The organism is Stenotrophomonas rhizophila (assembly GCF_000661955.1).
GTDB classification, from domain to species: Bacteria; Pseudomonadota; Gammaproteobacteria; order Xanthomonadales; family Xanthomonadaceae; genus Stenotrophomonas; species Stenotrophomonas rhizophila.
Genome location: NZ_CP007597.1, coordinates 3,502,051 through 3,611,565, shown reverse-complemented (window position 1 = coordinate 3,611,565; position 109,515 = coordinate 3,502,051). Strand labels below are relative to the sequence as shown.

Sequence of the window (109,515 nt, the reverse complement as noted above, 5' to 3'; positions counted from 1 at the left end):
TCTGAGCTGCCGAAGGTCCTCAACGGCCTGGGCATCTCCATCATCTCCACCTCCAAGGGCATCATGACTGATGCGCAGGCGCGCCAGTTGGGCGTCGGCGGCGAAGTCCTGTGCTTCGTGGCCTAAGGCGAGAAGGAACCAACTATGTCCCGCGTAGCCAAGAAGCCGGTCAACCTGCCCAAGGGCGTTGAACTGAACATCCAGCCGGAATCCGTCAGCGTGAAGGGCCCGAAGGGCTCCCTGTCGCTGCCCAAGGTTGCTGGCGTTGAAATCACCGTCGAAAACGGCGTTGCCAACCTGGGCGCCAACGATCCGAGCCTGCTTGCCCTCACCGGCACCGTGCGCGCGATCCTGGCCAACATGGTCCACGGCGTCACCGAAGGCTTCGAGCGCAAGCTCGAGCTGGTCGGCGTCGGCTACCGTGCCGCCATGCAGGGCAAGGACCTGAGCCTGTCGCTCGGTTTCTCGCACCCGGTCGTGTTCGTGGCGCCGGAAGGCATCACCATTTCGACCCCGACCCAGACCGAAGTTCTGGTCCAGGGCACCGACAAGCAGCGCGTTGGTGAAGTGGCCGCCAAGATCCGTGGCTTCCGTCCGCCGGAGCCCTACAAGGGCAAGGGTGTGAAGTACGCCGGCGAAGTCATCATTCGTAAGGAAGCCAAGAAGGCCTAATCAGGCGCGGGAACTTCCACGGAAACCCGGCCATCACTGGCTGGGTTTCTCAAAGCAAAAGCCCGCTTCACTTCAGCTTTCAAGGAACTCAAATCATGAGCATCAACAAGAACATCGCCCGCCTGCGTCGCGCCAAGTCGACCCGTGCACACATCCGCGTTCTCGGCGTGCCGCGTCTGTCGGTGCTGCGCACCGGTCAGCACCTGTACGCCCAGGTCTTCACCGCCGATGGCTCCAAGGTGCTGGCTGCTGCCAACACCACCCAGGCCGACGTCAAGGAAGGCCTGAAGAACGGCAAGAACAGCGACGCCGCCGCCAAGGTGGGCAAGCTGGTCGCCGAGCGCGCCAAGGCTGCGGGCATCGAGAAGGTCGCTTTCGACCGCTCGGGCTACCGCTACCACGGCCGCATCAAGGCACTGGCCGACGCAGCCCGCGAAGGCGGCCTGCAGTTCTAAGGGATTCGGGGGCAGGGCTCAGCCCTGCCTCCACCTGCCTGCCGGCGCGGGTTGCGCCGGGCGACGTCCTTCTTCTGCAGGGGCGAACGATTCACCGCACCACTTCACAGCTATAAGCGGCCTCGAGCCGTACATACTCAATCAATCAAGGAATCAACATGGCAGAAGAACGTCAGCAGCGGGGTCGCGATCGCGACCGTAACCGCGAAGAGAAAGTCGACGACGGCATGATCGAAAAGCTGGTCGCGGTCAACCGCGTCAGCAAGACCGTCAAGGGTGGTCGTCAGTTCACCTTCACCGCACTGACCGTGGTCGGTGACGGCGCAGGCAAGGTCGGTTTCGGCTATGGCAAGGCACGCGAAGTGCCGGTCGCCATCCAGAAGTCGATGGAGCAGGCGCGCAAGAACCTGGCCGACGTCGATCTGAACAACGGCACCCTGTGGCACCCGGTGAAGTCCGGCCACGGCGCAGCCCGCGTGTTCATGATGCCGGCCTCGGAAGGTACGGGCGTCATCGCCGGTGGTGCCATGCGCGCCGTCCTGGAAGCCGTTGGCGTCAAGAACGTGCTGGCCAAGGCCGTTGGTTCGCGCAACCCGATCAACCTGGTTCGCGCCACGTTGAAGGGTCTGAGCGAAATGCAGTCGCCGGCCCGCATCGCGGCCAAGCGCGGCAAGAAGGTAGAGGATCTCAACCATGGCTAATGACACCACCAAGACCGTCAAGGTCCGTCTGGTTCGCGGCCTGCGTGGTGCCCAGGCGCGTCATCGCCTGTCGGTGCGTGCGCTGGGTCTGGGCAAGCTCAACGATGTCCGTGAACTGAAGGACAGCCCGCAGGTTCGCGGTCTGATCAACAAGGTCCACTACCTCGTCAAGGTTGAGGAATAATCCAATGACCATGCATCTGAATGAATTGAGCCCGGCACCGGGCGCTCGTAAAGAGCGTACCCGCGTCGGTCGTGGTATCGGCTCCGGCCTGGGCAAGACCTGCGGCCGCGGCCACAAGGGTTCGTTCGCCCGTAAGGGTGGCGGCAAGATCAAGGCGGGCTTCGAAGGCGGCCAGACCCCCATGCAGCGTCGTCTGCCGAAGGTCGGTTTCCGTTCCAAGATTGCCAAGGACACCGCTGAAGTGCTGTCCTACCAGCTGGAACGCCTGGAAGCCGGCGAGATCGACTTTGCCGCGCTGCGCGCTGCCAAGCTGGTCCCGAGCTCCGCTAAGCGGGCCAAGATTGTCATGAAGGGCGACGTCACCAAGGCGTTCATCCTGAAGGGCGTCGCTGCAACGGCCAGTGCCAAGGCCGCGATCGAAGCTGCCGGCGGCAGCGTACAGGAGTAAGACATGGCGCAAGCTGGCATTGGCAACCTCGGCGGCGGGCTCGGCAAGTTCACGGAACTTCGCCAGCGTCTGCTGTTCGTCATCGGGGCATTGATCGTCTATCGCATCGGCTGTTATGTGCCGGTGCCGGGCGTGAATCCCGATGCCATGCTTGCGCTCATGCAGGCGCAGGGCGGCGGCATCGTGGACATGTTCAACATGTTCTCGGGCGGCGCCCTGCACCGTTTCAGCATTTTTGCGCTGAACGTGATGCCGTACATCTCGGCGTCCATCGTGATGCAGCTGGCGGTCCATATCTTCCCGGCATTGAAGGCAATGCAGAAGGAAGGTGAGTCGGGCCGTCGCAAGATCACCCAATATTCCCGCATCGGTGCCGTGTTGCTGGCAGTGGTGCAGGGCGGCAGCATCGCGCTGGCGCTGCAGAACCAGCTGTCGCCGAGCGGCGCGCCGGTTGTGTACGCCCCGGGCATGGGCTTCGTGCTCACCGCCATCGTCGCGCTGACCGCCGGTACGATCTTCCTGATGTGGGTTGGCGAGCAGGTCACCGAGCGTGGCATCGGCAACGGCGTCTCGCTGATCATCTTCGCCGGCATCGTGGCCGGCCTGCCGGGCGCGGTCATCCACACCGTGGAAGCCTACCGCGACGGCAACATGAGCTTCATCGCACTGCTGCTGATCGTGCTGGTGGTGCTGGCCTTCACCTACTTCGTGGTGTTCGTCGAGCGTGGCCAGCGTCGGATCACGGTGAACTACGCGCGCCGCCAGGGCGGTCGCAACGCGTACATGAACCAGACCTCGTTCCTGCCGCTGAAGCTGAACATGGCGGGTGTGATCCCGGCCATCTTCGCCTCGTCGATCCTTGCGTTCCCGACGACCCTGGCCATGTGGTCCGGCCAGGCCAGTTCGGCGACCTGGCTGCAGAAGGTGGCCAACGCGCTGGGTCCGGGCGAGCCGCTGCACATGATCGTGTTCGCTGCGCTGATCACCGGTTTCGCGTTCTTCTATACCGCGCTGGTGTTCAACTCGCAGGAAACCGCCGACAACCTGAAGAAGTCGGGCGCGCTGATTCCGGGCATCCGTCCGGGCAAGGCAACGGCCGACTATGTCGACGCCGTGCTGACCCGCCTGACGGCCGCCGGTTCGCTGTACCTGGTGATCGTCTGCCTGCTGCCGGAAATCATGCGCACCCAGCTGGGCGCGTCGTTCTACTTCGGCGGCACCTCGCTGCTGATCGTGGTGGTGGTGGTGATGGACTTCATTGCGCAGATCCAGGCGCACCTGATGTCGCACCAGTACGAGAGCCTGCTGAAAAAGGCCAACCTGAAGGGCGGCAATCGCGGCGGTTTTGCCCGCGGCTGATAAGCCTGTTACACTTTCGTCTTCCTGACGTGATGGTCCTCCGCTTCGCGGACCTGGCCACACAAACGAAGGGCGGCCCCCGCAGCGGTTCCGGGTGGGGGTGAGATCGGGTGGTCCCGCGCGGGAGTAGCGCGGGCGTCACCGGGAAGGGTGCGAAAGTGCCAATTCCTGGAGTCAACCTGATCCGGCGCCGGAGCCTGGGCACACTCCCTGGGCCAAGTTCGTGAAACCTTGTGTTTCACGGGCTTCCAAGTAAACCGGAACCTTGTTAGTATCGCTAGTTCACTTTTTTGATCCATCCTGCCGGATTGGCGCGCCCCATGGTGCGCTGTCGGCCATCACTCAGCTGGAGAACCGCGTCATGGCGCGTATTGCAGGCGTCAACCTGCCAGCCCAGAAGCACGTCTGGGTCGGGTTGCAAAGCATTTACGGCATCGGCCGTACCCGTTCGAAGAAGGTCTGCGACGCCGCAGGCGTTACCTCGACCACCAAGATCCGCGATCTGTCGGAGCCGGAAATCGAGCGTCTTCGTCTCGAAGTCGGCAAGTACATCGTGGAAGGCGATCTGCGCCGTGAAATCGGTATCGCGATCAAGCGCCTGATGGATCTGGGCTGCTACCGCGGTCTGCGTCACCGTCGCGGTCTTCCGCTGCGTGGCCAGCGCACCCGTACCAACGCCCGCACCCGCAAGGGCCCGCGCAAGGCGATCAGGAAGTAAGGGACCTAAGAAATGGCTAAGCCCGTCGCTAAGACCAAGAAGAAGATCAAGCGCGTCGTCACTGACGGCGTCGCCCACGTCCACGCTTCTTTCAACAACACCATCGTGACCATCACCGACCGCCAGGGCAACGCTCTGTCGTGGGCGACCTCCGGTGGCGCTGGCTTCCGCGGTTCGCGCAAGTCCACCCCGTTCGCTGCCCAGGTGGCTGCCGAGAAGGCCGGCCGTGCCGCGCTCGACTACGGCGTCAAGTCCCTGGAAGTCCGCATCAAGGGCCCGGGTCCGGGTCGTGAGTCGGCCGTGCGCTCGCTGAACAACGTGGGCTACAAGATCACCAACATCATCGACGTGACGCCAATCCCGCACAACGGGTGCCGTCCGCCGAAGAAGCGTCGCGTCTAAAGGAGCGATAAGAAATGGCTCGTTATATCGGTCCTACCTGTAAGCTCGCCCGCCGCGAAGGCGCCGACCTTTCCCTCAAGAGCCCGGCGCGCGCGCTGGACTCCAAGTGCAAGCTGGAGCAGAAGCCCGGCCAGCACGGCGCCACTGCCCGTAAGGGCAAGCTGTCCGACTACGCTACCCAGCTGCGCGAAAAGCAGAAGGTCAAGCGTATCTACGGTCTGCTGGAGCGTCAGTTCCGCAACTACTACAAGAAGGCCTCGACCAAGAAGGGCAACACCGGCGAGAACCTCCTGCAGCTGCTGGAAACCCGCCTGGACAACGTTGTCTACCGCATGGGCTTCGCTGTGACCCGTCCGGCTGCTCGTCAGCTGGTCTCGCACCGCGGTGTCACCGTGAACGGCAAGTCGGTCAACCTGGCTTCTTACCAGGTCAAGGCTGGCGACGCTGTCGCGCTGTCCGAGAAGGCTGCCAAGCAGCTGCGCGTTCAGGAAGCCCTGACCGTGTCGGCCACGCACGACCTGCGTCCGTCGTGGGTTGAAGTGGATTCCGGCAAGTTCGCCGGCATCTTCAAGGCGGTTCCGGATCGTGCGGACCTGCCTGCGGATATCAACGAAGCGCTGATCGTCGAGTTGTATTCGAAGTAATTCACATTGGAGAATCCCCGGCGACGGCCGGGGATTCACTAGGAGAACCCGCAACATGACGGTTACCGCCAACCAGGTTCTGCGTCCTCGCGGTCCGCAGATCGAACGCCTTACCGACACCCGCGCCAAGGTCGTTATCGAACCCTTGGAGCGTGGTTACGGGCATACGCTGGGCAATGCCCTGCGTCGCGTGCTGCTGTCGTCCATCCCGGGCTTCGCCATCACGGAAGTTGAGATCGACGGCGTGCTGCACGAGTACACCACCCTTGAAGGCTTGCAGGAGGACGTGCTTGAAGTCCTGCTCAACCTGAAGGACGTGGCGATCCGTATGCATACCGGTGACAACGCAACCGTGTCGCTGTCCAAGCAGGGTCCGGGTGTCGTGACTGCTGCCGATATCAAGGTCGATCACAACGTCGAGATCCTCAACAACGACCATATCATTTGCCACCTGACCAAGGACACGGCAATCAATATGCGTTTGAAGGTCGAGCGTGGTTTCGGCTACCAGCCGGCGGCCGCGCGTCGTCGTCCGGATGAAGAAACCCGTGCCATCGGTCGTCTGGTCCTGGACGCCTCGTTCTCGCCGGTCCGTCGCGTCGCCTATTCGGTGGAAGCGGCCCGCGTTGAACAGCGTACCGATCTGGACAAGCTGGTGCTGGACATCGAAACCAACGGCACGATCGATGCCGAGGAAGCCGTGCGCACTGCCGCGGATATCCTCAGCGATCAGCTGTCGGTCTTCGGTGACTTCACCCACCGCGACCGCGGTGCTGCCAAGCCGGCCAACAACGGCGTGGATCCGGTGCTGCTGCGCCCGATCGACGATCTGGAATTGACCGTTCGCTCGGCCAACTGCCTGAAGGCAGAGAGCATTTACTACATCGGCGATCTGATCCAGAAGACCGAAGTGGAACTGCTCAAGACGCCGAACCTCGGCAAGAAGTCGCTGACCGAGATCAAGGAAGTCCTCGCACAGCGCGGTCTTTCGCTCGGCATGAAGCTGGAGAACTGGCCGCCGGCCGGTGTCGCCCAGCACGGCATGCTCGGCTGATCCAGCGCTACGCAAGATGCTTGACCCCGCACCTTCGGGTGCGGGGGCTTTACCCGCAGTACCTCGCATCGACAGGCCAATAGCCTGCGGTGACGGTCGGCCAGGAGGGCCGGCATCGGACCAACCGCAGTCCAAGCAGCAACGCCAGGATGGCGACAGCGATACCCAACCGATCCAACATTCAATCAAGGAATCACGTCCATGCGTCACATGAAGTCCGGCCGCAAGTTCAACCGCACCAGCGCTCACCGCGAAGCAATGTTCAAGAACATGGCTGCCTCGCTGTTCAAGCACGAGCTGATCAAGACCACGCTGCCGAAGGCCAAGGAACTGCGCCGCGTCGCCGAGCCGCTGATCACCCTCGCCAAGGTCGACTCCGTCGCCAACCGTCGTCTGGCGTTCGCCCGTCTGCGTGACAACGAAGCCGTGGGCAACCTGTTCACCATCCTGGGCCCGCGCTACGCGACCCGTCCGGGTGGCTACCTGCGTCTGCTGAAGTGCGGCTTCCGCGCTGGCGACAACGCTCCGATGGCCTACGTCGAACTGGTCGACCGTCCGGCTGCCGTGGCTGAAGCCGTCGAAGAATAATCGACGCGCAACACCCGTAATTCGGTGAAGAACCCGGCCTTGTGCCGGGTTTTTCCGTTTGTGGCCGTGAGAAAAGGCAAGGGCGGCAGTGCAGTACGTCGGTTCCTGCGATGGGCCCTGGTGGGGGTGGGTTTACGGGACACGCTGCAAGTCCCGCTCCGCGGCCCGGCCCAGCCGCTGCGGCTGTGCGTTCGGACGCATGCGAGGCAATGCCTCGCAAGCAATGCGCCCTCACCCATGTAAGCTCCGTCGCCGCATCCATGCGGCTCAGGGTCCCGTAAACCCACCCCCACCAGCGCCTGGACAGTGGCTCGGTGCGCACGGGAAGGGCAAAGCCGTGCTGTCGACCCCAGCGTGCCTTGACGGCGGCTGTGCAGCCCAACCACACCGCTCGATGGCGTGCTGTTCAATGCTGCGGCACCAGCCAACTGTCCAGGCGGCGGTACGGGTGGGTTGGCGGGACCCTGAGCGCCATGGATGGCGCGACGGAGCCTCCAAGGATGGATTTACGGCGTGTCCCGCCAACCCACCCGTGCCGACGCCCCTACTGGGCAACACAGCGTGGGTGTGGACCTTGGAACACGCTGTCTGGTCCAGCGGGCCGATAGCCGGTAGGTCGGCAGGGGCCGGGGCCTGCGGCGCCCTGTTAATCTTGGCGCCTTGCACGTTCACGAGTGTTGCCAATGAATCCACTGCGCTGGAATTACCGCGCCCAGTTCCTGCTGGGGTTCCTGATCTGCGCCGGGCTGCTCGCCTATGCGATCTTCCTGCAGCTGAAGATCGGGCTGGAGCCGTGCCCGTTGTGCATCTTCCAGCGCCTGGCGTTCGCCGCGCTCGGCCTGCTGTTCCTGATTGGCGCCCTGCATGGCCCGCGCGAACGTGCCGGCCGTGGCACCTATGGTGTGCTGGCCTTCATTGCCGCCGCCGTCGGTATGGGCATTGCCGGCCGCCACGTCTACGTGCAGCTGCTGCCCAAGGACATGGGCTCCAGCTGCGGCCCGCCGCTGGCCTTCCTCAGCGAAACCATGGGCCCGCTCGAAGTGTTCCGCACCGTGCTGACCGGCACCGGCGATTGCGGCAACATCGACTGGCGTTTCCTCGGCCTCACCATGCCCATGTGGAGCCTGGTGTGGTTCGTGCTGCTGGCCGGTTGGGCGCTGTACGCCTCGTTCCGCAAGCGCCGCGCCTGACCCGGCGCACCCCGGGCCCGCCGGCATATGGCCGGCGGACCGGGTAGCCGCTTAGAAGTCCTGCTGCAGGCTCAGGTAGGCGCCACGGCGCGGGCCCCACTGCGGCGCGAACACCCCGATGCCGCCGCCGTCGCGCAGTTGGTAGCTGCGGTCCAGCGCGTTGACCAGCGCCAACTGCGCGTGCAGCGGGTGCCCACTGTCGGCGTTGAAATCATGCGCCGCGCTCAGGTTCACCTGCAGGTAGGACGGCAGCTCACCGCCGTTGGGCACGCCTTCGATATCCGAGCGCAGCCCGCTGCCGAACACGTAGTTCGCGCCCACCCGGTTGTGGCCGGCAAAGGCGTAGCTGACCCCGCCTGACGAGGTCAGCTTCTGGTCGTGGTCCAGGTGGATCCAGTTGTCCTGCACGTAGGCCAGCGCCTCCGGGTCCAGGTTGTACTGGCCGGTGAGCACCTGCTTGCCCATCGCCTTGTTGTAGGCCGCATTGACGTACGCGCTGAGCGGCCCCCGGCTGTAGTCCGCGCTGAACTCCACGCCGTGGATGTGGCCGCGGCGGTAGTTGAAGGTGGAGTAGATATAGGCAGCGCCGAACTGGCCTTCGTCCTGCAGGCGATCGACCTTGCGGTCGTACGCGTCCAGGCCCAGGGTCAGGTGCTCGCCAACCTGCTGGGAGATCCCCACGTCGTAGTAGTCGCTGCGCTCGGACAGCGGCGTGGTGCTGCCGATGGCCGGCTGCGCATTGGTGGTGCCGTCGTACAGCGCGATGTCGCTGCCAGCGACCAGTTCACTGGCCGGGGGCGTGAAGTAGCGCGAGTAGCCGGCGTGCACGGTGGTGCTGTCGGTGGCATTCCAGACCACGCCCAGGCGCGGGCTGAGCTGGCCTTCCGTGCCGCCGAAGGCCCGGTAGCGGTCGCCGCGCAGGCCGTAGTTGAGCGTCCAGTCGGTGCCGATGCGCCATTCATCCTGCACGTACAGCGCCGCGGTGCTGGCGTGGAAGGCGCTGGTGTCGGGGATCACAAGGGGCGTGGTGCTGGCCTGGTGGCCGTCCGCATCGACCGGGAACACCCAGGCGGTACTGCCCGCACGCGCACGTTCGCTGTTGTCGTACAGGCCGTAACGCAGGGTGTGGTTGTCGCCGAGCGGGGTGGAGAAGTCGGCCTGCACGGTGGTGGCGCGGTTGCTGCGCTGCACCTGCGAGGCCACCCCGTTGAAGACCAGGTCGCCGGCCACGTCCGGGTTGAACGCCAGGTCGCTGTAACGCTGCCCGGCCGAGACCTGGTAGGCGGTGTCGCCCAGCGTGCCCTGCAGCACCAGCATGCCGAAGCGGGTGGTCTCACGCTGCGTCTCGTCCAGCTGCGCCGACTCCTGCCCGGCGGTATCCAGGTAGCCGAACTGCGGTTCCTGGCCGGGGTTGGTCGGAATCTGGAAGCGGTTGTTGGCGAACCCGGCGAACAGGCTCAGCCGGGTGCTGTCGTTGAGCAGGTAGGTGAGGTCGGCGAACGCCTTGCCCTGGTGGGTGTCGTCATGATCGGGCCGGCGCGAGGCGGTCGGGTTTTCCAGCCCCACCTCGTTCTGGTTGTAGTTGCCGGTCAGGTACCAGCTCCAGCGGCCCTGGCTGCCCCACCAGGAGGCGTTGGGGTTGAGCGTGCCGAACGACCCGGTGGTGAGGCCGGCGCTGCCGCCATTGCCCAGCTCGGCGCCGCTGCGGGTGGTGATGTCCACCACGGCGGCGGTGCGCTCGCCGAACTGGGCCGGCAGTGCACCATCCATCAGGCGGATGCTCTTGATCGTGCGCGCGTCCAGGGTCTGGCCGAAGCCGGAGATGGATTCGGGCAGCAGGACGCCGTTGAGGCGGTACTGCAGGTTGGCGTGGTCGCCCCGCACGTGGACCCCGCCATAGCTGTCCTGGACCACGCCAGGGGCCTGCAGCAGCACCTGGCTGAGCGGGGCCGACGCACCCAGCGGCTGCTTCTGGATGTCCTCGGCGGTGATCTGGTACTGGCTGCTGCCGATGTCCGGCGAAAGGGTGTTGCGGGCCTGGTCGAGCTGGGCACTGACGGTGACCGCATCCAGGTCGGTGACGGCGGGCGTGGCGGGCGCGTCGGCCAGGGCGGGCAGGCTGGTGACGGTGAGGGCGAAGGCAATGGCGGCGGTGAGCGCAGAGGGCTTCATGGGGGCGGCGTTGGGCTGGGCAGGGAAGGGGGTGCCGGCCTGGCAGTGTTACTCCGTAACAAATCATGCGCCTGTCCGCCGGCCCCTGGGCATGCCGTTCGTGGCCGATCGCGCCGGCCGTTTTCCGGCGTTCAGCTGCCGCCGCCGGGCGCGCGGTGCTTTGCGTCGGCGGCGCGCTCTGCGACCATGGCCGGTCCCCACCCCCTGCCGGAAGTCCGTGATGAGCCCGTCCGCCCCGCCCGTAGCCGCTCCTGTCGCGACCGCCGTCGATACCGCCTGGTCGCCGGAAAGCTGGCGCGGCAAGACCGCGCTGCAGATGCCGACCTATCCCGACCCGCTGGCGCTGGACGCGTCCCTGCACGAGCTCAAGCGGCTGCCGCCGCTGGTCACCTCCTGGGAGATCCTGGCGCTCAAGCAGCAGCTGGCCGATGCGCAGGAGGGCAAGCGCTTCCTCCTGCAGGGCGGCGACTGCGCCGAGAACTTCAGCGACTGCGAGTCCACCACCATTTCCAACCGGCTCAAGGTGCTGCTGCAGATGAGCCTGGTGATGGTGCATGGCATGCGCAAGCCGGTGATCCGGGTGGGCCGCTTCGCTGGCCAGTACGCCAAGCCGCGCTCGGCCGATACCGAAACCCGCGACGGCGTGACCCTGCCCAGCTACCGCGGCGATGTGATCAACGCGCCGGAGTTCACCGAGGCCGCCCGCCTGCCCGATCCGCGCCGGATGCTGCAGGCTCACGCGCATTCGGCGATGACCATGAACTTCGTGCGGGCGCTGATCGACGGTGGCTTCGCCGACCTGCACCATCCCGAGTACTGGAACCTGGACTGGGTGCAGCACTCGCCGCTGGCCGCCGACTACCAGAAGATGGTCGCGTCGATCGGCGACGCGGTGCACTTCATGGAGACGCTGGCCGGGGTGCGCGTGCACAACCTCAACCGGATCGATTTCTACACCTCGCACGAAGCGCTGCTGCTGCCCTACGAACAGGCACTGACGCGCCAGGTGCCGCGCCAGCAGGGCTGGTTGAACCTGAGCACGCACTACCCGTGGATCGGCATGCGCACCGCTGCGCTCGACGGCGCGCACGTGGAATACCTGCGCGGCGTACGCAACCCGATTGCGATCAAGGTGGGCCCGTCGGTGCAGCCGGACCAGCTGCTGCGCCTGATCGACGTGCTCAACCCCGATGACGAACCCGGCCGCCTGAGCTTCATCCACCGCATGGGCGCGGCGCATATCGCCGAGAAGCTGCCGCCGCTGCTGGATGCGGTCAAGCGCGACGGTCGCCGCGTGCTGTGGGTGTGCGATGCGATGCACGGCAACACCGAGAGCACCAGCAACGGCTACAAGACCCGTCGCTTCGACAACGTGCGTGGCGAAGTGGAGCTGTCCTTCGACCTGCATGCCGCCGCCGGTACCCGCCTGGGCGGCGTGCACCTGGAACTGACCGGTGAAGACGTGACCGAATGCACCGGCGGTGCGCGCGAGCTGACCGAACGCGACCTGGAGCGTGCCTACCGGTCGTCGGTGGATCCGCGCCTGAACTACGACCAGTCGCTGGAGATCGCCATGGCGATCGTGCGCAAGCAGCAGCATTACGCCGCCTGATGTAGCCGCCGCCGTCCACGCGCGGCTTACATCCGGCTGACACGCTGGTCATCGCCGCGCTGGCACCCTGCGGTCTTCCGTTGAAGACCGCAGGAGCGTGCAGTGACAGTGGACTGGCAACAGGCGGCGTTGTATCTGTGGCCGATCGGCATCGCGCTGGCGGTGGGTTTCACTGGCTGGTGGCTGTTGATGGCGCTGACCCGACGACTCAAGGGCCGTGACTACCGGCGTGCGCGCATTGCCCGGGTGATCAGCCGCCCGCTGGCGTTCGCGCTGCCGTTGCTGTTGCTGATTCCCGCGCTGGAGGCCACGCCGCTGCAGGGGCGCTGGTTGGAGGGTTCGCTGCGCATGCTGCACATCGGGCTGACGGCCTGCTTCATCTGGCTGCTGGTGCGCGCGGTGGCCGCCGGCGAGCAGGCGATCCTGCGCGACCACCCGATGGAGGTGGCCGACAACCTCGAGGCGCGCCGCGTGCAGACCCAGACCCGGGTGCTCAGCCGCGTGTTGATGGGCGCGATCATCCTGGTGGGCATCTCGCTGATCCTGCTCACCTTCCCGATGGTGCGCCAGATCGGCACCGCGTTGCTGGCCTCGGCCGGCATCATCGGCCTGGTCGCGGGTATCGCCGCCAAGCCAGTGTTCGGCAACCTGATTGCCGGCCTGCAGATTGCCTTGACCCAGCCGATCCGGCTGGACGACGTGGTGATCGTGGAGGGCGAGTGGGGGCGGGTCGAGGAGATCGGCAGCAGCTACGTGGTGGTGCGCATCTGGGACGAGCGGCGAATGGTGGTGCCGCTGACGTGGTTCATCGAGAACCCGTTCCAGAACTGGACCCGGCGCAGCGCCGACCTGCTGGGCACCGCGTTCCTGTGGCTGGATTACCGGGCGCCGATTGCGGCGATCCGCGCCGAGCTGGAGCGCATCTGCAAGGGCGAGGCGCTGTGGGATGGCCGGGTGTGCGTGACCCAGGTCACCGAGACCACCGACCACACGCTGCAGGTGCGCCTGCTGGTCAGCGCGCGCAATTCCGGCGATGCCTTCGACCTGCGCTGCATCGTGCGCGAGCGGATGCTGGACTTCCTGGCCCGCGAGCACCCGCAGGCGCTGCCGCGCACCCGTGCCGAACTGCTGCAGCAGCCCGATCCCGGTCTGCGTGGGCCGCGTTCGCAGCCGGCCGAGGATGTGCGCTCGCCGGGCGCCGAGGATGGCGCGCCGGCGATCCAGCCGGAACCGTAACGGGCGTGGTTGGACGGTGCGTCGTCGCCCGACCAACGGTCAGGCGCTACCGGGGTGTGGCCCGGCGAACGGGTGATGGATCGGTGGCGCGAACGTGCCGAAGCCCGGTAGGTACCGACCGTTGGTCGGTACGCCCCCTCAGGGCGGGCTGATATGCGGCAGCAGGCTGTTGGTCCGGAACCGCGGTGGGCGCCGGGCGCGGGTGCGCTGCTCGTAGGCGTAGGCCAGCTCGATCAGGCGTGGTTCGCTCCAGGCCGTGCCCATGAACAACAGGCCCAGCGGCAGGCCGTCCACGTGCGCCATCGGCACGCTCAGGCTCGGGTAGCCGGCCACGGCGGCGGCGCTGTAGCTCTCGCCGGGGAAATCATCGCCCGCGCCGGCGCGGATCGGCCAGGCGACACCGGTGGTCGGTGCGATCAGTGCATCCAGCTGTTGCGCGCGCAGGGCCGCGTCGATGCCCTCCGGTCCGGCCAGGCGTCGTGCCTGGCTGCGCGCAGCGATGTAGGTCGCATCGCCGAGCCCGCCCACCGCGGCCGCCTCGTCCATCAGGTCCTGGCCGAACGGCAGCAGCTCCTTGTCGGCGTGCTCGCGGTTCCAGGCGATCACCTGGTCCAGGCTGCGCACCGGTGCGTTGTAGCGGGTGAGGTAGCGCTGCAGGCCGGCCTTGAACTCATGCAGCAGCACGATGCGCTCGGCATCCTGCCACTGGCCCTGGGTCGGCAGTTGTACCGGCACCACCACGGCGCCGGCCTCGCGCAGCACGCCGATCGCGTGCTGCAGCGCCGGGGCGATACCCGGCAGCTGGTCCAGCGGACCCTGCAGCACCCCGATGCGCGCGCCGCGCAGGCTGTCGGCGTTCAATCGCGCGGTGTAGTCGTACACCGCGCGCCCGGGCATGGTCGCGGTTGCCGGGTCGGCGTCGTCGCGGCCGGCCATGGCGGTCAGCAGGGCGGCGGCATCGGCGACGCTGCGCGTCATCGGCCCGGCGGTGTCCTGGCTGAAGGAGATCGGGATGATGCCTTCGCGGCTGATCAGCCCGACGGTGGGCTTGAGGCCGACCACGCCGTTGATCGCCGCCGGGCAGACGATGCTGCCGTCGGTTTCGGTGCCCACCGCTGCCGCAGCCAGGTTGGCCGACACCGCCACCGCGCTGCCGCTGCTGGAGCCGCAGGGGGTGTGGCTGAGCCGGTAGGGGTTGCGGGTCTGGCCGCCACGTGCGCTCCAGCCGGAGATCGACTGGCTGGAGCGGAAATTGGCCCATTCGCTCAGGTTGGTCTTGCCCAGCACCACCGCGCCGGCCGCGCGCAGGCGGGTGACCAGGAAGGCGTCGTCGGGGCGGAATTTCGCCAGTGCCAGCGAGCCGGCGCTGTTGCTCATCGGGCGTGCGCCGATGTTGTCCTTGAGCAGCACGGGGATGCCGTGCAGCGGACCGCGCAGCTGCCCGTGCCGGCGTTCGGCATCCAGGGCGGCGGCGTCCTTGAGGGCGTCGGGATTGAGCTCGATCACCGCGTTCAGGCGCGGGCCGGCGCGATCAATGCGCGCGATCCGTTCCAGGTAGGCGCGGGTCAGGGTGACGCTGTCCAGGGCACCGGCGGTCATCTGCGCCTGCAGGTCGACGATGTCGGTCTCGGCGTAGGCGAAGGGGGTATCGGGGGTCGGCACGGCAGGGGCGGCGTTGGCTTCGCTGGCGTGAACCGGCGCAGGCGCAGGCGCGCAGCCGCACAGCGACACGATCATCACCATCGATGTCAGCGGCAGACGCATCAGGGTGTCCCGGGAACCGGCGCTCAGGCTAACCAGCCGGTGCCACGCTTTGCAACTCAGTGCGGGGCGGTCGGCGTGGGATGACGCTTGCGGATATCGCGGGCGAGTACGCCGACCACGATCAGGTTGATCACCAGCACCGACCACGAGGCCCAGCCAGGGTGGCGGATGATGGCGTAGATATCGAACGGCAGGTAGATGCCGGCAGTGACGCAGCCCAGCCAGGAGGCCCAGGCCTTGGCGCGCCAGAGGCCCCAGGCCTCGAAGAGATGCAGCACCCCGTAGGCCAGCATGGCCACCGCGGCCAGGTGCACCGCATCGGGATTGATCATGTTGAGCAGCGAGGGCAGGGTGCCGTGATCCGGGTCCAGACTGAAACGCCGGATCAGGGCATTGACCGCCTCACGCAGTGGCTGCGGCCCGAGCATTTCCAGCCCGGTTGCCGCCAACAGCGCCAGGACCGCCTTGCTGGCTTCCAGCAAGGCGATCAGGTGCAACCCCGGATGCTTGTGAGGATCCGGGTTGTAGGGCTTGTCGATCACGACAATGGGTCCGATCAGCCGCCGCGCGAAGCCTTCTTGCGGTCGCTTTCGGTCAGGCCCTTCTTGCGCAGGCGGATTTCCTTCGGGGTGATCTCGACCAGCTCGTCGTCTTCGATGAAGTCCAGGGCCTGTTCCAGCGAGTACTTGATCGCCGGGGTCAGCTGGATCGCATCGTCCTTGCCCGACGCGCGCATGTTGGTCAGCGGCTTGGTCTTGATGGCGTTGACGGTCAGGTCGTTGTCCTTGGAGTGGATGCCGACCAGCTGGCCTTCATACACGTTGTCGCCTTCAGCAGCGAACAGCTTGCCGCGTTCCTGCAGCGGCCCCAGGGAGTACGCCGGGGTGGCACCCGGAGCATTGGCGATCATCACGCCGTTCTGGCGCTTGGCGATCGAACCCTGTTCCTTCGGACCGTAATGGTCGAACACGTGGAACAGCAGGCCCGAACCCTGGGTCAGGGTCTTGAACTCGTTCTGGAAACCGATCAGGCCACGGGCCGGGATCTGGTATTCCAGGCGCACGCGGCCCTTGCCGTCCGGCTCCATGTTCTTCAGCTGGCCCTTGCGGGTGCCCAGCTTTTCCATGACGCCGCCCTGGTGCTGTTCTTCGATGTCCACCACCAGCTGCTCGATCGGCTCCATGGCCTGGCCGTCGATCTGCTTGATGATCACTTCCGGGCGCGACACGGCCAGCTCGTAGCCTTCACGACGCATGTTCTCGATCAGCACCGACAGGTGCAGTTCGCCACGGCCGGAGACCAGGAACTTGTCGGCGTCTTCCAGCTGTTCGACCTTCAGGGCCACGTTGTGGACCTGCTCGCGGTCCAGACGGTCCTTGATCTGGCGGCTGGTCAGGAACTTGCCACCGGACAGGTCCTTGTTGCCGGCGAACGGCGAGTTGTTGACCTGGAAGGTCATCGAGATGGTCGGCTCGTCGACGGTCAGTGCCGGCAGCGCTTCCGGGGTTTCCGGGTGGCACAGGGTGTCGGAGATGGTCAGCTCGGCAATACCGGAGATGGCGACGATGTCACCGGCTTCGGCGGAGTCCTGCTCGATGCGCTCCAGGCCCAGGAAGCCCAGCACCTGCGCGACCTTGCCGTTGCGCTTCTTGCCTTCGCGGTCGATGACCGCAACCTGCATGTTCTTCTTCAGGGTGCCGCGCTGGATGCGGCCGATGCCGATCACGCCCACGAAGTTGTTGTAGTCCAGCTGGCTGATGCGCATCTGGAACGGACCATCCGGGTCCACTTCCGGCTTCGGCGCGTGCTGCATGATCGCTTCGTACAGCGGGGTCATGTCGCCGTCGCGCACGCTGTCTTCCAGGCCGGCGTAGCCGTTCAGGGCCGAGGCGTAGACGATCGGGAAGTCGAGCTGTTCATTGGTGGCGCCGAGCTTGTCGAACAGGTCGAAGACCTGGTCGATCACCCAATCCGGACGCGAGCCCGGGCGGTCGACCTTGTTGACCACGACGATCGGCTTGAAGCCCATCGCGAAGGCCTTCTGGGTGACGAAGCGGGTCTGCGGCATCGGGCCGTCCATCGCGTCGACGAGGATCAGCACGGTGTCGACCATCGACAGCACGCGCTCCACTTCGCCGCCGAAGTCGGCGTGTCCCGGGGTGTCGACGATGTTGATCCGGTTCTTGATACCGGTCTTCTTGTCTTCCCAGGTGATGGCCGTGTTCTTGGCCAGGATGGTGATGCCGCGTTCCTTTTCCTGGTCATTGCTGTCCATCACGCGCTCGGCGAGCACGGTGCGCTCGGAGAGGGTGCCGGACTGCTTGAGCAGCTGGTCGACGAGGGTGGTCTTACCGTGGTCGACGTGGGCGACGATGGCGATGTTGCGAAGATTTTCGATAGACATGCGAAAGGGGGCCAGTCGGCGCCGGATTTGGAAAAAGAAGTCCAACATTATACGGCCAACATGACCAATCGCGAAAAGTGCGTTTCAGGTTGTGCCGCATCCCCATTCAGGTAGTGTCGGCAACGGGCTCGCAAACCCATGATCTCCAGCAGGTTTTGCCTGGCTGCCGGCCAGCGGCCGGCACTACCGCCGTCCCTGAGGCATTCAGCAAAGCGTTTCCGTGCCGGCGCGGAGGTGCCTGGGCGCGTGGCGACGCGTTTGTCCAACAGGCGCCCGTTGGTCAGGGGGCGCGGTGTATCCTATGAGGCTAACGACAAACCCCCGTACCCCAAGGATTTGCATGTCCCTCATCGCCACTTTCGACACCACCCAGGGCCCGATCAAGGTCGAGCTGTTCGCCGACAAGGCCCCGCTGACGGTTGCCAACTTCGTCAACCTGGTCAAGCGCGGCTTCTATGACGGTCTGGTCTTCCACCGCGTGATCCCGGACTTCATGATCCAGGGCGGCTGCCCGAAGGGTCAGGGCACCGGCGGTCCGGGCTACAAGTTCGAAGACGAGAAGAACGGCGTGCGCCATCAGGTCGGCTCGCTGTCCATGGCCAACGCCGGTCCGAACACCAACGGCAGCCAGTTCTTCATCACCCACATCAAGACCGATTGGCTGGACGGCAAGCACACCGTGTTCGGCCAGGTCCTGGACGGTCAGGCCATCGTGGACTCGGTCAAGCAGGGCGACGTGATCCATTCGATCACCCTGGAAGGCGACACCGACGCCGTGCTGGCCGCCCAGGCCGAGCGCGTGGCCGAGTGGAACAAGCTCATCCCGGCCTGATCCACCCCTTGAACGGCCCCCTGCGAAGGGGGCCGTTTCTACGTTTCGGCCGCCCCGCCAGGCATGCCCCCGCCCGCGCGGCCATCTCCCACACAGCTACTTAGCCGGCCAGCGGCCGGCACTACAGCTTCTTAGCAGAGGAAATCCCCATGAAAGCACCTGTTCGTGTTGCCGTGACCGGCGCCGCCGGCCAGATCGGCTACGCCCTGCTGTTCCGCATCGCCTCCGGCGAAATGCTGGGCAAGGACCAGCCGGTCATCCTGCAGCTGCTCGAGCTGCCGGTGGACAAGGCCCAGGCCGCGCTGCGCGGCGTGATGATGGAACTGGAAGACTGCGCCTTCCCGCTGCTGGCCGGCATGGTCGGCACCGATGACGCCGAAGTGGCCTTCAAGGACGCCGACATCGCCCTGCTGGTCGGCGCGCGTCCGCGCGGCCCGGGCATGGAGCGCAAGGACCTGCTGCTGGAAAACGCCAAGATCTTCACCGCGCAGGGCGCGGCGCTGAACAAGGTCGCCAGCCGCAACGTGAAGGTGCTGGTGGTCGGCAACCCGGCCAACACCAACGCCTACATCGCCATGAAGTCGGCGCCGGACCTGAACCCGCGCAACTTCACCGCCATGCTGCGCCTGGACCACAACCGCGCGCTGAGCCAGCTGTCGTCCAAGCTGGGCAAGTCGGTCGGCGGCATCGAGAAGCTGGTCGTGTGGGGCAACCACAGCCCGACCATGTACCCGGACTACCGTTTCGCCACCGCCGACGGTGCGTCGGTTGCCGATGCGATCAACGACCAGGAATGGAACGCCGGTACCTTCATCCCGACCGTGGGCAAGCGCGGCGCGGCGATCATTGAAGCCCGTGGTTCGTCCTCGGCCGCCTCGGCCGCCAATGCCGCCATCGACCACGTGCGCGACTGGGTGCTGGGCAGCAACGGCAAGTGGGTCACCATGGGCGTGCCGTCCGACGGTTCCTACGGCATTCCGGAAGGCGTGATCTTCGGCTTTGCGGTGACCACCGAAAACGGTGAGTACACCCTGGTCAAGGACCTGCCGGTGGACGACTTCAGCCAGAAGTACATCGACAAGACCCTGGCCGAGCTGGAAGAAGAGCGCAGCGGCGTGGCCCACCTGCTGGGTTGATCGACCGGCGGCGACCTGCCGGCCCTGTGCCGGTACGCTGTTGAAAAACGCCGGGCATTGCCCGGCGTTTTTTTGTGGGAAACGCCAACCGCCGCCCCGGTAATGCCGGCCGCTGGCCGGCTCTCGACAATCCCCGGTAATGCCGGCCGCTGGCTGGCTCTCGACAATCCCCGGTAATGCCGGCCGCTGGCCGGCTCTCGACGATCCCCGGTAATGCCGGCCGCTGGCCGGCTCTCGACAATCCCGGTAGTGCCGGCCGCTGGCCGGCTCTCGACGATCCCCGGTAATGCCGGCCGCTGGCCGGCCCGGTGTACGACCAAGGTCGGGCGGTTCGTTCGCCGCCATCGGACTATGCTCGATCCCATGATTCTGTCTGGGAGGGCTGTCATGCGTTACGAAGAGATGTACCGGCGTTCGGTGGATGAACCCGAAGCGTTCTGGGCCGAAGAGGCGCAGCGCATCTACTGGCATAAAGCGCCGGAGCAGATCCTCGATTACAGCAACCCGCCCTTCCGGCGCTGGTTCGTCGGCGGGGAAACCAACCTCTGCTACAACGCCGTGGACCGCCACCTGGTCGATCGCCCGGACCAGCTGGCACTGGTGGCCATTTCCACCGAAACCAACGTCACCCGCGAGATCACCTACCGGCAGCTGTACCGCGAAGTGAATGCCTTCGCAGCGGTGCTGCAGCGCCTGGACGTGCAGCGTGGCGACCGTGTGGTGATCTACATGCCCAACATGGCCGAGGCGGTGTTTGCGATGCTGGCGTGCGCGCGCATCGGGGCGATCCACTCGGTGGTGTTCGGCGGCTTTGCCGCGCATAACCTGGCGCTGCGCATCGACGATGCCGAACCCAAGCTGCTGATCGCTGCCGATGCCGGCAAACGCGGTGGCAAGGTGATTCCGTACAAGGCGATGGTCGATGCGGCATGTGCCGAAGCCACCTCGCCGCCGCCGCACGTGCTGATCGTCTCGCGCGGGCTGGACCCGGCCGAACCGAAGGTGGCCGGTCGCGATGTCGACTACGCCACGCTGCGCGCCGAGGTGGGCGACCAGGACGTGCCGGTGGTGTGGCTGGAAGCCAGCGAGCCCAGCTACCTGCTGTATACCTCCGGCACCACCGGCAAGCCCAAGGGCGTGCAACGCGACGTGGGCGGCTACGCGGTGGCGATGGCGCAGTCGATGCAGACCGTGTTCGACTGCAAGCCGGGCCAGGTGATGTTCTCCACCTCCGACGTGGGCTGGGCGGTGGGCCATTCCTACAACGTGTACGGCCCGCTGATCGGCGGCTGCACCTCGCTGCTGTACGAAGGCCTGCCAACCAACCCGGACCCGGGGATCTGGTGGGCGTTGTGCGAGCAGTACAACGTGCGCACGCTGTTCTCGTCGCCCACCGCCATCCGCGTGCTGAAGAAGCACGACACCGACTTCATCACGCGCCACGACCTGGATGCGCTCAAGTACGTGTTCCTGGCCGGCGAGCCGCTTGACGAACCCACCGCGCACTGGATCAACGACGCGCTGGGCAAGCCGATCATCGACAACTACTGGCAGACCGAAACCGGCTGGCCGGCGCTGACGTTGCTGCCCGGGGTGGACATGAAGCCGGTGCGGTTCGGCTCGCCCGGGTTCCCCAACCTCGGCTACAAGATGAAGGTCATCGACGAGAACACCGGCGATGAAGTGGCGCCCGGGCAGAAGGGCGTGCTGGTGATGACCCCGCCGTTGCCGCCGGGCTGCATGAGCACGGTATGGAAGGACGACGACCGGTTCCTGCAGAGCTATTTCAGCCACTTCAAGGAGCTGCTGTACAGCTCGCTGGACTGGGCGATCCGCGACGCGGACGGCTACACCTTCATCCTCGGCCGCACCGACGATGTGATCAACGTGGCCGGGCACCGGCTGGGCACGCGCGAGATCGAAGAGTGCATCTCCGGCCACCCGCTGGTGGCCGAGGCGGCGGTGATCGGGGGCAAGGACGAGCTCAAGGGCCAGGTGCCGCTGGTGTTCGTCACCCTGCGCCAGGCAGTGGACGGCGATGGCAGCACGGTGATCACCGAGATGATGCAGCGGGTCACCAACTCGCTCGGTGCACTGGCGCGGCCGGCACACATCCATATCGTCAATGCGCTGCCCAAGACCCGGTCGGGCAAGCTGCTGCGGCGCTCGCTGCAGGCGCTGGCCGAAGAGCGCGATCCGGGTGATCTGTCCACGCTGGATGATCCGGGGGCACTGGACGAGATCCGGCGCGCGCTGGGGCACTGACGCTCGCCGTCCGTTTCGCAGGGTACAAACGCGCAGGCGCGGCGCCGGAAGGGCCCGCGTCGGGTGCGGGTCTCCAGGGAGCACGGCATGGCTATCGACCACAGGATGCGGGCAAGCAAAGCGCTGGTAACGGCGATCGGCTGGTGCTGCCTGCTGGGCTATGCGATCTATCTGATCGCCGCGGCCTGGTGGCACTCCCGGCCGCTGAACATCCTCCAGGTGATCGTGGTGCCGGTCCTGCTGCTGGTGGTCATCCGAGCCATCCGCAGGTACCTGCAGTTCCGCGCGAACCCCTGACCGGCGCGTGCTGCAACGCATTATCGGTGTCGGCCAGCGTCAGGTAAGCTCCGGTAGTGACCGCTGCAGGCCCCAGGGCCGGGCGTCGCGCGCTGGGGACACGGCGCGCGGGGGCGCCGGCGTGGAGATCCGCCTGGAACGGTCGCAAGGGGGCGCACGTGCACCGGCCAACGGCCGGAGGACGGGCGTGGCAATGCAGCACGCAACAGGGGGAAGTACATGGCCTACATCCATGGCAAGACGGCCGCCGGCCGCCAGGAAATCGAAGACCGTGCACGTCGGCTGCCGCCGGCGTTGCGCTCCATTCTGCTGATGGTGGATGGTCAGCGCGATGACGATGCGTTGACCGCCTTGTTGCCGGGCCTGCGCGCGCCGGACGACGCGCTGGCCCAGTTGGCAGAGATGGGTCTGATCGACGTGGTCGGCGGTGCCGTCGCGCCGCCCGCCGCGCGTGCGCTCACCGCCGGGCGCGAGCAGGACCCGGATCTGTACAAGCGCCTGTACGACTGGATGAGCGAATCGGTGCGCCGCCATCTGGGCCTCAAGGGCTACTTCATGCAGCTCAAGATCGAGCGCTGCACCAATGCGGCAGGGCTGGAAAAGCTGTGGCCGGACATGGCCGCCGCCGTCGCCAAGGCCAAGAGCCCGGCGTTGGCCAGCCGCTGGTTGAGCGACACCCATGCGCTGCTCGACGCACCGCCGCAGCTGCAGCCCGATGCCAGCGCCGAACCCGTGCCTGGCTGAATCGCCGGCGCCTGCAAGGGTGGTCGTTGCCGCGCGGGGGCGTTACCTTGCCCGGCTACACCTGCAGGAGCACCGCGATGGACCTCACGCACGATGACCACGGCACCCCCGGTTGGGATGCCATCAACGCGGCCTTGGTTGCGCTGTACCCGGGGCAGGAACCCCGGCACTTCGGTACGGCGTTGCCTCACACTCTGGGCGGCAACGACCCGCTGGACGGGATCAGCGTTTACTGGGCCGAATCGCCCCGCCCGCACTGGCATTACGTCACCTATGGCTTCTCCGAGCTGTACGACAAGCAGAGTGACGATGCGGCCGACAGCGGCTACGGTTTCGAGCTGACCTTCCGCCTGGCCGCCGCGCCGGGGCAGGGGGCTGACGACGCGCCGCCGGTGTGGCCGATGAACCTGCTGCAGAACCTGGCGCGCTATGTCTTCAGCAGCGGCAATGTGTTCGAGGCCGGACACCACCTGGACGCCAACGGTCCGATCGCGCTGGACACCGACACGGTGCTGCGCCACCTGGCGCTGGTGGAGGATCCGCAGCTGCCGCCGCGCGACACCCCCAACGGCCGCGTGCGTTTCCTGCAGATCGTCGGGCTGGCCGATGACGAAATGGCGGCGGTGCGGCGCTGGTCCACCCAGGGCGTGCTGGATGCGCTGCTGCCGGCCATGCCGCTGTGGATCACCGACCTGCAGCGCGGTTCGCTGCTGGCCGATCCGGCCCTGGCCGCGCAGGTGGAGGCGGGCAGTGCCCGCGACGGCTCCACCACCGGCCTGTTGTTCCTGGAAACACTGGACTGGGCGGCCGAGGGCGACAGCGTGGAGCTGGTGCTGGGCGCCGGCCAGGTGCCGGGGGTGCTGGAGCTGCTGCCGCTGCGGCTGGACCACGGCCACGCGCTGACCCTGCTCAACGCACAGCGCAGCTGGCGCTTCGAGCCCGGTGAGGCTGACCAGCTGGAGATCGCGCCGGACAGCGCGCGCTGCGTGCTCAGCCCGGCCACCCTGCGTGCGCTGCTGGACCATCTGCACGCCCAGCGCGGCGTTTACCCGCTGCCCGGTGGCCGCCTGCGGATCCGGGTGGAACCCACCCAGCTGCGCGACGCACAGGGCAACGTGGTGCGCACCGTCGGGTAGAGCCACCCCACGGGTGGCTGCGCGCGGTGCCGGATTCGGTAGAGCCATCCCACGGGTGGCTGCGCGCGATGCCCGATTCGGTAGAGCCACCCCATGGGTGGCTGTGCGCGGTGCCGGATTCGGGGGCAGCCACCCATGGGGTGGCTCTACCGAGGGACAGGGCCGCCCAAAAAAAAGCGCCCGGCAGTGCCGGGCGCTTCGCTTATATATATGTCGCGTGGAACGACTCAGCTCAGGCCTTCGGCCTTCAGCGTGGCCTGCACGCCGGCATCGGCGTCCATGCGGGTCTTGTACGCCGCGATGTTGTCCAGACCGCTCAGGTCGATCTTGGCCCCAGCCGCCCAGCGCAGCGTGATGTAGAAGTACGGGTCGGCGAAGCTGCGGAACCCGGCCAGCCACGGGCGGTCGGCGAGCTGCTTGTCGGCACGTTCGAACAGGCCGCGCAGGCGCTTGCGCGCGGTGGCGCGGAGGGCATCGTACTGGCTGTCGTCTTCAATGAAGTTGGCCGGGCCGAACAGCGGCTTGAACGCCGGGTGCAGGTCCGAGTTGACGAAGGACAGCCAGCGGGTGGCCTCGGCGCGCTGCTGGGCGCTGCCATCACCGGCCAGGCCGGCCTGCGGGTAGGTGTCGGCGATGTAGCCCATGATGGCCGCGTTCTGGGTCAGGATGAAATCACCATCGACCACCGCGGGCACCGAACCGGCCGGGTTGATCTTCAGGAATGCAGGCGCCTTCAGCGTGTCCTTGTCGAGCAGTTCCACCTCGAACGGCTGGCCGGTCCACTGCAGGGCGATGTGGTCGGCGGTGGAGCAGGCACCGGGCTTGCTGTACAGCTTCATGGGAACTCCGTTGACGGATGGGTGGAAGGTCAGCTGCCCACTATTCCAGAGCAGGCCCCGCATCCTCAACGGTATGGCCGTAACAGACCGTTACGACGTGCGCGGCTTGAGTTTCTGCACGCGGTAGAACGTGTGGTCACCGATGGTGGCCACCTGGTAGGCATTGCGCCAGCTGGGGTTGGCGATCGCCAGGGCCGCGAAGTGGCTGGCACCGGGCACGATCTCCTTGCGCTCACCCACCGGCAGGGCCCAGTTGCGCTCGGCATCGAAGGCCACCGTCATCGCTTCCTGCCAGGCGTCGGCATTGCCCAGCTGGGTGCCGGGCGCCACGATGGTCGGGGCGAACTGTTTGCGCGCGGTCACCACCTTGCACATCGAGTCGCCCCACAGCCCGCTGTCCAGGCGGCGCAGGGCCACTTCGGCAACGGCTTGCTGGCCGCGCAGGGTCTGATCACGCGCTTCCAGGTAGACGGTCGTGCTCAGGCACAACGAATCGGCGGCCGGCTGCGGCAACAACTGCGACAGCCAGAGAATCCAGGCCAGTTTCATAAATCTCCTTGCTCCGTGTAGGCCGCACCTGGCTTGTCCATCCGATCATGCGGACGGGGCGTGGATACGACTTGGCGTCATGGGGAGGCGACCATCGGGGTCGCCCGGGGGCGGACCCGAACAAGACGTGGGGTCCGCGCGCTCACTCGAACTGGGTGGTGAGCGGGAAAGTTGGCGCACGATAGGGGGCCATTTCCCAATGCATCCTGAACCTGAAAGCTTGACATTCAGGTTCGGAGCGCGGGCCGGAATGGGCTTCCGGGCCCGTATTCAGGTCGCCAGCGACCCGTTTCAGAGCTGCGCGGCGAGGTGGCTGCCCTGGTGGATCGCACGCTTGGCATCCAGTTCGGCGGCCACGTCGGCGCCGCCGATCAGGTGCGCGTTGACCCCGGCCGCCTGCAGCGCGGCGTGCAGGTCGCGGCGCGGTTCCTGGCCGGCGCAGACCACCACGTGATCCACCGGCAGGGTCTGTTCCTGGCCCTCGATGCGCACGCGCAGGCCGGTATCGTCCACGCCCAGATACTCCACGCCGCCCAGCATCTTCACGCCCTTGGCCTTGAGCGTGGCGCGGTGGATCCAGCCGGTGGTCTTGCCCAGGCGCGCGCCGGGCTTGCCCGGGCTGCGCTGCAGCAGCCAGACCTTGCGCGCCGGTGCTTCGGGCGCGGGCTTGGCCAGCGCACCGCGGGCTTCGAAGCTGGGGTCCACGCCCCATTCGGCCATCCAGCGGGCGGGATCGAGCGCGCTGGAGGGGCCGTCATGGACCAGGAACTCGCCCACGTCGAAGCCGATGCCGCCGGCGCCGATGATGGCCACCTGCGCGCCGGCCTGGACCCGGCCCAGCAGCACGTCCAGGTAGTTGACCACCTTGGGGTGGTCGGCACCGGGGAAGTCGACCCGGCGCGGGGTGATGCCGGTGGCCACCACCACCTCGTCAAAACCGGCCAGGCCGGCGACATCGGCCACGGTGTCCAGCTTCACCTCGACCCCGGTCTGCTCAAGCTTGTGGCGGAAGTAGCGCAGGGTCTCGTGGAATTCTTCCTTGCCCGGAATGCGCTTGGCCACGTTGAACTGGCCGCCGATCTCGCTGCCGGCGTCGAACAGGGTCACCTGGTGGCCGCGTTCGGCGGCGACCGTGGCGCAGGCCAGCCCGGCCGGGCCCGCGCCAACCACGGCCACGCGCTTGGCGGCGGTGACCGGGCGGTAGACCAGCTCGGTTTCGTGCACGGCGCGCGGGTTGACCAGGCAGCTGGCGGTCTTGTTCTCGAACACGTGGTCCAGGCAGGCCTGGTTGCAGGCAATGCAGGTATTGATCGCTTCGGGGCGACCGGCGCGGGCCTTGTTGGCCCATTCCGGGTCGGCCAGCAGCGGCCGCGCCAGCGACACCATGTCCGCGCCGCCGCTGGCCAGGATGCGCTCGGCCACGTCGGGCATGTTGATGCGGTTGGTGGCGATCACCGGCAGCTGCACATGCGGCTTGAGTTTGGCGGTGACCCCGGCGAAGGCCGCGCGCGGCACCGAGGTGGCGATGGTGGGGATGCGCGCTTCGTGCCAGCCGATGCCGGCGTTGATCAATGTCGCGCCGGCCGCCTCGATCGCCTTGGCCTGCTGCACGATTTCATCCCAGTTGCTGCCGCCTTCGACCAGGTCCACCAGCGACAGCCGGTAGATGATGATGAAGTCCGGGCCGCAGGCCTCGCGGATGCGGCGCACGATTTCAACCGCAAAGCGCATGCGCTGCGCCGCGTCGCCGCCCCAGCGGTCGGTGCGCGTGTTGGTGCGCGGGGCGATGAATTCGTTGATGAGATAGCCTTCCGAGCCCATCACTTCCACGCCGTCGTAGCCGGCCTCGCGCGCCAGCCGCGCGCTGCGCGCGTAATCGGCGATGTGGCGGTCAACGCCACCGGCGCTCAGCGCACGCGGGGTGAACGGATTGATCGGTGCTTTCAGCTTGCTGGGGGCCACCGACAGGGGGTGGTAGGCATAGCGCCCGGCGTGCAGCAGCTGCAGGCAGATCTTGCCGCCGTTGTCGTGCACCGCGGCGGTCACCTGGCGGTGCGGACGCACTTCCCAGGGCCAGGACAGCTTGCCGCCGAAGGGCTTGAGCCAGCCGACCACGTTCGGTGCGAAGCCCCCGGTCACGATCAGGCCGACCCCGCCGGCCGCGCGCTCGGCGAAATAGGCGGCCAGGCGCGGGAAATCGCGCGCGCGGTCCTCCAGGCCGGTGTGCATGGAACCCATCAGGACGCGGTTGCGCAGCTGGGTGAAGCCCAGGTCCAGCGGGGCGAACAGATGGGGGTAAGCGGGGGATTCGGCGGCTGGCGACATGTCGATACGCTTGCGTACGGAAGCGTGAAGCGTGCCGCGTATGCCCCCCAAGAGCAAGGGGGGGACTACGCCATCGCATTCGCGCTGCCGCCCCACGCGTTGCTTGGCAGGCCGGGGGCGTGCGTGGAGCCGGCCAGCGGCCGGCACTACCGGATGCATCGCGGGGGGCGATGGGCATGGGATGCACCGCGGGGGGGCGACGGGGCATGGGATGCATCGCGGGGGGCGACGGGCATGGGATGCATCGCGGGGGGCGACGGGCATGGGATGCATCGCGGGGGCGACGGGCATGGGATGCATCGCGGGGGGCGACGGGGCATGGGATGCATCGCGGTAGGTACCGACCGTTGGTCGGTACGCGCCGGCGGGGGCGCTACGGGGTGGCGGGCGCCGGGGCGGGCTTGCGGATGCCGAACAGCGGCAGCGTCACGCCGCAGAGCGGGCCGATCAGCAGGGCGAAGGCGAGGGTGCCCACGCCGACGTTGCCGCCGAGCCACCAGCCGATCAGCAGGACGGTGCCTTCGATGAGGCTGCGTACCACCCAGATGGGCCAGCCGGTGCGGGCGTGCAGGCCGGTCATCAGACCGTCGCGCGGGCCGGGGCCGAAACGTGCGCCGATGTACAGGCCGGTGGCCACGGCCACCATCAGCAGGCCGCACACGAACACCGGCACCTGCCACGCCAGACCGTGCACCTCCGGCAGCAGCCACAGGCCGAACTGCGCGCTCGGGCCGATCAGCATCACGTTGAGGACCGTGCCCAGCCCCGGCTTCTGGCGAATCGGCCACCACAGCAACAGCACCAGTGCGCCGATCACGTTGGTGGCCACGCCGAACGACAGCGGCGTCTGCAATGCGATGCCCTGCGACAGCACATCCCACGGCGCCACTCCGATCGCGGCGCGGATCATCACCGCCGCGCCCATGCCGTACAGGAACAGGCCAAGCAACAGTTGCAACAGGCGCAGGGGGAATGACGTGGGCATGGCAGGTGTCACCGGAGGGGCCCTTGAATGTAGGGCGCGCCCGCCACGCCGGACAGATACAGATGCACGCCAATATGCGCCGACACCCGTGCTGCCGGCGCAGGCATCTACCAGCCCGCCAGCACCAGCTTGCCGACCGTGCCACCGCTTTCCAGTTGCCGGTGGGCCTCGCGCAGATTGGCGGCGTTGATCAGGCCAAGGTGCGCACTGCGCGTGCTGCGCAGTTCGCCCGCATCGACCAGGCTTGCAACGCGGTTCAGGATGCGGTGCTGTTCGATCATGTCCGCCGTGCGGAACTTCGCGCGCGCAAACATGAATTCCCAGTGGATGCCGATGCACTTGGCCTTGTAGGGATCGCCGATGCGCAAGGCGTCGCGCGGTTCGACAATCAGGCCGACATGGCCCTGTGGTGCGAGCAGTTCGCCCAGCACGTCCCAGTAGCGGTCGGTGTCGGCCAGGTTGAGCGCCGCCTGCACCTGCGCGATGCCCAGTGCCTGCAGCTGTGGCGGCAACGGCTGGTGGTGGTCGATCACATGGTGGGCGCCCATCTGCAGGCACCACTGCACCGAGGCAGCGCGCGAGGCTGTGGCGACGACGGTGAAGCCGGCATGCCGGGCAAGCTGGATGGCGATGGAGCCCACGCCGCCCGCACCGCCGATGACCAGCAGCACCTGGCCGGCATGGCGACGGTCATCAAACTGCAATGGCATGCGCTGGAACAGCAGTTCCCAGGCAGTCAGCGTGGTCAGCGGCAGTGCGGCGGCCTCGGCGAAATCCAGCGTGGTCGGCTTGCGCCCGACCAGTCGTTCGTCGACCAGGTGCCACTGCGCGTTGCTGCCGGGGCGTGTCACATCGCCGGCGTAATACACCTCGTCGCCGGGTACGAACGCCACCACATCCGGCCCGACGGCCTCGACGGTTCCGGCCGCGTCGTAGCCAAGAATGCGCGGGGGATCTTCGTGCGCCGGGCGCGGCGCGCGCTGCTTGGTATCCACCGGGTTGACGGAAACGGCCTGTATTCGCACCAACAGGTCCGAACCCGTGGGTGGAGCAGGGTCGGGCAGGGTCAGATCAAGCAGTGCGGCGGGGTCGTCAATCGGCAGATACTGGCGCAAACCCACGGCTTTCATGGCAGCTCCGGTGCAGGACGTTCCTCATCATACGTCCGCCAACAAAGCTGTTCTTGCGCTGAATCAAGGCAGGTGCTGCTTTTTCACGGAATACTGCGATGGCGCAGTCCACAGGTAGCAAAATCCGGTCAGATCCCTTGCCATTGCTGGGTCTTGCGCAATTTCATCAACCTGTATAGGGTGCCACCAGCTGGGCCGGTAGAGGTCTGGCGGTCGTCTTCACATGTTACGTGACTGTTAACATCACCTTCACCCTCCTGAGCATAATGTTCGCGGCGGTGGCGTGCTGAATCGGCAGTCTGAAAACGACGCAGGTGCTGGCCCATGCCTCTACCGGTTTCATACCCCCGAAATAGGAGCTGTACTCAATGAACAAGAAGATCCTCACTGCCGCGCTGCTGGGCGGTCTGGCTTTCGCCCAGGCTGCATCGGCGCAGGATTTTGACGACCGCTGGTACCTGACCGGTTCGGCCGGCTTCAACTTCCAGGATAACGACCGTCTGACCAACGACGCTCCGTTCGTGACCCTGGGCCTCGGTAAGTTCATCAGCCCCAACTGGTCGCTGGACGGTGAGCTGAACTACCAGAACCCGAACTTCGACGCCAACCAGGATCTGAACTGGAGCCAGTACGGCGTGTCGCTGGACATGCGTCGCCACTTCATCGCTGAAGGCCGCGGCTGGAACCCCTACCTGCTGATGGGTCTGGGCTACCAGAAGTCGGAAGAAGAGTACGCTGCCAACAGCCTGAATGGTCCGCGTGAGCGCAAGGACGGCAACTTCGCCGCCAAGCTCGGCGTCGGCCTGCAGACCACCTTCGAAAAGCGCGTTGCTGTTCGCGCCGAAGTGGCCTACCGCGCTGACTTCGACGACCAGAGCATCTCCGCTCCGGACGAGAGCTGGTTCGGCGACGTGCTGGCTTCGGTCGGCGTCGTGATCCCGCTGGGCCCGGCCCCGACCGCTGCTGTGGTTGCCCCGGCTCCGGTGGCTCCGAGCTGCGCCGATCTGGATGACGACGGTGACGGCGTCAACAACTGCGACGACAAGTGCCCGGATTCGCAGCCGGGTCAGACCATCGGTCCGGACGGTTGCCCGGTCCCGGTCTCGATCGATCTGAAGGGTGTGAACTTCGACTTCGACAAGGCGACCCTGCGTCCGGACGCCGTGGCGATCCTGAGCGAAGCCACCGAGATCCTGAAGCGTTACCCGGATCTGCGTGTTGAAGTTGCCGGTCACACCGACTCGAAGGGTACCGACGCTTACAACCAGAAGCTGTCGGAGCGTCGCGCCACCACCGTGTATGACTACCTGACCAAGAACGGCGTGTCCGCTTCGCGTCTGGTGGGCCCGATCGGCTACGGCGAGAGCCGTCCGATTGCGCCGAACACCAACCCGGATGGCTCGGACAACCCGGAAGGTCGTGCAAAGAACCGTCGTACCGAGCTGAACGTCCAGAACTAATTCTTCTGGTAGTACAGTCTCAGAAGAGGGCCCGGCATTGCCGGGCCCTTTTTTTGTCTTTTTTTTAGGTCAAAAGCCAAAAGCCAAAGCCAGAAAGCTGTCGTTGCCGCCTGGTCCCATGCTGGGCGGGGGTCTGTGGGTTCGCGGGACACGCTGCAAGTACATCCATGTAAGCTCCGTCGCCGCATCCATGCGGCTCAGGGTCCCGCGAACCCACACACCCCCTCCCTCGACAGTGGGCCGGTGGCCAATGAAAAGCGACGAGCGAAAGCAGGCAGCGGCGTCGCGCTCCGTCTTTTCTGTGCGCACCAGCCATGTGTCGGAGGCTGGTAGGGGTGGGGTTGCGGGACCCTGAGCCGCATGGATGCGGCGACGGAGCCTCCAGGGATGGATTTACGGCGTGTCCCGCAACCCCACCCCTACCAGCCCAGCCCGGGACAAGCGGACATGATGGGCCCCGCACTTGATCCTTGCCTCACGCTCTTGATCAAGAAATCAACAATAAATCCAACAAGTTGCCGTATTCATTGAATGTGGGATCTTGAAAGCCGTTGTGGCGCTGTTAAACTCGCCGCGTCGCCCCTTTTCCCTGGATGCATCCCATGCTGCGTATCGCACTGGCCGCCGTGCTCGGCCTGGCCTTGGTTCCCACCGCCTACGCAGCAGTGGATTGCTCGGCGCATGCCACCAGCGCCTCGCCGCTGCCGCTGCCGGCCACCGCGATTGCCCCGGTCGCGGAAGAGCTTTACATCCGGAATGTGCAGCTCGGCATGCCTGCCGGCGTGCTCACCTCCAACTTCGACCAGCAGCAGTCGCTTGATCGCGTCCTGCAGCGCCTGCGCATCGACGGCTGCCAGAACATCGCCAAGGCCATGCCCGGCGCACCGGCGATCAAGGCCAACGACCCGGCCGCCTACAAGCCGGCCACCGAGTTCGACAACACGCCGTGGCGCTTCGACATGAGCCAGAACGGCAAGCGCATGACCGCTGAAGAATTTGATGCCTGGATGAAGGCCCGTGGCGTGCGCGTGGTCAAGGCGCGCCCGGTTCCCGCTGCAGCGCCGGCCGCGGCCGAAGTACCGGCTGACACCAAGCCGGGCGAGAAGAAGTAAGCCGCCTGCGCGGAGCACGATGAGCACACGCCGGCCCCCTGCCGCGCCTGCATCTCGACCACGCCGCCCCGAGCGGCGTGCGTCACCGGTAAGCGCAGCGCGCACCGACAGCGCGCCGCGCCATGGCCTGGCCCGCGTCCTGTCCAAGGCCGGGCTGTGTTCGCGTACCGAAGCCGCGCGCTGGATCCAGGCCGGGCGTGTCACCGTCGATGGCCGCATCATCAACAACCCCGAATTTCCCATCATCGACGGTCGCCACCATGTGCGCGTCGATGGCCAGCCGCTGGACGCGCCGCGTCGCATCCACCTGATGCTCAACAAGCCGCGCGGCCTGGTCACCACTGCGCAGGACGAGCAGGGCCGTGACACCGTCTACCGCTGCTTCGATGGTGCCGGCCTGCCGTGGATCGCCCCGGTCGGGCGCCTGGACAAAGCCAGCGAAGGCCTGCTGTTGTTCAGCAACGACCCGCAATGGGCCGCGCGCCTGACAGATCCCACCACCGGCCCGGACAAGACCTACCACGTCCAGATCGACGCCATTCCCGATGCGGCGCAGCTGCAGGCGCTGTGCACCGGCGTGGAGGACGAAGGCGAGCTCCTGCGCGCGCGTCGCGCCACCCTGCTGCGCAGTGGCGACAAGACTGCCTGGCTCGAAGTGGTGCTGGAAGAGGGCCGCAACCGGCATATCCGCCGCCTGCTGGCCGCATTCGACATCAACGTGCTGCGCCTGGTGCGCGTGGCCATCGGGCAGTTGCCGATGGGTGCGCTGGGCAAGGGCACCTGGCGCGAACTGAGCGCGCACGACCTGGACCTGCTGTATGCCGCGGCCGACGGTGCCGCGGCCCCGCCGTGATTTCCTGGCCTGCCCGTGCGTGGCAGGCCAACCGAACCGGGCAATGGATGGCCTTGTACCCGACGTTCCATTCACTCCCGGGAGATTCCCCCATGCACGCCCAACGCCTCAACCTTTCCCTGTTCCGCGGCGCCTGCCTGCTGGCATCGGCCGCGCTGCTGACTGCCTGCGGCGGACACAAGCACACCGCCAAGGCGGACGCGCCGGAGGCTGACAAGGTGGTGGAAGTCAAGACCCCTGAGCTCGACGGCCGCGGCAGCTACCGCTTCATGATGAGCAACGGCGACAAGAAAATGTCCGCCGACGAGTTCGACGCCTGGATGAAGGCCAACGGCATCCGCGTGGCCAAGGGCAACGGCCAGGACCGCCCGGTCGCCGCACCGGTGGTGGTGGCCAGCAAGGAACAGGCCAAGGACAAGAAGAAAAAGAAGAAGTAACCCGCGACGGCGGTAGCGCGCGCGTCGGATCCCATGACCGGCAACGGTCGGGTCCACCCCGGTAATGCGCGCCAACGCCGGTAGAGCCGACCGTTGGTCGGCTGGGGCACGCCCGCGCGCCCCTGTGTCAGATGATCATGACCCCGGACGAAGGGCAGCCGACCAACGGTCGGCTCTACCCCGGGTACGTGCCCCTGTATCGGATGTTCATGACCCGCAACGGTCGTGTCCAACCCGGTCATGCGCGTGTCCGATGTCCACGACCCACAACGCCGGTAGAGCCGACCGTTGGTCGGCTAAAGCACTCAGCCCTTGATCACACCCAGCTCCACACCAATGCGGGTGAACGCATCGATCGCGCGGTCCAGGTGGGCACGCGTGTGCGCGGCGCTGATCTGGGTGCGGATGCGCGCCTGGCCCTTGGGCACCACCGGGAAGAAGAAGCCGATCGCGTAGATGCCTTCTTCCAGCAAACGCTCGGCGAACTTCTGCGCCAGCGGGGCGTCGTACAGCATCACCGGGCTGATCGGGTGCACGCCCGGCTTCACGTCGAAACCGGCGGCGGTCATCTTCTCGCGGAAGTAGGCGGTGTTCTCGGCCAGGGTACTGCGCAGGTCGTCGGCGGCGGCCAGCATCTCGAACGCCTTGATGCCGGCGGCGACCACGTGCGGCGGCAGCGAGTTGGAAAACAGGTACGGGCGCGAGCGCTGGCGCAGCAGTTCGACCACTTCGGCGCTGGCGCAGGTGAAGCCGCCCAGCGCGCCGCCCATGGCCTTGCCAAGGGTGCCGGTGATGATGTCGATCTTCTCCAGCACGCCCTTGACCTCGGCCGAGCCACGGCCGGTGGCACCCAGGAAGCCGGTGGCATGGCATTCGTCGATGTGCACCAGCGCGTTGTACTTCTTCGCCAGCGCGGTGATCTCGTCCAGCGGGGCGATGAAGCCGTCCATCGAGAACACGCCGTCGGTGGTGATCAGCTTGGTCTTGCAGCCGGCGGCATCGGCAGCCTGCAGCTGGGCTTCCAGGTCGGCCATGTCGCAGTTGGCGTAGCGGAAGCGCTTGGCCTTGCACAGGCGCACACCGTCGATGATCGAGGCATGGTTGAGCGCGTCGGAGATGATGGCGTCGTTCTCGCCGAGCAGCGGCTCGAACAAGCCGCCGTTGGCATCGAAGCAGGCCGCGTACAGGATGGTGTCCTGCTTGCCGAAGAAGGCGGCGATCTGCTGTTCCAGCTGCTTGTGCAGGTCCTGGGTGCCACAGATGAAGCGCACCGAGGCCATGCCGAAGCCGTGGCTGTCCAGCGCGTCCTTGGCGGCCTGGATCAGGTCGGGGTGGTCGGCCAGGCCCAGGTAGTTGTTGGCGCAGAAGTTCAGCACCGTGCGGCCGTCGTCCAGGGTGATCTCGGCCGACTGCGGGCTGGTGATGATGCGTTCGGACTTGAACAGGCCCTGGGCGCGGATCGCCTCCAGTTCTTCAACGTAGTGCTGGGTCAGCGGGGCGGAGGTGGCGTCGCTCATGGCAGGCAGTCTTCGGCACGGGAAAACCGGGATTTTACCTGTCGGCGCGGGGCCCGGGGGGCGCTGGCGGGGTCCTGGCAAGTCGGCGGCGCGCGAAACGGTTGCACACGTGATTGTTGCATCGCAATATCAATCAGGTTAAAAAACCGTAAACCCCGCTGTACCGCCCACCCCACGTCCCGGAGAGACCCCGCATGAACCACGCCACGCGCTGTACCGCCGCCGCTGTGCTCTGCGCCGCCCTGCTTGCCCCGTTTGCCGCCAGTGCCCAGGACGAGGCCGAATCGCCGTTCAGCTGGAACATCACCGGTGTGTCCGATTACGTGTTCCGCGGGGTATCGCAGACCGATGAGAACCCGACCGGCCAAGCCGGTTTCACCTACACCTCCCCGGTGGGCCTGTACGCCGGCGTGTGGGGCTCGGGGGTGGACTTCGGCGACGGCAGCCCGGATCTCGAAGTCGACTACTTCATCGGCTACGGGGTGGATGTCAGCCCGAACGTCAACTTCGATGTGATGCTCAACCACTACAGCTATCCGGGGGCGAGCGATCTGGCGTACACCGAGCTGATCACCAAGACCACCTTCGCCGAGCACTACAACCTCACCGTGGCTTACACCAACGATGTCTGGAACACCGACACCGACGGCTGGTACTACGCGGTGGGTGGTGAGTGGGCGCTGCCGCAGGAGTTCAACCTGACTGCCAATGTCGGCCGCAGCACCTTCGAGGACGGTATCGCCAAGGACTACACCGACTGGAACGTCGGCGTGAACCGCAGCTTCGGCATGGTTACCCTGGGCCTGGGGTACTACGGCACCGATGGCAACGGTCGCGACAACTCGGGCAAGCTGGCCGACAACCGCGTGGTGTTCACCGCCTCGGTCGGCAAATGACCTGACATTGCGATGGACATGAAAAAGGCGCCGAAAGGCGCCTTTTTCGTTTGCGGGCGTGTACCGACCAGCGGTCGGTAGCTACCGAGGGCACGCCGCAATCGCCGGTCGTGTCACGACCGCCGCCGCGGCAGGTCACGCCCGTGGGCCGTGACCGCGCTGCCTCAGTTCCAGCTCAGCACGACCTTGCCGGCCTTGCCCTGTTCCATCAGGTCAAAGCCCTTCTGGAAGTCGTCGATCGGCAGCTGGTGGGTGAGCACCTTGCCGAGCGGGAAGCCGGACAGCACCAGCTGGGTCATCTTGTACCAGGTCTCGTACATCTTGCGGCCGTAGATGCCCTGTACGGTCAGGCCCTTGAAGATGATCTTGTCCCAGTCGCAGCCGGCGCCCTTGGGCATGATGCCGAGCATGGCGATCTTGCCGCCGTGGTACATGCAGTCGAGCATGTCGTTGAAGGCGCGCGGGTTGCCGCTCATTTCCAGGCCGACGTCGAAGCCCTCCATGTGCAGGTCCTTCATGACGTCCTTGAGCGAGGTGTTGGACACGTTGACGACGCGGGTGGCACCCATGTCCGCGGCCAGCTTCAGGCGGAAGTCGTTGACGTCGGTGACCACCACGTTGCGCGCACCGATGTGCTTGCAGATGCCCGCGGCGATGATGCCGATCGGGCCGGCGCCGGTGATGAGCACGTCTTCGCCGATGACGTTGAACTCCAGCGCGCAATGCGCGGCGTTGCCGTACGGATCGAAGAAGGCGGCCAGCTCGGACGGGATCTGGTCGGGGATGGGCCACAGGTTGCTGGCCGGCATCACCATGTATTCGGCGAAGGCACCGTTGACGTTGACGCCGATGCCGACGGTGTTGGGGCACAGGTGCGGGCGGCCGCCACGGCAGTTGCGGCAGTGGCCGCAGACGATGTGGCCTTCAGCCGAGACGCGCTGGCCGACTTCATAGCCGGTGACGCCGGGGCCGATCTCGGCGATGCGGCCGACGAATTCGTGGCCGATGGTGAGGCCGGGCTTGATGGTGCGCTGGCTCCATTCGTCCCACAGGTAGATGTGCAGGTCGGTACCGCAGATGGCGGTCTTTTCCAGCTTGATCAGGACCTCGTTCGGGCCCGGGGTGGGGACCGGAACTTCTTCCAGCCAGATGCCCTTGGCGGCTTCACGCTTGACCAGGGCCTTCATTGTTTGCTGCGCCATCGGGGTGGAACTCGTCTGGGGGAAAACGCGGATTATAGGGCCGCGGGCGGTTTTCCCATGTTGCATTGCGGGTGGTTTGGGGGCGGTTGCAGCGCCTCCCTTTTCCGTGGGAAGGGGGCGGGGCCACCCTGGCCGGGACACGCCAAAGCCCATCCATGGTGCTCGATTGGCGCCATCCATGGCGCCAACGGTCCCGGCCAGGGTGGCCCCGCCCCCTCCGGACAGCGTGTCGCAAGCGCGGGGGGGCGTAGAGCCGGGCTCTGCCCGGCTGGCAGGGCCGCCCGCCTGCCCGGCTGGCGCGCCCCATGACTTCCGGGCTTCGGGCCGGGGCAGGGGGCTGGGCTACACTCGGCGGTTCTTTCACCAGGGGCTGCTCAATGCGCTCGAACCTGCTCGCTTTCTCCGTCGTCGCCAGCCTTGGGCTGGTCCAGGTCGCCCATGCCGCTGAAGGCATGTGGGTGCCGCAGCAGCTGCCGGAGATTGCCGGGCCGCTCAAGCAGGCGGGCTTGAAGCTGTCCGCCGAGCAGATCTCCAACCTCACCGGCGACCCGATGGGCGCGGTGGTGGCACTGGGCGGCTGCACGGCCAGCTTCGTGTCCCCGCAGGGCCTGGTGGTGACCAACCACCATTGCGCGTACGGCGCGATCCAGCTGAACTCGACCGCCGAGAAGAACCTGATCAAGGACGGCTTCAACGCGCCGACCCTGAAGGATGAACTCAGCGCCGGCCCGAACGCGCGCGTGTTCGTGCTCGACCAGATCACCGACGTGACCGCGCAGGCCAAGGCCGCGATCGCCGCCGCCGGCAAGGACCCGCTGGCCCGCACCCGCGCGCTGGATGCGTTCGACAAGGCGCAGACCGCCGCGTGTGAGGCCGATGCCGGTTTCCGCTGCCGCCTCTTCAGCTTCTCCGGTGGCAACACCTACCGCCTGTTCCGCAACATGGAAATCAAGGACGTGCGCCTGGTCTATGCGCCCCCGGGCAGCGTGGGCAAGTTCGGCGGCGACGTCGACAACTGGATGTGGCCGCGCCACACCGGCGATTTCTCGTTCTACCGCGCCTACGTGGGCAAGGACGGCAAGCCGGCGGCCTTCGCGGCCGACAACGTGCCCTACCAGCCCAAGCACTTCCTGAAATTCGCCGACCAGCCGCTGGGTGCCGACGACTTCGTGATGGTGGCCGGCTACCCGGGCCGCACCAACCGCTATGCGCTGGCCGGTGAGTTCAACGAAACTGCGGGCTGGACCTACCCGACCATCGCCCAGCACTACAACGCGGTGCTGAAGATGATCGACGAAGCCGGCAAGGCCGACGCCGACATCAAGGTGAAGTACGCCGCCACCGCGGCCAGCATGAACAACGTGGCCAAGAACTACGTCGGCCAGCTGGAAGGCTTCAAGCGCATCGACGCTGCCGGCCAGAAGAAGGCCGAAGAAGCGGCCGTGCTGGCCTGGCTGAAGCAGCAGGGCGCGGCAGGCAAGCCGGCGCTGGCCGCGCACGCGCAGCTGATCAAGCACTTGGATACCAGCAAGGCCACGCGCGAGCGCGACCTGTTCGTGAGCCAGTTCAACAGCACCTCGGCGGTGGGCGCGGCCCTTTCGCTGTACCGCCTGTCGATCGAGCGCGCCAAGCCGGATGCCGAGCGCGAAGCGGGCTTCCAGGAGCGCGACCTGACCACCATCGAAGGCGGCCTGAAGCAGATGGATCGCCGCTACGTGGCGAAGATGGACCAGCAGCTGCAGACCTACTGGCTGGACCAGTACGTCGCCCTGCCGGCCGATCAGCGCAGCAACGACGTGCTCAACACGTGGCTGGCCGGCAGTGATGCCGCTGCGGTGAAGGGGCTGGTGGCCAAGCTGGGCGGGACCGAACTGGGCAGCCTGGACAAGCGCCTGACCTGGTTCAAGGCCGACCGCGCCGCCTTCGAAGCCAGCACCGATCCGGCGATCCAGTACGCCGTAGCGGCGATGCCCTCGCTGCTCAAGCAGGAAGAGCAGAAGAAGATCCGCGAAGGCGAATCGCTGACCGCCCGCCCGCTGTACCTGCAGGCCGTGGCGGACTACAAGAAGAGCAAGGGCGGCTTCGTTTACCCCGATGCCAACCTGTCGCTGCGCATCACCTTCGGTAACGTGATGGGCTATGGCAAGGACGGCGTGAACTACACCCCGTTCACCACCCTGGAAGGCGTGGCCGCCAAAGAAACCGGCGTGGATCCGTTCGACTCGCCCAAGGCGCTGCTGGATGCGGTCAAGGCCAAGCGCTATGGCGGCCTGGAAGACAAGCGGATCGGCTCGGTGCCGGTGAACTTCCTGTCCAACCTGGACATCACCGGCGGCAACTCCGGCTCGCCGGTGCTGGATGCGCACGGCAAGCTGGTGGGCTTGGCCTTCGACGGCAACTGGGAGTCGGTGAGCTCCAACTGGGTGTTCGACCCGGTGATGACCCGCATGATCGCGGTGGACAGCCGCTACATGCAGTGGATCATGCAGGAAGTAGCGCCCGCGCCGCAGCTGCTGAAAGAGCTGAATCTGGCGAAGTGACCCCCAAAACCCCGCGACGAAAGTCGCGGGGTTTTTCGTTGGGGGGATCGGGCGTGCCGCGCGTACCGACCAACGGTCGGTACCTACCGGCGACAGATGCCGACCCGCACCCATCCGGGTAGATGCCGACCGTGGGTCGGCATGCAGGCGGTTCAGGGCCCAGGCGGCATGCCGACCAACGGTCGGCATCTACCGGGTATCATGCGGTGCTGCGCGCTCATTCACGTCATGTGAACGATTGCGACAGCCTTCCTCCCCCCAAGGACTCCCAGTACGCATGCGCATCCTGCTTGCCCGCCACGGTGAAACGCCGTGGAATGCCGAAGGCCGTTACCAGGGCCAGATCGATATCCCGTTGTCGCCGATCGGCGAAGCCCAGGCCCAGGCCCTCGGGGAGCGCCTGAAGTCGGTGGATATCACCCGCGCGGTGGCATCGCCGCTGTCGCGTGCGCAGCGTACCGCGCAGCTGGCGCTGGGTGCCGAGCGTGCGTCGATGCTGCTGACCGAACCGGAGCTGCAGGAGATCGCGCACGGTGAGTGGGAAGGGCTGCTGGCTAGTGAAATCCATGAAAAAGATCCGTCGCGCCTGCAGGCCTGGCGCGACGAGCCCGATACCGTGCTGATGCCCGGTGGCGAATCGCTGCGCCTGGTGCTGGAGCGCAGCTGGCGTGGCCTGGCGCGTGCCGCCGAAGGCCTGGGCGAGCACGACACCCTGCTGGTGGTCGCCCACGATGCGGTCAACCGCGTGATCCTGTGCCGCATCCTCGGCCTGCCGCTGTCGCGCCTGTGGACCTTCCGCCAGGCCCCGACCACGCTGAACCTGCTCGAAGGTGCCGACCTGGACCAGCTCGAACTGGTGCGCCTGAACGACTGCGCGCATCACACCCCGTTCTTCGGCGAAGCCAAGCACCGCGCGCTGTAACCGTCCCGCGTCCCATTCCGTCGTTCGCCTCACTGATCCAATGCCCATGACCACCGCCCGACCGCAGACCCTTTCCGCCTGGCTCAGCCATATCGAGCAGCAGCACCCGGCCACCATCGACATGGGCCTGGAGCGCGTGCGCAGCGTCGCGCAGGCATTGGGGCTGGCACAGCCGGGCGCGCACACCGTGGTCGTGGGCGGCACCAACGGCAAGGGCTCCACGGTGGCCTTCATCGAGGCGATCGCGCGGGCCGCCGGCTGGAAGGTGGGCGCGTACACCTCGCCGCACCTGCTGCGTTACAACGAGCGCGTGCGCATCGATGGGCAGGACGTCACGGACGAGGCGCTGATGGCCGCGTTCAATGCGATCGAAGACGCACGCGGCAGCACCACGCTGACCTATTTCGAGTACGGCACGCTGGCCGCGCTGTACCTGTTCGGACAGGCCGGGCTGGACCTGGCGGTGCTGGAAGTCGGCCTCGGCGGCCGCCTGGACGCCGTCAACATCGTCGACAGCGACGTCGCGGTGATCACCACCGTGGACATCGACCACAGCGAGTGGCTGGGCGAGGACCGCGAAGCGATCGGCGTGGAGAAGGCCGGCATCATCCGCGGCTGGAAGCCGGTGATCCTGGGCGAAACCGATCCGCCGTCCAGCGTGCTCGCACGGGCCTACCTGCTGGGGGCCAACGCGATCCGCGGCGGCAGCGATTTCTTCGCTGACGTCATCGACGCACAGCAGTGGCGCTGGCGCGATGTGGGGTTCAGCATTGAATTACCGACGCCGGCACTGCGCGGGCCGATCCAGCTGCGCAATGCCGCCTCGGCGATCGCCGCGCTGCGTACGCTGGACAAGCCGTTGCCGCGCGCGGCCATCGCCGAAGGCGTGGCCCATGCGCGCATCCGCGGCCGGTTGCAGAGCGTGCAACGCAACGACGTGGACGTACTGGTGGATGTGGGCCACAACCCGCAGGCCGCGCGCGAACTGGCGGCTGCACTGAAGGCCGCACCGGTGGCCGGGCGCACCCGGGCGGTGTTTGCCGCGCTGCAGGACAAGGATGCGGCCGGCGTGGTCGAAGCGCTGGGTGGGCAGGTCGATGACTGGCACCTGGCCGGCCTGGACGGTGCCCGCGCGCAGAGCGCGCAGGCGCTGCAGGCACGCCTGCTCGACACCGCCGCGGCCGCTGCCCAGCAGCACGCCACCGTGGCCGATGCGCTGGAGGCCGCGCTGGCTGCCGCCGCCGCGGGCGACCGGGTGCTGGTGTTCGGCTCGTTCCATACTGCCGCACAGGCGCTGCAGTGGCTGGACGCAGCGGACTGAGCCACCCTTCTCATCGCGCTGCGGCCGTTCAGCCGCCGCCGTCGCCGCTCACGCCGACACCCGTATAATCGCCGTGGCATTCCGCCGCGCCGCCCTGCCTGCCTTCCGTGGATACTCCTCTGAAACAGCGACTGATTGGTGCCATCGTTCTGGTGGCTTTGGCTGTGATCTTCCTGCCCATGCTGGTCAAAGGCCCCGCGCCTGACAGTGGCGTGGCCAGCGTGCCCATCAGTGCGCCGGCAGCGCCGTCGGACGGCCAGTTCGAAACCCGCGAACTGCCCCTGGTCGCGCCCACCGGTGCGGCCACAGGCCTGCAGGGGGCATCGACCACCCAGCCGCTGCAGGATGGCGTGGACGCCCCGCCGGCGGCCGCCGCAGCCGATACCTCGCCCGCCGTGGCGGCCGGCAACTTCGCGGTCAGCTTTGGCGCCTATGGCAGCCAGGCCGATGCCGACGCGGTGATCGCCTACCTGAAAAAATCGCAGCTGCCCGGGTTTGCCGAGCCGGCCACCATCAATGGCCGCCAGGCGTGGCGCGTGCGCGTCGGCCCGTATGCCGATCGCGCCCAGGCCGAAGCTGCCCGCCTGCAGGCGGTGAAGGTGCGCAATGACGTCAAGGCCGAAGTAGTGACGCTGGATGCGCGCGCCGACACGGCCGTGGCCGCTGCCCCGACGCCGACGCCGACGCCGACGCCGGCTGCCACTGCCGCCCCTGTCACTGCGTCCAGCGCGGCTGCTGCGCCGTCCAGCGCCACGGTCAAGACTGAAGCGCTGCCGCCGGAGCCGGTCGCCGCGACCAAGCCGGTGGCGCCCAAGCCCGAGCCCAAGCCGGCCCCGGCCAAGCCCGAGCCGGCCAAGCCGGATCCGGCGGCAACCGCCGCCGCCAAGCCGGTGGCCACCCCGGCGGCGCCGGCCGCCAGCAGCATCGGGTTCGCCGTGCAGCTGGGCGCGTTCGGCCAGGCCGCCGAAGCCAATGCGCTGCGCGACAAGGTCCGCGCGGCCGGGTTCAGCGCGTTCGTGGAACAGGTACGCACCGACAAGGGCACGCTCAACCGCGTCCGTGTCGGTCCGGTCGCCAACCGCGCCGACGCCGAAAACCTCAAGGCCCAGGTGGCGTCCAAGGTGGGCGTGGCAGGCATGGTCCGGCCGCATCCCTGATGCCGCACGCGTCCGCGCGCCCTGAGCCTGCACGGCCCCGGTGCCGGGGGCGCGCATGATCGATATCGCCCTGCTGGTGGTGATCGCCCTGTCGGCACTGCTCGGCGTGCTGCGCGGCTTCGTCAGCATCGTCATCAGCCTGGCGTCGTGGGTGCTGGGCGGCTGGGCCGCGCTGGTCTTCGGGCAGGACGCGGCCGCCTGGTGGGCAGCGTCGGCCGAACCCGGCACCGGCCATGTGATCGCCGGCTATGTGTCGGTGTTCCTGCTGGTCATGGTGGCGGTGTGGGCCATCGGCCTGGTGATCCGCCAGCTGGTACGGGCCACCAGCCTCAACGGTGCCGACCGCCTGCTGGGCGGGGTACTGGGCGTGGCCCGGGGCGCGGTGATCGGCTGCGTGCTGTTGCTGGCGGCGTCCTACACCCCGATGGCCAATGAACCCAGCTGGCGCGACTCGCAACTGCGGGGCGTGCTCGACCCCGGCGTGGCCTGGTTGCAGGCGCGCATGCCGGGCATGCCCGAGCTGCCGCAGCTGCCCGGCGTGGACGCCCTGCAGGGCCTGGCCGGTCTGCCGGCGGCGTTGCCGGAGGTGAATGCGGCGCAACTGCCCAGCGCGGAGTTGGGCAAGCCGGGCCTGACAGGCGATAATGGCGTGCTTGGCGGATTGCTGGCAGGGCGCGGATGGCCGCGACCACTGGATGAAACCCCGCAGCAGGCGGGAGACCCCACCGACGTGGGGGCGCGCAGCGGCAGCCCAGGTTCCTCGCAGCACAACGATCCGGCGCGCGTGCGCCCGGATCAGCCTGTTCCGGCACGGAACGGGTCCCCCGGCCAGGCACGGCCACCTTCACTGTAGATGGGCACAGCCCAGCGGAGATTCGCACCATGTGTGGCATCGTCGGAATCGTCGGCAACCAGAACGTCGCCGGGCAGTTGTATGACGGCCTGACCGTCCTCCAGCATCGTGGCCAGGACGCGGCCGGCATCGCCACCGCCGACGGCACGCGGCTGCGCGTGCAGAAGGCCAATGGCCTGGTCCGCGACGTGTTCGACGCCAAGCGGATGTCGACCCTGGAAGGCCGCGTCGGCATCGCCCACGTGCGCTACCCGACCGCCGGTTCGGAAGGCATGGACGAGGCGCAGCCGTTCTACGTGAACTCGCCGTACGGCATCGCGCTGGCCCACAACGGCAACCTGATCAATACCGAAGCCCTGCGCCAGCAGGTGTTCGAACAGGACCGTCGCAACGTCAACACCGATTCGGACAGCGAAGTGCTGTTGAACGTGTTCGCCTACGAACTGGACGCGCAGCGCCAGCTCACCCCGGAAGCGGCGATCCGCGCCGTGGCCGGCGTGCACCGCCGGGTCAAGGGCGGCTATGCGGTGATCAGCGTGGTGCTGGGCCTGGGCCTGGTCGCCTTCCGCGATCCGCATGGCATCCGGCCGCTGGTGCTGGGCAAGCGCGCCCACGCCGAAGGCGATGAGTACATCGTGGCCTCCGAATCGGCCGCGCTGGACGTACTGGGCTTCCAGCGCGTGCGCGACGTGCGCCCGGGCGAAGCGCTGGTCATCACCGCGCGTGGCGAGCTGTTCTCCGAAGTCTGCGCCGAGCCGGCCGAGCACAGCCCGTGCATCTTCGAATACGTGTACTTCGCACGTCCCGATTCGATGATCGACAACGTGTCGGTGCACAAGGCGCGCATGCGCATGGGCATCAAGCTGGGCGAGAAGATCCTGCGCCTGCGCCCGGATCACGACATCGACACCATCATCCCGATCCCGGACACCTCGCGCGACGCCGCGCTGGAGATCTCCAACACGCTCGGGGTGAAGTACCGCGAAGGCTTCATCAAGAACCGCTACATCGGCCGCACCTTCATCATGCCGGGGCAGGGCGAGCGCGTGAAATCGGTGCGCCGCAAGCTCAACCCGATCCACCTGGAGTTCCGCAACCGCGTGGTGCTGCTGGTGGATGACTCGATCGTGCGCGGCACCACCAGCCAGCAGATCGTGCAGATGGCGCGCGACGCCGGTGCGCGCAAGGTGTACCTGGCCAGCGCAGCGCCGCCGGTGCGTTACCCCAACATCTACGGCATCGACATGCCGGCCGCCGAAGAACTGGTGGCGCACAACCGCAGCATCGAAGACATCGAAAAGCACCTGGGCTGCGACTGGTTGATCTACCAGGACATCGAAGACATGGAAGCGGCGGTGCGCGAAGGCAACCCGGAGCTGAAGGCCTTCGATTCGTCGTGCTTCAACGGCGTCTACCCGACCGGTATCGAGCCGGGGTACTTCGAGCGCATCCAGCAGTTGCGCTCGGACGATGCCAAGCACAAGCGCCGCGCCTGAGGGTGCACCGATGGCCGAGCAGTTGCCGCTGGAGGCGGCCGGTGACCTGCTGCGTGCCGCGCAGCAGTGCCTGGCCGCAACGGACCCGCTGCATAAAGTCGCGCTGACCCAGGCCTACGCGGTGCAGTTCCGCGCGGGCCAGCTCAAGGCTCGCGCCGATGCCGCACCGCCCGCGCCGATCCGCATGCCGGGCCGGCCGTCCAGGCCGCACCTGGTGCACCCGCGCGACCTGCCCAAGCGCGGGCTGGGCAGTGTGGAGGGGCGCGCGGCGTTCATCCATGCCATCGCCCATATCGAACTCAATGCCATCGACCTGGCCTGGGATGCGGTGTACCGCTTCCGTGGCCTGCCCGGTGCGTTCCATGCCGACTGGGTGAGCGTGGCCGACGACGAGTCGCGCCATTTCATGCTGTTGCACGGGCGGCTGCAGGCGCTGGGGTTCGATTACGGGGATTTCGACGCGCACAACGGCCTGTGGGAAATGTGCGAGAAGACCGCGCACGATGGGCTGTCGCGGATGGCGCTGGTGCCGCGCGTGCTGGAGGCCCGCGGGCTGGATGTCACCCCGGGCATGATCAACAAACTGCGGTCGGCCAATGACCACGCCACCGCCGATGTGCTGGAGATCATCCTGCGCGAGGAAGTGGCGCACGTGGCGGCCGGGTCGCGCTGGTATCACTGGTACTGCAAGCGCGCCCGGGTCGAACCGCGCGAACGCTTCATCGCGCTGTTGAACGAGTACGCCGGCGGCTTCCTCTACGGCCCCTTCAACCTGGAGGCGCGCCTGCTGGCCGGGTTCGACGAAGAAGAACTGGCCAACCTCATCGAGCAGGCCGGCCGCACCAGCGGCCCGGTGCGGTAACCCCACACCGGGTGCGGCCACCCAACATGGTGCAGCCACCCATGGGGTGGCTCTACCGCATCACGCGCCCCGGTAGAGCCACCCCATGGGTGGCTGGCGCATCACGTTTGGTGGCTGGCGCATCACGTTGGATGGCTGCACGTAAATCACGCGTTTGGCAACACCACGCGTTTGCCGTCCTCGGTCGGCCGGTTGATGTAGAACAGCCCCGGTCCGGGGCGATACGGCAATTCACGCGTGCCTTCATCGGCGGCGTACAACAGCGCGGTATCGCCGAGCGCATCGAAATTCCAATGCGCCGACTGCATCAGGTAGTGCTGCCGCAGCAGCTGTTCCTGTGCCGCATCCAACGCCTGGCCCGACAACAGCCGCGCTGTGATCGGCACTAGCACGTCGGGCAGGGTGAGCGCGGCCACGTCATCGGCATCGGCCAACCAGCGCACGCCGGCCGCGGCCGCACGCTGCTGCATCAGCCGCAAGGCCACCCACTGGTAGCGCCCGTCGATGTCGCGCTTCAACACCACCGCCGCATGCGCATACAGCACCCACTGCGGCAGCACGCTGGCACTGCCGGCCACCCGCTGCGCCTGCCAGCGGTGCCACACATCCACCCACACCGCGTCATCGCCCAATCCCAGCGCGGCTTGCCAACGCTGGCACGCCGCCAGCGCCTGCCGATACACCTGGGTGCCCTGCAGCAGGTGCAGCGGCGGCACCTCGGTGTCGGCCAGGCCGTGCCCTGTAACGCGCTGGCCAAGCGGGCGGGTCAACAGCTTGGGCCCTTCGATGCGCTGGTCGTAGCCGCCGCCGATGTTGGCGTGCACGCCGGGCAGGGCGATCTCTTCATGCTGCGGCGCCACCGAGGTCAGCGCGAAGTGGTAACGGTGTTCGTCGCGCGCGGCAATCTGCAGTACCTTGGCGGCGCACCCGGCCGGCAGCGCGACATCGGGCAGTTCGTCGCGCTGCTGCGGGTTGATTGCCACCACCGTATCGAACAGCCCGACAAAGCGCGCCGGCCGCGCGGGGACGGTCGCCTCGTTGGCCACCTGCCAGCCGGTGCGGTGCACCTGCTCGCGCAACCACGCGCGGCCGTCGGCGCGGTTGAGCCGATTGAGCGCATCGCGTGCGGACGCCGCGCCACGCGAAAAACCGAACAGGTCGATATGCAGCGTTTCCAGCACCGCCTGCGGATGGGTACGCGCCAGCGCCCGCAGTGCATCGGGCAGCAGTTCGTCCAGCGCCCGCCGCGCCTTGGCGCGCACCCCCGTGCGCCCGATGCCGAAGGCCAGGCCCATCAGGTCGTCATCGGTGCCGGTGCGGGTGCCGGCGCCCTCGATGTAGATCGCCAGCGACACCACCGGGCCGCGCGCCCGCTGCGCGCGGTCGTCGGGATACAACGCATGCAGCCGCGCGATGTTGGTCAGCCCGTTGCTGTAGCTGCTGGTCAGCCGGCTCTGGTACGGCGAGGCGTCATCGGCCACCAGCGGCGCCGGTGGTCGTGCGGTGGGCGTGGTGCTGCCGGGCGGGCGTGACGCGCGCAACAGGTTGTCGGCGTTGTTGCGGGTGCCGTCGAAGAACAGGCCGATCTGCAGCGACAGCGTCGCCGTGGGTACCGGAGGGGGCTGTCCTGCCATGGCCGTCTGTTCCCAGTGGATGGGACGACGTTAGCGCGAAAACGACACGGACGCGACGTCGCTGAACCGCGAGGTCGGCGGTCACAGTTCGGAAAAGTGATCGACCTTGTCTATTGAATTCACGCGATCAAGTGGAGCCATATGGGCGGGCCCGCTCGCAGGGGCAGCACCGTAACCACGATGTCCACCCCGTTTTCCACTCAGAGAGAGACGACACGATGTCCAGATCGATGAGCAAGGCCGCAGGTGTGATCACGTTGTGCATGGCGGCGGCAGGCGCTGCCAGCGCCGCCCCGTTGTTCGAACCGGTCACGGTGCTGAGCCGTGCCGGCAGTGCCAACCAGCCCGCCGCGCAGGCGGTGCTGTCGGCTGCGTCCACTGCCGCGGTGCAGGAGGTACGGATCGATGCCGCAGCGGTCAATGCTGGCCAGCGGCAGCTCGAGTTCGAGCTGCTGGGGACGCCGGTGCAGGCGCTGCAGCAACGCGTCGAGGCCCTGCCGGACGGCGGCAGCGTCTGGTACGGCCAGCTGCAGTCGCGCAGCGCCAAGCTGGGCGCGCGGGCGGCGGCCAACGACCCGGCCAATTCGGTGATCCTGGTGCGTAACGGCGACACGGTGACTGGCTCCATCCGCAAGGACGGCCAGCTGTACCGCCTGCGCCCGCTCAGCGATGGCCGCCATGTGCTGGTGGAAGTGGACGAGTCGCGCATGCCGGCCGACCACCCGGCCGACTACAACAGCCTGCCGCAGGTGGCCATGCCGGTCAGCGACCGCGCTGGTATCGCGGCGGCGTCATCGGGAACGCCGGCCACCATCCGGGTGCTGGTGGTGGCCACCAACGGCGCGGTGGCCGCGTACGGCGGCAACATGCAGTCGCTGGTGCAGTTGGCGGTGGCCGAATCGAACCAGGGCTACGTCAACAGCAACGTGGGCATCACCCTGCAGCTGGCCGGTTACGAGACCACCCCCTATGTGGAATCAAGCAGCTTCTCCACCGACCTGTCGCGTTTCCGCAACACCAGCGACGGGGTGATGGACAGCATCCACACCAGCCGCAACACCACCCGCGCCGACGTCGCCGTGCTGGTGATCAACAACGCCAGCTCGTGCGGCCTGGCCTCCGGCATCGGCTCCACCGCCGCCACCGCGTTCGCGGCGGTGCATTGGGACTGCGCCACCGGCTACTACTCCTTCGCTCATGAAATCGGCCACCTGCAGAGTGCGCGCCACGACATCGCCACCGACCCGAGCACCTCGCCGTACGCGTATGGCCACGGCTACCGTTACGAGCCGTCGAGCGGTTCGCGCTGGCGCACGATCATGGCCTACGCATGCACGGCGGGCTGCCCGCGCCTGAACTTCTGGTCCAACCCGAACATCAACTACAACGGCGTGCCGATGGGCATTGCCAGCAGCGCCGACAACCAGCGCGTGCTGGTCAACACCAAGGCCGCGGTGGCCGCCTTCCGCTGATGCTGGCCAACGCCCTGCCTGCCACCGCGCGCTGCGGTGGCGGGCAGGGCACCTTGGGTCAGGCGGGATCTGCCGCGTCGGGACGGCAGCGCCGCAGCGCGGTCTGGCCATCGCCGGCCTCGATCCGACCGGCGGTCTTGTCGCCCCCGGCGGCGGTGCTGTCGGCATCGATGAAGAGCAACAGGTTCACGATCGCACTGGTGGCCGTATACGCGGTGTCGCCCTCGGCCGTGGTCACGCCGCGATACAGGCGCGGGGTTTTGCCACAGACCACCAGCTCGTAGGCCATCGCGCCAACGCCCTCGCCATCGCTGGCCTGCAGCCGCATGCGTTCGCCATAGGGGCCGCTGCCAAAGCGTTCCAGCAGCACCCAGCCCTGCGCGGGAGGCGCCTGTTCGAACGCGAACACGGGCGTGCGTCCCTGCGCATCGGTGATGCCCTGGTAAACATCCTTCTCTGCGGCCACGAACGGCAGGTCGAACGCGGTGTGCGACAGCGCGAACGGCCGCAACGCGGCCGGTGCGGCGCTGACCGTGTCGCGCAGCACGAACTGGTACCGGTGCGGGCCGCTGCCCACCTGCGGCGCGTGCGGGTCGGGGCGGATCTGTTCCACCTGGGGTGACGCAGTGGCTTCGGCGGGGGCGGCGCTGGCTGCCACAGGCGTGCCCAGCGAAAGCAGCGTGGCCAGCAGCAGGGCCGGTGGACGGTCGATCATCCGTGATCCTTTATCGGCTCAGCGCGCCAGCGTGTCCAGGCTCCAGCCCTGCGCGGTCACGCGCAGCACCGACCCTTGTTCATACCAGTCACCCAGGACAATCCGGGTGCACGGGCGATCGCCGACCTGCAGCGCGTGGATCGCCGGGCGGTGGGTGTGGCCGTGGATCATGGTGTCCACGCCGTGGCGCACGTAGGTGGCCTCCACTTCGGCCGGTGCCACGTCGGTGACGGTCTCGAAGCTGGCGCGGTCGTCCTGCTTCATTTCCGACTGTCGCGCCTGGCTGGCATCGCGCGCTTTCTGCGCGAAGGCGATGCGCGCGGCCAGCGGCTGGGACAGGAACTGCGCCTGGAACACCGGGTCGCGGGTCTGCGCGCGGAACTGCTGGTAGGCCACGTCGTCGGTGCACAGCAGGTCGCCGTGCTGCAGCAGCACCGGGCGGCCGTACAGGTCGATCACGCTGGGGTCGGGCAGGATGCGGAAGCCGGCACGGCGCGCGTAGTCGTTGCCGACCAGGAAGTCGCGGTTGCCGCGGATGAAGTACACCGGCACGCCGGCATCGGACACGGCATGCAGCGCGTCGGCCACCGCGTCGGCGGCGGCCGAGGGCGTGTCATCGCCGATCCAGGCTTCGAACAGGTCGCCCAGGATGTACAGCGCGTCGGCCTGCATCGCTTCATCGCGCAGGAACGCCAGGAACAGCTCGGTGATGGCTGGACGACTCGGGTCCAGGTGCAGATCGGAAATGAACAGCGTGGTCATGCGCGCATTGTAAAACGGGTCGGGCGGCTCTGCTGCGGCCTGCACCCCAGGTTACAGCGGCAGCGGCAACCACCGAAGGCTCGCGCCGGCCAGGGCTGTCGCAATTGCCGTGGCCGCCAGCACATCGCTGGGATAGTGCAGGCCCAGCACTACCCGGGACAGCCCCACCGCGGCGGTGAACGGCACCAGCAGCGGTGCCAGCCACGGGTAGTAGGCCAGGGCGACGATGGTGAACGACACCGCGTGCAGGGTGTGCCCGGAAGGGAAACTGAATTCATCCAGCGGCGCGACCCAGGCGCGGATGCGCAGGTCGGCGGCATACGGGCGCGGGCGTCGGGTCCAGCGTTTGAGACCCTTGTACAGCAGCAACGCCATCAGCCCGGTGGCGGCCATGTGCAGCGAGGCCTGCAGCCCTTCAAACCCGTCCAGCAGCACCAGTGCGGCCATCAGCGCATACCAGAACACCCCGTCGCCCAGCCGGCTGACCACGGCGAACGCGCGGCGTACCCGGCGGCGCCTGCAGTAGTGGTTGGCGCGGCGGCACCAGCGGGTCTCGTGCCCGCGCAGGGCGTCAAGCGGCGTGGTCGGCATGGGGCCTCCGGGCCGTGGCCAGTTCGGACAACAAGGCATCGAATTCGGCCACCACCTGCTGTGGATGCAGCCGTTTCATGGCGGTGGCCGCGTTGCGGCCCAGCCGGGCCCGCAGCACATCGTCGCCGGCCAGCTGCAGCGCGGCAGCGACGAACTCACTGTCGGTGTTCACCGCCATGCCGTTCTCATCGGTGCGCAGGTATTCGCGTGCCGCGCCGTAATCGAAGGCCACGGTGGCCACGCCGCTGGCCATCGCTTCGAGGGTGACGTTGCCGAAGGTCTCGCTGCGGCTGGGGAACAGGAACAGGTCGCCGCTGGCGAAGTGGCGCGCGAGCGCGTCGCCGCGCTGCACGCCGCAGAAGATGAAGTCGGGATTTTCATGCGCCAGTTTTTCGCGCGAGGGGCCATCGCCCACCCAGATGAAGCGCGCCTTGGGGCGTATCTGCTGCAGGCGGCGGAACGCCTTCACCGCCAGGCCGAGGTTCTTTTCCGGCGCGATGCGGCCCACGTAGATCGCCGCAAAGCCGTTGCCATCGATACCCCATTCCTCGCGCAGTGCGGGGTCGCGCCGCGGTGGTTCAAACTGGCTACTGTCCACCGCACGGGCCAGCAGGCGCACGCGGTCGAAGCCCTGTTCGCCCAGGAACTGCTGCAGTTCCTGGGTGGGCACCAGGGTGGCATCGGCCTGGTTGTGGAAGCGCCGCATCCAGCGCAGCGCAGCGGCCTGCAGCCAGGCCACGCCGTAGTCGGGCAGGTACTCGTCGAAGCGGGTGTGGAAGCCGCTGGCGACCGGGATGCCGAGCCGGCGCGCGGTGCGCAGTGCGGACCAGCCCAACGGGCCTTCGGTGGCGATGTAGATCGCATCGGGGCGCTGCAGCTGCCATTGCCGGGCCAGGCGCTTGGGCGCGGGCAGCCCGAAACGCAGGCCGGGGTAGCGCGGCAGCCCGGCCCCGGTCACCAGCAGGGTGCCTTCCTCGGTGTCGGCTTCGGTGGCTTGGCGCGGGCGTACCAGGTCCACCTGGTGGCCAGCCGCGCGCAGTCCCTGTTCCAGCCCCTGCACGGTCAGGGCAACGCCGTTGACTTCGGGGGGGTACGTTTCAGTGACGATGGCATAGCGCATGGCGGGCCTCCGGTATGTGGCCATGCTGGGCGCGCGCGATGTAGCGCCCATGACGCGCGCATGACCGGCCGATGACGCCCCCAGCTTCTGCACGCGCAGTTTGGATCGGCTGGCGTCCCCGATCGGGGCGGTCGCGCGCGTGAGGGCCCCGTAGCAGCCGGTAGGCCCCTGGCGCAAATGTCCCCCGGCCGCGGGGCGGCCTCCTCCTTTATTTTGCCCAGGCGCCTACCGGCTGCTACGGGGCTCGGCTTGCGGTGCGCAGGTGGACGCCACGCTTTTTTTGACGGTGGTCGGTGGGTCGGGCGTTGGGTCCCCATGCCCTTGGAGGCGAAATAAAGGAGGAGGTGGCGGCCGCAGGCCGACGCCGGGGGCGTCGCCGGAAAGGGCATGGGGGCCCAGCGCCCGATCCGCCGCCGGCTGTGTGCCGGGAAAGCATCAAGGCACGTTTCTGCCTGCCCCGCAGATGGGCGAAGAACCAAAAAAAACCACGGCCCCGAAGGGCCGTGGTTGGGTGTTGCGGTATTACCGGGCAGCGATCAGAACTGCTGCTTGTACTGCATGTACACGAAGCGACCGATGTCGAAACCGCCGTAGTACGAGTACACCGAGTTCGGCTTGGTGTACATCACCGGGCCGAGACGGTTGAACACGTTGTTGGCGCCGATCGACACGGTGGCGTTCCACGGCAGCTTGTAGCGGGCCTGCACGTCGTGGAAGGTGACCGAGCCACGCTCGTTGTAGCTGCGCGAGCCCTTGTACCACGGTGCGTACACGCTCGGATCGGTGCACTCGTCCGGATGGTTCAGCAGGCTCAGGCACTGCTCCTTCACGCCGGAGTAGTAACGCGCGCTCCAGCTGATGCCGAAGTTCTCCAGATCCCAGCCCACGGTCGCATTGGAACGCACGCGGAAGCCGATACCGGTGTTGGTGGCGATGCCGTTGGTGGTGGTCGGCACGGTCGTCGCGTCGTTGGACGAACGGTAGATGTTCGAGCTCACGTACGTGGTCGACCAGGAGGTGCTCAGCTTGCCGTAGGCAGTATCCAGACGGTAGCTCAGGTCCATGTCGTAGCCTTCGGTCTCGGCGAAACCGGCATTGCGGTTGCCGAACTTCAGGCCGGTGACGATGCCGGTGACCGGATCACGCGAGAAGCGGGCGCAACGCGACTCGATGTTCTGCTCGTAGCAGTCGATCAGGATCTGATTCGGGCTGTCGGAGACGATCGTGTTGTCGATGCGGATCTTCCACCAGTCCAGCGACACATTGAAGTTGCTGATGAAGGTCGGGCTCCAGACCACGCCCAGCGTCTTGCTGGTCGAGGTTTCCGGCAGCAGGTTGGGGTTCGAGCCGGAGGTGAAGGCGACCGGGCTGGCAGCGCTCGACCCGGAGGTGGGCTTGTTGGTGCTGTCCAGCTGGCGGAACGTGGCGACGTTGGCGATGTCCTGCGCGCAACGTGCACGCACGCTGCTGCTGCTCTTGGCCGAACCGTATGCGCTGTCGCACGGATCGCTGAAGGTCGGGAAGGTTTCCGAGCCGCCACCGTACAGGTCGTTGATGGTCGGCGAGCGGAAGCCCTCCGCCCAGGTACCGCGGACCAGCAGCTGGTCCAGCGGACGCCACTTGAAGCCGAACTTGCTGTTGAGCGTGTCGCCGAAGGTGTTGTAGTCCGAATAACGCGTCGCGGCGCTGAAGCTCAGCTCCTTGGCACCCGGCAGGTCGGCCAGCACCGGCACGTTCAACTCCAGGTAGGCTTCCTTGACCTTGTACGCGCCACCGGTCGGGCCTGCGGCCAGATTGGTGGTCGCGCCGGTCTGGGCCAGGGCGTCCGGGGTGAACTTGCCGCTCTCTTCGCGGTGTTCCAGGCCGAATGCAAAGCCCAGGTCACCGGCCGGCAGGGTGAACGCGCTGCCGCTGAGGTTGGCGAACCAGTTCTTGGTCGTGGTTTCGCCCGTAGCATTCTCTTCCGGGAACAGCCAATCCTGCAGCGCCTGGTTGCCGTCCAGACCGTACGGGTTCTGCACGCCGTACGGCACCAGCGGGTTCCATACCATGCAGTTGGCCTTCGGGGCGGCAGCGCTGCCGCACTCGACCTTGCCGGTCGCGGTGTTCAGGTACGACGGGCCGACCGCATCGATGACGCGCTGCTTGTGCAGGTTGCCGGTGGTGTGCTGGGTCAGCTCGTTCTTGCTGTACTGGTAGCCCACTTCCCAGTCGAAGTAACGCTCACCCAGATCGAACGAACCGTCGAAGGCGGCGACCGCACGCTTGGTCTTCAGCTCGCTGGTGCTTTCGCGCGGCAGTTCCCAGGTACGACGGTTCCAGGCGACCGAGGTCGGGGTGGCATACCCGTTCTTGTTGCCGAACGGGTTGAAGTAGCTGTCCACCGACATGTTGCCCTCGGCGGGGGTCTTGCCCAGCGTGCTGGAGGACAGCGGGTAGCCCGCGGTCACGCGGGTCGACTCGCGCTTGTTGTAGCCCAGCTCGGTCTTGAAGTTGATGTTCTCGGTGATGCTGGCCTGGCCGGAGAAGAACAGCGAATCACGCTTGATCGGATAGCTCAGGTGCATCTGATCGTTGGTGTTGCTGGTGTCGCCGGTGAACGCGGCCGGGTTGGTCAGGTGGTAGTTGCCCGGCTTGGTCGGATCGGTGCCACGGTTGAGCGAGTAGCCGCAGCCGGCGGTCGCGGTGCAGCCCGGGCCACGCAGGCCGGTGAACTGGCCCCACTGGCTGGTGGTGGTCCAGCCTTCGGTCGGGTGGCGGTCGGTGTTGCTGTACTGGCTGAAGCCGCGGTCACGCGCCCACACGGCCTTTTCTTCCGAATGCTCGGCGGCGAACGTGGCCGAGAAGCGGTCGTTGGACCAGCCGGCGACCACGTCGAAGCGGTCACGCGCGCCGTCGCCTTCGCTGTACTGGCCGTGGTAGACGTTGGCGGTCACGCCGTTGACGTTGCTGCGGGTGATGATGTTGACCACGCCGGCCATGGCGTCGGAGCCGTAGATGGCCGAGGCGCCGTCCTTCAGGATCTCGATGCGCTCGATCGCCGACACCGGCAGGACTGACAGGTCCTGGTAGCCGGAGGTGCTGATGCCCAGGCGACGACCGTTGATCAGCACCAGCGTGCGCTGGGTACCCAGGCCGCGCATGTCGACGTAGGTACCGCCGGCATTTTCACCTGCGGTCAGCACGTTGGCACGGCTGATCGTCGGGCTGCCCATGGCGGTGACGTTCTGCAGGATGTCCGAGACCGAGCTGAAGCCCTGGCGCTCGATGTCCATGCGGGTCAGCGCCAGCACCGGCTGGGCGGTTTCCACGTCGACCTGGCGGATGCGCGAACCGGTGATCTCGATGCGGTCAAGGTTGGTTGCTGCCGGCGCGTCCTGTGCCATCGCCGGGGCGGCCATCAGGCCTGCGGTGCCGGCGACCAGGGCATAGCGGATCGCCTGCCCCAGTACGTTGGTGCGTGAATTCATGTGGCTCTCTCTCTCGTTTGGAACTGGATCAAAAAGAGTCGGCGGGCCCAAGTTCCCGCGTCCCCAAAAATCCGACCGTGTGAAGGCCGGTTCCTTGATCATAGTCTCGGTCGTTAATACTTTGTAAATAGTCCGCGAAGAAATTCTCACGGGCTTCTAACGAGCGAGACAAAACTGCAAGAGAAGCAATGACTTGTCGTGGCGGTTCGGGAGTAGCTACGTATCGGTTTGTGTCGAAATGTAGCAATTTGATGCAATGCGGCATGGTTCCCGCGCAAATCCCCCCGCGCCCGGCCGCTGGAGCGGCTGGCAAACGGCCACGACGAAGCCGCCGCCCGCCGGGGTGGGGCGGGCAGGGTAAGGGGACACGGTGGGGACTACCGCCGCCCGGTACCGCCACGCGGCACAGAAGACGCAGGAAGGGCGGCCCGCGGCGGTGCGCGGGCCGCTGAACTCAGGCCACGAACGGCCGGAACTGCACGCCCAGCCCGGCCATGCCCTCGGTTTCACCGATCAGGTCGGCGCGCAGCAGCGGCCGCGCATCGATGTAGGCCTGCGGCAGGATCAGCGCCAGGCGGCTGTCGTCGGCGGTCAGTTCCAGCGCCGGCATCGGGGTTTCCTCGTGGGCGCGGTTGAGCAGCACCGCCAGCCGCAGCAGCGCGGTCATGCGCCGTGCCGGTTGCAGCAGGCGCTCGGGCAGCGCCTCGAACGCCGACTTGGAGATGTTGCGGCGGTGGCTGCGGACCAGCGCGGCCAGCAGCTGCTGTTCCTGCCGCGAGAAGCCGGCGATGTCCGAGTTCTCCAGCACGTAGCTGCCGTGCACGTGGTAACCGCTGTGGGCGATCATCAGGCCCAGCTCGTGCAGGCGCGCGGCCCAGCCGAGCATGCGCGCGTCGTCGGGGTCCAGCGCCCAGCTGTCTTCCACCTGGGCCAGCAGGTTCATCGCGGTGTGCTCGACGCGGTCGGCCTGCACGATGTCGATGCCATAGCGCAGGGTCAGCGCGGCCACCGATTCGTCGCGCAGGTCGTTTTCGCTGGCGCGGCCCAGGATGTCGTACAGGATGCCTTCGCGCATGGCCGCCTTGCTGACCAGCAGCTTCTGCAGGCCCAGCGCCTGGAAGGCCGCCTCCAGCACCAGGATGCCGCCGGCGATGATCGGGCGGCGGTCGGCCGACAGCCCGGGCAGGTTGATGTCTTCGATGCGCTTGGCCTTGAGCAGCTCATCGCGCAGCTGCGGCAGGGCTTCGGCGGTGATCGCGCCCTTGCTCAGCTTCATGGTGGCGCAGATCTCGCTGATCGCCTTGTGCGTGCCCGACGAGCCCAGCGCTTCGTGCCAGCCCAGCGCCCGGTACTTGTTGGCGAACTGCTGGAACTCCGCGCCGATCTCGGTCAGCGCATCCTTCCAGCGCTTGCGGCTGAGCTTGCCGCCCGGGAAGAACCGGCGCGTGCTGGCGATGCAGCCGGCCTGCAGGCTTTCGCGTTCCAGGGTCTGCATGCCCTGGCCGATGATGAATTCGGTGGAGCCGCCGCCGATGTCGATCACCAGCCGGCGCTGGTCCGGCTTGGGCGGCTGCGCGTGGGCCACGCCCAGGTAGATCAGGCGGGCCTCTTCGCGGCCGCTGACCACTTCGATGGCATGCCCGAGCGCGGTCTCGGCCGGCATCAGGAAGGCCTGCGGCGAGCGCAGCTGGCGCACGGTGTTGGTGGCCAGCGCGCGCACCCGGACCGAGGGAATGGCGCGGATGCGCTGGCCGAACCGCGCCAGGCATTCCAGCGCGCGCTGGCGCGCCTCGGCGGACAGGCCGCCCTTGCCATCCAGGCCATCGGCCATGCGCACGGTCTCGCGCAGGCGGTCGACCACCCGCAGCTGCCCGAGCGTGTAGCGCGCGATGACCATGTGGAAACTGTTGGAACCCAGGTCGATGGCGGCGAGCAGGTCGCCATCCTGCAGGGCGGGCGGAGTCGTGGAGGTATGCGGCATTTGCGAATGTTAGCCGAAGGGTGGGTCGCGAAGTCACCGCGCGCCCTTCACATGGGCAGGCTGCGACGACCGGTCGCATCGAAGGGGGCAGGCGGCTGCCCGGCCGGTAGGTGCCGACCGCTGGTCGGCACGCAAGAACGTACCGACTCGGGCTATCAACGCGTACCGACCAACGGTCGGTACCTACAGGCCCTGCATCAACGCCATCTGCGCCGCGTGCGGCGGCTCGTCGTGGTCCGGGGTGCACTTCCGGTAGCTGCCGTCGGCCTGCAGCTGCCAGGCGTTGAGGTTGTCGTCCAGGTAGTTCTGCAGCACGTCACGGTAGACCTTGCGCGCCAGCTCCGGGTCCAGGATCGGGAAGCAGGTTTCCACCCGGCGCAGCAGGTTGCGCTCCAGCCAGTCGGCACTGGCGCAGTAGAGCTCGGCGGCGCCATCGTTGCCGAACCAGTAGACACGGCTGTGCTCCAGGAACCGGCCGACGATCGAACGCACCCGGATGTTGTCCGACACCCCGGGCACGCCCGGGCGCAGGGTGCAGGCGCCCCGCACGATCAGGTCGATCTGCACGCCGGCCTGGGAGGCGGCATACAACGCGCGGATCACCTGCGGCTCGTTGAGGGCGTTCATCTTGGCGATGATCCGGCCCGGGCGACCACTGGTGGCCAGGCGGGTCTCGCGTTCAATACGCTGCAACAGGCCGGGGTGCAGGGTGAACGGCGATTGCAGCAGGCGCTTGAGCTTGGTTCGCGGCGCCAGGCCGGACAGCTGCTGGAAGAGCAGGTGCACGTCGTTGCCGATGTCCGGGTCGGCGGTGATCAGGCTCAGGTCGGTATACGCGCGTGCGGTACCGCTGTGGTAATTGCCGGTGCCCAGGTGCACATAACGGCGCAGCTTGCGGCCCTCGCGGCGCACGATCAGCAGCATCTTGGCGTGGGTCTTGTAGCCCACCACGCCGTACACCACCTGCACGCCGGCTTCCTGCAGGCGGTCGGCCAGGCCCAGGTTGGCCTCTTCGTCGAAGCGTGCGCGCAGTTCCACCACCACGGTGACGTCCTTGCCGTTGCGCGCGGCCTGGATCAACGCATCGACAATCTGCGAATCCTTGCCGGTGCGGTACAGCGTCTGCTTGATCGCCAGCGCGTTGGGATCCACCGCGGCCTGCTTGATCAGGTCCAGCACCGGGGTGAACGCATCGAACGGATGGTGAAGCAGCACGTCCTTGCGCGCCACCACGTCGAAGATGCCGTCGCCATCGCGCAGCACGCGCGGGCTGAGGGTGGGGTACTTCAGTTCCGGGCGGGCCAGCAGGTCGTACAGCTGGATCACGCGGTTGAGGTTGACCGGCCCGTCGATGCGGTACACCGCGTTTTCGGTCAGGCCGAAATTCTGCAGCAGCGTGCGCACGATGTCGCGCGGGCAGTCCTGCGCGATCTCCAGGCGCACCGCCGGCCGGTAGCCACGGTCGACCAGCTCGTCGCGCAGCGCCAGCGCCAGGTTCTCCACTTCTTCCTCGTCCACCACCAGTTCGGAATTGCGGGTCACGCGGAACTGGTAGGCGCCCTGGACTTCCATGCCCGGGAACAGTTCGTCGACGAACGTGGACAGCACCGAGGACAGGAACACATAGGTCTGCGGGCCGCCGAGTTTTTCCGGCAGCTGGATGATGCGCGGTAGCGAGCGCGGCGCGCGCACGATGGCCAGGTGGCCGGCGCGGCCGAACGCATCGGTGCCCTTGAGCACCACCACGATGTTCAGCGACTTGTTGAGGATCTTCGGGAACGGGTGCGACGGATCCAGCCCCAGCGGCGACAGCACCGGCATGATCTCGTTGCGGAAATAGGCGCGCAGCCAACGCTTCTGGCGGTGGTTCCAGGAGTGCCGGCCAAGCACGTCGATGCCGGCGTCGTGCAGCGCCGGGCGCAGGGTTTCATTCCAGCAGCGGTACTGCTGGTCCACCAGCTGTGCGGCGCGATCGTGGATCGCGTTGAGAATCGCCTGCGGGGTCATGCCATCCGGGGCCGGCGGCAGCCCGAACTCCTGCGCATGGCGGACCGCGGCGGCGCGGATCTCGAAGAACTCGTCCAAGTTGGTGCAGGAGATGCACATGAAGCGCAGCCGCTCCAGCAGCGGCACCTGCGTGTCCATCGCCTGGGCCAGCACGCGGAAGTTGAAATCCAGCTGCGACAGCTCGCGGTTGATGTACAGCGCCGGGTCACGCAGTGGATCGTTGTCCACAGGCACGGCGATGGGAACGAGAGTGCTCATGCGGAAAGGTCTTCGGAAGAGGAAAGGGAGGCCGCGTCGGCGCGCTCGCGGACGTGGTCGGCATCGAAGTGGCACGCAAACACGCTGCCCTTGCCGACCTCGCTCTGGATCTCCAGGCGTGCATGGTGCAGGCCCAGGATGTGCTTGACGATCGACAGGCCCAGGCCGGTGCCACCGCTTTCGCGCGAACGGCTGCTGGACACCCGGTAGAACCGTTCGGTCAGGCGAGGCAGGTGGGTGGCGGGAATGCCGTAACCGGTGTCGCGCACGCTGAGCACCACGCCCTGGCCCTCGCGCGCCAGCTCTACTTCGACCCGGCCACCGGCCGGGGTGTAGCGCACCGCGTTGGTGACCAGGTTGGAGAAGGCGCTGTGCAGTTCCTTGTTGGACCCCTGCAGGTCGACCCCGGCACTGTCGATCACGCTGATCTGGTGGCGGCCCTGGCTGTGCGCCTCGGCCTCACGGCGCAGCGTGGCCAGCATCGGCGCCATCGCCACGGTCTCTTCTTCGGTGTGTTCCTGCGATTCCAGCCGCGACAGGGTGAGCAGGTCTTCGACCAGCTGGGCCATGCGCTGGGACTGCTTGCGCATCTCTTCCAGCATCGGGCCGGTGCCGGGGAAGTCCTCCGGCTCCATCATGTCCAGGTAGCCGTGCACCACGGTCAGCGGCGTGCGCAGTTCATGGGACACATTGGCCACGAAGTCGCGACGCACCTGTTCCAGCCGCAGCAGCTTGCTCACATCGCGTGCGATCAGCAGCCAGTAGTCCGGCGAGTAGGGAATCAGGCGCAGGTTGAGCCGGATCGCCGGATCGACCGGGGAAGGCACGTCCAGGATCGGTTCGGCATTGCGTCCGCCGGCCAGCCAGTGGGCCAGCGGCATTGGTTGCAGGCGCTCGACCAGGGCCTCGCCCAGGTCACCGGGATGGTGCAGGCCCAGCAGCGAGGTGGCCGCTTCGTTGAACCACTGCACGCGCTGGCTGTTGCGGTCCACCACCACCACCGCGTCGGGCAGGGCGGCGGCGGCGGCGCGGTAGCTGCGCAGCATGTCCAGCAGGCGCCGCTTGCGCGTGCGCATTTCCAGCTGGTTGCGGTACAGCAGGCGGTCCAGTTCGTTCCACACGCCGTTGCCGCCGCCCATGTCCCAGCGCTGCCGGGCGGTCAGCCGGCGCAGCACCCGGCGCAGCCGCCAGTAATGCCAGGCCAATGCGCCGATGGACGCCAGCGCGATGCACATCCACACATGGCCGGTGAGCAGCCCCAGCACGCCGGCGGCGAGCAGCAGCAGGGCGAGGGTGGCCAGTGTCTTCAACCAGGCAGAACGGATGTGGCGCGGCATTGCGGTCTCGCGGAAAGTGCGGTCCCCGGTGTGATCCGGGGGAGAGCGGGGCGCTGCCCCGCTACCAAACGTGGAGCGGGACTCTACCCCGCTGCGTAGGGCGGGACTCTACCCCGCTGCGTAGAGCGGGGCTCTGCCCCGCTGCTGCAGCTGCCTGAGCCTAGCAGAAGCAGCGCCGTGATCAGGTCGAGGTGGAGAAGCGATACCCGGCGCCGCGCACGGTCTGCACCATGTTTTCCGCCGCGAACGGTTCCAGCGTCTTGCGCAGCCGGCGGATGTGCACGTCGATGGTGCGTTCCTCCACGTAAACGCTGCCGCCCCACACATGGTCCAGCAACTGGGCGCGGGTATAGACGCGCTCGGGGTGGGTCATGAAGAAGTGCAGCAGGCGGTATTCGGTGGGGCCGATCGGCACCGGCTGGTCGCCAGCGAACACGCGGTGGGCGGCGCCGTCGATGCGGATCGAACCGACCGCCACGCTGCCATCCTCGTCATCGTCGCGGGCGCGGCGCATCACCGCGCGGATCCGGGCCAGCAGTTCGCGGGCCGAGAAGGGCTTGACCACGTAGTCGTCGACACCGGCTTCCAGGCCGCCGACGCGATCGTTCTCTTCGCCTCGCGCGGTCAGCATGATGATCGGCACCTCGCGGGTGAGGGCCTCCTTGCGCCAGCGCCGGGCCAGGTCCAGCCCGCTGGTGCCCGGAAGCATCCAGTCCAGCAGGATCAGGTCGGGGACGCGATCGGCGATCGCCGTCTGCGCTTCGCGCGCATCGCCGGCATGGATGGGGTCGTAGTCGCCCTTGCGGAGGGCGAAGGCGACCATTTCGCGGATCGCGGGTTCGTCATCGACGATCAGAATGCGTTTCTGCACGTGCGCACCGTATTGCTTATCAGACCGGGATTGAGCCCAGTAGACTACGGTTTCATGACATGTTTGTGACGGCCGGGGCGGCGATCGATGCCGATTGCCATGCGCTGGTCATCTGCCGGCAGCGCGGTCGCCGGCTCAACGCCGTTCCAGCTCCGGGTCGCTGATGCCCTGGCGGCGCATTTCGAGCACGGTCGGGGTGATGGTCTCGATGCGCGCATCCACCCGCGCGCGGCCGACATAGTCCAGCCCGGGCTGCTTCTTCAGGGCCTGCAGCTGGATCAGCGCCTGCTCCGGCCGGCCGTTCAGGTAGGCCGCCTCGGCGTACGCCTCGCTGGCCCGTACGGTGTCGCCGGCCAGTTCGCTGGCCCGGGCATAACGCAGCTGGAACACCGGATCATTGCCGCTTTGCGACAGTAGCGGGCGCAGCATCGCCTGCGCGCGCTGGCCGGCCTCGCGGCCGCCCTGCTCGTTGAGGATTTCGGCGTAGGTCAGGGCCACCGGGCGGCTGCCGGGGTGCTGGCGCAGCAGCGTCTCGAAGCGGGCGTTGGCCTGGGCGGCCTGGCCGGCGCGCGACTCGGCCTGGCCCAGCGCCACCGCGACCCACAGGTTGTCGGGATGGTCGCCCAGCAGCGCGACAAGGTCGGTACGGGCCTGCGCGGCCCCGCTGTTGCGCAGCCGTGCCAGGGCCAGGCCGTAGCGCTGCGCCGGGCTCAAGCCGTCCTTCTGCGCGCGCTGCAGGTTTTCGTACTCGCGCACCACGTCGCCCGGCGTATCGGCGCTGAGCACCCGCAGGCGTTCGCGCGCCCATTCGAACTGGCCGCTGGCGCCCCGGCTGAGGGCATTCACCGACAGCTGCATCGAGGCCGGCAGCAGCGGGTTGCCGCGTCGCACGATCGGGTCGGACAGGGCCGGGTCGGCGGGGTTCACCCGTTCCTGGCGGACCCCACCGGGAACCTCGGTGGTCAGCAGCACGGTGTCCTTCTTCATCTGCTCGGCGCGGGACTTGGCCTCGCTGATGCGGGTGGTGTTGACCGGGTGGGTCTGCAGGAAGTCGGGGACCGAGTAGCCGCCGGCGTTGCCGCGCATCGAGGCGGACATGCGTTCGAAGAAGCCGGCCATCGCATCCACGTCGTAGCCGCTGCGGGCCAGCGTGCGGATGCCCAGACGGTCGGCTTCGGATTCGTTGCTGCGGGTGTAGTTGATCTGGCGCTGCTGCATCAGGCCCATGCCCGAGGTGATCGCGGCCATGGTCGCATCGCCGGAGGAGCTGCCGCCGGCCTGCTGCGCGGCGACCACCGCCGCCAGCATGCCCAGCAGGATCGGGATCTGGTCGCGCTGGGCGCGCTCCACCCCGCGCAGCACGTGTTGCTGGGTGACATGGGCGATTTCGTGGGACAGCACTGCGGCCACCTCATCCTCGCGTTCGGCGGTCAGCACCAGGCCCGCGTTGACCCCCACATAGCCGCCCAGCGTGGCGAAGGCGTTGATCTGCCGGTCCTTGAGCATGAAGAACGTGTAGGACTGGCGCGGCTGGGCACTGTTGGAGCCCAGCCGGGTGCCGATGTTCTGCAGCCAGTCGTCCACCAGCGGGTCGTCCAGCAGGAAGCCGTAGTTGCGCAGTTCGCGCAGCATCATCCCGCCGTACTCGGCCTGGCGCGCCGGGGTCAGCAGTTCCCCGGCCGACGACCCGATGTCCGGCAGCTTGGAGTCCTGGGCCGAGGCCAACGGCGCGGCCAGGGCGAGGGTGAGCGCGGCGGAGAGCAGCAGAGGGCGCAAGTGAAGCTCCAGGACGGGCAGGGCGGGGAACCAGGGCGGCAGCGTGACAGGCCCCATGCCAATCTGCGGTTAATCCACAGTGTTGCGGTCATGACATGGAAAAACCAGCGGCCAGCTACCATATACAGACACTCGTTTGTCCGTGGAGTTTCCCGTGAGCCAAGATGTTGCGTCCAACCCGGGTGGGGCCCCCGCCATCACCATCTATTCCACCGCCGTCTGCCCCTACTGCGTGGCCGCCAAGAACTTCCTGAAGAGCAAGGGGCGCGACTGGACCGAAGTGCGGATCGACCTGGACCCGGTCGAGCGCGACAAGATGATGGCCAAGACCCGCCGCACCAGCGTGCCGCAGATCTTCGTCGGCGACGTTCACGTGGGCGGCTATGACGACATGATGGCGCTGCACCGGGCCGGCAAGCTGGAACCGCTGCTGGCCGGCGAGGGCCAGGCGTGAGCGCGGCCGACGACGGCAGCAAGGACCGCATCGCCGAGTTCACCGAATTCCGCCAGCGCATGAACCAGCGCATCCTGGGCGAGCCCAACCAGGTGGTCCGCCGCTTCTTCGCGCTGGACACCCAGACCTACCAGGCCGGCGCGCTGGATGTGAAGACCAAGGAGCTGCTGGGCCTGGTCGCCTCGATGGTGCTGCGCTGCGATGACTGCATCAGCTACCACGTGGCCCAGTGCAAGGACGCCGGGGTGACCCGCGAGGAGTTCTTCGAGACGTTCTCGGTGGGCCTGGTGGTCGGCGGCTCCATCGTGATTCCGCACCTGCGCCGCGCGGTCGATTTCCTGGACCAGCTCGAAGGCGGCGCCGCCGCGCCGGCTGTTCACGAACATTGAGGTCGGGGCGGCCGCCGCGCTGCCCTCCCTGATGACGCCGGCGACGCGCTGGCGGGTTTCTGTTCATGTTCGGCATTGGGTGCCCACCGACCAACGGTCGGTGGCTACCGGTGGCGCGCTGGCTGCCGCTGTGTGGGGCTGTCTGGTTGCCGGCCAGCGGCCGGCACTACCAATGGCGGATTTGGGTCCGTTGGGCGGGTCAGGCATAATTGCCGATGAAACTTCCCTTGCGCCCGTGCTCCGCGTAGCTGACGGACGGCGCTCCCCCTCGGTTCGGAATACACATCAATGACGCAGAAAATCACGGTCATCCGCGGTGACGGCATCGGCCCGGAGATCATGGACGCTACCCTGTTCGTGCTCGGCAAGCTGGACACCGGCTTTGAATACGAAGACGCCGACGCCGGCCTGGTCGCGCTGGAAAAGCACGGCGACCTGATGCCCGCTTCCACGCTGGAATCGATCGCACGCAACAAGATCGCCCTGAAGAGCCCGCTGACCACCCCGGTCGGTGGCGGCTTCACCTCGATCAACGTCAGCCTGCGCCGTCACTTCGACCTGTACGCCAACGTGCGTCCGGCCGTGTCGTTCCCGAACACCAAGTCGCGCTTCGGCGACGGCGTGGACCTGATCACCGTGCGTGAGAACACCGAAGGCGCCTACCTGGCCGAAGGCCAGGAAGTGTCGGCCGACGGCGAGACCGCGTTCTCCGGTACCCGCATCACCCGCAAGGGCTCCGAGCGCATCGTGCGCTACGCCTTCGAGCTGGCCCGCAGCACCGGCCGCAAGAAGGTCACCGCCGTGCACAAGGCCAACATCATCAAGTCGACCTCGGGCCTGTTCCTGGCCGTGGCGCGCGAAGTGGCGGCCAAGTACCCGGACATCGAGTTCCAGGAAATGATCGTCGACAACTGCTGCATGCAGCTGGTGATGCGTCCGGAACAGTTCGACATCATCGTGACCACCAACCTGTTCGGCGACATCATCTCCGACCTGTGCGCTGGTCTGGTGGGCGGCCTGGGCCTGGCCCCGGGTGCCAACATCGGTGAGAACGCGGCCATCTTCGAAGCCGTGCACGGCACCGCGCCGGACATCGCCGGCCAGGGCAAGGCCAATCCGTGCGCGCTGCTGCTGGCAGCCGCGCAGATGCTGGACCACGTCGGCCAGACCGACAACGCCGAGCGCCTGCGCAAGGCCATCGTCGCCACCCTGGAAGCCAAGGATTCGCTGACCGGCGACCTCGGCGGCACCGGCAACACCATGGGCTTCGCCCAGGCCATCGCCAGCCGCCTGTAAGCGGTCGGTCGACATCGTCAGAGTCCACAGCGGGGCGCCTTCGGGCGCCCCGTTGCGTTGGGGGCCTGGGACGTTATCTGTGCGAATTGGGCACAGATTCTGTGCGATCAGGGGGCTGGTTGGTGCGCAATCCGCGCAGCATTCTGTGCCCACTTTCCACGCGCAGGAACACCACGATGAACCTCACCGCCTTCAGCCTTGCCAGCCTGGCCGGCATGGCTGCCACCGCCCCGGTGGCAGCCGCCGAACCGGCCCATCCCACCATCCGCCACCTGGCCGGTGCCCCGGCGATCGCCGCGCTGGACGCCGCCAAGACCGCCGTGCTGGTGATCGATGTCCAGAACGAATACTTCGATGCCCATGCCGCGGCAGGCTTTGCCGGGGGCCGCATGGTCATTCCCGACGGCGTGGCCGCACTGCGCCAGACCCGCCGCGTGGTCGACTTCGCCGATACCCACGGCATCCGCGTCATCCACGTGCAGCATGTGCTGCCGGCGGGCGCGCCGCTGTTCGCGCAGGGCAGCGTCAACGTCGCCTTCCATCGCGACATGCAGCCGCGCAGTGGCGAAACCGTCATTGAGAAGGACAACGTCAGCGTCTTCGCCGGTGCCTCGGCCGCAGTGCTGGACAAGGCGCTCAAGGACGCCGGCATCGACACGTTGATCATCACCGGGCTGCAGACCCATGCCTGCGTCGTCGGTGCCGCCCGCGACGCGGCGGCCGCGCCGCGCGGCTATCGCGTCCTCGTGGCGTCCGACGCCAGTGCCAGCCGCGACCTGGACCTGGCCGATGGCAAGCGCATCGGCCACCGCGCGCTGCACGAGGCGTCGCTGGCGCAGATCCAGGATGCGTTCGGCGATGTCATGGCCACCGACGCGATCCTGGCCCTGCCGGTGCGCGAGGCCGGCAACGGCGCTTGATAAGCTGGCGGGGCCCGCAACCGCGGGTCCTGCCACCCACCTGGAGCTGCCTGTCGATGGACCACTTCGCCGCCCTGCGCGCGCTGCGCGCCATCGTCGAGGCCGGCAGCTTCAGTGCGGCCGCCGAGCGGCAGGGGACCACCCACTCGTCCATGTCGCGGCAACTGCGGCAGCTGGAAGAGCACCTGCAGGTCCGGTTGCTCGATCGCACCACCCGGCGGCTGTCGCTGACCGAGGCCGGGCGTGACTATTACCGCGATGCCGTGGCCTTGCTGGAGCGGCTGGAACTGGCCGACGACCGCGCCCGCGCCGTGCAGGCAGCGCCGAGCGGCCGGGTGCGGATCAGCGTGCCGCAGGTCGTTGCAAGCCAGGAGCTGGCGCACTGGTTGCCCGGTTTCCTGGCCCGCTATCCGCAGGTGTCGCTGGACCTGTGCGCCGACGACCAGCTGGTCGACGTGGTCGGTGGCGGTTTCGACATGGCCCTGCGCATTGCCGCCACCTTGCCCGACAGCCAACTGGTGGCGCGCGAGCTGGCCTGCTGCCCGCGCATCCTGGTGGCCGCACCGGCCTACCTGGCCCGGCATGGTTTGCCGCGCCAGGTGGCAGACCTGCACGCCCATACGCTGCTGGCGTTCCAGCCCGGCGCCGCCAGCACCCCGTGGCACCTGCACGGGCCGCGGGGTGCACGGGCCAGCGTGGAAGCCGGCCAGCGCCTGCGCGTGGATGCCACGCCCGCCCTGTACGCCGCCGTGCAGGCGGGCATGGGCATCAGCCTGTTCACCGCGTTGACCGTGCAGGACGACCTGCGCGCCGGTCGCCTGATCCGCGTGCTGCCGGGATGGCATGCCGGTGAGCGGCGCTACTTCGCGCTGTACCCGCACGCCCGTTCGCTGGCACCGAAGGTGCGCGCGCTGGTGGACTACCTGGCCGCGCATTACGCTGGGCTGGTCAGCGCGGCCGCCTAGCGGTCGCACAGCAACGGGACGCGTGAATGGATTCGGTGTATCTGGTGGTCGCGCTGGGCGCGATCGTGGCGGGGTTCGTGCAGGGCCTGTCGGGCTTTGCGTTCGGCATGGTGGCGATGTCGTTCTGGGCGTGGACCCTGGACCCGCGGCTGGCGGCCACGTTGTCGGTGTTCGGTGCGCTGGTGGGTCAGTTGCTGGCGGTGTTCACCGTACGCCGTGGCTTCAACCTGCGGCTGCTGCTGCCGTTCGTGCTGGGCGGATTGGCAGGCATCCCACTTGGCGTGGCGGTGTTGCCGCACCTGGACATGGCGTGGTTCAAGGCGCTGCTGGGTGGGTTTCTTGCGCTGTGGTGCCCGGTGATGCTGATGGCGCGTTCCCTGCCGCCGATCACCGTCGGTGGTCGCCTGGGCGACACGGTGGCCGGCATGGCCGGTGGTGTGCTCAGCGGCATCGGTGGCTTCGCCGGGCCGGTGCCAACGCTCTGGGCCACGCTGCGCGGCTTCGGCAAGGACGAGCAGCGAGCGGTCATCCAGAACTTCAACCTGTCCATGCTGCTGGTCACCATGGGCGTGTACCTGGGCAGTGGCGTGGTCACCCGCCAGATGCTGCCGTACTTCGCCATCGTCGCGCCGGCCATGCTGGTGCCGACGCTGCTCGGTGCCCGTCTCTACATCGGCATCAGCGAAGCGCGCTTCCGCCAGATCGTGCTGGGCCTGCTGACCGCCTCGGGCGTGGCGCTGCTGGCCTCGGCAGTGCCCACGCTGCTGGCCCGCCAGGCCGGCGCATGAAAAAGGGCGCCCGAAGGCGCCCTTGGGTGTTTCCCTGGCGGTGATTCAGCGCTGCTGGATCTTCGACAGCAGGCGCAGGAATTCCACGTACAGCCACACCAGCGTCACCATCAGGCCGAACGCGCCGTACCACTCCATGTACTTCGGTGCGCGTGCTTCGGCACCGGTTTCGATGAAGTCGAAATCCAGCACCAGGTTCAGCGCGGCCACCACCACCACGAACAGGCTGAAGGCGATACCGACCCAGCCGCCTTCATGGATCATCGGGATGTTGATGTTGAAGAAGCCCAGCACGAACGAGGCCAGGTACAGCAGCGCGATGCCGCCGGTCGCGGCGACCACGCCGAGCTTGAAGTTCTCGGTGACCTTGATCAGCCCGCTGCGGTAAGCGGCCAGCATCACAAACAGCGTGCCGAAGGTGAGCATCACCGCCTGCATCACGATGCCCGGGAACTTGGCGTTGAACAGGGCCGAGATGGACCCCAGGAACAGGCCTTCCACCAGCGCGTACATCGGCGCGGTCACCGGCGACCATTCCTTTTTGAACACCGTCACCAGCGCCAGCACCAGGCCGCCGATCGCACCGCCCATCGCGTACAGCATGGCGCTGGAGGTGGGCAGGCCGGAGGCGTCGATGGCCTGGCTCCACGCGTACGCCGCGGTCAGCACGGTCAGCAGCAACAGCACGCCGGTCTTGTTGACGGTGCCATTGATGGTCATCACCTGATCGGGCGAAGTCACCACCGAGCCGCTGGCCAGGTCGAGGAACGTCGATTCGGAAAGTGCGGGGTTGCCGCTGCGCATTGCCAATCTCCTTGAAGGGTAGGGTGCCGACCATCCGGCCGCTGTGCCGAGAATAGCCGATACGCTGTTGCCGGATCGGGGCATGCACGACAACGTGAAAAAAGCGTTGACAGATGCCGCGCACATTCCCACAATAGCCGACTCTTTCGGGGGGAACCTCGAGGGATCAAACCGCCGGGGTATAGCGCAGTCTGGTAGCGCGCCTGCTTTGGGAGCAGGATGTCGGGGGTTCGAATCCCTCTACCCCGACCAAGCCTGCTCAAAACAGGATTGAAATGCGATAATCCAGCCAGGGCGCCCGTAGCTCAACTGGATAGAGCACCGGCCTTCTAAGCCGGCGGTTACAGGTTCGATTCCTGTCGGGCGCACCATCAGGTGCATGCGTCAGGAAGCAAAGGTTTCAGTGGTGGCTGTAGCTCAGTTGGTTAGAGTTCCGGATTGTGATTCCGGAGGTCGGGGGTTCGAGTCCCCTCAGCCACCCCACTGATTTGAAACTGGTTCGCCGAAAGTGAATCAGGGTTGCAAAAGACGACACACGCGTTACAATGTGCGTCTGAGTTTTCAGGGCTGTTAGCTCAGTTGGTAGAGCAGTTGACTCTTAATCAATAGGTCCAAGGTTCGAATCCTTGACAGCCCACCAAGACAGAAGCCACCTGGTTATCCAGGTGGCTTTTTTCTTGCCTGCGATTCCGCGAGCACTGGTAGTGCCGAGCAGCGCTCGGCAACCACGGAAAACCGAGCAGGATCGCGACTCCGCCAGCCGGGCAGAGCCCGGCTCTACCGCGGGGTGCTGTTTCTCATCCGTTTAGAAAAAGTGCTTGCATCCCCGGCGGGAAATCCAGCATAATTCGCCTCCCGATTTTCGGGCTGTTAGCTCAGTTGGTAGAGCAGTTGACTCTTAATCAATAGGTCCAAGGTTCGAATCCTTGACAGCCCACCAAGACAGAAGCCGCCTGGTCCGCCAGGCGGCTTTTTTCTTGCCCGGCGTTCGCGCGCTACGCAACCGGTAGTGCCGAGCCACGCTCGGCAGCCACCCGACGCGCGCCAAGATCTCCATCGCGCACGGGGGCCATCACCTCCCGCCGCCCACCGCGCCGAACACGTCACGGCGTTTTCCCAACCTGCAACGCCGCGCACGGTCTGCGCCCGGCAGACGCGTTTCACTCGACGTAACGCGCCAACGGCGCTTGTTCGAGGGCAGCAACGATGACTCTTCCCACCTTCGCCGGACTCATGCTGGCCGCCTTTGCCGGTACCGCGCTGGCAGCCGACACGCCGCCCCAAACTGCGCCACTGGCGGTCCAGGCGCAGTACGCCACCACCGTGGTTCGCCATGACATGGCGCCGGGTACGTTCGTGCCTGCCATTCCGGTCGCCGGCGCGCCGGCCAATCCTTATGCGCAGACCGTGCTGCGTACCGACCTTGCCGAGGGTGACGTCCAGCCCGCCCAGGCCGTGCCAATCGACTGATTCGGCCGCCGCTGCCGCCAGTCACTGCACATCGCGTGGATCGGCCCGGTGGAACACTATCGGCATGGATACCCCGTCACCTTCGTCGCGCACGCGCTGGCTCGGCTCGCGGCAGCAATGGTTCGAACGTTTGGCGCTGTGGGGCGGGGCCGTGGCCGTGGCGCTGGCCGCGATCCTGTTCGCCAAGGCCAGCGATGCGGCATTCGCGCTGTTCCGGCGCATCTACGACGCCTCGCCGTGGTGGCCGCTGCTGCTCACCCCGGCCGTGTTCGCCCTGTTGGCCTGGCTCACCCACGGTGCGCTCAGGCCCACCCGCGGCAGCGGCATTCCGCAGGTGATCGCCGCGTTGGACAAGCCCGATGCCGCGTTCCGTCAGCGCAACCTGTCGCTGCCGGTGTCCGCCGGCAAGCTGGGGCTCACCGTGCTGGCGTTGCTGGGCGGGGCGTCGGTTGGGCGCGAAGGCCCCACCGTGCACGTCGGGGCCAGCCTGATGTACGTGATCGGGCGTGCGCTGGGTTTCCGCGACCCGCGCCATGCCGGCCATTTCCTGCTGGCCGGTGGTGCGGCGGGTATCGCGGCGGCGTTCAACACCCCGTTGGCCGGCGTGGTGTTCGCCATCGAGGAGCTGTCCGGGCGTCTGGAGCATCGCTTCTCGGGCGCGCTGCTGACCGCGGTGATCGTCGGCGGCGTGGTTTCGCTGGGCCTGCTGGGCAATTACACCTATTTCGGCCGGGTCGATGTGGCGCTGCCGCTCGGCATGGGCTGGCTGGCAGTGCTGTTGTGCGGGGTGGTCGGTGGCCTGGCCGGAGGCCTCTTCAGCCGCGTGGTGCTGGCTGCGATGGACGGCCACCCGCGCTGGCTGGGGCGGGCGCGGGCGGCGCGGCCGGTGCTGTTCGCCGCCGCGTGCGGGCTGCTGCTGGCACTGCTGGGGCTGGTGTTCGGCGCAGGTGCGTTCGGCACCGGGTACGAGCAGGCCCGCGGCCTGGTACAGGGGCAGGCGCTGGTCGGACACGAATTCGGCCTGATGAAGCTTGCCGCCAATCTGGTGTCCTACATCGCCGGCATCCCGGGCGGGCTGTTCTCGCCCGCGCTGGCCGTCGGCGCCGGCATCGGCCACAACCTGGCCGCGCTGCTGCCCGGGGTGGACCCGTCGGCGGTGGTGCTGCTGGGCATGTGTGCCTACCTCACCGGCGTCACCCAGGCGCCGCTGACCTCGGCGGTCATCTCCATGGAGCTGACCGACAACACCGACATGCTGCTGCCGATCCTGGCGGCGGTGCTGCTGGCCCGCGCGGCGTCCTCGCTGGTCTGCCGCCAGCCCATCTACCGCGCGCTGGCGCAGCGGTTGCTGGAGGCCATGCCCGCCGCGCCCATGCCCGCGCCGTCCGCACCGCCGGGCCGGCCAGAGGCCTGAATGGGTGGCGCGCTGCCTGCCGGTGACGCGGTCAGCGCTTTTTCTTTGCCTCCGGCCCTGCAACAATGGTGGGCTGAGCATCAGCTCGCGAAAGTGGCGGAATTGGTAGACGCCCTGGATTTAGGTTCCAGTGCCGCAAGGCGTGGGGGTTCGAGTCCCCCCTTTCGCACCATCCCATTCCCGGCGCTGGCCGGCACCATGACGATGGGCACGTCCCGGATCCCGGGAGACGGCGGCATGCTGCCCTGGTGCGCCTTCACGGCCGCGCCCGGCCCGCGCTGGCGGCGCTGGCCGTTATCGGCGAAACTACAGGGCTGCGGCGGGCATGCGCGTCAACGACCCCGCGTTCTAAACCCGTTCCATCCATCACATCGTGCCGGGGGCGTTGCCGCCGGTGGCAGGAGTCAACATGCAAGCTTCGATCGAATCCACTGGCAATCTGGAACGCCGCCTGACCTTCTCGCTGCCGGAAGACCGCCTGCAGACCCACATCAGTGGCCGTCTGGGCGAAATCGCCCGCACCGCGCGGATCAAGGGCTTCCGCCCGGGCAAGATCCCGGCCAAGGTGATCGAACAGCGTTTCGGCCAGCAGGTCCGCAGCGAAGCCGTCGACGGCCTGCTGCGCGAGACCTTCGATGCCGCCCTGCGTGAGCACGAGCTGCGCATCGCCGGCACCCCGCGCATCGACAAGGGCGAGGAAGGCGAATTCTCCTTCGTGGCCACCGTCGAGCTGATTCCGGACTTCGGCGACGTGGACGTCAGCAAGCTGACCGTGGTGCGCCACACCGCCGACATCAGCGATGCCGACATCGACCAGATGATCACCAACCTGCGCGAACAGCGCCGCAGCTGGAGCCCGGTCACCCGTGGCGCGCAGGAAGGCGACCTGGTCGCGCTGGAAACCTTCTCCCAGGCCGGCGATGAGCGCCTGCCGGCCGAAGGCAGCGAAAAGGGCAGCGTGATCGTGGGCCAGGGCATGATGTTCGAGCAGATCGAGCAGGGCCTGGTCGGCATGACCAAGGGTGAAGAAAAGACCCTGGACGTCGAATTCCCGGCTGACTGGCGCGTGCCGGCCCTGGCCGGCAAGCAGGTCAAGGTCACGGTCAAGGCCGTGGACGTCTCCGCCCCGGTGCTGCCGGACGTGGACGAAGACTTCATCAAGAGCTTCGGCGTGAAGGGCGGTGACGAGGAGCAGTTCCGCAAGGACATCCGCGCCAACCTGGAGCGCGAGCTGAAGGGCGCCCTGATGAACCGCCTGCGCCGTGAAGTGGGCGAGCAGCTGATCGCCGCCTATGCGTCGGTGGAAATGCCGCCGCGCCTGGTCGAGAACGAAGCCCGTGCCATGCTGGGCCAGCAGATCGAGCAGATCCGCCGCAGCGGCCGCAACCCGGGCGAAATCCCGGCCGATGCCCATGAAGGCTTCAAGGACGCCGCCGCCAAGCGCGTGCTGGTCGGCCTGCTGGTGGGCGAAGTGGCCCGCAAGAACGACCTGCGCCTGGATCCCAAGCGCCTGAATGAAACCATGCGCCTGATCGCTTCGACCTACGAAGAGCCGGAGCAGGTCATTGAGATGTACCGCAATGACCCCCAGCTGATGAGTGGGCTGCAGAATCGCGTGATGGAAGAGCAGGTGATCGACTGGATCGCCGAGCGCGCCCAGCACACCGAAGAACAGCTGTCGTTCCAGGACGCGATCCGCCAGTAAGCGGCCCGCGTTTTACGCCCCGCGCCCCGGCGCGGGGTTGTTCCCCCCAAAATAGGTGCCTCACTAATGGACAACCGAACCACAGCCCTGAACATGGTTCCGATGGTGGTCGAACAGACCAGCCGCGGCGAGCGCGCCTATGACATCTATTCGCGCCTGTTGAAAGAGCGTCTGATCTTCCTGGTTGGCCCGATCGACGATCACATGGCCAACGTGGTGGTGGCGCAGCTGCTGTTCCTGGAAGCGGACAACCCGGAAAAGGACATCAGCATCTACATCAACTCGCCCGGTGGCGTAGTCACCGCCGGCATGGCGATCTACGACACCATGCAGTACATCAAGCCGGACGTGAGCACCATCTGCGTCGGCCAGGCCGCCTCGATGGGCGCGCTGCTGCTGGCATCCGGCGCGGCCGGCAAGCGGTATGCGCTGCCGAACTCGCGGGTGATGATCCACCAGCCGCTGGGCGGCTTCCAGGGTCAGGCCACGGATATCGACATCCATGCCCGTGAAATCCTGACCCTGCGCTCGCGCCTGAACGAGGTGCTGGCCAAGCACACCGGCCAGTCGCTGGAGACCATCGCGCGCGATACCGAGCGCGACAACTTCAAGAGCGCCGCCGATGCGGTGGCTTACGGTCTGGTCGATCAGGTGCTTGAACGCCGTCCGGAAGAGTCGATCACCCCGGCGTGATGACGCATCCAGGCCGGCAAACCGGCTTGTTTCCGCAGGGTCGGGCGGACTGGTGTCCCCCCGACCCTGTGTTATTCTCGAATCGAACCCCCGTTCAGCGGGTGGGGTAACTGGGTAAGCGAAGCATGAGCGAAGACCGCCAAGGTCGTTCCACGGACACCGGCAAGATCCTCTACTGCTCTTTCTGCGGAAAGAGCCAGCATGAGGTGCGCAAGCTGATTGCGGGCCCGAGCGTGTTCATCTGCGATGAGTGCGTGGAGCTGTGCAACGACATCATCCGTGAAGAACTTGAGGAAAAGGCGCAGTCGGCGCGCAGTTCGCTGCCCAAGCCGCGCGAGATCCTCGAGGTCCTTGACCAGTACGTGATTGGCCAGAACCGGGCCAAGCGCACGCTGGCCGTGGCTGTGTACAACCACTACAAGCGCATCGAGAGCCGGCAGAAGAACGACGAGGTCGAACTGGCCAAGTCGAACATCCTGCTGGTCGGCCCGACCGGTTCGGGCAAGACGCTGCTGGCCGAAACCCTGGCCCGCCTGCTCAACGTGCCGTTCACCATGGCCGACGCCACCACGCTGACCGAAGCCGGTTACGTGGGCGAGGACGTGGAGAACATCATCCAGAAGCTGCTGCAGAAGTGCGACTACGACGTCGAGAAGGCACAGCAGGGCATCGTCTACATCGATGAAATCGACAAGATCTCGCGCAAGAGCGAGAACCCGTCGATCACCCGTGACGTGTCCGGCGAAGGCGTCCAGCAGGCCCTGCTGAAGCTGATCGAAGGCACCGTGGCCAGCGTGCCGCCGCAGGGCGGGCGCAAGCATCCCCAGCAGGAATTCCTGCAGGTGGACACCAAGAACATCCTGTTCATCTGCGGCGGTGCATTTGCCGGGCTGGACAAGGTGATCCAGGCGCGTTCCAACGATTCGGGCGGCATCGGCTTTGGTGCCAAGGTCAAGAGCGCCGAGCGCAAGCAGGAAATCGGCAAGGTGCTGGCCGAAGTCGAGCCGGAAGACCTGATCAAGTTCGGCCTGATCCCGGAATTCGTCGGCCGCCTGCCGGTGGTTGCGACCCTGGAAGAGCTGGACGAGGCCGCCCTGGTGCGCATCCTCACCGAGCCGAAGAACGCCATCACCAAGCAGTTCAAGAAGCTGTTCGAGATGGAACACGTCGAGCTGGAGTTCCGCCCCGACGCCCTGGCCGCGATCGCCCGCAAGGCGCTCAAGCGCAAGACCGGTGCCCGTGGCCTGCGTACCATCGTCGAATCGGTCCTGCTGGACACCATGTACGACCTGCCGTCGGCCGAGAACGTCAGCAAGGTCGTGGTGGATGAATCGGTGATCGAGCACAAGTCCGAGCCGTACCTGATCTACCAGACGCCACCGGCGCCTGAACAGAAGGCGGCTGGTGCTGAATAATCGGTTCAAGCAATTGAATTGATAGAAGTTTTTCAGAACAGCTTGCATCTAGAAGCCGATGGCCCCATAACGAGGCCATCGGCTTTTTTTGTATCCGGGCGAGGCGCCCGGAGGCCATCCCCACTGTTCCACTGGAGCCCACATGGCCCGTTCCCCAACTGAGACTCTCGACCTGCCGGTACTGCCGCTGCGTGACGTGGTGGTGTTCCCGCACATGGTCATTCCGCTGTTTGTCGGCCGCGACAAGTCCATGCACGCGCTGGAACAGGCGATGGCGGCGGACAAGCGCATCCTGTTGCTGGCGCAGAAGTCGGCCGAGACCGACGATCCCACCGCCGCCGACCTGTACCAGGTGGGCACGCTGGCCCAGGTGCTGCAGCTGCTGAAGCTGCCCGACGGCACCATCAAGGTGCTGGTCGAGGGCCTGTCGCGGGTCAACGTCACCCAGGTGACCGAGCGTGACGGCGCGCTGCAGGGCATCGCCACCGAAATCGAATCGGACGAGTCGCGCGAGCCGCGCGAGATCGAAGCGATCGCCCGGTCGCTGATGTCGCTGTTCGAGCAGTACGTCAAGACCAACCGCAAGCTGCCGCCGGAGCTGCTGCAGACCCTGGCCGGCATCGATGAACCGGCGCGCCTGGCCGACACCATCGCCGCGCACATCAGCGTGCGCCTGGCCGACAAGCAGCGCCTGCTGGAAACCCTGCAGATCGGCGACCGGCTGGAAATGCTTGTGGGCCTGGTCGACGGCGAAATCGACGTGCAGCAGATGGAAAAGCGCATCCGCGGCCGCGTGAAGTCGCAGATGGAAAAGAGCCAGCGCGAGTACTACCTCAACGAGCAGATGAAGGCCATCCAGAAAGAACTGGGTGACCTGGACGATGCGCCCGGCGAGCTGGACGAACTGGCCCGCAAGATCGCCGAGGCGGGCATGCCCAAGCCGGTGGAAACCAAGGCCAAGGCCGAGCTCAATAAGCTCAAGCAGATGTCGCCGATGTCCGCTGAAGCGGCGGTCGTGCGCAACTACCTGGACTGGCTGCTGGGCGTGCCGTGGAAGAAGCGCACCAAGGTGCGCAAGGACCTCAAGGCCGCGCAGGACACGCTGGATGCCGATCACTTCGGCCTGGACAAGGTCAAGGACCGCATCCTGGAATACCTGGCGGTGCAGTCGCGCGTGAAGCAGATGAAGGGCCCGATCCTGTGCCTGGTCGGCCCGCCCGGCGTGGGCAAGACCTCGCTCGGCCAGTCCATCGCCAAGGCGACCAACCGCAAGTTCGTGCGCATGAGCCTGGGCGGCGTGCGCGACGAGGCCGAAATCCGCGGCCACCGTCGCACCTATGTCGGTTCCATGCCGGGCCGCATCGTGCAGAACCTCAACAAGGTGGGCAGCAAGAACGCGCTGTTCGTGCTGGACGAAATCGACAAGATGTCGATGGACTTCCGTGGCGATCCGTCGTCGGCGCTGCTGGAAGTGCTGGATCCCGAGCAGAACAACGCGTTCAACGACCACTACCTGGAAGTGGACCTGGACCTGTCCGAAGTGATGTTCGTGGCGACCTCCAACTCGCTCAACATTCCCGGCCCGCTGCTGGACCGCATGGAAGTGATCCGCATCCCCGGCTACACCGAGGATGAAAAGCTCAACATCGCCATGCGCTACCTGGTGCCCAAGCAGCTCAAGGCCAACGGCCTGAAGCCGGAGGAACTGGAGATCGAAGCCGACGCCATCCAGGACATCGTGCGCTACTACACGCGCGAATCGGGCGTGCGCAACCTCGAGCGCGAAGTGGCCAAGATCTGCCGCAAGGTGGTCAAGGAAATCGCGCTGGCCGGCCCGGCCGGTCTGCCCAAGCCGGCCAAGGCCAGCAAGAAGGCCGGTGCGAAGAAGAAGGCACTGGTGGTGGTCACCGGCAAGAACCTGGACAAGTACCTGGGCGTGCGCCGGGTCGATTTCGGTCGCGCCGAGGAACAGAACGAGATTGGCCTGGTCACGGGCCTGGCCTGGACCGAAGTGGGCGGCGACCTGCTGCAGATCGAATCGACCCTGGTCCCGGGCAAGGGCCAGCTGATCCTGACCGGCCAGCTGGGCAACGTGATGAAGGAATCGGCCTCGGCCGCCCTGTCGGTGGTGCGTTCGCGCGCCGAGCGGCTGGGCATCGACAACGAGTTCCTGCAGAAGCACGACGTGCATGTGCACGTGCCGGACGGCAGCACCCCCAAGGACGGCCCCAGTGCCGGCATCGCGATGGTGACCTCGCTGGTGTCCACGCTGACCAAGGTGCCGATCCGGGCCGAAGTGGCGATGACCGGCGAGATCACCCTGCGTGGCCGCGTCACGGCGATCGGCGGGCTGAAGGAGAAGCTGCTGGCCGCGCTGCGTGGCGGCATCACCACGGTGATCATCCCCGAGGAGAACCGCAAGGACCTGGCGGACATCCCGGCCAACGTTACCCGTGATCTGAAGATCATCCCGGTGAAGTGGATCGAAGAAGTGTTGGACCTGGCCCTGGAGACGCCGCTCACCCCGAAGAAGGCCAAGAAGGATGGGGCGCGCGTCACAGTGCGCGGCAAGAGCAAGACAGCTTCCAACACGCGCGTCAAGCATTGACGTGTGCTGTCGAAATGCCCGAAACCCGCGTCGTTATTGGCTTTTCAGCTTGCGCGGGTAGGGGTCCACTGGTATAAAAGCACCACTCGCGAGTCAGTACGCACTGACGTCGGCGAATCGAGAACTTCACTGGCATCCGGCCGCAGTCTGGGTCGGATGCTTCACTGTCGAACATGCGGAATCCCCGCCAAAGGAGCTGTACAGAATGAACAAGACCGAATTGATCGACGCCGTTGCCGAGGCCGCCGACCTGACCAAGGCCGAGTCCAACCGCGCCGTCGATGCCGTCATCGCTTCCATCACCAAGGCCCTGAAGGGCGGTGACGCTGTGACGCTGGTGGGCTTCGGTACGTTCCAGGTTCGCGCGCGTGCTGCCCGCACCGGCCGCAACCCGAAGACCGGCGACACCATCAAGATCGCTGCATCGAACAATCCGTCGTTCAAGGCTGGCAAAGCCCTGAAGGATGCCGTAAACTAAGCGGCTTGCTGGGGTGCTTAGCTCAGCGGTAGAGCGTCTCCTTTACACGGAGAGGGTCGGGGGTTCGAAACCCTCAGCACCCACCACAGCACCGCAGTAAACGTTTGAGATTTGGAGCGGTAGTTCAGCTGGTTAGAATGCTGGCCTGTCACGCCGGAGGTCGCGGGTTCAAGTCCCGTCCGCTCCGCCAGTTTCAAGAAGGCCCCTGAGCAATCGGGGGCCTTGTTTTCTCCGCCGATGGTAGAGCTGACCGTTGGTCAGCTGGTAAAGCAGACCGTTGGTCGGCTGAAAAAGTTAAATGCGGAGCGGTAGTTCAGCTGGTTAGAATGCTGGCCTGTCACGCCGGAGGTCGCGGGTTCAAGTCCCGTCCGCTCCGCCAGTTTTAAAAAAATCCTCGAAAAAAGCAGTCTTCGGGGTAGGTTTTCTGAATATCTTCGGATAGAATGAGCGCCTGCAAAGTTTCAAGCGCGGAGCGGTAGTTCAGCTGGTTAGAATGCTGGCCTGTCACGCCGGAGGTCGCGGGTTCGAGTCCCGTCCGCTCCGCCAATCTTTGAAGAGCCCCTGGTGCAAACCAGGGGCTTTTTTTTTGGTTTTTTCCCACGGACGGGAGCGTCGTGTTGCAACGTCCGGCGCAGATGGCGTGCATCCGTGCACGTGCGTCTTGGTTGTCCAGGCGACGGTGTGGATCGGGTCGCGGCTCCGTTAGGGACTACTGCGAACGTGAGGGCCCCGCAGCGGCCGGTAGGCCCCTGGCGCAAATGTCCCCCGGCCTGGCGGCCTCCTCCTTTATTTTGCCCAGGGGCCTACCGGCCGCTACGGGGCTCGGCATGCGGACAGCCCCGGAGCGAGGCATCTCTGGCTCCCGTTGGTGGGTCGGGTGCTGGGCCCCATGCCCTTGGAGGCGAAATAAAGGAGGAGGGGGCGGCCGCAGGCCGACGCCGGGGGACATTCGCAGGAAAGGGCATGGGGCCCAGTGCCCGATCCACCAACAGTCGCTGGCAGAAGAAACAGTTCTGTGTGCCGCGGCGGCGTCAACCGCGTCGCGGCCAGCGGCCCCTGCCGGGATCGGTGTGATGGCGACATCCGGCGGCCCGCAGCCGTTGCGATGGCGACGCCGCGCCTGCCCGCGATGGTTTTGGAGCCACGCCGGAAGCGGGTTACACTGCCCGGCTCGCCACTCAGGCCATGATTTTTCCCATGCTGCAGAAACTTCGCGACAAGACCTCGGGCTGGATCGTTACCGTGATCCTGGGGCTGCTGATGATTCCGTTCCTGTTCGTGATCGACTCCAGCTACCTCGGTGGCGTGGGTGCGCAGAACGTGGCCAAGGTGGCGGCACCGCCGACCTGGTGGCGCTCGGCGCCGTCGTGGTGGCCGATGTCGTTCCTGTGGCAGCACCACGAGATCAGCTCGCAGGATTTCCGCGTGCGTTTCGAACAGGCCCGCCAGCAGGCGCGCCAGGAGCAGGGCGAGAACTTCGACCCGCGCGAGTTTGAAAGCACCGAAAACAAGCTCGCCGTCCTGGACCAGATGATCGACGAACAGGTCGTGCGCCTGGCCGGTGAACAGTCCGGCATCGTCATCGGCGACAACGCCGTGCGCGAATACATCGCCGCGATCCCGGCCTTCATCGGCGCGGACGGCAAGTTCAACGACAACCAGTATCGCCTCGCGCTGGCCGGTGGCAATCCGCCGCGTACCCCGACCCAGTTCGAGGCCCTGGTGCGCGAAAGCATCCAGCAGTCGGTGATTCCGTCAGCGCTGCAGGTGTCCGGTTTTGCCACCGCCGCCGAAGCCGAGCGCCTGCTCAAGCTGCTGGGCGAAACCCGCGACGTCGAACTGGCCGCGCTGCCGGAACTGCCCGCCGACACCGCCGAGGTGACCGACGCGCAGATCAAGCAGTGGTACGACAGCCACACCAAGGATTTCCGCCAGCCGGAAACCGTGTCGCTCGAATACGTCGAAATCAACGGTGCGAACCTGCCGGCGGCCGCCCCAGCCGACGAAGCTGCCCTGCGCAAGCGCTATGAAGACGAGAAGGCGCGGTTTGCCACCCCGGAACAGCGCCTGGCTTCGCACATCCTGATCGCCGCCGATGGCAGCGACCCGGCCAAGCTCAAGGCCGCCGAAGAGAAGGCCACCCGCATTGCCGCCGACGCGCGCAAGCCCGGTGCCGATTTCGCCGCACTGGCCAAGGCCAACTCCGAAGACCCCGGTTCCAAGGAACACGGTGGCGATCTGGGCTGGGTCGAGCGTGGCGCGATGGTGAAGCCGTTCGAGGACGCGCTGTTCAACATGCAGGCCGGCGAAGTGACCGGGCCGGTCAAGACCGACTTCGGCTACCACGTGCTGCTGCTGCGCGAAAAGAAGGGCGGCGAAGGCCGTCCGTTCGAAGCGGTGCGCGACCAGCTCGCCGCCGAGGCACTCAAGGCCGACAACGAGCGTGCGTTCACCGACCTGAGCGGCCGCCTGGTCGACCTGGTGTACAAGAACCCGACCTCGCTGGAAGGCCCGGCCAAGGACATGGGCCTGCCGGTCCAGACCTTGGGGCCGTTCACCCGCACCACCGCCAGTGGCATCGCGGCGAACCCGGCCGTGCTGCGCGCCGCGTTCTCCGACGTGCTCACCCAGGACGGCACCGTCAGCGATCCGATCGAGCTGGAGCCGAACCACACCGTGATGATCCGCGTCACCGATCACAGCCCCGAGCAGGCGATGCCGCTGGCCAAGGCGCGTGAACAGGTGATTGCCGCCATCCGTGGCGAGCGTGTCCGTGTGGCGTCGGAGAAGGCCGCCGATGCGGTGCTGGCCAAGCTCAAGGCCGGCCAGACCCTGCAGGCCCTCACCGTCAGCGACAAGCTGCAGGTGACCCCGCTGCCGGGCCTGCCGCGTACCCAGCCGGTGCCGACCCCGGAAATCAACCGCGCCGTGTTCACCGCGGCACTGCCGGCCGACGGCAAGCCGAGCTACGGCAAGGTCGCCATGCAGGGCCGTTACCTGGTCTTTGCGGTGAACAAGGTCAATCCGGCCAACCTGGCCGAGATCCAGCCGGAGCAGAAGAAGGCCTTCACCGATCAGCTCAACCAGATCGATGGCATGGCCGCCGCCAAGGCCTACATCGACGCGATGCGCAAGCATTACAAGGTGCAGACCGAAGAGGCGAACCTGTAACCGATCCGGTTGCAGTGGCAGCAGAAGGCCCGGCATTGCCGGGCCTTCTGCGTTGTGGGCAGGCCCGATGGCCAATGCGTCGCCGGCGGCGGTCATGCGCCGCCGCCGCGCCTTGGGCCGGGGTTGGTGGGCGGCCGGGGCGCACGGCGGCCGAGGCTGGATCCATCGCGGCGCAACCTGTCGGCCGCACCTGATGGCTCGCACGCTCGCTATCCCGGTAGGGGCGCGCCCCAGCCGGCTGCAGACCCAGCCGATCAGCGCGATGTTGGCATGACCCGAACCGGCGCTGCCGTCCGCGGCAGACCCGCACCATGCCGGGCGCCGGAAACGACGATGCCCGGCAAGGCCGGGCATCGTAGGTACCGCATCGAACCGATCAGGCCGGCCGGGCCGGCGCGTCGTATCAATCTTCCACGCGCAACACCGCCCCCGGCTTCAGCACGCTGCTGCCGGTAAGCCCGTTCAGCGACAACAGCGCCTTGAGCGGCATGCCGTAGCGGCGCGCGATGGTCCACGGCGACTCGCCGTCGCGCACGGTGTGGCGGCGGTTGCGCGGCCGGTCGGCACTGCTGGCCACGGTCCGGGCCGCGCGCGCGGTCGGCGCAGTGGCCTTGGCGGCCGGCGCGGTCTCGGTGCGGTCCGGGGACTCCACGGCGGCCACGGCGGCCATCACGGCTGCGCTGGCGTCGACCGGCGCGTGCGTGGCCGGTGCCAGCACCGTCACCTGGCCGCTGGGGCGGCCCTTGCCGCTCGCCAGTGCCGGGTTGAGCCGGGCAATCCGCGCCGGGTCCAGCGAGCGCTGTGCGGCCCACTGCTGGACGCTGGTGCCCGCGGGCAGGGTGTGGCCCTTCAGCACCGGCACCGTGCGGTCCAGCGAGGCCATCACGCCTGGCTTGGTTTCGGCGTTTTCCAGCACACAGGCCAGGGCGTGCAGCTTCTCGACGTAGGCATAGGTGATCGGCGACAGCCCCGGCAACTCGGCCGGGCGCGCGTTCTGCGCGTTCATGCCGGCCTTGCGCAGCGATTGCAGCACCCGGTACTCGCCGGCGTTGTAGGCCATGGTGGCCAGGCGCCAGTCGCCGCCGAACATGCCGTGCAGGGTCTTCAGGTAGCGCACCGCGGCCTGGGTGGAATCCACCGCAGACAGGCGACCGTCGTAGCCCGGGGTCATCTGTACGCGGTGGTTCTTGGCGGTGGTGGCGATGAACTGCCACAGCCCGGCGGGACCACTGCCATTGCGGGCATTGGGCCGGTAGCCGCTTTCCACGAACGGAATCAGCGCGAATTCGGTGGGCAGGTTGGACCGGCGCAGTTCTTCGACCACGTAGCCAAACAGCACCAGGGCATCGTCATCGGTATTGGCCAGCCGTGACGGGGCATGCGCGAACTGCTTCTGCCACCGCGGGCTGGTGGCCTCGGCGTTGCAGGTGGGTTCGGCCAGGCCATCGCGGAAGCTGGCGAAGATTTCCTGCCCGTTGCGCACCGATACCGGCGGCAGGGCGGCGGGGTCCAGGGGCAGCTGGGAGAGCCCGGCCACGTTCTGCGACATTCCCGCACTCAACGACTGGGCGCTCGCGCCACCGGCCAGGGACAGCGCCAGGCCGAGCGCGAGCGGCAACAATCGCCGGCTCATGTACCGAATCCGTCTTTCCAGCCGCGCAAGCCTGCGACGACATCGACTTCATCGGTGACGGGGCGACCCAGGTGGGCACTGACGGCCTGCTGGATCGACGGCGTTCCGGTACGCAGGAACGGATTGCAGTGGAGCTCGCTGGCCAGTGACACGGGCAGCGTAGGACGGTCATCGCGGCGCATGGCCAGGGCCTCCTCATGGCGCTGCAGCAACGCAGCGTTGGTGGGGTCGACATGCCGCGCGAAGACGGCATTTGACACGGTGTATTCGTGCCCGCAGCACAACAGCAGGTGCGGGGGCAGGGACGCCAGCTTGTGCAGGGATGCCAGCAGCTGGGACGGCGTACCTTCGAACATGCGGCCACAGCCCAGGCTGAACAACGCATCGCCACTGAAAAGATGTTCAGCGGTGTGAAACGCGATGTGGAACCGGGTGTGGCCGGGCACGGATACTACGTGGAACCTTTGGCCCGCTGCCTGAATGCATTCACCTTCAGCCACCCGGTGGGTAGCCATCGGGATGCGCGGATCGTCGGGCGCATACACCGCAAGCCCCGGATACCGGGCCTGCAGGGCCGCCACGCCGCCGATGTGGTCGTCGTGGTGGTGGGTGAGCAGAATCGCGGTGGGGGTCCATCCCTGCTGCGTTGCGGCAGCCAGGACGGGGGCGGCGTCGCCGGGGTCGACCACGACCGCCTGGCCGTCGTCGGCGACGAGCGCCCAGATGTAGTTGTCCGCAAATGCGGGTAGGGCAGTGAGTCGCATAGAATTGGACCATGCCCGCCACGCCGAGCCCCCGTCAAGCGTCAGTCGCATCCTGGTTTGATACTGAACCGGCACATGTGCTGTGCCAGTTGGAGTTCCAGCGGCTGACGCCGTTGCTGGCCGAGCGCCCGGTCACCCCATGGCTGTGGGTGGCCCCCACGGCCGCTTGGGCGGCCCTGCCGGACCTTCCCGGGCGCGGCCTGCGCCTGCACCGCGACGGCGCAGCATTTGCCGGCGACACCCGCTGTGGCCTGCCCCTGCCGTTGCCGGACGAGAGCGTCAACGCCATCGTGCTGCAGCATGTGACCGCACGCGATGCCGAGCAGCTGATCGGCGAGTGCGAGCGGGTGCTGATGCCGGGCGGGCGGTTGTGGCTGTCCACGCTCAATCCGTTCAGCCCGTACCGCCGTCAGTGGCGCCAGCACGGCCTGGTGGTGCGCAGCCCGCAACGGTTGCGGCACACCCTGGAGCAGGCGGGCCTGACCTGTGACGGGCTGAGCTACCTGGGGCCGATGTGGCGTGACCGCGCCCCGGGCCAACGCAGCTTCGCGCCGCTGCGTGCGGCCTGCCTGTTCACCGCCGAGAAACGCACCCCGGCCCTGCCGGGACCTACGCCACTGCCGGTCCGTCGATGGCACGGCACCGTGGCGACCTGATCTGGACTGCAATGAAAACAATTGAAATACACACTGACGGTTCCTGCCTCGGCAATCCCGGCCCCGGCGGCTGGGCGGCCTTGCTGCGCTACAAGGCGCAGGAGCGCGAACTCAGCGGCGGTGAAGCACATACCACCAACAACCGGATGGAGCTGATGGCGGCCATCTCCGGGCTGGAAGCGTTGACCGAGCCGTGCAACATCGTGCTCTACACCGACTCGCAGTACGTCCGCCAGGGCCTGACCCAGTGGATGCCGGGCTGGATCCGCAAGAACTGGAAGACCGCCGGCGGCGACCCGGTCAAGAACCGCGAACTGTGGGAACGCCTGCATGCGGCCACGCTGATGCATACCATCGACTGGCGCTGGGTGAAGGGCCATTCCGGCGACCCCGACAATGAACGCGTGGACCAGTTGGCGCGCGACGCCGCGGTCCGGATCCGCGCCGCCGGCCCGGTACACTGAGCCCATGCGTCAGATCATCCTTGATACCGAAACCACCGGCCTGGAATGGCGGAAGGGCAACCGCATCGTCGAAATCGGCTGTGTGGAACTGCTTGAACGCCGTCCCAGCGGCAACAACTACCACCAGTACATCAAGCCGGGCTGCGAATTCGAACAGGGCGCGCAGGAAGTCACCGGGCTGACCCTGGAGTTCCTGGCCGACAAGCCGGTGTTCGCCCAGATCGCCGAGGAGTTCCTGGCTTTCATCGACGGCGCCGAGCTGATCATCCACAACGCCGCCTTCGACATCGGCTTCCTCGACAACGAGCTGTCGTTGCTGGGCGACCAGTACGGCAAGATCACCGACCGCTGCACGGTGGTCGATACGCTGAAGATGGCGCGCGAGCGCTTCCCCGGCCAGCGCAACTCGCTGGACGCGCTGTGCAAGCGGCTCGGCGTGGACAACGCGCACCGCCAGCTCCACGGCGGCCTGCTCGATGCGCAGATCCTGGGCGATGTCTACATCGCACTGACCTCCGGCCAGGAGGAAATCGGCTTTGGTTCGGCCGATGACGGGCAGCGCGGCACCGCGCATGCGCAGGCCTTCGATACCTCACGCCTGCTGCCGCGCCCGCGCGTGGTGGCCACGGCGTCCGAGCTGGAGGCGCACGAAGCGCGGCTGGCCAAGCTGCGCAAGAAGGCCGGCCATGCCATCTGGGATGGGCCGAAGGTGGAAGAAGCGGTGGCGTAAATGCATCGCGACCAACGGTCGTGATCCACACAACGGTCGTGATCTACCCGGTCGTGATCCACCCGGCTGCGATGCACCGGCCGTCCTGATCCACACAATAAACCGGTAGGTCACGACCGTTGGTCGTGACCCGGCTCAATCAATGGCACCGCACCAGAATCACGGTGATGTTGTCCGACCCGCCGCCATCCAGCGCGGCCGCCACCAGCGTGTCCACGCATTCCTGCGCGCTGGCGTCATCGAAGGCCAGGGTGCGGGCGATGCCGGTGTCCTCCACTTCCTCGGTGAGCCCGTCGCTGCACAGCAGCAGCTGCATGCCCGGGCGCAGTTCGCCGGTGGTGGTGGCCACATTCAGGTGCGCCGGGTCGGTCACCCCCAATGCCTGGGTCACCACGTTGCGGTGCGGGTGCGCGCGCGCCTGCTCGGCGGTCAGGTTGCCCTGGGCCACCATTTCCTGCACCACGCTGTGGTCCTGGCTGAGCTGGGCCAGCTGGCCGTCGCGCCACAGGTAGGCGCGGCTGTCGCCGACCCAGGCCACTTCGTACCGGTTGCCCTGGACCCGCGCGGCCACCACGGTGGTGCCCATCGGCAGGCTGTCGTTGCGGCGGCGCGAGGTGCGGATGATCTCCTCATCGGCCACCCGGATGGCGTGCGCCAGCGTGGCGCCGTGGCGGATCTCGCGCACGATGGTCTCGCGCGCCAGCGCGCTGGCCACTTCGCCGCAGGCGTGCCCGCCCATGCCATCGGCCACCAGCCACAACGCCAGTTCGCCATCGCCGTAGTAGGTGTCCTCGTTGAGGTCACGGCGCAGGCCGGGGTGGGTGAGATGTCCGAATTCGATCATGGGTGGGCTGCAGCCAAAGGGGCGTTGCGGGGGATAACGGCATGATCGCGGCCCGCCGGACATCCGGCAAGGCATCCATACAGAAGAAATTCACTTCGCCGGTGCGGAATGACTTGTCGTCAGCGCGTCCTGCCCGTATCATTCGCGTCCCGGTTCGCCGGGACCATCTGGAGAGGTGGCAGAGCGGTTGAATGTACCTGACTCGAAATCAGGCAGGCGTTTATAGCGCCTCGGGGGTTCGAATCCCCCCCTCTCCGCCAGACACAAAGAAAAAGGGCTGCCCGTTGGGCGGCCCTTTTTCTTTGTGTCTGGCGCGGGATGCGACGGCGCTGCGCGCCGTCGCCCCAAACGCTGCTGTGCAGCGTTTGGGCCCGGTCCCTTTGCCTGCCTCTCCCCGCCCCTGTCGGGGCAGCCCCTCAACAGAGGGGCTTGTGCCTTGGTTCGGGTTGCGCGCCAACGGAGACACTGCCGAACGCGAAGGCAGGAGCAACGGCTGACAACCGCCCACCTGCGTTCCACGCCACGTCCGTTAAACTGGCGGCCACCTGTAACGGATGGCCCCCATGACCGCTGAAATCCTTGTTCCCGTGTCCTTTGGCGAGCTGCTGGACAAGATCTCGATCCTGCAGATCAAATCCGAGCGCATCGACGATGCGGCCAAGCTGGCCAACATCCACGCCGAGCTGAGCGCGCTGGACAAGACCTGGATGGCGCACCCGGCCGCGGTCAAGGACATCGCGCGCCTGCGTGCCGACCTGAAGGCGGTCAACGAGCGCCTGTGGGACATCGAGGACAACATCCGCCTGCAGGACAAGGCGCAGGCCTTCAACGAGGACTTCGTTGCGCTGGCCCGCAGCGTGTACCTGCAGAACGACGAGCGCGCCCGCATCAAGAAGGCCATCAACCTGGCGCTGGGCTCGAGCTACGTGGAAGAGAAGTCGTACAAGGATTACGCGGCCCGGTAATGCCGGCCGCTGGCCGTCAACCACCACGCCGCAAGGTAGTGCCGGCCGCTGGCCGGCAACCCCGCATCGCCTGACGTCGGAGGACGTTCCCGGCCAACCGATTACCCGGGCCGGTGATCGGCCACGTAGCGCTCGAACGCCGCAATCCCGTCCTCCACCGTGATCAACTGCATCACGTCGTCGAACTCGACCTTCGCGCCCCACTTCAGTTCGCTGGCCGGCTTGCCCAAAAACTTTCGCGCGGCATCGTCGTAACGGTCCACGCAGTAGCGCCGGTCGGAGTAGGGGCCGCTGCGGTGCGGGTTGCTGGCCGCGTGCAGGCCCAGCACCTTGGTGCCCATGGCGTTGGCGATGTGCATCGGGCCGGAGTCCGGGGTCATCACCAGCGCGGCACGCGCCAGCAGCGCCGGCAGCTGCTTCAGCGTGTCCTTGCCCACCAGGTCCAGCGCCGGGGTATCCAGCTGGGCCAGGATGGCATCGCTCATGCCGCGCTCCAGTTCACTGCGGCCCCCGCACAGCACCACCCGCCAGCCGCGCGCGGTGGCATGGTTGGCCACGGCGGCGTAGCGGTCGGCGTACCAGTTGCGGCGCACATGGCTGGAGCAGGGCGAGATCATCAGCACCGGGCGGCCGTCGTCCTGCCACTGCGCCTGCGCCCATTCCACCGCGGCAGGCGGCACCGCCAGATCCCAGCTGACCTGGTGCTGGACGATGCCCAGCGGCTCGCTGAAGCTGCCGATCGCGTCCAGCACGTGGATGCCGGGGCGGTCGGGAATGCGTTCGTTGATGAAAAGCCCGTGAAGGTCCTTCGAACGCGCCTTGTCGTAGCCGATGCGGCGCACGGCCGGCACGAACGCCGACAGCACATTGGCGCGGAAGGCCACCTGCATCTGCAGCAGCGCTTCGAAACGGCCGGGCGGGAAGGTCGCCTTCAGCGCCCGCATGCCGGCCAGGCCGGTCTTCTTGTCGTAGGGGTGGAAGACCACGCCGGGCAGGCCGTCGAGCAGTTTGTGCCCGGCCTTGTCGATGATCCAGTGCAGCGGCGTGCCCGGCCTGGCCTGCTGCAGGGTCCGCACCAGCGGCACCACGTGGGTGACATCGCCCAGGGCGGACAAACGCAAAAGACACAAGGAAGAGGACGTTGGTGCCATGGTGTTGTTAGACTCGAAGGAATGGTCGCATTCGACGCCAATGAAGCGCTGACGCCCTGCCGTGATGGACGCGGACTGGGTGCCATTCTGTTCGACCGCGAACGGCTGCGGCAAGCCGAGATCGAGTTGTTCTCGCCGGCCCACTGGGCCGAGCGGGCGCGGCCGGTCGGTGATGGCGGTCGCGGTGGTGCCTGGTTCGTGGATGCGCCGTTCGGCCAATGCGTGCTGCGCCAGTACCTGCGCGGCGGCATGGCGGCCAAGCTGAGCCGCGACGCCTACCTGTGGCGCGGCGCCGACCGCACCCGCAGTTTTGCCGAATTCCGCCTGATGCGCGCCCTGCGCGCGCTGAAGCTGCCGGTACCGCGCCCGATCGCCGCGTTCTACATGCGCGAGGGCATGCGCTACCGCGCCGCCATCCTGATGGAGCGGCTGGAGGGCGTACGCTCGCTGGCCGACCGCGCGCTGGTCGCCGGGCGCGGCGCCCCGTGGGAGGAAACCGGCCGGCTGGTCGCGCGCTTCCATCGCGCCGGGCTGGACCACGCCGACCTCAACGCACACAACATCCTGTTCGATGCCAACGGCCACGGCTGGTTGATCGACTTCGACCGCGGCGTGCAGCGCATTCCGGCCACGCGCTGGCGCGAGCGCAATCTCAAACGCCTGCTGCGGTCGTTGCTCAAGCTGCGCGGCGAGCGCAGCGTGGAAGACGTGGAAAAAGACTATGCACGGCTGCGCCGCGCCTACGACCTGGCCTGGAACCGGGGCTACTGATGGACTGGGCACTGCGCTTCATGGGGGTCGGCAATGCGTCGGCCGTGCAGCTGGGCTCGCCGATGGCGGTGATCGAGCGTGACGGCCGGCCGTGGCTCACCATCGACTGCGGTGGGGAAGGCCTGACCGCCTTCCTGGCGCAGTACGGGCAGGTGCCGCAGGCGCTGTTCGTCACCCATGTGCACCTGGACCACGTGGCCGGTTTCGAGCGGTTGTTCGTGGATGCGTATTTTTCGCCGCACCGGCGCGGACGCATCCGCGTGTACGTGCCGGCCACGGTGGTGCCGCTGCTGCACAAGCGCGTGGCCGACTATCCCAACGTGCTGGCCGAGGGCGGCGCCAACTTCTGGGACGCCTTCCAGCTGATCGTGGTGGGCGATGCGTTCTGGCACGACGGGGTGCGCCTGGAAGTGTTCCCGGTGCGCCACCACTGGCCGGAAACCGCCTATGGCCTGCGCCTCAAGGGCGCGGTGACCTGGAGCGGCGATACCCGCCCGATTCCGGAAATGCTGGCCCGCTACGCCGACGACAACGAACTGATCGCCCACGACTGCGGCCTGCACGGCAACCCGTCGCATACCGGCGTGGACGACCTGGAACGTGAGTACAGCGGTGCGCTGCAGGCGCGGATGATGCTGTACCACTACGCCAGCGAGGCCGATGGGGCCGCGCTTCGCCAGCGCGGGCATCGCGTGGCGGTGCCGGGGCAATGCGTGGCGCTGGCCGCGCCGACCGCCCTGCACGTGCTGACGCAGGATCCGCCCTGAGCATGGCGCAGGCGACGGACAGCACCGCGCTTGCCGCCCATCTGGAAGCGCTCGAGCGCGCCCTGCATGACCCGGTGGTGCGTGCCGATGCCGCGCGCCTGGACGCACTACTCGATCCGGAGTTCAGTGAAATCGGCAGCTCGGGCACCTGTTACGGGCGCGCTGCCGCGCTGGCTGAGATTCCCGCCGAGCGCGCCGTGGTGGAGATCATCTCCGACGACTACCGCGTTTCCCTGCTGGCCCCGACCGTGGCGCAGGTGCGCTATTGCAGCTGGTATGTGGTCGACGGTGTGCGCCAGCGCGCGGTGCTGCGCAGTTCGTTGTGGCGGCTGCACGATGCGGGGTGGCGCGTGCTGTTCCACCAGGGCACGCCCGGCGTAGCGCCGACCGTTGGTCGGCTGACGTCGAATTCCGCGGAGCGTTGAGGGCAGCCGACCAACGGTCGGCGCTACGGGGCAGCCGACCAACGATCGGCGCTACGGGGCAGCCGACCAACGATCGGCGCTACGCCCGCGATGGCAAGGGCCCAAAAAGGTGGCGGCCCCGCCGGCTGACCTCGGCGCCCGCGTCGATCGATACCGTTGCTGCCTTCCGGCCCTGGCGGGATTTTCGACCTAGCGTCGCGAGGGGCCGACGGGGCCACCATAGAGACGTTCCAGACACCGGGTGATCGAAATCAGCGGGTGCCGGAGGTGCAGTGCAGGGAAAGCCCCGCAGTGCAGTCGCGCATTCTAGCGCATGCGCCGCGTGCAGTACCAGCGGCGCGCCACTCAGCCGTCACGCTGCCACAGCAGCTGCAGGTCGCCATCGACGAAGCCCAGCCCGATGCCCTGCACCTGCGCGGTCAGGCGCGGGCCGAAGCGGGGCGTGGCCAGGGCCTGGAGCAACGCGGTGTGCAGCGCGGTCAGGCAATCTTCCCAGTGGTGGCCGGTCAGCGAATACGGCACTTCGATTTCGCGGACCTCCGGTGCCCAGACTTCATCACAGGCCCAGTCAGGATCCTGTGCATCGAAACGGTCGGTACCGACCAGTTCGATGCAGAAGCCGGCATCGTCGCCCGCCGCACCTTCGCTGAGGTTGAATGACAGGCCCACCACCGCGTCGGGGAGTGGCGACTGCAGCGCCTGTTCCAGCCAAGGGGCGAGTGTCGAATCAAGCGTCATGCGGGCCTTCCTGCGCCAAGGCGGGTCAGGATGCCACGCCTGCCGCGCGTCCACGTAGCTGAATCGGCTGTAGCCACGGGCTGAACCCCGCGAAAAGCGCCGGGCATGCAGGTGTCGGCCATGGTCCGGCGTTGCTAGAATCGCCGCAGGAGGAACGGCCTCCCCCGCAGCGGGACACACTGACCAGGACGGCCTGGCCCCTATCAAAGGAGGGCCACATGGCCTGGATCTATCTGTTGGCAGCCGGCGTACTGGAAATTGTCTGGGCGTTCGCGATGAAGCAGTCCGACGGCTTCAGCAAGCTCACCCCCAGCATCATCACCGTGGTCACCATGATCGCCAGTTTCTGGCTGTTGTCGCTGGCCATGCGCACCTTGCCCCTGGGCACCGCGTACACGATCTGGACCGGTATTGGCGCAGTGGGGGCGTTCATCATCGGCATCGCGTTCCTGGGCGAGCAGGTGAGTGCGATGCGTATCGCCGCGGCGGTGCTGATCGTGAGCGGGCTGGTGCTGATGAAGCTGTCGAGCACCTGAGTCCATGCGGTAGCGGCGAGGGCGCCACGCCCTGCGTGGTGGCCCTGCGCGCATACCTTTCGGCGTTCAACCCAGCGACAGCACGCATTGCATGTCCACCGCGTCCAGGCCCGGGCCGTGGCCATCGGTCACGACCCGGGTGATGCCGAATCCCAATGCGCTGTAGAAGTCGCAGGTGTGCTGGCTGGTGCTCAGCACCACGCGGCGCGCGCCACGTGCGCGTGCCTGCTGCAGGCGCGCCTGTGCCAGCTCACGGCCCAACCCCTGCCGGTGCACGGTGTGGTCGACCATGCCCCAGCAGAACGCGGCGGTCAGCGCGTCGTCCATCGCCAATCCGCCGCAGGCCACCACCCGGTCGCCGCGTTCGATCACCCGATAGTCCGCAGCGCGCGCAGGCTGCTGCAGGTAGGTGGAAAAGTCCGCACGTTCATGCGCGCCGAAGAAGCGCGGCACATTGCCATCGAAGATGGCCAGGCAGGCGGGTGCATCGGCGGCGGTGAAGGCGCGGATCGTGGACATGGGACGGCTGGCAGTGGCGGGGTAGCGCGACTGTGCCACGGAACCCGCTGCTGGTCCGCCGCGCTACCATCGGGGCGGACAGGTGAGGCAGGAGGCCGGAATGTTCAGAGCGAAGATCGCCGCATGCGTCGTGCTGGCGTCGTCGGTGTCGGGGTGCACGTACGTGGTCAAGGACACGGCCGTGGTCTGCGACACCGTCGGTCACGCGCCGGTACAGGCGACGCTGCCGCCGACGGCGGGGCAGCCGGCACGCCGCATCGCGCTGGTGCTGGACTACTGGCTGGTGGAGACCGCGCCGGGCCAGGCGGACAACGTGGTGTGGCTGGCGTTGAGCGCGAGCAATGAAGGGCGGCGGCGCTACGACACGCGCCGGCACGGCCCGTACGCGCCATCCGTGTGGGGCCCGGGCGAAGCGCCGGTACCGCTGTGGTATTCCTCGGCGGGGGCGTACCTGGTCCGCGAAGACGGCCAACGCATCGCCGCCGATCCGGCGTTGTATCGCGGTTTCAGCACGGCATTGAGCGCCCGCCAGCGCCGCCCGGAGCGGTACGACGCGCGCCGGCTCGACCTCAACAGCGATGTCATCTGGGGGCCGCGCCAGGGCGGAGACCTCAATCAGGCCATCATGATCCGCTTCGATATTCCGCCACCGGCGCCGGACGCGCGCTGGACGCTGCATCCAGGCGAGGTGACCGTGGGGGACACCGACACCGTCGTGGCATTTCCCGCGCGCGGGTTGTGCCTGCGCAAGGGCCATCGCGGCAAGGTGCACTGGAGCATGCTGCCGTGACGCATGCGGATCCGCGTCGCCCGTTGCTATGCTTGCTACACAGGGAATGGATGCCCACGCCGGGCGTGATGAGGATCATCAACATGTCGCATGCTGCACCCCGTGTCTGCAATGAACCCGCACCTACGGCGCGCCCGATGACGACGCAGCCCAGGCCGATGCGTCTGCGCCTGCTGCGCGGCGCGTTCTACTCAGGCCTGGTGCTGGCCATGGCCGCCTGCCAGCCTGCGCCCGACGTCGCGCAGGACGCGGCATCTACAACGGGCGCTGCGCCCGCATCGTCGCCCGCACCCGGCACTGGTTCGGCGCCGCCCGCATTCAAGGTCGCCACGTTGCCGGTATCGCGTGCACCCTTGGGTCCATTCCCGTATCTGGATCTGCCGGCGGGGTACGTCCGCCAGGACGAGCTCCAGGGCGGATTCGACCGCGTGCCGTTCTGGACCGGCGACCGCGTGGAGTGGGTGGACGGAACGGTGTACTCGACCATGATCCACAGCGACGGCGCGCACCCGTATTCGCCGTTGGCGCTCAGCCGCCACGTGCAGGCGCGGGTGGAGTCACTGGGCGGCCAGCGCATCTTCAGCGGGACGTTACCTGCCGAGGCGTCCGGCGCGATCGGCAACAGCAAGGCGGCGGTCACCTATGTGGGCGGGCTGGGGGACATCTACAACGCCCCGGCCCAGACCTTTGTGATCCATCGTGCCGACCGGGATATCTGGGTGCACCTGGGTGAGTCCGGCGATGCCGCGGGCCTGCTGGTGGTGGAAACCCGGCCGGTACAGGTCACCGGCGGCGGCCGGCCCCTGGATGCATTGAAGCGGGAGCTGGGCAAGGGGTAGAGCCACACATGGGTGGCTGCGCGCCGGGAAGCGAAGCCACCCATGGGGTGGCTCTACCGGGGATTCTTTTGCGTCGCGCAAACAAAAAGGCCGCCCCGTAGGGCGGCCTTTTCATGTGTGTGGCGGAGAGAGGGGGATTCGAACCCCCGAAGCGCGGTTTAGACGCTTACACACTTTCCAGGCGTGCTCCTTCAACCGCTCGGACACCTCTCCGGACCTGCTGCGATAACCCGCTGCAGGGGCGCAGATTCTAGCGGGGGAATTGCATTCGCACAAGCGGTACGCCGCCGGGGCGGGAGGACTGGACAGGCGTGGCACAATGGACGTCCCGATGAAGACGGTGGCCTGATGTCCTATCTCGTCCTTGCCCGCAAGTGGCGTCCGAAGCGTTTTGCCGAGCTGGTGGGCCAGGAACACGTGGTCCGTGCGCTCAGCAATGCGCTGGACAGCGGCCGGGTGCACCATGCGTTCCTGTTTACCGGTACCCGCGGGGTGGGCAAGACCACCATCGCGCGTATCTTCGCCAAATCGCTGAACTGCGAGCAGGGCACCAGCGCCGACCCGTGCGGCCAGTGCCCGGCCTGCCTGGATATCGACGCCGGGCGCTACATCGACCTGCTCGAGATCGATGCCGCGTCCAACACCGGCGTGGATGATGTCCGCGAGGTGATCGAGAACGCCCAGTACATGCCCTCGCGTGGCAAGTACAAGGTCTATCTGATCGACGAAGTGCACATGCTTTCCAAGGCGGCGTTCAATGCGCTGCTGAAGACGCTGGAAGAGCCGCCGGAGCACGTGAAGTTCCTGCTGGCCACCACCGACCCGCAGAAGCTGCCGGTGACGGTGCTGTCGCGCTGCCTGCAGTTCAACCTGAAGCGGCTGGACGAAGACCAGATCCAGGGCCAGATGACCAGGATCCTGGCGGCCGAGGAGATCGAGTCCGACCCGACCGCGATCGTGCAGCTGGCCAAGGCCGCCGACGGCAGCCTGCGTGATGGTCTGTCGCTGCTCGACCAGGCCATCGCCTACGCGGGCGGCGCGCTGCGTGAAGACGTGGTGCGCACCATGCTGGGCACGGTCGACCGCACCCAGGTGGCCGCCATGCTGGACGCGCTGGCCGATGGCGACGGCGTGCGCCTGCTGCAGGTGGTCGCCGCGCTGGCCGAGTTCTCGCCGGACTGGAGTGGCGTGCTCGAGGCGTTGGCCGAGGCCCTGCACCGCATCCAGGTGCAGCAACTGGTGCCGGGCGCGCAGTCCGACGGCGAGGGTATCGATGCGGCGGCCTTCGCCCAGCGGTTGCGCCCGGAAGTGGTGCAGCTCTGGTACCAGATGGCGCTGGGTGGCCGACGCGACCTGTACCTGGCCCCGAGCCCGCGTGCGGGCTTCGAAATGGCCGTGCTGCGCATGCTGGCGTTCCGCCCGGCTGCCGCGGTACCGCCGGTGCCGCGCGATCCGGGCACCGGCACCGAGGTGAACAACGGCGCCGGCAGCCCCGCCCAGGGCAGCGGCATGGCGGCAGCGCCTGCCGCCGTGGCCGCCGCGCCGGTCGCCCGGGTGGTACCGGCCGCAGCCAGCGTCACCCCGGTGGCCCCGGTAGTTGCGGTGGCGGCCCCTGTGGCTGCCCCGGCCGCGGCGCCGGAACCCGCCCGGCAGACCCCGCCGCCGGCGGCAGAGCCGGCGCCTGAAGACGACCTGCCGCCGTGGCACCAGGCCGGTGCGGAAGAGCGTGACGAGGCGCTGGCCGCCGAACTGGCCAGCCCCGACGCGGCCATGGTGGCACCGTGGGAGGCGCCGCCCGCGCGTCCTGCCGCGCCAGCACCGGCCCCCGTGGTGGCCCCGGCTGCCGTGGCGCGCCCGCAAGGCATCGCCATTGCGCCCTCGGCGCCGGCCGCCGTGGCAGGGGCTGCCGCGCCAATCGCCCTGGCCTCGCCCGAAGCCTGGCTGGAACTGGTCGCCCAGAGCCAGCTCAACGGCCCCTCGCGGCAGCTGGCGGCCCACGCGGCGTTCATCAGTTTTCAGCACGGCATCTTGAAACTGGCGGTATCGCCCGGATTTGAGTACTTGTGTTCGGACCGTTCGCTGGCAGCGCTGACCGATGCGCTGTCCGGCCCGCTGGGGCAGACCCCGCGGATCGTGATCGAACATGGCGACGCCGAGGCCGAAACGCTGCACCAGCGTTCCGACCGCCAGCGTGGCGAGCGGCAACAGGCGGCCGAAGCCGCCTTCATGGCCGACCCGCAGGTGCAGGTGCTTATCCAGCAGCACGGCGCGCGGGTCGTGACCGATTCCATCCGTCCTTTTGATGAGTAACACGACATGCGCGGCAACATCGCCCAATTGATGCAGCAGGCCCAGAAGATGCAGGAAAACCTGCAGAAGGCCCAGGAAGACCTCGCCAAGCTGGAAGTCACCGGCAGCGCCGGCGGTGGCATGGTCAGCGTGACCCTGACCGGCACCAAGGAGTGCCGCAAGGTGCGTATCGATCCGTCGATCCTGGGCGATGCGGAAATGACCGAAGACCTGGTCGCGGCGGCCTTCAACGATGCGTCCAACAAGATCGACGCCGAATCGAAGAACCGCATGGGCTCGGCCACGGCCGGCATGCAGTTGCCGCCGGGCATGAAGCTGCCGTTCTGACCCACCGCAGGTGCCGGGCCCGTGCCCGGTACCGGTGGGGTGACCACGACGCGAAGCCTTCGGGCTTCGCGCGTTCGTTTCTGAGATGAGCCCATCGCCATGAGCCTGCCCCTGCTCGAACAATTGATCGAGGCCTTCCGTGTGTTGCCGGGCGTTGGCCAGAAAACCGCCCAGCGCATGGCCTACCACGTGCTCGAGCGTGAGCGCGTGGGCGGGCAGAAGCTGGCCGAGGTGCTGGCCAAGGCCATCGAACGCATCGGCCATTGCGTGCAGTGCCGCGATTTCAGCGAGACCGAGACCTGCGCGGTGTGCGCCAACGGCAGCCGTGAGCGGCAGCAGCTGTGTGCGGTGGAATCGCCGGCCGACCGGTTGGCGATCGAACATGCGACCGGTTTCCGCGGCGTGTACTTCGTGCTGCAGGGGAGGTTGTCGCCGCTGGACGGCGTGGGCCCGCGCGAACTCGGCCTGGATCAGCTGGAGGCCCGCCTGAAACAGGGCGAGGTGCAGGAACTGATCATCGCCACCAGCGCCACGGTGGAAGGCGAAGCCACCGCGCACTACCTGGCGCAGCTGGCACGCGCGCACAAGGTGCGCCCCAGCCGGTTGGCGCAGGGCCTGCCGTTGGGCGGCGAACTGGAATACGTGGACCGCGGCACGCTGTCGCACGCCTTCGGCACGCGCACCGAAATCCAGGAGTGACCCCCGTCAACCGCGCCGCGCCGACAGGGTAGAGCCGACCGTTGGTCGGCTGGCCGCGCTGGCCGCGCTGACCGCAGCGCCCGTGTACCGCGCCGCACCCGTCGAAACCGGCAGCGCATCCGCGCTACTCTCCAAGCCCCTGTTCCAAGAGGTGCCCCATGAGCCAAGACACCCTGTTCGGCAAGATCATCCGCCGTGAAATCCCGGCCACCATCGTCTATGAGGACGACGACGTGCTCGGCTTCAAGGACATCGCCCCGCAGGCGCCGGTGCACGTGCTTTTCATTCCCAAGAACGAGGCGATCCCGACCCTGGACGACGTGCAGCCCGCGCAGGCGCACCTGATCGGCAAGCTGGCGCTGGCGGCGGCCGAGTACGCCCGCCGCGAAGGCTTCGCCCAGAACGGCTACCGCGTCGTCATGAACTGCCGCGAGGACGCGGGGCAGACCGTGTTCCACATCCACCTGCACCTGCTGGCCGGCGCGCCGCTGGGCCACTTCGGCACGCCGAACGGCTGAGGTACCCCCCACCGACGGCCTCCCGGGGTAGAGCCACCCCATGGGTGGCTGCACGCGATGGTCGATGCCACACCGCGCTGCATCGGCCCGCGGTGGAACAAAAAAAAGCCGCCCTTGGGCGGCTTTTTTTGCAAGGCGTACCGACCAACGGTCGGCAGCTACCTTTGCGGTCGGTATCTACCCGCTTACCACCAGCCCCAACCGCGGTAGCCCCAGCCCGGGCCCCAGCCCGGACCCCACGGCCCGTACGGGTAGGCCGGCACCACGTCCACCTGGCGCTGTTCCGGCCACAGGTAGATGACATCGGCATCCAGCTTGGGCAGGCGGTAGTCGTACTCGCCGATGCGGGTGTTCTCGTAACCGGCGATCTTGCCGATGAAGGTCACATCACGGCCCGGCTCGAACACGGCCGGGTCGTAGAAGCCGGCGCGGCAGGCGACGAAGCGGCCGTCGCTTGCATCAGCCGAGGTGGTGCTCGGGCGGCCACTGCCGTTGAGCGGGCGCGAGATCATCTGGAAACAGGTCTGGCCCTGCACCGGATTGGTTTCGATGATGCGGCCACCCCAGCGCACCGGGGTACCCACCTGCTGGGTGGGCACCGCATCGCGCGGGCTGACCATGCTGAACTGGCCTTGCAGCGGTTTGGGCGCGGTGGCGCAGGCGGCCAGCGCCAGCGAAGCAGCGAGGGGAAGCAGAATCTGGATCTTCATGGGGATGCTCCGGAGGACGGGCGATGCCTGCGCAGGTCGCGCAATAATGAAGTGAGGTCGACGTCCGCGCCAGCGTAGCGCGCGAGAACGAAACGGCTGCTGAGCGACAACAGCGCCGGGTCGGGCCGCTGCTGGTGGACGCGCTGGGCCCAGCGGTCCGCTGGCTCGGCACTGTCACGCGCCAGGCCAAGCCGGGCGTAGCGCCGCCCCAGCCGGTGCCAGGCGCGCAGCAATGGATCGCGCTCACGTTCGCCACGGCCCAGCAGCCACGCCATCCAGCCTAGCGTGGCCAGCGCGAAGACCGTGAAAACGGCAATCAGCTGTGCCGGTTCCAGCTTGTCGATGCCCAGCGGGCGCAGCATGCGCTGCTGGCGATCGGCATCGAAGGACAGCACCAGGTCGTTCCAGCCCCGGCGCAGCCAGTCGGTGGCCTGGCCCAGCTGCAGCCAGCGGCTCTGCAGGGTGGCCCCGCCGCCGCCCTGCAGACGGTCTTCCAAGGTGTCGTAGATGCGCTCGGGGGCGACCGCGGCGGTCGGGTCCACGCGTACCCAGCCGCGCTCGGGCAACCACACCTCGGCCCAGGCATGGGCATCCATGCGCCGCACCACCCAGTAGTTGCCGTAGGGGTTGCGCACGCCGCCGGCAAAGCCGGTCACCACGCGTGCGGGAATGCCGGCGTTGCGCATCAGCACCACGAACGCCGAACTGAAGTGCTGGCAGAAGCCGACCTGCTGGTCGAACAGGAACTCGTCCACGCCATCGCGACCGGGCAGCGGCGTGGTGAGGCTGTAGGCGAAGCGGGCGCGGATCCAGTCCAGCGCGCGCGCCACGATGGCCGCATCGTTGCTGCCGGCCTCGGCGCGCCACTGCCGGGCCAGGGCGGCCGTGCGCGGGTTGAAGCCGTCCGGCAGCTGCAGTGCCTGCTGGCGCTCGTACGGCCGCAGTGCGTCGCGGTAACGGCTGGGCGGGGCGGACTGCAGGCGCCAGCGGGTCAGGGTGCTCAGGTTGCTGCGGCTGCGCAGGCTGTGGTCGGCATCCAGCGCGCTGCCGGGCGGTGCCTGCAGCGGCAGGTCCAATGCCACCAGCTGGCGGCGGTCGGTGGGCTCGTAGTCGATCTGGTAATCCCAGCGCAGCGTGCCCGAGGTGACCGCGGCGGGTGGGCGCTGCCGGGCGTCCTGATCCCGGGTCCAGCTGCGGCCATCGAAGCGGCTCATCACCGGGCCGCGCCAGTAGCGCTGCTCGGGCGCCGGCACCGCGCCGAAGAACGTCACGCGCAGGGCGGGCGCATCGTCGGCCATCAGGTCCAGCCACTGCCCCGGTTCCATGCGGTCGGACAGGCCCGGCTTGCCCACCGCGCGGTCGGGAATGCCCCACAGCGGCTCGCTCAGGCGCGGGAACAGCCAGAACCCGGCCAACGCCAAGGGCAGGCCCAGTGCAACCAGGCGGCCAACGCCGCGCAGTTGGCCGACCAGGCGCGGGCTGGGCGCCTGGCCTTCGGCATGGGCCAGCCGCTGCAGGGCGAGCAGGGCGGTCAGCGCGGCCAGTACGGCCAGCGCCATGGTCAGCGGCCCCTGGTCGAGCAGGAAGGCGGCGAACGGGGCAAACAGAGCAAACCCGAGCAGGCTGCGGGCATCGCGCAGGCTGCGCAGTTCGCTGGATTTCAGTGCCAGCATGGCCGCCAGCAATGCGCAGCCGGTATCGCGGCCGGGGCGTGCGCCCATCTGCCAGTAAATGGCGGCCAGCATGCACAGCACCAGTGCCAGGCGCAGCACGGCAGGCAGCACGCGTTGGCGGGCCGCCAGGGCGGTCACCAGCGCGACCAGCGCGATGATGGCGGCGAGCAGGTCAGGCAACTGCAGCAGCAGCGGCACCAGGCCGAGCGCGGCGCTGGCCAGGGTCCAGCGCCGCGCGCTGGGGCTCAGGGTGGGGGAGGTGGGCTCAGCCATGCGGCATCAGCGCCAGTGCGCGTTGGCACAGGTGGTGGTGGGCGCTGCCATTGCCAGGCCCCAGTACCGGCTGCCCGGGCAACTGCAGGGTGTAGCGGCGGCCATCGCGCTCGGCGAGGTCCACCCAGCGCGCCAGCCGCGCGATGCGTGCTTCGACCGGCAGCGCGGCCAGCTGCCGCCAGTCCAGCAGCACGTCCACGCCGACCGGTTTTTCATACTCGCGCACCAGCAGGGTGTCGCGCCGGGCCGAGTGCTTCCAGGCGATGCTGCGCGGCGGGTCGCCCGCGCGGTAGGGGCGCAGTTGATGCAGCTCATCGCCGCTGGCATGCACGCGGGTATGCAGCGGGTCGCCGCCACTTTCCGGCAGCGCGGGCGCCTGGAGTTCGGGGGCGGCGTAGACCAGCAGCGGCGCGTCGGGCCACACCCACGACCAGGCGCGCACCAGGCCGAGCGGCTGGGTGGTGGAAATGCGGATGCGCGTGAGGTCGAGCCAGCCGCGTCGCACGGTAGGCAGCATCAGGTCCACTTCGATCTGGTCGGTGTCCAGCAGATGGCCGAAGGCCACCGCCTGATCAAGGGCCAGTTCCAGCCCGCGTCGTGCGCGTGCGTCGGGCCGTGACAGGCTGATCCGCAACCGCATCGGCTGGCCGGCATGCACCGGTTCGGCCGACACCGCATCGATCTGCAGCCCGGACAACTGCAGGTGCGCGCTGATGGTGCTGGCAATCGCCACGGTGGCCAACAGCAATGCCAGCAGCAATGCCGGGTTGTTGTTGTAGTTCAGCGCGCCCAGCAACATCGCCACCAGCAGGGTGGTCACGAACATGCCGAAGCGGGTGGGCAGCACATAGATGCGGCGCCGGTCCAGCCGGCGCGGCAACGCTTCGGGCTGCCGTGGCCGCGCCAGCAACTGCAGCTTCTGCCAGCGGTCTCCCCAGCCGCGGCGCATCTCAATCCACCGCGACGGTCTGGAGGATCGCGCGGGCCAGTGCCGGGCCGGTGCTGGCTTCTGCTTCGGGCACCAGGCGATGGCCGGCGACGGCCACGAACAGGGTCTGCACGTCTTCGGGCACCACGTGCGTGCGACCGAGCAGCAGCGCATGCGCCTTGGCCGCGTGCAGCAGGGCCAGCCCGGCGCGGGGCGACAGCCCCACGCGCACGCCGGCGTGCTGGCGGCTGCGGGTAAGCAGGGCCTGCACGTAGTGGATGAGTGCGTCGCTGGCATGCACCTGGCGGGCCGCGTCGCGCAGCGTGCGCACCTGTGCCTCGTCCAGGCGTGGCTGCGCCTGTGCGATCAGGTGGCGGCGGTCGGTACCGCGCAGCAGCTCGCGTTCGGATTCGGCATTGGGGTAGCCCAGTGCCAGCCGCAGCAGGAAGCGGTCCAGCTGCGAGTCGGGCAGCGGGAACGTACCCGACAGGTCCACCGGGTTCTGCGTTGCGATCACGAAGAAGGGATCGGGCAGCGGGTGGGTGACACCGTCCAGGGTGACCTGCTGTTCGGCCATCGCTTCGAGCAGCGCGCTCTGCGTGCGCGGCGGTGCGCGATTGATCTCGTCGGCCAGCAGCACGTGGGTGAACACCGGGCCGGGATGGAACTGGAACTGCCGGCTGGCGGCATCGTAAACCGAGACGCCGAGCACATCTGCGGGCAGCAGGTCCGAGGTGAACTGCACGCGCTGGAAGCCCAGTCCGAGGCTGGAGGCCATCGCATGGGCCAGCGTGGTCTTGCCCAGGCCCGGCAGATCTTCAATCAACAGGTGACCGCCCGACAGCAGGGCGACGAACGCCAGCCGCACTTCATGTGCCTTGCCCAGCACCAGCCCGTTGACCTGGTCCTGGGCGCTGCGGAGGGCCTGTCGCACTACATCGGTTAGCATGGCTGGCACCTGGGGCGAATTTTCCATGTCCGTCTCGTGTCGATGATTCCTTCGATTCTATAGAGCAATGCAGGGCGAACAACGCGCACGCACAATTTTTCTGCTGTTGTGGACGCTGGTCACCGCAGTAAAGCTGGTGATCGCCGCGCGTCTGCCGTTGTTCGTGGACGAAGCGTTCTACTGGCAGGAAGGCCAGCACCTGGCCGCGGCCTATTCCGACCTGCCGGGGCTGACGGCCTGGCTGTCGCGGCTCGGGGTGGAACTGGGCGGCGCGCACGTGCTGGCCCAGCGCCTGCCGTTCCTGGCCATCGGCGCAGCGCTGCCGTGGTTGGTCTCGCGCATTGCCACGCGCTGGTTCGGTGCAGTGGCGGGCTGGCAGGCCGGCAGCCTGACCTTGCTGATGCCGTTGTCGGGCACGCTGGGCATCCTGGCGGTGCCGGACGTGCCGATGGCCCTGGCCGCGGTGCTGTGCCTGGATGCCGGCGCGCGCCTGCTGCGCAACGTCGACGCTGCGTCGGCCATGAAGCTGGCACTGGGCCTGATGATCGGCGCGCTCAGCCATTACCGTTTCATCGGCGTGATCGTGGTTGGCTTCATCGCCCTGCTGCTGTTGCCGCAGGGGCGCCGCATGCTGCGCGATCCGCGCGTGTGGGTGGCGCTGGCGGTGGGGGTGCTGGCGTGGTTGCCGCTGCTGTCGTGGAATGCCGACAACCAGGATGCCGGCCTGAAATTCCAGGTGGTCGAACGCCACCCGTGGGCATTCGAATGGAGTGGTCTGTGGTTCCTGGTGATCCAGCCGATGCTGGTCACCCCGATCCTGTGCATGGCGATGTGGAAGGTGGCGCTGGCCGGCACCCGCAGCGGTGGCGGTGCGCGTGCGCAGTGGCGCTACTTCGGTCTGGTGGGCGCGGTCTCCACCGTGGCGATCTTCGGGCTGGGCTTCTTCACCGATGTGGAGCGCATCAGCTTCCACTGGCCGTTGCCGGGGTATCTGGCGCTGCTGGTGGCGGTGCCGGTGGTGCTCAACGGCTGGCCGCGCTGGCTGCGGCGCACCGGCTGGTGGCTGGCCGGTGCCGGCCTGGCGCTGGCCTTCGGGTACTACCTGATGGCGTCCACGCCGAGCCTGCGCGAGCAGCTGGCCGGCGACAAGTACTACCCGCGCAATTTCGCTGGCTGGGAACCGCTGGCCGCCGCGGTGCGCGACGAACTGTCCGGCATGCCCGAAGGTACCCGGGTGCTGGCCGGCAACTTCAAGGTAGGCGCCGAGCTGGGCTTCCAGCTGCGTGATCCGTCCATCGAAGTGCTGCGCCACCCGCTCAACGACAAGCACGGTCGCAGTGCGCAGCTGGGGCTGTGGGGGCTGTTGCACGATGGCCAGCGCAAGGCGCCGATGCTGCTGGTGCTGTCGCCCAGCGACCAGCGTTACCGCGACCTGCTGCAGCGCTACCACGCGGTGTGCGAGCAGGTCGGCCCGCTGCCGCCGCCGCGGGTGGTCAGCAACGATCACGGGTACCAGCGCTTCCTGCTGTTCAAGCTGCCGGCCGAGCGCGCGTCCGGCCCGTGCGTGACCCCGGCGATGGCCTGGATCGACACGCCGCAGGCGGACGCAGCCGTGACCGGCGTGGTGGAAGTGCGCGGCTGGGCCTTCAAGGACGGGGTGGGGCTGTCGCGGGTGGAGGTGCTGCTGGATGGCAAGGCCGTGGCCGAGGCGGACTACGGCCGCACCTACGACATCACCAGCTTCTGGACCAACTCCAACGATCCGCAGCACCCCAACGTGGGCTTCACCGCCCGGGTCGATACGCGCGCGCTGGCGCCGGGCAGGCATTGGCTGGGCCTGCGCCTGCACGGGCGCGACGGCAGCGTGGAGCCGTGGCAGGAGCAGGCACTGCAGGTGCCCGCGCGCTGAGCGTGCGCGGCGGCAGGGATCAGGGCAGGGTGTAACCGGCCTGGCGCAGCAGCTGGCTGGTGGCGATCAGGGGCAGCCCGATCAGCGCGGTGGGGTCGCGGTTCTCGATGGCCTCGAACAGGGCGATGCCCAGCCCCTCGCATTTGAAACTGCCGGCGCAGTCCAGCGGCTGTTCGGCAGCCACGTAGCGGGCGATCGTGGCCGCATCCAGGGCGCGGAAGTGCACCCGGGTCAGGTCGCAGGCTGCCAGCTCCCGGTCGTCGCAGTGCAGGCTGACCGCCGTATGGAACGCCACCACCTGGCCGGACATCGCCGCCAGCTGTGCCTGCGCCGCGGCTACCGTGCCCGGTTTGCCCAGCGGGGAACCGTTCAGCTCGGCGACCTGGTCCGACCCGATCACCCAGCGCCCGGGGTAGCGGGCGGCCACCTCGGCGGCCTTGGCCCGTGCCAGACGCACCGCCACTGCACGCGGCGCTTCACCCCGCTGCGGGGTCTCATCCACGTCCGGGCGTGCGCAGTCGGGGGCCAGGCCCAGCCGTTGCAGCAGTTCCAGGCGGTAGCGGGACGTGGAGGCAAGCACGGGCGGAAGCATGCGAAAATACCGGTTGGTGGGCTCGGCAGTCTGGCCGCGGTGGCCGGGCGGGGCAAGCCGGTACACGAGGGATTTGACAGCCGGGCAGACGGTCCTTAACATTCAGCGGCTTATGTCCGCGAACGTGCCCGAATTGCTGGATGCTTGGCGGATGGTTGCAGCACGCAGGTGCTTCGACGGCCAGGTGAATCTAGCTGAATTGACCCGCCTGCAAGGGCTTGTTGCCGATACCGAAGGTCAGTGCACCTATGCACTGGAATTCGCGCACGACGACATCCTGCGGGTATCCTATGTTGAACTGACCATTGAAACCGCGCTGCCGCTGATCTGTCAGCGCAGCCTGCAGCGCTTCCTGCTGCCGGTCTCGATGGTGCAGCGGCTCGGCCTGATCCGCAGCGAAGAGGAAGAATCCTCGCTGCCGGAAGGGTACGAACCGTGGCTGGTGCCCGAAGACGGCATGCTGCGACCGCTGGAACTGGTCGAGGACGAACTGGTCCTGGCCGTGCCCGTTGTGCCGTTGTCTCCCGATGGGCAGGCAGTGGACCGCGACTGGGCACCGACCGAAGAAGAAATCAGCAAGGCCAATCCGTTCGCGGCGTTGGCGGCACTGAAAAAACAATAGCAGCCGGATTGTCGTCGGCGGCTGCGGCGAAAGCGAAGACTGTGCTGGGCGCTGGCGTCCTGCGCGACGAAACGACGAAGCAAAACGAACCGAGTTTGGAGCAATCCCATGGCTGTGCAGAAATCCCGTGTCACCCCGTCCCGCCGCGGTATGCGCCGTGCGCATGACGCCCTGAGCGCCAAGCAGCTGTCCACCGATCCGACCACCGGTGAAGTGCATCTGCGTCACCACATCACCGCTGACGGTTTCTACCGTGGCAAGAAGGTGATTGCGACCAAGTCGAATTCGGCCGTCGAAGAAGATTGATCCGTGAAGGCCGCTGCCCGGTCGGGCAGCGGCCTTTACTCCATTCTTCCCGGCTGTCGGTGTTGATGGCCGTGCTACAGGACATGCAATGAGCAAGCGGATCTACTCGAGGATCGCGGGCACTGGTAGCTATTTGCCCGAAAAAGTGTTGACCAACCAGGATCTGGAGAAAATGGTCGACACCACCGATGAGTGGATCCAGTCGCGAACGGGTATCCGTGAGCGGCACATTGCAGCGGAAAACGAAACCACCAGCGACCTCGGCTATCACGCCGCGGTGCGTGCGCTGGAAGCGGCCGGTATCGACGCTTCGCAGCTGGACATGATCGTGGTGGGTACTACCACGCCCGATCTGATCTTCCCCTCCACCGCGTGCCTGATCCAGGCCAAGCTCGGTGCGAGCGGGTGCCCTGCCTTCGACGTCAACGCCGCCTGTTCGGGCTTCGTGTTCGCGTTGAGCGTGGCGGACAAATTCATTCGTTCCGGTGATGCACGTCATGTGCTGGTCATCGGTGCGGAAACCCTGACCCGGATCGTCGACTGGACCGAGCGCACCACCTGCGTGCTGTTCGGCGACGGCGCTGGCGCGGTCGTGCTGAAAGCCGACGAAGACACCGGCATCCTGAGCACCCACCTGCATTCGGATGGCAGCAAGAAAGAGCTGCTGTGGAACCCGGTGGGCGTGTCGGCCGGTTTCGGCGAGGGCGAGAACGCCCGCGGCGCGATCCTGATGAAGGGCAACGACGTGTTCAAGTACGCCGTGAAGGCGCTGGACTCGGTCGTTGACGAAACCCTGGAAGCGAACGCGCTGACCAAGGCCGATCTGGACTGGCTGATCCCGCACCAAGCCAACCTGCGCATCATCGAAGCCACGGCCAAGCGCCTGGACATGTCGATGGAGCAGGTGGTGGTGACGGTGGACAGGCACGGCAATACGTCGTCCGCCTCGGTGCCGATGGCGCTGGACGTGGCGATCCGTTCGGGCCGCGTCGAGCGTGGCCAGCTGCTGTTGCTGGAAGCCTTCGGTGGCGGCTTCACGTGGGGTTCGGCTCTGCTGCGCTATTGATAGTGCTCGTTACGACAACGTGACGTTTTCATTACGGCCCCATTTGGGGCCGTATGCATTTCAGGAGACCTGTCATGGTTGAGCCCATCGTCATTGAAGGGCAACGTGCCTGGCTGAAGCAGTACGGCGAAGGAAGCCGCGCGGTAGCCTTGGGCCTGCTCAATTTTGTTGCACACCGTTTCCAGCTGGATGCGCTGCGCCCGCCGCCGCATCGGGGTGGCGATGCCGCGAAGGAAACCGAGGCCCGCCGTCTGGGCGAGCTGGCCGCGCAGGGTGTGAACGTGCCGCACGTGATCGGCAGTGGCCATGCAGCGCTGGTGCTGGAAGACAACGGTAGTTCGTTCAACACCTGCCTGCGCCAGGCCGATGCGGGCGGGCGCGATGTGCTGGTGGCGGCGGCCATGCAGGCCATTGCGGCGGCGCATGCGAAGGGCGCCTACTTCGGCCAGCCGTTGCCGCGCAACCTGACCTGGGACGGGGCGAAGGTGGGCTTCATCGATTTCGAGGAAGACCCGCTGGAGGTGATGGACCTGGCGCAGGCGCAGGCACGCGATTGGCTGATGTTCGGCTACGGGGTGGCGAAGTATTACGAGGACCGTCCGCAGCAGTTGCAGGCGCTGATGGCGCAGGCGATGGACGGGGTGGAAGCGCCGGTGATCGCGCATGCGCACGCGGTGTCGGGGCGGCTGCAGGGGCTGGCCCGGGCGAGTCTGAAGATGGGGCGTTCGGCGCGCGCGCTGGCTCACGCGATCCTGATCGTGCACGGGGCCACGACGCTGGGGGTGCTGATGCTGGCGGTGATCTGCTACGACTTCTTCTCCGACGGCGACCTCGACATCCTGCAGTTGTTGGTTTGATCGGGTGGGGCTTTTTTTGAAGCCAGAGCTTTTAAGAGCTTAAGAGCCAGAGCGTTGTTGCTCGCTTGCGGCGTGCCGGGTCGGCGTGGGTGGGTTGGCGGGACACGCCGTGAATCCATCCCTGGAGGCTCGTGGGCGCCATCCATGGCGC

101 protein-coding genes, 12 tRNA genes and 1 other RNA gene (1 of these 114 only partly in view) are annotated in these 109,515 nt (G+C 67.3%); 78 read left to right on the top strand and 36 right to left on the bottom strand.

The annotated features are described in order from the left end of the window. The 13 genes from rpsH to DX03_RS15685 form a co-directional block, all read left to right on the top strand. Nucleotides 1–126, top strand: partial view of a 30S ribosomal protein S8 gene (rpsH, locus tag DX03_RS15745; protein ID WP_019186156.1) — the 3' portion only. The gene continues 273 nt to the left of window position 1, outside the view; the window shows 126 of its 399 coding nt (coding positions 274–399); its start codon lies off the left edge, out of view; the stop codon is at nucleotides 124–126. Nucleotides 127–144: 18 nt separating this feature from the next. Further along, the gene (gene rplF, locus DX03_RS15740; protein WP_038690279.1) at nucleotides 145–672 is read left to right on the top strand and encodes a 50S ribosomal protein L6; all 528 of its coding nucleotides are present in this window, start codon (nucleotides 145–147) and stop codon (nucleotides 670–672) included. A gap of 95 nt (nucleotides 673–767) precedes the next feature. Continuing rightward, complete coding sequence (rplR, locus tag DX03_RS15735; RefSeq protein WP_038690277.1) at nucleotides 768–1,127, top strand: 50S ribosomal protein L18; 360 nt, start codon at nucleotides 768–770, stop codon at nucleotides 1,125–1,127. 158 nt (nucleotides 1,128–1,285) lie between these two features. Beyond that, nucleotides 1,286–1,828 carry a 30S ribosomal protein S5 gene (rpsE, locus tag DX03_RS15730; protein ID WP_038690276.1) on the top strand — a complete coding sequence of 181 codons (543 nt, stop codon included), beginning with the start codon at nucleotides 1,286–1,288 and terminating at the stop codon, nucleotides 1,826–1,828. Beyond that, the gene (gene rpmD / locus DX03_RS15725; protein WP_038690275.1) at nucleotides 1,821–2,012 is read left to right on the top strand and encodes a 50S ribosomal protein L30; all 192 of its coding nucleotides are present in this window, start codon (nucleotides 1,821–1,823) and stop codon (nucleotides 2,010–2,012) included. Before rpsE ends, rpmD begins: the two co-directional genes overlap by 8 nt. 4 nt (nucleotides 2,013–2,016) lie before the next feature. Further along, nucleotides 2,017–2,460, top strand: a complete 444-nt coding sequence (gene rplO / locus DX03_RS15720; protein WP_038690267.1) for a 50S ribosomal protein L15 — start codon at nucleotides 2,017–2,019, stop codon at nucleotides 2,458–2,460. A 3-nt stretch (nucleotides 2,461–2,463) separates the two neighbouring features. Further along, a complete protein-coding gene (secY, locus tag DX03_RS15715; RefSeq protein ID WP_038690265.1) occupies nucleotides 2,464–3,819 on the top strand; it encodes a preprotein translocase subunit SecY in 1,356 nt (451 codons plus the stop codon). A 361-nt stretch (nucleotides 3,820–4,180) separates the two neighbouring features. Further along, the gene (rpsM, locus tag DX03_RS15710) at nucleotides 4,181–4,537 is read left to right on the top strand and encodes a 30S ribosomal protein S13 (protein WP_019186163.1); all 357 of its coding nucleotides are present in this window, start codon (nucleotides 4,181–4,183) and stop codon (nucleotides 4,535–4,537) included. A gap of 12 nt (nucleotides 4,538–4,549) precedes the next feature. Then, a complete protein-coding gene (rpsK, locus tag DX03_RS15705; protein ID WP_017355427.1) occupies nucleotides 4,550–4,939 on the top strand; it encodes a 30S ribosomal protein S11 in 390 nt (129 codons plus the stop codon). Between the two features lie 14 nt (nucleotides 4,940–4,953). Continuing rightward, entirely contained in the window at nucleotides 4,954–5,583 is a 630-nt protein-coding gene (gene rpsD, locus DX03_RS15700) for a 30S ribosomal protein S4 (protein ID WP_038690262.1), read from the top strand. 55 nt (nucleotides 5,584–5,638) lie between these two features. Beyond that, nucleotides 5,639–6,637 (top strand): DNA-directed RNA polymerase subunit alpha, encoded by a 999-nt coding sequence (locus tag DX03_RS15695; protein WP_038690260.1) that lies wholly within the window; start codon nucleotides 5,639–5,641, stop codon nucleotides 6,635–6,637. A gap of 201 nt (nucleotides 6,638–6,838) precedes the next feature. Then, nucleotides 6,839–7,225, top strand: a complete 387-nt coding sequence (gene rplQ / locus DX03_RS15690; protein ID WP_038690259.1) for a 50S ribosomal protein L17 — start codon at nucleotides 6,839–6,841, stop codon at nucleotides 7,223–7,225. Between the two features lie 683 nt (nucleotides 7,226–7,908). Further along, nucleotides 7,909–8,415 (top strand): disulfide bond formation protein B, encoded by a 507-nt coding sequence (locus DX03_RS15685; RefSeq protein ID WP_038690257.1) that lies wholly within the window; start codon nucleotides 7,909–7,911, stop codon nucleotides 8,413–8,415. A 51-nt stretch (nucleotides 8,416–8,466) separates the two neighbouring features. Here the strand turns inward: DX03_RS15685 and DX03_RS15680 are convergent, their stop codons facing one another. After that, nucleotides 8,467–10,587 carry a TonB-dependent receptor gene (locus DX03_RS15680; protein ID WP_038690255.1) on the bottom strand — a complete coding sequence of 707 codons (2,121 nt, stop codon included), beginning with the start codon at nucleotides 10,585–10,587 and terminating at the stop codon, nucleotides 8,467–8,469. Nucleotides 10,588–10,807: 220 nt separating this feature from the next. Between DX03_RS15680 and DX03_RS15675 the strand changes: the two genes are divergently transcribed. Next, nucleotides 10,808–12,199, top strand: a complete 1,392-nt coding sequence (locus DX03_RS15675) for a class II 3-deoxy-7-phosphoheptulonate synthase (protein ID WP_038690253.1) — start codon at nucleotides 10,808–10,810, stop codon at nucleotides 12,197–12,199. Nucleotides 12,200–12,307: 108 nt separating this feature from the next. Then, nucleotides 12,308–13,435: a mechanosensitive ion channel family protein gene (locus DX03_RS15670; protein ID WP_038690251.1), complete on the top strand. Its 1,128-nt coding sequence runs from the start codon at nucleotides 12,308–12,310 to the stop codon at nucleotides 13,433–13,435. A gap of 138 nt (nucleotides 13,436–13,573) precedes the next feature. Here DX03_RS15670 and DX03_RS15665 read toward each other — a convergent pair whose 3' ends face one another. The 3 genes from DX03_RS15665 to typA are packed head-to-tail and all read right to left on the bottom strand — an operon-like array spanning nucleotide 13,574 to nucleotide 17,603. Continuing rightward, entirely contained in the window at nucleotides 13,574–15,199 is a 1,626-nt protein-coding gene (locus DX03_RS15665) for an amidase (RefSeq protein WP_038690249.1), read from the bottom strand. 56 nt (nucleotides 15,200–15,255) lie between these two features. After that, on the bottom strand, nucleotides 15,256–15,741 hold the full coding sequence (locus tag DX03_RS15660; protein WP_038690247.1) for a DUF2127 domain-containing protein: 486 nt from the start codon (nucleotides 15,739–15,741) through the stop codon (nucleotides 15,256–15,258). Nucleotides 15,742–15,755: 14 nt separating this feature from the next. Continuing rightward, entirely contained in the window at nucleotides 15,756–17,603 is a 1,848-nt protein-coding gene (gene typA / locus DX03_RS15655) for a translational GTPase TypA (protein WP_038690245.1), read from the bottom strand. 340 nt (nucleotides 17,604–17,943) lie between these two features. Between typA and DX03_RS15650 the strand changes: the two genes are divergently transcribed. The 6 genes from DX03_RS15650 to DX03_RS15625 all read left to right on the top strand — a co-directional run bounded on the left by DX03_RS15650 (nucleotide 17,944) and on the right by DX03_RS15625 (nucleotide 24,013). Then, nucleotides 17,944–18,435, top strand: coding sequence for a peptidylprolyl isomerase (locus DX03_RS15650; protein WP_038690243.1), 492 nt, complete (start codon nucleotides 17,944–17,946; stop codon nucleotides 18,433–18,435). Nucleotides 18,436–18,584: 149 nt separating this feature from the next. Next, nucleotides 18,585–19,571 (top strand): malate dehydrogenase, encoded by a 987-nt coding sequence (locus DX03_RS15645; protein ID WP_038690241.1) that lies wholly within the window; start codon nucleotides 18,585–18,587, stop codon nucleotides 19,569–19,571. Between the two features lie 387 nt (nucleotides 19,572–19,958). Next, on the top strand, nucleotides 19,959–21,836 hold the full coding sequence (prpE, locus tag DX03_RS15640; RefSeq protein ID WP_038690239.1) for a propionate--CoA ligase: 1,878 nt from the start codon (nucleotides 19,959–19,961) through the stop codon (nucleotides 21,834–21,836). A gap of 87 nt (nucleotides 21,837–21,923) precedes the next feature. Next, nucleotides 21,924–22,133, top strand: a complete 210-nt coding sequence (locus DX03_RS15635) for a hypothetical protein (RefSeq protein WP_185753368.1) — start codon at nucleotides 21,924–21,926, stop codon at nucleotides 22,131–22,133. A 219-nt stretch (nucleotides 22,134–22,352) separates the two neighbouring features. Beyond that, complete coding sequence (locus DX03_RS15630; protein WP_038690235.1) at nucleotides 22,353–22,877, top strand: hypothetical protein; 525 nt, start codon at nucleotides 22,353–22,355, stop codon at nucleotides 22,875–22,877. Between the two features lie 77 nt (nucleotides 22,878–22,954). Next, nucleotides 22,955–24,013, top strand: coding sequence for a suppressor of fused domain protein (locus DX03_RS15625; RefSeq protein ID WP_038690233.1), 1,059 nt, complete (start codon nucleotides 22,955–22,957; stop codon nucleotides 24,011–24,013). Between the two features lie 227 nt (nucleotides 24,014–24,240). On the opposite strand, the gene DX03_RS15620 is transcribed toward DX03_RS15625, so the two are convergent. From DX03_RS15620 to DX03_RS15600, 5 genes are all read right to left on the bottom strand, one after another. Then, nucleotides 24,241–24,852, bottom strand: a complete 612-nt coding sequence (locus DX03_RS15620; RefSeq protein WP_038690231.1) for a glutathione S-transferase N-terminal domain-containing protein — start codon at nucleotides 24,850–24,852, stop codon at nucleotides 24,241–24,243. Between the two features lie 90 nt (nucleotides 24,853–24,942). Continuing rightward, nucleotides 24,943–25,401, bottom strand: a complete 459-nt coding sequence (locus DX03_RS15615) for a cell wall hydrolase (protein WP_038690229.1) — start codon at nucleotides 25,399–25,401, stop codon at nucleotides 24,943–24,945. Nucleotides 25,402–25,692: 291 nt separating this feature from the next. Continuing rightward, the gene (locus tag DX03_RS15610) at nucleotides 25,693–27,726 is read right to left on the bottom strand and encodes an NADPH-dependent 2,4-dienoyl-CoA reductase (protein ID WP_038690227.1); all 2,034 of its coding nucleotides are present in this window, start codon (nucleotides 27,724–27,726) and stop codon (nucleotides 25,693–25,695) included. A 373-nt stretch (nucleotides 27,727–28,099) separates the two neighbouring features. Then, entirely contained in the window at nucleotides 28,100–28,711 is a 612-nt protein-coding gene (gene yczE / locus DX03_RS15605) for a membrane protein YczE (protein WP_038690225.1), read from the bottom strand. 107 nt (nucleotides 28,712–28,818) lie between these two features. Then, entirely contained in the window at nucleotides 28,819–29,841 is a 1,023-nt protein-coding gene (locus tag DX03_RS15600; RefSeq protein WP_038690223.1) for a zinc-binding alcohol dehydrogenase family protein, read from the bottom strand. A 368-nt stretch (nucleotides 29,842–30,209) separates the two neighbouring features. Here DX03_RS15600 and DX03_RS15595 point away from each other — a divergent pair, with 368 nt between their 5' ends. The 4 genes from DX03_RS15595 to DX03_RS15580 all read left to right on the top strand — a co-directional run bounded on the left by DX03_RS15595 (nucleotide 30,210) and on the right by DX03_RS15580 (nucleotide 33,703). Next, entirely contained in the window at nucleotides 30,210–31,301 is a 1,092-nt protein-coding gene (locus tag DX03_RS15595; RefSeq protein WP_038690221.1) for an OmpA family protein, read from the top strand. 602 nt (nucleotides 31,302–31,903) lie between these two features. Continuing rightward, a complete protein-coding gene (locus DX03_RS15590; protein WP_038690219.1) occupies nucleotides 31,904–32,413 on the top strand; it encodes a hypothetical protein in 510 nt (169 codons plus the stop codon). 19 nt (nucleotides 32,414–32,432) lie between these two features. Continuing rightward, nucleotides 32,433–33,266: a pseudouridine synthase gene (locus DX03_RS15585; protein WP_038690217.1), complete on the top strand. Its 834-nt coding sequence runs from the start codon at nucleotides 32,433–32,435 to the stop codon at nucleotides 33,264–33,266. Nucleotides 33,267–33,358: 92 nt separating this feature from the next. Continuing rightward, nucleotides 33,359–33,703 carry a hypothetical protein gene (locus DX03_RS15580; RefSeq protein ID WP_038690215.1) on the top strand — a complete coding sequence of 115 codons (345 nt, stop codon included), beginning with the start codon at nucleotides 33,359–33,361 and terminating at the stop codon, nucleotides 33,701–33,703. A gap of 305 nt (nucleotides 33,704–34,008) precedes the next feature. On the opposite strand, the gene kbl is transcribed toward DX03_RS15580, so the two are convergent. Beyond that, nucleotides 34,009–35,220 (bottom strand): glycine C-acetyltransferase, encoded by a 1,212-nt coding sequence (gene kbl, locus DX03_RS15575; protein WP_038690213.1) that lies wholly within the window; start codon nucleotides 35,218–35,220, stop codon nucleotides 34,009–34,011. A 194-nt stretch (nucleotides 35,221–35,414) separates the two neighbouring features. Between kbl and DX03_RS15570 the strand changes: the two genes are divergently transcribed. Beyond that, a complete protein-coding gene (locus DX03_RS15570; RefSeq protein ID WP_038690211.1) occupies nucleotides 35,415–36,116 on the top strand; it encodes a TorF family putative porin in 702 nt (233 codons plus the stop codon). Between the two features lie 164 nt (nucleotides 36,117–36,280). Here DX03_RS15570 and tdh read toward each other — a convergent pair whose 3' ends face one another. Continuing rightward, the gene (gene tdh, locus DX03_RS15565; RefSeq protein ID WP_038690209.1) at nucleotides 36,281–37,303 is read right to left on the bottom strand and encodes an L-threonine 3-dehydrogenase; all 1,023 of its coding nucleotides are present in this window, start codon (nucleotides 37,301–37,303) and stop codon (nucleotides 36,281–36,283) included. Between the two features lie 392 nt (nucleotides 37,304–37,695). On the opposite strand from tdh, the gene DX03_RS15560 reads away from it, so the two are divergent. The 7 genes from DX03_RS15560 (at nucleotide 37,696) to DX03_RS15530 (ending at nucleotide 46,469) form a co-directional block, all read left to right on the top strand. Then, entirely contained in the window at nucleotides 37,696–39,858 is a 2,163-nt protein-coding gene (locus tag DX03_RS15560; RefSeq protein WP_038690208.1) for a S46 family peptidase, read from the top strand. Nucleotides 39,859–40,135: 277 nt separating this feature from the next. Continuing rightward, nucleotides 40,136–40,780: a histidine phosphatase family protein gene (locus tag DX03_RS15555; RefSeq protein ID WP_038690206.1), complete on the top strand. Its 645-nt coding sequence runs from the start codon at nucleotides 40,136–40,138 to the stop codon at nucleotides 40,778–40,780. Between the two features lie 46 nt (nucleotides 40,781–40,826). Next, nucleotides 40,827–42,101: a bifunctional tetrahydrofolate synthase/dihydrofolate synthase gene (gene folC / locus DX03_RS15550; protein WP_038690204.1), complete on the top strand. Its 1,275-nt coding sequence runs from the start codon at nucleotides 40,827–40,829 to the stop codon at nucleotides 42,099–42,101. A 107-nt stretch (nucleotides 42,102–42,208) separates the two neighbouring features. Then, a complete protein-coding gene (locus tag DX03_RS15545) occupies nucleotides 42,209–43,258 on the top strand; it encodes an SPOR domain-containing protein (RefSeq protein ID WP_038690202.1) in 1,050 nt (349 codons plus the stop codon). Between the two features lie 55 nt (nucleotides 43,259–43,313). Next, nucleotides 43,314–44,111, top strand: a complete 798-nt coding sequence (locus DX03_RS15540) for a CvpA family protein (protein ID WP_038690200.1) — start codon at nucleotides 43,314–43,316, stop codon at nucleotides 44,109–44,111. Nucleotides 44,112–44,140: 29 nt separating this feature from the next. Next, nucleotides 44,141–45,607 (top strand): amidophosphoribosyltransferase, encoded by a 1,467-nt coding sequence (purF, locus tag DX03_RS15535; RefSeq protein ID WP_038690198.1) that lies wholly within the window; start codon nucleotides 44,141–44,143, stop codon nucleotides 45,605–45,607. Between the two features lie 10 nt (nucleotides 45,608–45,617). Next, nucleotides 45,618–46,469 (top strand): ferritin-like domain-containing protein, encoded by an 852-nt coding sequence (locus DX03_RS15530; RefSeq protein WP_038690196.1) that lies wholly within the window; start codon nucleotides 45,618–45,620, stop codon nucleotides 46,467–46,469. A gap of 146 nt (nucleotides 46,470–46,615) precedes the next feature. Here DX03_RS15530 and DX03_RS15525 read toward each other — a convergent pair whose 3' ends face one another. Continuing rightward, on the bottom strand, nucleotides 46,616–48,103 hold the full coding sequence (locus tag DX03_RS15525; protein ID WP_051598884.1) for a DUF2235 domain-containing protein: 1,488 nt from the start codon (nucleotides 48,101–48,103) through the stop codon (nucleotides 46,616–46,618). A 218-nt stretch (nucleotides 48,104–48,321) separates the two neighbouring features. Between DX03_RS15525 and DX03_RS15520 the strand changes: the two genes are divergently transcribed. Next, nucleotides 48,322–49,575, top strand: coding sequence for a M12 family metallo-peptidase (locus DX03_RS15520; protein WP_038690194.1), 1,254 nt, complete (start codon nucleotides 48,322–48,324; stop codon nucleotides 49,573–49,575). Nucleotides 49,576–49,633: 58 nt separating this feature from the next. On the opposite strand, the gene DX03_RS15515 is transcribed toward DX03_RS15520, so the two are convergent. From DX03_RS15515 to DX03_RS15470, 10 genes are all read right to left on the bottom strand, one after another. Then, nucleotides 49,634–50,290 (bottom strand): hypothetical protein, encoded by a 657-nt coding sequence (locus DX03_RS15515; RefSeq protein WP_038690192.1) that lies wholly within the window; start codon nucleotides 50,288–50,290, stop codon nucleotides 49,634–49,636. 18 nt (nucleotides 50,291–50,308) lie between these two features. Continuing rightward, nucleotides 50,309–51,052, bottom strand: a complete 744-nt coding sequence (gene lpxH, locus DX03_RS15510; RefSeq protein WP_038692461.1) for a UDP-2,3-diacylglucosamine diphosphatase — start codon at nucleotides 51,050–51,052, stop codon at nucleotides 50,309–50,311. Between the two features lie 51 nt (nucleotides 51,053–51,103). Then, the gene (locus DX03_RS15505; protein ID WP_038690190.1) at nucleotides 51,104–51,643 is read right to left on the bottom strand and encodes a phosphatase PAP2 family protein; all 540 of its coding nucleotides are present in this window, start codon (nucleotides 51,641–51,643) and stop codon (nucleotides 51,104–51,106) included. Next, complete coding sequence (locus tag DX03_RS15500) at nucleotides 51,624–52,763, bottom strand: glycosyltransferase family 4 protein (RefSeq protein ID WP_038690188.1); 1,140 nt, start codon at nucleotides 52,761–52,763, stop codon at nucleotides 51,624–51,626. Before DX03_RS15500 ends, DX03_RS15505 begins: the two co-directional genes overlap by 20 nt. Before the next feature lie 536 nt (nucleotides 52,764–53,299). Beyond that, complete coding sequence (locus tag DX03_RS15495; RefSeq protein ID WP_038690186.1) at nucleotides 53,300–56,233, bottom strand: TonB-dependent receptor domain-containing protein; 2,934 nt, start codon at nucleotides 56,231–56,233, stop codon at nucleotides 53,300–53,302. A gap of 454 nt (nucleotides 56,234–56,687) precedes the next feature. Further along, nucleotides 56,688–58,214 (bottom strand): exopolyphosphatase, encoded by a 1,527-nt coding sequence (gene ppx / locus DX03_RS15490; RefSeq protein WP_038690184.1) that lies wholly within the window; start codon nucleotides 58,212–58,214, stop codon nucleotides 56,688–56,690. A gap of 183 nt (nucleotides 58,215–58,397) precedes the next feature. Next, entirely contained in the window at nucleotides 58,398–60,479 is a 2,082-nt protein-coding gene (gene ppk1, locus DX03_RS15485; RefSeq protein ID WP_038690182.1) for a polyphosphate kinase 1, read from the bottom strand. Next, nucleotides 60,476–61,816, bottom strand: a complete 1,341-nt coding sequence (gene phoR, locus DX03_RS15480; RefSeq protein WP_038690180.1) for a phosphate regulon sensor histidine kinase PhoR — start codon at nucleotides 61,814–61,816, stop codon at nucleotides 60,476–60,478. The genes ppk1 and phoR overlap by 4 nt, the downstream gene beginning before the upstream one ends. A 181-nt stretch (nucleotides 61,817–61,997) precedes the next feature. Beyond that, nucleotides 61,998–62,687 carry a phosphate regulon transcriptional regulator PhoB gene (phoB, locus tag DX03_RS15475; protein ID WP_038690178.1) on the bottom strand — a complete coding sequence of 230 codons (690 nt, stop codon included), beginning with the start codon at nucleotides 62,685–62,687 and terminating at the stop codon, nucleotides 61,998–62,000. Between the two features lie 135 nt (nucleotides 62,688–62,822). Then, nucleotides 62,823–64,463: a M48 family metalloprotease gene (locus DX03_RS15470; protein ID WP_038690177.1), complete on the bottom strand. Its 1,641-nt coding sequence runs from the start codon at nucleotides 64,461–64,463 to the stop codon at nucleotides 62,823–62,825. A 154-nt stretch (nucleotides 64,464–64,617) separates the two neighbouring features. Between DX03_RS15470 and grxC the strand changes: the two genes are divergently transcribed. From grxC to DX03_RS15440, 6 genes are all read left to right on the top strand, one after another. After that, entirely contained in the window at nucleotides 64,618–64,917 is a 300-nt protein-coding gene (grxC, locus tag DX03_RS15465; protein WP_038690174.1) for a glutaredoxin 3, read from the top strand. Continuing rightward, nucleotides 64,914–65,306, top strand: a complete 393-nt coding sequence (locus tag DX03_RS15460; RefSeq protein WP_038690172.1) for a carboxymuconolactone decarboxylase family protein — start codon at nucleotides 64,914–64,916, stop codon at nucleotides 65,304–65,306. The genes grxC and DX03_RS15460 overlap by 4 nt, the downstream gene beginning before the upstream one ends. Before the next feature lie 288 nt (nucleotides 65,307–65,594). Next, the gene (locus DX03_RS15455) at nucleotides 65,595–66,602 is read left to right on the top strand and encodes an isocitrate dehydrogenase (protein ID WP_038690170.1); all 1,008 of its coding nucleotides are present in this window, start codon (nucleotides 65,595–65,597) and stop codon (nucleotides 66,600–66,602) included. Nucleotides 66,603–66,778: 176 nt separating this feature from the next. Beyond that, nucleotides 66,779–67,522, top strand: coding sequence for a cysteine hydrolase family protein (locus DX03_RS15450; protein WP_038690168.1), 744 nt, complete (start codon nucleotides 66,779–66,781; stop codon nucleotides 67,520–67,522). Between the two features lie 56 nt (nucleotides 67,523–67,578). Next, complete coding sequence (locus DX03_RS15445) at nucleotides 67,579–68,487, top strand: LysR family transcriptional regulator (protein ID WP_038690166.1); 909 nt, start codon at nucleotides 67,579–67,581, stop codon at nucleotides 68,485–68,487. 26 nt (nucleotides 68,488–68,513) lie between these two features. Beyond that, a complete protein-coding gene (locus DX03_RS15440; RefSeq protein ID WP_038690164.1) occupies nucleotides 68,514–69,275 on the top strand; it encodes a sulfite exporter TauE/SafE family protein in 762 nt (253 codons plus the stop codon). Between the two features lie 45 nt (nucleotides 69,276–69,320). Here DX03_RS15440 and DX03_RS15435 read toward each other — a convergent pair whose 3' ends face one another. Continuing rightward, nucleotides 69,321–70,079 (bottom strand): Bax inhibitor-1/YccA family protein, encoded by a 759-nt coding sequence (locus tag DX03_RS15435; RefSeq protein WP_038690162.1) that lies wholly within the window; start codon nucleotides 70,077–70,079, stop codon nucleotides 69,321–69,323. Nucleotides 70,080–70,254: 175 nt separating this feature from the next. On the opposite strand from DX03_RS15435, the gene DX03_RS15430 reads away from it, so the two are divergent. The 18 genes from DX03_RS15430 to DX03_RS15345 all read left to right on the top strand — a co-directional run bounded on the left by DX03_RS15430 (nucleotide 70,255) and on the right by DX03_RS15345 (nucleotide 83,033). Further along, nucleotides 70,255–70,331 (top strand) — tRNA-Pro (locus tag DX03_RS15430). A gap of 42 nt (nucleotides 70,332–70,373) precedes the next feature. After that, nucleotides 70,374–70,450: transfer RNA gene (locus DX03_RS15425), tRNA-Arg, on the top strand. A 35-nt stretch (nucleotides 70,451–70,485) separates the two neighbouring features. Beyond that, nucleotides 70,486–70,562: transfer RNA gene (locus DX03_RS15420), tRNA-His, on the top strand. A gap of 81 nt (nucleotides 70,563–70,643) precedes the next feature. Then, a tRNA-Lys gene (locus tag DX03_RS15415) sits at nucleotides 70,644–70,719 on the top strand. A 224-nt stretch (nucleotides 70,720–70,943) separates the two neighbouring features. Next, nucleotides 70,944–71,019, top strand: a tRNA-Lys gene (locus DX03_RS15410). 266 nt (nucleotides 71,020–71,285) lie between these two features. Then, nucleotides 71,286–71,549, top strand: a complete 264-nt coding sequence (locus DX03_RS15405; RefSeq protein ID WP_185753366.1) for a hypothetical protein — start codon at nucleotides 71,286–71,288, stop codon at nucleotides 71,547–71,549. Between the two features lie 64 nt (nucleotides 71,550–71,613). Next, a complete protein-coding gene (locus DX03_RS15400) occupies nucleotides 71,614–72,963 on the top strand; it encodes a chloride channel protein (RefSeq protein WP_038690158.1) in 1,350 nt (449 codons plus the stop codon). An 87-nt stretch (nucleotides 72,964–73,050) separates the two neighbouring features. Further along, nucleotides 73,051–73,135, top strand: a tRNA-Leu gene (locus DX03_RS15395). Between the two features lie 237 nt (nucleotides 73,136–73,372). Then, nucleotides 73,373–74,668, top strand: a complete 1,296-nt coding sequence (gene tig, locus DX03_RS15390) for a trigger factor (protein WP_038690156.1) — start codon at nucleotides 73,373–73,375, stop codon at nucleotides 74,666–74,668. A gap of 66 nt (nucleotides 74,669–74,734) precedes the next feature. After that, nucleotides 74,735–75,361 (top strand): ATP-dependent Clp endopeptidase proteolytic subunit ClpP, encoded by a 627-nt coding sequence (clpP, locus tag DX03_RS15385; protein WP_038690153.1) that lies wholly within the window; start codon nucleotides 74,735–74,737, stop codon nucleotides 75,359–75,361. 125 nt (nucleotides 75,362–75,486) lie between these two features. Next, on the top strand, nucleotides 75,487–76,776 hold the full coding sequence (gene clpX, locus DX03_RS15380; RefSeq protein ID WP_038690151.1) for an ATP-dependent Clp protease ATP-binding subunit ClpX: 1,290 nt from the start codon (nucleotides 75,487–75,489) through the stop codon (nucleotides 76,774–76,776). Between the two features lie 142 nt (nucleotides 76,777–76,918). Next, nucleotides 76,919–79,384 (top strand): endopeptidase La, encoded by a 2,466-nt coding sequence (lon, locus tag DX03_RS15375; protein ID WP_038690143.1) that lies wholly within the window; start codon nucleotides 76,919–76,921, stop codon nucleotides 79,382–79,384. 205 nt (nucleotides 79,385–79,589) lie between these two features. Further along, nucleotides 79,590–79,862, top strand: coding sequence for an HU family DNA-binding protein (locus DX03_RS15370; protein WP_038690141.1), 273 nt, complete (start codon nucleotides 79,590–79,592; stop codon nucleotides 79,860–79,862). Nucleotides 79,863–79,873: 11 nt separating this feature from the next. Continuing rightward, nucleotides 79,874–79,948 (top strand) — tRNA-Val (locus tag DX03_RS15365). A gap of 27 nt (nucleotides 79,949–79,975) precedes the next feature. Next, nucleotides 79,976–80,052 (top strand) — tRNA-Asp (locus DX03_RS15360). A 112-nt stretch (nucleotides 80,053–80,164) separates the two neighbouring features. Continuing rightward, nucleotides 80,165–80,241, top strand: a tRNA-Asp gene (locus DX03_RS15355). Nucleotides 80,242–80,331: 90 nt separating this feature from the next. Continuing rightward, nucleotides 80,332–80,408: transfer RNA gene (locus DX03_RS15350), tRNA-Asp, on the top strand. Between the two features lie 651 nt (nucleotides 80,409–81,059). After that, nucleotides 81,060–83,033: a peptidyl-prolyl cis-trans isomerase gene (locus tag DX03_RS15345; protein WP_038690140.1), complete on the top strand. Its 1,974-nt coding sequence runs from the start codon at nucleotides 81,060–81,062 to the stop codon at nucleotides 83,031–83,033. Between the two features lie 403 nt (nucleotides 83,034–83,436). On the opposite strand, the gene DX03_RS15340 is transcribed toward DX03_RS15345, so the two are convergent. Both DX03_RS15340 and gloB read right to left on the bottom strand, forming a co-directional pair. After that, nucleotides 83,437–84,666: a lytic transglycosylase domain-containing protein gene (locus DX03_RS15340; RefSeq protein ID WP_038690138.1), complete on the bottom strand. Its 1,230-nt coding sequence runs from the start codon at nucleotides 84,664–84,666 to the stop codon at nucleotides 83,437–83,439. Further along, nucleotides 84,663–85,430, bottom strand: a complete 768-nt coding sequence (gene gloB, locus DX03_RS15335) for a hydroxyacylglutathione hydrolase (protein ID WP_038690136.1) — start codon at nucleotides 85,428–85,430, stop codon at nucleotides 84,663–84,665. Before gloB ends, DX03_RS15340 begins: the two co-directional genes overlap by 4 nt. A gap of 11 nt (nucleotides 85,431–85,441) precedes the next feature. Here gloB and DX03_RS15330 point away from each other — a divergent pair, with 11 nt between their 5' ends. Genes DX03_RS15330 through dnaQ form a run of 3 tightly spaced genes read left to right on the top strand, consistent with a single transcriptional unit; the run spans nucleotide 85,442 to nucleotide 87,280 of the window. Beyond that, complete coding sequence (locus tag DX03_RS15330; RefSeq protein ID WP_038690134.1) at nucleotides 85,442–86,086, top strand: methyltransferase domain-containing protein; 645 nt, start codon at nucleotides 85,442–85,444, stop codon at nucleotides 86,084–86,086. An 11-nt stretch (nucleotides 86,087–86,097) separates the two neighbouring features. Then, the gene (gene rnhA / locus DX03_RS15325; protein ID WP_038692460.1) at nucleotides 86,098–86,550 is read left to right on the top strand and encodes a ribonuclease HI; all 453 of its coding nucleotides are present in this window, start codon (nucleotides 86,098–86,100) and stop codon (nucleotides 86,548–86,550) included. Between the two features lie 4 nt (nucleotides 86,551–86,554). Further along, the gene (gene dnaQ, locus DX03_RS15320; protein WP_038690132.1) at nucleotides 86,555–87,280 is read left to right on the top strand and encodes a DNA polymerase III subunit epsilon; all 726 of its coding nucleotides are present in this window, start codon (nucleotides 86,555–86,557) and stop codon (nucleotides 87,278–87,280) included. 139 nt (nucleotides 87,281–87,419) lie between these two features. Here the strand turns inward: dnaQ and DX03_RS15315 are convergent, their stop codons facing one another. Beyond that, entirely contained in the window at nucleotides 87,420–88,124 is a 705-nt protein-coding gene (locus tag DX03_RS15315; protein WP_038690130.1) for a PP2C family protein-serine/threonine phosphatase, read from the bottom strand. A 169-nt stretch (nucleotides 88,125–88,293) separates the two neighbouring features. Here DX03_RS15315 and DX03_RS15310 point away from each other — a divergent pair. Both DX03_RS15310 and DX03_RS15305 read left to right on the top strand, forming a co-directional pair. Further along, nucleotides 88,294–88,384: transfer RNA gene (locus DX03_RS15310), tRNA-Ser, on the top strand. A 303-nt stretch (nucleotides 88,385–88,687) separates the two neighbouring features. After that, nucleotides 88,688–89,089, top strand: a complete 402-nt coding sequence (locus DX03_RS15305; protein WP_038690128.1) for a DUF6165 family protein — start codon at nucleotides 88,688–88,690, stop codon at nucleotides 89,087–89,089. A gap of 101 nt (nucleotides 89,090–89,190) precedes the next feature. On the opposite strand, the gene DX03_RS15300 is transcribed toward DX03_RS15305, so the two are convergent. Continuing rightward, nucleotides 89,191–90,240 (bottom strand): glycosyltransferase family 9 protein, encoded by a 1,050-nt coding sequence (locus tag DX03_RS15300; RefSeq protein WP_038690126.1) that lies wholly within the window; start codon nucleotides 90,238–90,240, stop codon nucleotides 89,191–89,193. 21 nt (nucleotides 90,241–90,261) lie between these two features. Here DX03_RS15300 and DX03_RS15295 point away from each other — a divergent pair, with 21 nt between their 5' ends. The 3 genes from DX03_RS15295 to DX03_RS15285 are packed head-to-tail and all read left to right on the top strand — an operon-like array spanning nucleotide 90,262 to nucleotide 92,203. Beyond that, on the top strand, nucleotides 90,262–91,011 hold the full coding sequence (locus DX03_RS15295) for a 3-deoxy-D-manno-octulosonic acid kinase (RefSeq protein WP_038690124.1): 750 nt from the start codon (nucleotides 90,262–90,264) through the stop codon (nucleotides 91,009–91,011). Continuing rightward, nucleotides 91,011–91,778, top strand: a complete 768-nt coding sequence (locus DX03_RS15290) for an MBL fold metallo-hydrolase (RefSeq protein ID WP_038690122.1) — start codon at nucleotides 91,011–91,013, stop codon at nucleotides 91,776–91,778. Before DX03_RS15295 ends, DX03_RS15290 begins: the two co-directional genes overlap by 1 nt. 2 nt (nucleotides 91,779–91,780) lie before the next feature. Further along, the gene (locus DX03_RS15285; RefSeq protein WP_051598883.1) at nucleotides 91,781–92,203 is read left to right on the top strand and encodes a nuclear transport factor 2 family protein; all 423 of its coding nucleotides are present in this window, start codon (nucleotides 91,781–91,783) and stop codon (nucleotides 92,201–92,203) included. A 115-nt stretch (nucleotides 92,204–92,318) separates the two neighbouring features. Here DX03_RS15285 and ffs read toward each other — a convergent pair. Next, an RNA gene (gene ffs / locus DX03_RS20790) (signal recognition particle sRNA small type) lies at nucleotides 92,319–92,415 on the bottom strand. Between the two features lie 133 nt (nucleotides 92,416–92,548). Next, on the bottom strand, nucleotides 92,549–92,941 hold the full coding sequence (locus DX03_RS15280; protein WP_038690120.1) for a hypothetical protein: 393 nt from the start codon (nucleotides 92,939–92,941) through the stop codon (nucleotides 92,549–92,551). Nucleotides 92,942–93,159: 218 nt separating this feature from the next. On the opposite strand from DX03_RS15280, the gene DX03_RS15275 reads away from it, so the two are divergent. Continuing rightward, complete coding sequence (locus DX03_RS15275) at nucleotides 93,160–93,477, top strand: DMT family transporter (RefSeq protein ID WP_038690118.1); 318 nt, start codon at nucleotides 93,160–93,162, stop codon at nucleotides 93,475–93,477. 66 nt (nucleotides 93,478–93,543) lie between these two features. Here DX03_RS15275 and DX03_RS15270 read toward each other — a convergent pair whose 3' ends face one another. Then, nucleotides 93,544–93,996, bottom strand: a complete 453-nt coding sequence (locus DX03_RS15270) for a GNAT family N-acetyltransferase (RefSeq protein ID WP_038690116.1) — start codon at nucleotides 93,994–93,996, stop codon at nucleotides 93,544–93,546. Between the two features lie 100 nt (nucleotides 93,997–94,096). On the opposite strand from DX03_RS15270, the gene DX03_RS15265 reads away from it, so the two are divergent. Both DX03_RS15265 and DX03_RS15260 read left to right on the top strand, forming a co-directional pair. After that, on the top strand, nucleotides 94,097–94,786 hold the full coding sequence (locus tag DX03_RS15265) for a hypothetical protein (RefSeq protein ID WP_185753365.1): 690 nt from the start codon (nucleotides 94,097–94,099) through the stop codon (nucleotides 94,784–94,786). 158 nt (nucleotides 94,787–94,944) lie between these two features. Beyond that, nucleotides 94,945–95,625 carry a hypothetical protein gene (locus DX03_RS15260; protein WP_051598882.1) on the top strand — a complete coding sequence of 227 codons (681 nt, stop codon included), beginning with the start codon at nucleotides 94,945–94,947 and terminating at the stop codon, nucleotides 95,623–95,625. A gap of 120 nt (nucleotides 95,626–95,745) precedes the next feature. Here the strand turns inward: DX03_RS15260 and DX03_RS15255 are convergent. After that, nucleotides 95,746–95,838 (bottom strand) — tRNA-Ser (locus tag DX03_RS15255). A 135-nt stretch (nucleotides 95,839–95,973) separates the two neighbouring features. On the opposite strand from DX03_RS15255, the gene dnaX reads away from it, so the two are divergent. The 4 genes from dnaX (at nucleotide 95,974) to DX03_RS15235 (ending at nucleotide 99,479) form a co-directional block, all read left to right on the top strand. Beyond that, complete coding sequence (gene dnaX / locus DX03_RS15250) at nucleotides 95,974–97,935, top strand: DNA polymerase III subunit gamma/tau (RefSeq protein WP_038690112.1); 1,962 nt, start codon at nucleotides 95,974–95,976, stop codon at nucleotides 97,933–97,935. Nucleotides 97,936–97,941: 6 nt separating this feature from the next. Next, the gene (locus DX03_RS15245) at nucleotides 97,942–98,262 is read left to right on the top strand and encodes a YbaB/EbfC family nucleoid-associated protein (RefSeq protein WP_038690110.1); all 321 of its coding nucleotides are present in this window, start codon (nucleotides 97,942–97,944) and stop codon (nucleotides 98,260–98,262) included. A 99-nt stretch (nucleotides 98,263–98,361) separates the two neighbouring features. Then, on the top strand, nucleotides 98,362–98,961 hold the full coding sequence (gene recR / locus DX03_RS15240; RefSeq protein WP_038690108.1) for a recombination mediator RecR: 600 nt from the start codon (nucleotides 98,362–98,364) through the stop codon (nucleotides 98,959–98,961). 158 nt (nucleotides 98,962–99,119) lie between these two features. Beyond that, nucleotides 99,120–99,479, top strand: coding sequence for a histidine triad nucleotide-binding protein (locus DX03_RS15235; protein ID WP_038690105.1), 360 nt, complete (start codon nucleotides 99,120–99,122; stop codon nucleotides 99,477–99,479). 185 nt (nucleotides 99,480–99,664) lie between these two features. Here the strand turns inward: DX03_RS15235 and DX03_RS15230 are convergent, their stop codons facing one another. Genes DX03_RS15230 through DX03_RS15215 form a run of 4 tightly spaced genes read right to left on the bottom strand, consistent with a single transcriptional unit; the run spans nucleotide 99,665 to nucleotide 104,012 of the window. After that, nucleotides 99,665–100,189 carry a Slp family lipoprotein gene (locus DX03_RS15230; RefSeq protein WP_038690103.1) on the bottom strand — a complete coding sequence of 175 codons (525 nt, stop codon included), beginning with the start codon at nucleotides 100,187–100,189 and terminating at the stop codon, nucleotides 99,665–99,667. Then, nucleotides 100,186–102,135: a transglutaminase TgpA family protein gene (locus DX03_RS15225; RefSeq protein ID WP_038690101.1), complete on the bottom strand. Its 1,950-nt coding sequence runs from the start codon at nucleotides 102,133–102,135 to the stop codon at nucleotides 100,186–100,188. Before DX03_RS15225 ends, DX03_RS15230 begins: the two co-directional genes overlap by 4 nt. Next, complete coding sequence (locus tag DX03_RS15220) at nucleotides 102,128–103,084, bottom strand: DUF58 domain-containing protein (protein ID WP_038690099.1); 957 nt, start codon at nucleotides 103,082–103,084, stop codon at nucleotides 102,128–102,130. Before DX03_RS15220 ends, DX03_RS15225 begins: the two co-directional genes overlap by 8 nt. 1 nt (nucleotide 103,085) lies before the next feature. Continuing rightward, on the bottom strand, nucleotides 103,086–104,012 hold the full coding sequence (locus tag DX03_RS15215) for an AAA family ATPase (RefSeq protein WP_425598281.1): 927 nt from the start codon (nucleotides 104,010–104,012) through the stop codon (nucleotides 103,086–103,088). Nucleotides 104,013–104,079: 67 nt separating this feature from the next. Between DX03_RS15215 and DX03_RS15210 the strand changes: the two genes are divergently transcribed. Beyond that, entirely contained in the window at nucleotides 104,080–105,921 is a 1,842-nt protein-coding gene (locus tag DX03_RS15210; protein WP_038690095.1) for a glycosyltransferase family 39 protein, read from the top strand. 19 nt (nucleotides 105,922–105,940) lie between these two features. Here DX03_RS15210 and DX03_RS15205 read toward each other — a convergent pair whose 3' ends face one another. Continuing rightward, nucleotides 105,941–106,513 carry a Maf family protein gene (locus DX03_RS15205; protein ID WP_038690093.1) on the bottom strand — a complete coding sequence of 191 codons (573 nt, stop codon included), beginning with the start codon at nucleotides 106,511–106,513 and terminating at the stop codon, nucleotides 105,941–105,943. Between the two features lie 112 nt (nucleotides 106,514–106,625). On the opposite strand from DX03_RS15205, the gene DX03_RS15200 reads away from it, so the two are divergent. From DX03_RS15200 to DX03_RS15185, 4 genes are all read left to right on the top strand, one after another. Further along, on the top strand, nucleotides 106,626–107,135 hold the full coding sequence (locus DX03_RS15200; protein WP_038690091.1) for a YceD family protein: 510 nt from the start codon (nucleotides 106,626–106,628) through the stop codon (nucleotides 107,133–107,135). A gap of 108 nt (nucleotides 107,136–107,243) precedes the next feature. Continuing rightward, nucleotides 107,244–107,441 (top strand): 50S ribosomal protein L32, encoded by a 198-nt coding sequence (gene rpmF, locus DX03_RS15195; RefSeq protein WP_038690090.1) that lies wholly within the window; start codon nucleotides 107,244–107,246, stop codon nucleotides 107,439–107,441. A gap of 88 nt (nucleotides 107,442–107,529) precedes the next feature. Beyond that, nucleotides 107,530–108,507, top strand: coding sequence for a beta-ketoacyl-ACP synthase III (locus DX03_RS15190; protein WP_038690087.1), 978 nt, complete (start codon nucleotides 107,530–107,532; stop codon nucleotides 108,505–108,507). Nucleotides 108,508–108,581: 74 nt separating this feature from the next. Beyond that, a complete protein-coding gene (locus DX03_RS15185) occupies nucleotides 108,582–109,364 on the top strand; it encodes a BUD32 family EKC/KEOPS complex subunit (RefSeq protein ID WP_038690086.1) in 783 nt (260 codons plus the stop codon). Nucleotides 109,365–109,515 lie beyond the last annotated feature (151 nt).

What these genes read in the sequence shown, in the direction of transcription:
- DX03_RS15590 (WP_038690219.1), top strand. Translation starts at nt 31,904, where the DNA reads ATGCTGCGTATCGCACTGGCCGCCGTGCTCGGCCTGGCCTTGGTTCCC.
- dnaQ (WP_038690132.1), top strand. Translation starts at nt 86,555, where the DNA reads ATGCGTCAGATCATCCTTGATACCGAAACCACCGGCCTGGAATGGCGG.
- DX03_RS15370 (WP_038690141.1), top strand. Translation starts at nt 79,590, where the DNA reads ATGAACAAGACCGAATTGATCGACGCCGTTGCCGAGGCCGCCGACCTG.
- DX03_RS15560 (WP_038690208.1), top strand. Translation starts at nt 37,696, where the DNA reads ATGCGCTCGAACCTGCTCGCTTTCTCCGTCGTCGCCAGCCTTGGGCTG.
- DX03_RS15210 (WP_038690095.1), top strand. Translation starts at nt 104,080, where the DNA reads ATGCAGGGCGAACAACGCGCACGCACAATTTTTCTGCTGTTGTGGACG.
- DX03_RS15340 (WP_038690138.1), bottom strand. Translation starts at nt 84,666, where the DNA reads ATGAGCCGGCGATTGTTGCCGCTCGCGCTCGGCCTGGCGCTGTCCCTG.
- DX03_RS15265 (WP_185753365.1), top strand. Translation starts at nt 94,097, where the DNA reads ATGTTCAGAGCGAAGATCGCCGCATGCGTCGTGCTGGCGTCGTCGGTG.
- DX03_RS15610 (WP_038690227.1), bottom strand. Translation starts at nt 27,726, where the DNA reads ATGTCGCCAGCCGCCGAATCCCCCGCTTACCCCCATCTGTTCGCCCCG.
- DX03_RS15570 (WP_038690211.1), top strand. Translation starts at nt 35,415, where the DNA reads ATGAACCACGCCACGCGCTGTACCGCCGCCGCTGTGCTCTGCGCCGCC.
- DX03_RS15305 (WP_038690128.1), top strand. Translation starts at nt 88,688, where the DNA reads ATGACCGCTGAAATCCTTGTTCCCGTGTCCTTTGGCGAGCTGCTGGAC.
- DX03_RS15220 (WP_038690099.1), bottom strand. Translation starts at nt 103,084, where the DNA reads ATGCGCCGCGGCTGGGGAGACCGCTGGCAGAAGCTGCAGTTGCTGGCG.
- DX03_RS15525 (WP_051598884.1), bottom strand. Translation starts at nt 48,103, where the DNA reads ATGGCAGGACAGCCCCCTCCGGTACCCACGGCGACGCTGTCGCTGCAG.
- DX03_RS15505 (WP_038690190.1), bottom strand. Translation starts at nt 51,643, where the DNA reads ATGCCGACCACGCCGCTTGACGCCCTGCGCGGGCACGAGACCCGCTGG.
- ppx (WP_038690184.1), bottom strand. Translation starts at nt 58,214, where the DNA reads ATGCCGCATACCTCCACGACTCCGCCCGCCCTGCAGGATGGCGACCTG.
- kbl (WP_038690213.1), bottom strand. Translation starts at nt 35,220, where the DNA reads ATGAGCGACGCCACCTCCGCCCCGCTGACCCAGCACTACGTTGAAGAA.
- gloB (WP_038690136.1), bottom strand. Translation starts at nt 85,430, where the DNA reads ATGCGACTCACTGCCCTACCCGCATTTGCGGACAACTACATCTGGGCG.
- dnaX (WP_038690112.1), top strand. Translation starts at nt 95,974, where the DNA reads ATGTCCTATCTCGTCCTTGCCCGCAAGTGGCGTCCGAAGCGTTTTGCC.
- rpsK (WP_017355427.1), top strand. Translation starts at nt 4,550, where the DNA reads ATGGCTAAGCCCGTCGCTAAGACCAAGAAGAAGATCAAGCGCGTCGTC.
- DX03_RS15615 (WP_038690229.1), bottom strand. Translation starts at nt 25,401, where the DNA reads ATGAAACTGGCCTGGATTCTCTGGCTGTCGCAGTTGTTGCCGCAGCCG.
- DX03_RS15315 (WP_038690130.1), bottom strand. Translation starts at nt 88,124, where the DNA reads ATGATCGAATTCGGACATCTCACCCACCCCGGCCTGCGCCGTGACCTC.
- DX03_RS15270 (WP_038690116.1), bottom strand. Translation starts at nt 93,996, where the DNA reads ATGTCCACGATCCGCGCCTTCACCGCCGCCGATGCACCCGCCTGCCTG.
- DX03_RS15555 (WP_038690206.1), top strand. Translation starts at nt 40,136, where the DNA reads ATGCGCATCCTGCTTGCCCGCCACGGTGAAACGCCGTGGAATGCCGAA.
- DX03_RS15200 (WP_038690091.1), top strand. Translation starts at nt 106,626, where the DNA reads ATGTCCGCGAACGTGCCCGAATTGCTGGATGCTTGGCGGATGGTTGCA.
- rplQ (WP_038690259.1), top strand. Translation starts at nt 6,839, where the DNA reads ATGCGTCACATGAAGTCCGGCCGCAAGTTCAACCGCACCAGCGCTCAC.
- DX03_RS15345 (WP_038690140.1), top strand. Translation starts at nt 81,060, where the DNA reads ATGCTGCAGAAACTTCGCGACAAGACCTCGGGCTGGATCGTTACCGTG.
- DX03_RS15245 (WP_038690110.1), top strand. Translation starts at nt 97,942, where the DNA reads ATGCGCGGCAACATCGCCCAATTGATGCAGCAGGCCCAGAAGATGCAG.
- DX03_RS15620 (WP_038690231.1), bottom strand. Translation starts at nt 24,852, where the DNA reads ATGAAGCTGTACAGCAAGCCCGGTGCCTGCTCCACCGCCGACCACATC.
- lon (WP_038690143.1), top strand. Translation starts at nt 76,919, where the DNA reads ATGGCCCGTTCCCCAACTGAGACTCTCGACCTGCCGGTACTGCCGCTG.
- DX03_RS15260 (WP_051598882.1), top strand. Translation starts at nt 94,945, where the DNA reads ATGCGTCTGCGCCTGCTGCGCGGCGCGTTCTACTCAGGCCTGGTGCTG.
- DX03_RS15665 (WP_038690249.1), bottom strand. Translation starts at nt 15,199, where the DNA reads ATGCGTCTGCCGCTGACATCGATGGTGATGATCGTGTCGCTGTGCGGC.
- DX03_RS15680 (WP_038690255.1), bottom strand. Translation starts at nt 10,587, where the DNA reads ATGAAGCCCTCTGCGCTCACCGCCGCCATTGCCTTCGCCCTCACCGTC.
- DX03_RS15205 (WP_038690093.1), bottom strand. Translation starts at nt 106,513, where the DNA reads ATGCTTCCGCCCGTGCTTGCCTCCACGTCCCGCTACCGCCTGGAACTG.
- DX03_RS15580 (WP_038690215.1), top strand. Translation starts at nt 33,359, where the DNA reads ATGCACGCCCAACGCCTCAACCTTTCCCTGTTCCGCGGCGCCTGCCTG.
- yczE (WP_038690225.1), bottom strand. Translation starts at nt 28,711, where the DNA reads ATGCCCACGTCATTCCCCCTGCGCCTGTTGCAACTGTTGCTTGGCCTG.
- rpsD (WP_038690262.1), top strand. Translation starts at nt 4,954, where the DNA reads ATGGCTCGTTATATCGGTCCTACCTGTAAGCTCGCCCGCCGCGAAGGC.
- lpxH (WP_038692461.1), bottom strand. Translation starts at nt 51,052, where the DNA reads ATGACCACGCTGTTCATTTCCGATCTGCACCTGGACCCGAGTCGTCCA.
- rpsM (WP_019186163.1), top strand. Translation starts at nt 4,181, where the DNA reads ATGGCGCGTATTGCAGGCGTCAACCTGCCAGCCCAGAAGCACGTCTGG.
- typA (WP_038690245.1), bottom strand. Translation starts at nt 17,603, where the DNA reads ATGTCTATCGAAAATCTTCGCAACATCGCCATCGTCGCCCACGTCGAC.
- recR (WP_038690108.1), top strand. Translation starts at nt 98,362, where the DNA reads ATGAGCCTGCCCCTGCTCGAACAATTGATCGAGGCCTTCCGTGTGTTG.
- DX03_RS15675 (WP_038690253.1), top strand. Translation starts at nt 10,808, where the DNA reads ATGAGCCCGTCCGCCCCGCCCGTAGCCGCTCCTGTCGCGACCGCCGTC.
- rnhA (WP_038692460.1), top strand. Translation starts at nt 86,098, where the DNA reads ATGAAAACAATTGAAATACACACTGACGGTTCCTGCCTCGGCAATCCC.
- phoR (WP_038690180.1), bottom strand. Translation starts at nt 61,816, where the DNA reads ATGCCGCGCCACATCCGTTCTGCCTGGTTGAAGACACTGGCCACCCTC.
- DX03_RS15285 (WP_051598883.1), top strand. Translation starts at nt 91,781, where the DNA reads ATGGCGCAGGCGACGGACAGCACCGCGCTTGCCGCCCATCTGGAAGCG.
- DX03_RS15500 (WP_038690188.1), bottom strand. Translation starts at nt 52,763, where the DNA reads ATGCGCTATGCCATCGTCACTGAAACGTACCCCCCCGAAGTCAACGGC.
- rplR (WP_038690277.1), top strand. Translation starts at nt 768, where the DNA reads ATGAGCATCAACAAGAACATCGCCCGCCTGCGTCGCGCCAAGTCGACC.
- DX03_RS15625 (WP_038690233.1), top strand. Translation starts at nt 22,955, where the DNA reads ATGGACCTCACGCACGATGACCACGGCACCCCCGGTTGGGATGCCATC.
- DX03_RS15520 (WP_038690194.1), top strand. Translation starts at nt 48,322, where the DNA reads ATGTCCAGATCGATGAGCAAGGCCGCAGGTGTGATCACGTTGTGCATG.
- DX03_RS15530 (WP_038690196.1), top strand. Translation starts at nt 45,618, where the DNA reads ATGGCCGAGCAGTTGCCGCTGGAGGCGGCCGGTGACCTGCTGCGTGCC.
- DX03_RS15515 (WP_038690192.1), bottom strand. Translation starts at nt 50,290, where the DNA reads ATGATCGACCGTCCACCGGCCCTGCTGCTGGCCACGCTGCTTTCGCTG.
- DX03_RS15215 (WP_425598281.1), bottom strand. Translation starts at nt 104,012, where the DNA reads ATGCTAACCGATGTAGTGCGACAGGCCCTCCGCAGCGCCCAGGACCAG.
- DX03_RS15495 (WP_038690186.1), bottom strand. Translation starts at nt 56,233, where the DNA reads ATGAATTCACGCACCAACGTACTGGGGCAGGCGATCCGCTATGCCCTG.
- DX03_RS15300 (WP_038690126.1), bottom strand. Translation starts at nt 90,240, where the DNA reads ATGGCACCAACGTCCTCTTCCTTGTGTCTTTTGCGTTTGTCCGCCCTG.
- DX03_RS15290 (WP_038690122.1), top strand. Translation starts at nt 91,011, where the DNA reads ATGGACTGGGCACTGCGCTTCATGGGGGTCGGCAATGCGTCGGCCGTG.
- DX03_RS15645 (WP_038690241.1), top strand. Translation starts at nt 18,585, where the DNA reads ATGAAAGCACCTGTTCGTGTTGCCGTGACCGGCGCCGCCGGCCAGATC.
- rpsE (WP_038690276.1), top strand. Translation starts at nt 1,286, where the DNA reads ATGGCAGAAGAACGTCAGCAGCGGGGTCGCGATCGCGACCGTAACCGC.
- DX03_RS15405 (WP_185753366.1), top strand. Translation starts at nt 71,286, where the DNA reads ATGACTCTTCCCACCTTCGCCGGACTCATGCTGGCCGCCTTTGCCGGT.
- DX03_RS15635 (WP_185753368.1), top strand. Translation starts at nt 21,924, where the DNA reads ATGGCTATCGACCACAGGATGCGGGCAAGCAAAGCGCTGGTAACGGCG.
- DX03_RS15295 (WP_038690124.1), top strand. Translation starts at nt 90,262, where the DNA reads ATGGTCGCATTCGACGCCAATGAAGCGCTGACGCCCTGCCGTGATGGA.
- DX03_RS15185 (WP_038690086.1), top strand. Translation starts at nt 108,582, where the DNA reads ATGGTTGAGCCCATCGTCATTGAAGGGCAACGTGCCTGGCTGAAGCAG.
- DX03_RS15330 (WP_038690134.1), top strand. Translation starts at nt 85,442, where the DNA reads ATGCCCGCCACGCCGAGCCCCCGTCAAGCGTCAGTCGCATCCTGGTTT.
- DX03_RS15190 (WP_038690087.1), top strand. Translation starts at nt 107,530, where the DNA reads ATGAGCAAGCGGATCTACTCGAGGATCGCGGGCACTGGTAGCTATTTG.
- DX03_RS15400 (WP_038690158.1), top strand. Translation starts at nt 71,614, where the DNA reads ATGGATACCCCGTCACCTTCGTCGCGCACGCGCTGGCTCGGCTCGCGG.
- rplO (WP_038690267.1), top strand. Translation starts at nt 2,017, where the DNA reads ATGACCATGCATCTGAATGAATTGAGCCCGGCACCGGGCGCTCGTAAA.
- prpE (WP_038690239.1), top strand. Translation starts at nt 19,959, where the DNA reads ATGCGTTACGAAGAGATGTACCGGCGTTCGGTGGATGAACCCGAAGCG.
- DX03_RS15435 (WP_038690162.1), bottom strand. Translation starts at nt 70,079, where the DNA reads ATGCGCAGCGGCAACCCCGCACTTTCCGAATCGACGTTCCTCGACCTG.
- DX03_RS15440 (WP_038690164.1), top strand. Translation starts at nt 68,514, where the DNA reads ATGGATTCGGTGTATCTGGTGGTCGCGCTGGGCGCGATCGTGGCGGGG.
- DX03_RS15280 (WP_038690120.1), bottom strand. Translation starts at nt 92,941, where the DNA reads ATGACGCTTGATTCGACACTCGCCCCTTGGCTGGAACAGGCGCTGCAG.
- purF (WP_038690198.1), top strand. Translation starts at nt 44,141, where the DNA reads ATGTGTGGCATCGTCGGAATCGTCGGCAACCAGAACGTCGCCGGGCAG.
- tdh (WP_038690209.1), bottom strand. Translation starts at nt 37,303, where the DNA reads ATGAAGGCCCTGGTCAAGCGTGAAGCCGCCAAGGGCATCTGGCTGGAA.
- DX03_RS15445 (WP_038690166.1), top strand. Translation starts at nt 67,579, where the DNA reads ATGGACCACTTCGCCGCCCTGCGCGCGCTGCGCGCCATCGTCGAGGCC.
- tig (WP_038690156.1), top strand. Translation starts at nt 73,373, where the DNA reads ATGCAAGCTTCGATCGAATCCACTGGCAATCTGGAACGCCGCCTGACC.
- DX03_RS15600 (WP_038690223.1), bottom strand. Translation starts at nt 29,841, where the DNA reads ATGAAAGCCGTGGGTTTGCGCCAGTATCTGCCGATTGACGACCCCGCC.
- DX03_RS15235 (WP_038690105.1), top strand. Translation starts at nt 99,120, where the DNA reads ATGAGCCAAGACACCCTGTTCGGCAAGATCATCCGCCGTGAAATCCCG.
- DX03_RS15225 (WP_038690101.1), bottom strand. Translation starts at nt 102,135, where the DNA reads ATGGCTGAGCCCACCTCCCCCACCCTGAGCCCCAGCGCGCGGCGCTGG.
- clpP (WP_038690153.1), top strand. Translation starts at nt 74,735, where the DNA reads ATGGACAACCGAACCACAGCCCTGAACATGGTTCCGATGGTGGTCGAA.
- DX03_RS15275 (WP_038690118.1), top strand. Translation starts at nt 93,160, where the DNA reads ATGGCCTGGATCTATCTGTTGGCAGCCGGCGTACTGGAAATTGTCTGG.
- folC (WP_038690204.1), top strand. Translation starts at nt 40,827, where the DNA reads ATGACCACCGCCCGACCGCAGACCCTTTCCGCCTGGCTCAGCCATATC.
- rpmD (WP_038690275.1), top strand. Translation starts at nt 1,821, where the DNA reads ATGGCTAATGACACCACCAAGACCGTCAAGGTCCGTCTGGTTCGCGGC.
- DX03_RS15630 (WP_038690235.1), top strand. Translation starts at nt 22,353, where the DNA reads ATGGCCTACATCCATGGCAAGACGGCCGCCGGCCGCCAGGAAATCGAA.
- ppk1 (WP_038690182.1), bottom strand. Translation starts at nt 60,479, where the DNA reads ATGAGCACTCTCGTTCCCATCGCCGTGCCTGTGGACAACGATCCACTG.
- DX03_RS15695 (WP_038690260.1), top strand. Translation starts at nt 5,639, where the DNA reads ATGACGGTTACCGCCAACCAGGTTCTGCGTCCTCGCGGTCCGCAGATC.
- DX03_RS15450 (WP_038690168.1), top strand. Translation starts at nt 66,779, where the DNA reads ATGAACCTCACCGCCTTCAGCCTTGCCAGCCTGGCCGGCATGGCTGCC.
- DX03_RS15685 (WP_038690257.1), top strand. Translation starts at nt 7,909, where the DNA reads ATGAATCCACTGCGCTGGAATTACCGCGCCCAGTTCCTGCTGGGGTTC.
- DX03_RS15230 (WP_038690103.1), bottom strand. Translation starts at nt 100,189, where the DNA reads ATGAAGATCCAGATTCTGCTTCCCCTCGCTGCTTCGCTGGCGCTGGCC.
- rpmF (WP_038690090.1), top strand. Translation starts at nt 107,244, where the DNA reads ATGGCTGTGCAGAAATCCCGTGTCACCCCGTCCCGCCGCGGTATGCGC.
- DX03_RS15455 (WP_038690170.1), top strand. Translation starts at nt 65,595, where the DNA reads ATGACGCAGAAAATCACGGTCATCCGCGGTGACGGCATCGGCCCGGAG.
- DX03_RS15595 (WP_038690221.1), top strand. Translation starts at nt 30,210, where the DNA reads ATGAACAAGAAGATCCTCACTGCCGCGCTGCTGGGCGGTCTGGCTTTC.
- clpX (WP_038690151.1), top strand. Translation starts at nt 75,487, where the DNA reads ATGAGCGAAGACCGCCAAGGTCGTTCCACGGACACCGGCAAGATCCTC.
- rplF (WP_038690279.1), top strand. Translation starts at nt 145, where the DNA reads ATGTCCCGCGTAGCCAAGAAGCCGGTCAACCTGCCCAAGGGCGTTGAA.
- DX03_RS15650 (WP_038690243.1), top strand. Translation starts at nt 17,944, where the DNA reads ATGTCCCTCATCGCCACTTTCGACACCACCCAGGGCCCGATCAAGGTC.
- DX03_RS15540 (WP_038690200.1), top strand. Translation starts at nt 43,314, where the DNA reads ATGATCGATATCGCCCTGCTGGTGGTGATCGCCCTGTCGGCACTGCTC.
- DX03_RS15585 (WP_038690217.1), top strand. Translation starts at nt 32,433, where the DNA reads ATGAGCACACGCCGGCCCCCTGCCGCGCCTGCATCTCGACCACGCCGC.
- secY (WP_038690265.1), top strand. Translation starts at nt 2,464, where the DNA reads ATGGCGCAAGCTGGCATTGGCAACCTCGGCGGCGGGCTCGGCAAGTTC.